The sequence below is a fragment of the Chelatococcus reniformis genome (genome assembly GCF_014640075.1).
In the GTDB taxonomy this organism is placed as follows: Bacteria; Pseudomonadota; Alphaproteobacteria; order Rhizobiales; family Beijerinckiaceae; genus Camelimonas; species Camelimonas reniformis.
On record NZ_BMGG01000002.1, the window covers coordinates 56,936 to 171,646 of the forward strand.

General features: G+C 68.3%; 98 protein-coding genes and 2 pseudogenes (2 of these 100 only partly in view). 61 read left to right on the forward strand and 39 right to left on the reverse strand.

Annotated features, from left to right (window positions below; translation table 11 throughout):
• Positions 1–1,972, reverse strand: the 5' portion of a protein-coding gene (locus tag IEW34_RS30275; protein WP_210324449.1) for a hydantoinase B/oxoprolinase family protein. 1,937 nt of this gene lie to the left of the window's left edge; 1,972 of the gene's 3,909 nt are visible here — the first part of the coding sequence; its start codon is at positions 1,970–1,972; its stop codon lies beyond the left edge, outside the window.
• Positions 1,973–2,274: 302 nt separating this feature from the next.
• Positions 2,275–3,894, reverse strand: a complete 1,620-nt coding sequence (locus IEW34_RS04895; RefSeq protein ID WP_188608049.1) for an ABC transporter substrate-binding protein — start codon at positions 3,892–3,894, stop codon at positions 2,275–2,277.
• A 356-nt stretch (positions 3,895–4,250) separates the two neighbouring features.
• Between IEW34_RS04895 and IEW34_RS04900 the strand changes: the two genes are divergently transcribed.
• From IEW34_RS04900 to IEW34_RS04915, 4 genes are read left to right on the forward strand one after another with little or no spacing between them, the layout of a single operon-like run.
• A complete protein-coding gene (locus IEW34_RS04900; RefSeq protein WP_188608050.1) occupies positions 4,251–5,285 on the forward strand; it encodes an ABC transporter permease in 1,035 nt (344 codons plus the stop codon).
• Positions 5,285–7,027: a dipeptide/oligopeptide/nickel ABC transporter permease/ATP-binding protein gene (locus IEW34_RS04905; protein ID WP_194446512.1), complete on the forward strand. Its 1,743-nt coding sequence runs from the start codon at positions 5,285–5,287 to the stop codon at positions 7,025–7,027. Before IEW34_RS04900 ends, IEW34_RS04905 begins: the two co-directional genes overlap by 1 nt.
• A complete protein-coding gene (locus tag IEW34_RS04910; protein WP_188608052.1) occupies positions 7,024–7,998 on the forward strand; it encodes an oligopeptide/dipeptide ABC transporter ATP-binding protein in 975 nt (324 codons plus the stop codon). The genes IEW34_RS04905 and IEW34_RS04910 overlap by 4 nt, the downstream gene beginning before the upstream one ends.
• Positions 7,995–9,377 (forward strand): tetratricopeptide repeat protein, encoded by a 1,383-nt coding sequence (locus tag IEW34_RS04915; protein ID WP_188608053.1) that lies wholly within the window; start codon positions 7,995–7,997, stop codon positions 9,375–9,377. The genes IEW34_RS04910 and IEW34_RS04915 overlap by 4 nt, the downstream gene beginning before the upstream one ends.
• Here IEW34_RS04915 and IEW34_RS04920 read toward each other — a convergent pair.
• The 6 genes from IEW34_RS04920 to IEW34_RS04945 all read right to left on the reverse strand — a co-directional run bounded on the left by IEW34_RS04920 (position 9,364) and on the right by IEW34_RS04945 (position 15,837).
• Entirely contained in the window at positions 9,364–10,164 is an 801-nt protein-coding gene (locus tag IEW34_RS04920; RefSeq protein ID WP_188608054.1) for an enoyl-CoA hydratase/isomerase family protein, read from the reverse strand. The genes IEW34_RS04915 and IEW34_RS04920 overlap by 14 nt on opposite strands.
• Positions 10,161–11,387, reverse strand: coding sequence for an ABC transporter substrate-binding protein (locus IEW34_RS04925; RefSeq protein WP_188608055.1), 1,227 nt, complete (start codon positions 11,385–11,387; stop codon positions 10,161–10,163). Before IEW34_RS04925 ends, IEW34_RS04920 begins: the two co-directional genes overlap by 4 nt.
• An 88-nt stretch (positions 11,388–11,475) precedes the next feature.
• Complete coding sequence (locus tag IEW34_RS04930) at positions 11,476–11,856, reverse strand: DUF6285 domain-containing protein (protein ID WP_188608056.1); 381 nt, start codon at positions 11,854–11,856, stop codon at positions 11,476–11,478.
• A 7-nt stretch (positions 11,857–11,863) separates the two neighbouring features.
• Positions 11,864–12,871 carry a phosphotransferase family protein gene (locus tag IEW34_RS04935; RefSeq protein ID WP_210324450.1) on the reverse strand — a complete coding sequence of 336 codons (1,008 nt, stop codon included), beginning with the start codon at positions 12,869–12,871 and terminating at the stop codon, positions 11,864–11,866.
• An 80-nt stretch (positions 12,872–12,951) separates the two neighbouring features.
• A complete protein-coding gene (locus IEW34_RS04940; protein ID WP_188608057.1) occupies positions 12,952–14,160 on the reverse strand; it encodes an ABC transporter substrate-binding protein in 1,209 nt (402 codons plus the stop codon).
• Positions 14,161–14,184: 24 nt separating this feature from the next.
• The gene (locus tag IEW34_RS04945; protein ID WP_210324451.1) at positions 14,185–15,837 is read right to left on the reverse strand and encodes an AMP-binding protein; all 1,653 of its coding nucleotides are present in this window, start codon (positions 15,835–15,837) and stop codon (positions 14,185–14,187) included.
• A 453-nt stretch (positions 15,838–16,290) separates the two neighbouring features.
• Here IEW34_RS04945 and IEW34_RS04950 point away from each other — a divergent pair, with 453 nt between their 5' ends.
• Positions 16,291–17,289: a DUF7064 domain-containing protein gene (locus tag IEW34_RS04950; RefSeq protein WP_210324452.1), complete on the forward strand. Its 999-nt coding sequence runs from the start codon at positions 16,291–16,293 to the stop codon at positions 17,287–17,289.
• A 34-nt stretch (positions 17,290–17,323) separates the two neighbouring features.
• On the opposite strand, the gene IEW34_RS04955 is transcribed toward IEW34_RS04950, so the two are convergent.
• Positions 17,324–18,268 (reverse strand): D-2-hydroxyacid dehydrogenase family protein, encoded by a 945-nt coding sequence (locus tag IEW34_RS04955; RefSeq protein ID WP_188608058.1) that lies wholly within the window; start codon positions 18,266–18,268, stop codon positions 17,324–17,326.
• Positions 18,269–18,392: 124 nt separating this feature from the next.
• The gene (locus IEW34_RS04960) at positions 18,393–19,961 is read right to left on the reverse strand and encodes an MFS transporter (protein WP_188608059.1); all 1,569 of its coding nucleotides are present in this window, start codon (positions 19,959–19,961) and stop codon (positions 18,393–18,395) included.
• A gap of 98 nt (positions 19,962–20,059) precedes the next feature.
• On the opposite strand from IEW34_RS04960, the gene IEW34_RS04965 reads away from it, so the two are divergent.
• From IEW34_RS04965 to IEW34_RS05090, 27 genes and pseudogenes are all read left to right on the forward strand, one after another.
• Positions 20,060–20,581, forward strand: a complete 522-nt coding sequence (locus IEW34_RS04965) for a MarR family winged helix-turn-helix transcriptional regulator (protein WP_188608060.1) — start codon at positions 20,060–20,062, stop codon at positions 20,579–20,581.
• A 163-nt stretch (positions 20,582–20,744) separates the two neighbouring features.
• Entirely contained in the window at positions 20,745–21,950 is a 1,206-nt protein-coding gene (locus tag IEW34_RS04970; RefSeq protein ID WP_188608061.1) for an acyl-CoA dehydrogenase family protein, read from the forward strand.
• Between the two features lie 293 nt (positions 21,951–22,243).
• Positions 22,244–23,248: an ABC transporter substrate-binding protein gene (locus tag IEW34_RS04975; RefSeq protein WP_210324453.1), complete on the forward strand. Its 1,005-nt coding sequence runs from the start codon at positions 22,244–22,246 to the stop codon at positions 23,246–23,248.
• An 83-nt stretch (positions 23,249–23,331) separates the two neighbouring features.
• On the forward strand, positions 23,332–24,711 hold the full coding sequence (locus IEW34_RS04980; protein WP_188608063.1) for an NtaA/DmoA family FMN-dependent monooxygenase: 1,380 nt from the start codon (positions 23,332–23,334) through the stop codon (positions 24,709–24,711).
• Positions 24,712–24,728: 17 nt separating this feature from the next.
• Positions 24,729–25,547: an ABC transporter ATP-binding protein gene (locus IEW34_RS04985; protein WP_188608064.1), complete on the forward strand. Its 819-nt coding sequence runs from the start codon at positions 24,729–24,731 to the stop codon at positions 25,545–25,547.
• Positions 25,544–26,395 carry an ABC transporter permease gene (locus IEW34_RS04990; RefSeq protein WP_188608065.1) on the forward strand — a complete coding sequence of 284 codons (852 nt, stop codon included), beginning with the start codon at positions 25,544–25,546 and terminating at the stop codon, positions 26,393–26,395. Before IEW34_RS04985 ends, IEW34_RS04990 begins: the two co-directional genes overlap by 4 nt.
• 122 nt (positions 26,396–26,517) lie before the next feature.
• Positions 26,518–26,658: pseudogene (locus IEW34_RS31090) on the forward strand (rhodanese-like domain-containing protein); the annotation flags it as partial.
• Between the two features lie 195 nt (positions 26,659–26,853).
• A complete protein-coding gene (locus IEW34_RS04995) occupies positions 26,854–27,657 on the forward strand; it encodes an SDR family NAD(P)-dependent oxidoreductase (RefSeq protein WP_244641797.1) in 804 nt (267 codons plus the stop codon).
• 233 nt (positions 27,658–27,890) lie between these two features.
• Positions 27,891–28,232: a hypothetical protein gene (locus IEW34_RS05000; protein ID WP_188608067.1), complete on the forward strand. Its 342-nt coding sequence runs from the start codon at positions 27,891–27,893 to the stop codon at positions 28,230–28,232.
• A 203-nt stretch (positions 28,233–28,435) separates the two neighbouring features.
• Positions 28,436–29,014: an OsmC family protein gene (locus IEW34_RS05005; RefSeq protein ID WP_188608068.1), complete on the forward strand. Its 579-nt coding sequence runs from the start codon at positions 28,436–28,438 to the stop codon at positions 29,012–29,014.
• A 38-nt stretch (positions 29,015–29,052) separates the two neighbouring features.
• The gene (locus IEW34_RS05010; RefSeq protein ID WP_188608069.1) at positions 29,053–30,372 is read left to right on the forward strand and encodes an O-acetylhomoserine aminocarboxypropyltransferase/cysteine synthase family protein; all 1,320 of its coding nucleotides are present in this window, start codon (positions 29,053–29,055) and stop codon (positions 30,370–30,372) included.
• Positions 30,373–30,449: 77 nt separating this feature from the next.
• Positions 30,450–31,481: an isopenicillin N synthase family dioxygenase gene (locus IEW34_RS05015; RefSeq protein WP_188608070.1), complete on the forward strand. Its 1,032-nt coding sequence runs from the start codon at positions 30,450–30,452 to the stop codon at positions 31,479–31,481.
• Between the two features lie 217 nt (positions 31,482–31,698).
• Positions 31,699–32,481, forward strand: coding sequence for a class II aldolase/adducin family protein (locus IEW34_RS05020; RefSeq protein ID WP_188608071.1), 783 nt, complete (start codon positions 31,699–31,701; stop codon positions 32,479–32,481).
• 538 nt (positions 32,482–33,019) lie between these two features.
• Positions 33,020–33,895 carry an ABC transporter substrate-binding protein gene (locus tag IEW34_RS05025; RefSeq protein WP_188608072.1) on the forward strand — a complete coding sequence of 292 codons (876 nt, stop codon included), beginning with the start codon at positions 33,020–33,022 and terminating at the stop codon, positions 33,893–33,895.
• 18 nt (positions 33,896–33,913) lie between these two features.
• Entirely contained in the window at positions 33,914–35,041 is a 1,128-nt protein-coding gene (locus IEW34_RS05030; protein ID WP_188608073.1) for an LLM class flavin-dependent oxidoreductase, read from the forward strand.
• Between the two features lie 57 nt (positions 35,042–35,098).
• Positions 35,099–35,713 (forward strand): carboxymuconolactone decarboxylase family protein, encoded by a 615-nt coding sequence (locus tag IEW34_RS05035; protein ID WP_188608074.1) that lies wholly within the window; start codon positions 35,099–35,101, stop codon positions 35,711–35,713.
• On the forward strand, positions 35,710–36,066 hold the full coding sequence (locus IEW34_RS05040) for a thioredoxin family protein (RefSeq protein WP_188608075.1): 357 nt from the start codon (positions 35,710–35,712) through the stop codon (positions 36,064–36,066). The genes IEW34_RS05035 and IEW34_RS05040 overlap by 4 nt, the downstream gene beginning before the upstream one ends.
• The gene (locus IEW34_RS05045; protein WP_210324454.1) at positions 36,063–36,455 is read left to right on the forward strand and encodes a RidA family protein; all 393 of its coding nucleotides are present in this window, start codon (positions 36,063–36,065) and stop codon (positions 36,453–36,455) included. Before IEW34_RS05040 ends, IEW34_RS05045 begins: the two co-directional genes overlap by 4 nt.
• Positions 36,456–36,517: 62 nt before the next feature.
• Positions 36,518–37,648, forward strand: a complete 1,131-nt coding sequence (locus IEW34_RS05050; protein ID WP_188608076.1) for an ABC transporter substrate-binding protein — start codon at positions 36,518–36,520, stop codon at positions 37,646–37,648.
• 169 nt (positions 37,649–37,817) lie between these two features.
• Positions 37,818–38,705, forward strand: coding sequence for a branched-chain amino acid ABC transporter permease (locus IEW34_RS05055; protein WP_188608077.1), 888 nt, complete (start codon positions 37,818–37,820; stop codon positions 38,703–38,705).
• Positions 38,702–39,595 (forward strand): branched-chain amino acid ABC transporter permease, encoded by an 894-nt coding sequence (locus tag IEW34_RS05060; RefSeq protein WP_188608078.1) that lies wholly within the window; start codon positions 38,702–38,704, stop codon positions 39,593–39,595. Before IEW34_RS05055 ends, IEW34_RS05060 begins: the two co-directional genes overlap by 4 nt.
• Positions 39,592–40,317, forward strand: coding sequence for an ABC transporter ATP-binding protein (locus IEW34_RS05065; protein WP_188608079.1), 726 nt, complete (start codon positions 39,592–39,594; stop codon positions 40,315–40,317). The genes IEW34_RS05060 and IEW34_RS05065 overlap by 4 nt, the downstream gene beginning before the upstream one ends.
• Positions 40,318–40,345: 28 nt before the next feature.
• Positions 40,346–41,059, forward strand: a complete 714-nt coding sequence (locus IEW34_RS05070; RefSeq protein WP_373288189.1) for an ABC transporter ATP-binding protein — start codon at positions 40,346–40,348, stop codon at positions 41,057–41,059.
• A 131-nt stretch (positions 41,060–41,190) separates the two neighbouring features.
• The gene (gene cysE, locus IEW34_RS05075) at positions 41,191–42,072 is read left to right on the forward strand and encodes a serine O-acetyltransferase (RefSeq protein ID WP_188608081.1); all 882 of its coding nucleotides are present in this window, start codon (positions 41,191–41,193) and stop codon (positions 42,070–42,072) included.
• A gap of 59 nt (positions 42,073–42,131) precedes the next feature.
• A complete protein-coding gene (locus IEW34_RS05080) occupies positions 42,132–43,124 on the forward strand; it encodes an ABC transporter substrate-binding protein (RefSeq protein ID WP_188608082.1) in 993 nt (330 codons plus the stop codon).
• Between the two features lie 33 nt (positions 43,125–43,157).
• A pseudogene (locus IEW34_RS05085) lies at positions 43,158–43,424 on the forward strand (ABC transporter permease); the annotation flags it as partial.
• Positions 43,425–43,667: 243 nt separating this feature from the next.
• Positions 43,668–44,558 (forward strand): MetQ/NlpA family ABC transporter substrate-binding protein, encoded by an 891-nt coding sequence (locus IEW34_RS05090; RefSeq protein ID WP_244641799.1) that lies wholly within the window; start codon positions 43,668–43,670, stop codon positions 44,556–44,558.
• Between the two features lie 122 nt (positions 44,559–44,680).
• On the opposite strand, the gene IEW34_RS05095 is transcribed toward IEW34_RS05090, so the two are convergent.
• The 3 genes from IEW34_RS05095 to IEW34_RS05105 all read right to left on the reverse strand — a co-directional run bounded on the left by IEW34_RS05095 (position 44,681) and on the right by IEW34_RS05105 (position 48,203).
• The gene (locus IEW34_RS05095) at positions 44,681–45,643 is read right to left on the reverse strand and encodes a sulfonate ABC transporter substrate-binding protein (RefSeq protein WP_188608084.1); all 963 of its coding nucleotides are present in this window, start codon (positions 45,641–45,643) and stop codon (positions 44,681–44,683) included.
• A 45-nt stretch (positions 45,644–45,688) separates the two neighbouring features.
• Entirely contained in the window at positions 45,689–46,642 is a 954-nt protein-coding gene (locus IEW34_RS05100; RefSeq protein WP_188608085.1) for a sulfonate ABC transporter substrate-binding protein, read from the reverse strand.
• Between the two features lie 487 nt (positions 46,643–47,129).
• Positions 47,130–48,203, reverse strand: coding sequence for an HPP family protein (locus IEW34_RS05105; RefSeq protein ID WP_244641859.1), 1,074 nt, complete (start codon positions 48,201–48,203; stop codon positions 47,130–47,132).
• Here IEW34_RS05105 and IEW34_RS30455 point away from each other — a divergent pair.
• Entirely contained in the window at positions 48,093–48,356 is a 264-nt protein-coding gene (locus tag IEW34_RS30455; RefSeq protein ID WP_244641873.1) for a hypothetical protein, read from the forward strand. The genes IEW34_RS05105 and IEW34_RS30455 overlap by 111 nt on opposite strands.
• 186 nt (positions 48,357–48,542) lie before the next feature.
• Here the strand turns inward: IEW34_RS30455 and IEW34_RS05110 are convergent, their stop codons facing one another.
• The 5 genes from IEW34_RS05110 to IEW34_RS05130 form a co-directional block, all read right to left on the reverse strand.
• Positions 48,543–49,397 carry a LysR substrate-binding domain-containing protein gene (locus IEW34_RS05110; protein WP_188608087.1) on the reverse strand — a complete coding sequence of 285 codons (855 nt, stop codon included), beginning with the start codon at positions 49,395–49,397 and terminating at the stop codon, positions 48,543–48,545.
• 404 nt (positions 49,398–49,801) lie between these two features.
• Entirely contained in the window at positions 49,802–51,022 is a 1,221-nt protein-coding gene (locus IEW34_RS05115) for an acyl-CoA dehydrogenase family protein (protein ID WP_188608088.1), read from the reverse strand.
• Positions 51,023–51,049: 27 nt separating this feature from the next.
• Entirely contained in the window at positions 51,050–51,874 is an 825-nt protein-coding gene (locus tag IEW34_RS05120; protein WP_188608089.1) for a MetQ/NlpA family ABC transporter substrate-binding protein, read from the reverse strand.
• A gap of 163 nt (positions 51,875–52,037) precedes the next feature.
• Entirely contained in the window at positions 52,038–53,363 is a 1,326-nt protein-coding gene (locus tag IEW34_RS05125) for an NtaA/DmoA family FMN-dependent monooxygenase (RefSeq protein WP_188608090.1), read from the reverse strand.
• Between the two features lie 228 nt (positions 53,364–53,591).
• Positions 53,592–54,800 (reverse strand): acyl-CoA dehydrogenase family protein, encoded by a 1,209-nt coding sequence (locus IEW34_RS05130; RefSeq protein ID WP_188608091.1) that lies wholly within the window; start codon positions 54,798–54,800, stop codon positions 53,592–53,594.
• A gap of 516 nt (positions 54,801–55,316) precedes the next feature.
• Between IEW34_RS05130 and IEW34_RS05135 the strand changes: the two genes are divergently transcribed.
• From IEW34_RS05135 to IEW34_RS05150, 4 genes are all read left to right on the forward strand, one after another.
• A complete protein-coding gene (locus IEW34_RS05135; protein WP_188608092.1) occupies positions 55,317–56,174 on the forward strand; it encodes an SDR family oxidoreductase in 858 nt (285 codons plus the stop codon).
• Entirely contained in the window at positions 56,149–57,345 is a 1,197-nt protein-coding gene (locus tag IEW34_RS05140) for an AraC-like ligand-binding domain-containing protein (RefSeq protein WP_188608093.1), read from the forward strand. The genes IEW34_RS05135 and IEW34_RS05140 overlap by 26 nt, the downstream gene beginning before the upstream one ends.
• Positions 57,346–57,722: 377 nt before the next feature.
• The gene (locus IEW34_RS05145) at positions 57,723–57,983 is read left to right on the forward strand and encodes a hypothetical protein (protein ID WP_188608094.1); all 261 of its coding nucleotides are present in this window, start codon (positions 57,723–57,725) and stop codon (positions 57,981–57,983) included.
• Positions 57,984–58,161: 178 nt separating this feature from the next.
• Complete coding sequence (locus IEW34_RS05150) at positions 58,162–59,481, forward strand: MFS transporter (RefSeq protein WP_188608095.1); 1,320 nt, start codon at positions 58,162–58,164, stop codon at positions 59,479–59,481.
• Between the two features lie 10 nt (positions 59,482–59,491).
• On the opposite strand, the gene IEW34_RS05155 is transcribed toward IEW34_RS05150, so the two are convergent.
• A complete protein-coding gene (locus IEW34_RS05155; protein WP_188608638.1) occupies positions 59,492–60,193 on the reverse strand; it encodes an SDR family NAD(P)-dependent oxidoreductase in 702 nt (233 codons plus the stop codon).
• Positions 60,194–60,523: 330 nt separating this feature from the next.
• On the opposite strand from IEW34_RS05155, the gene IEW34_RS05160 reads away from it, so the two are divergent.
• Positions 60,524–61,621, forward strand: coding sequence for a GTPase (locus IEW34_RS05160; protein WP_188608096.1), 1,098 nt, complete (start codon positions 60,524–60,526; stop codon positions 61,619–61,621).
• A gap of 76 nt (positions 61,622–61,697) precedes the next feature.
• On the forward strand, positions 61,698–62,597 hold the full coding sequence (locus IEW34_RS05165; RefSeq protein ID WP_188608097.1) for a LysR family transcriptional regulator: 900 nt from the start codon (positions 61,698–61,700) through the stop codon (positions 62,595–62,597).
• Positions 62,598–62,733: 136 nt separating this feature from the next.
• Here the strand turns inward: IEW34_RS05165 and IEW34_RS30460 are convergent, their stop codons facing one another.
• Positions 62,734–68,811, reverse strand: coding sequence for a choice-of-anchor I family protein (locus IEW34_RS30460; protein ID WP_244641800.1), 6,078 nt, complete (start codon positions 68,809–68,811; stop codon positions 62,734–62,736).
• Between the two features lie 643 nt (positions 68,812–69,454).
• Between IEW34_RS30460 and IEW34_RS05185 the strand changes: the two genes are divergently transcribed.
• The 6 genes from IEW34_RS05185 to IEW34_RS05210 all read left to right on the forward strand — a co-directional run bounded on the left by IEW34_RS05185 (position 69,455) and on the right by IEW34_RS05210 (position 77,389).
• Entirely contained in the window at positions 69,455–69,973 is a 519-nt protein-coding gene (locus IEW34_RS05185) for an NAD(P)H-dependent oxidoreductase subunit E (RefSeq protein WP_188608098.1), read from the forward strand.
• Positions 69,970–71,535 (forward strand): formate dehydrogenase beta subunit, encoded by a 1,566-nt coding sequence (locus tag IEW34_RS05190; protein WP_188608099.1) that lies wholly within the window; start codon positions 69,970–69,972, stop codon positions 71,533–71,535. Before IEW34_RS05185 ends, IEW34_RS05190 begins: the two co-directional genes overlap by 4 nt.
• A gap of 10 nt (positions 71,536–71,545) precedes the next feature.
• Entirely contained in the window at positions 71,546–74,428 is a 2,883-nt protein-coding gene (gene fdhF, locus IEW34_RS05195) for a formate dehydrogenase subunit alpha (protein ID WP_188608100.1), read from the forward strand.
• On the forward strand, positions 74,415–75,320 hold the full coding sequence (fdhD, locus tag IEW34_RS05200) for a formate dehydrogenase accessory sulfurtransferase FdhD (protein ID WP_188608101.1): 906 nt from the start codon (positions 74,415–74,417) through the stop codon (positions 75,318–75,320). The genes fdhF and fdhD overlap by 14 nt, the downstream gene beginning before the upstream one ends.
• Positions 75,317–75,601 (forward strand): formate dehydrogenase subunit delta, encoded by a 285-nt coding sequence (locus tag IEW34_RS05205; RefSeq protein WP_188608102.1) that lies wholly within the window; start codon positions 75,317–75,319, stop codon positions 75,599–75,601. The genes fdhD and IEW34_RS05205 overlap by 4 nt, the downstream gene beginning before the upstream one ends.
• A gap of 132 nt (positions 75,602–75,733) precedes the next feature.
• Positions 75,734–77,389, forward strand: coding sequence for an OFA family MFS transporter (locus IEW34_RS05210; RefSeq protein ID WP_188608103.1), 1,656 nt, complete (start codon positions 75,734–75,736; stop codon positions 77,387–77,389).
• Between the two features lie 310 nt (positions 77,390–77,699).
• Here the strand turns inward: IEW34_RS05210 and IEW34_RS05215 are convergent, their stop codons facing one another.
• The 4 genes from IEW34_RS05215 to IEW34_RS05230 are packed head-to-tail and all read right to left on the reverse strand — an operon-like array spanning position 77,700 to position 81,185.
• On the reverse strand, positions 77,700–78,470 hold the full coding sequence (locus tag IEW34_RS05215; RefSeq protein WP_188608104.1) for an ABC transporter permease: 771 nt from the start codon (positions 78,468–78,470) through the stop codon (positions 77,700–77,702).
• Positions 78,467–79,270: an ABC transporter permease gene (locus IEW34_RS05220; RefSeq protein WP_188608105.1), complete on the reverse strand. Its 804-nt coding sequence runs from the start codon at positions 79,268–79,270 to the stop codon at positions 78,467–78,469. The genes IEW34_RS05215 and IEW34_RS05220 overlap by 4 nt, the downstream gene beginning before the upstream one ends.
• Entirely contained in the window at positions 79,267–80,085 is an 819-nt protein-coding gene (locus IEW34_RS05225) for an ABC transporter ATP-binding protein (protein WP_188608106.1), read from the reverse strand. Before IEW34_RS05225 ends, IEW34_RS05220 begins: the two co-directional genes overlap by 4 nt.
• Before the next feature lie 14 nt (positions 80,086–80,099).
• A complete protein-coding gene (locus IEW34_RS05230) occupies positions 80,100–81,185 on the reverse strand; it encodes an ABC transporter substrate-binding protein (protein WP_188608107.1) in 1,086 nt (361 codons plus the stop codon).
• A 243-nt stretch (positions 81,186–81,428) separates the two neighbouring features.
• On the opposite strand from IEW34_RS05230, the gene IEW34_RS05235 reads away from it, so the two are divergent.
• A complete protein-coding gene (locus tag IEW34_RS05235) occupies positions 81,429–82,481 on the forward strand; it encodes a phosphotransferase (RefSeq protein ID WP_244641801.1) in 1,053 nt (350 codons plus the stop codon).
• Positions 82,482–82,648: 167 nt separating this feature from the next.
• Here IEW34_RS05235 and IEW34_RS05240 read toward each other — a convergent pair whose 3' ends face one another.
• The 5 genes from IEW34_RS05240 to IEW34_RS05260 all read right to left on the reverse strand — a co-directional run bounded on the left by IEW34_RS05240 (position 82,649) and on the right by IEW34_RS05260 (position 88,246).
• Positions 82,649–83,845: an ABC transporter substrate-binding protein gene (locus IEW34_RS05240; RefSeq protein ID WP_244641802.1), complete on the reverse strand. Its 1,197-nt coding sequence runs from the start codon at positions 83,843–83,845 to the stop codon at positions 82,649–82,651.
• Positions 83,846–83,922: 77 nt separating this feature from the next.
• Positions 83,923–85,062, reverse strand: a complete 1,140-nt coding sequence (locus tag IEW34_RS05245) for an acyl-CoA dehydrogenase family protein (protein ID WP_188608109.1) — start codon at positions 85,060–85,062, stop codon at positions 83,923–83,925.
• 10 nt (positions 85,063–85,072) lie between these two features.
• Positions 85,073–85,846 carry an SDR family NAD(P)-dependent oxidoreductase gene (locus tag IEW34_RS05250; protein WP_188608110.1) on the reverse strand — a complete coding sequence of 258 codons (774 nt, stop codon included), beginning with the start codon at positions 85,844–85,846 and terminating at the stop codon, positions 85,073–85,075.
• A complete protein-coding gene (locus tag IEW34_RS05255) occupies positions 85,843–86,631 on the reverse strand; it encodes an enoyl-CoA hydratase/isomerase family protein (protein ID WP_188608111.1) in 789 nt (262 codons plus the stop codon). The genes IEW34_RS05250 and IEW34_RS05255 overlap by 4 nt, the downstream gene beginning before the upstream one ends.
• A gap of 10 nt (positions 86,632–86,641) precedes the next feature.
• Positions 86,642–88,246, reverse strand: coding sequence for a class I adenylate-forming enzyme family protein (locus tag IEW34_RS05260; RefSeq protein WP_188608112.1), 1,605 nt, complete (start codon positions 88,244–88,246; stop codon positions 86,642–86,644).
• 160 nt (positions 88,247–88,406) lie between these two features.
• Between IEW34_RS05260 and IEW34_RS05265 the strand changes: the two genes are divergently transcribed.
• On the forward strand, positions 88,407–89,615 hold the full coding sequence (locus IEW34_RS05265; RefSeq protein ID WP_188608113.1) for an ABC transporter substrate-binding protein: 1,209 nt from the start codon (positions 88,407–88,409) through the stop codon (positions 89,613–89,615).
• A gap of 81 nt (positions 89,616–89,696) precedes the next feature.
• Positions 89,697–90,542, forward strand: a complete 846-nt coding sequence (locus IEW34_RS05270; protein ID WP_188608114.1) for a TetR/AcrR family transcriptional regulator — start codon at positions 89,697–89,699, stop codon at positions 90,540–90,542.
• Positions 90,543–90,588: 46 nt separating this feature from the next.
• Here IEW34_RS05270 and IEW34_RS05275 read toward each other — a convergent pair whose 3' ends face one another.
• Positions 90,589–91,200 (reverse strand): NAD(P)-dependent oxidoreductase, encoded by a 612-nt coding sequence (locus tag IEW34_RS05275; protein ID WP_188608115.1) that lies wholly within the window; start codon positions 91,198–91,200, stop codon positions 90,589–90,591.
• Between the two features lie 144 nt (positions 91,201–91,344).
• Here IEW34_RS05275 and IEW34_RS05280 point away from each other — a divergent pair, with 144 nt between their 5' ends.
• The gene (locus IEW34_RS05280; RefSeq protein WP_188608116.1) at positions 91,345–91,725 is read left to right on the forward strand and encodes a winged helix-turn-helix transcriptional regulator; all 381 of its coding nucleotides are present in this window, start codon (positions 91,345–91,347) and stop codon (positions 91,723–91,725) included.
• Between the two features lie 23 nt (positions 91,726–91,748).
• Here the strand turns inward: IEW34_RS05280 and IEW34_RS05285 are convergent, their stop codons facing one another.
• A complete protein-coding gene (locus IEW34_RS05285) occupies positions 91,749–93,380 on the reverse strand; it encodes an AMP-binding protein (RefSeq protein WP_188608117.1) in 1,632 nt (543 codons plus the stop codon).
• A gap of 178 nt (positions 93,381–93,558) precedes the next feature.
• Between IEW34_RS05285 and IEW34_RS05290 the strand changes: the two genes are divergently transcribed.
• From IEW34_RS05290 to IEW34_RS05335, 10 genes are all read left to right on the forward strand, one after another.
• Complete coding sequence (locus IEW34_RS05290) at positions 93,559–94,863, forward strand: aminotransferase class III-fold pyridoxal phosphate-dependent enzyme (protein WP_188608118.1); 1,305 nt, start codon at positions 93,559–93,561, stop codon at positions 94,861–94,863.
• 25 nt (positions 94,864–94,888) lie between these two features.
• Positions 94,889–95,266, forward strand: a complete 378-nt coding sequence (locus IEW34_RS05295) for a nuclear transport factor 2 family protein (protein ID WP_188608119.1) — start codon at positions 94,889–94,891, stop codon at positions 95,264–95,266.
• A 75-nt stretch (positions 95,267–95,341) separates the two neighbouring features.
• On the forward strand, positions 95,342–96,103 hold the full coding sequence (locus IEW34_RS05300; RefSeq protein WP_188608120.1) for an IclR family transcriptional regulator: 762 nt from the start codon (positions 95,342–95,344) through the stop codon (positions 96,101–96,103).
• Between the two features lie 243 nt (positions 96,104–96,346).
• On the forward strand, positions 96,347–98,362 hold the full coding sequence (locus tag IEW34_RS05305; protein WP_188608121.1) for a hydantoinase/oxoprolinase family protein: 2,016 nt from the start codon (positions 96,347–96,349) through the stop codon (positions 98,360–98,362).
• On the forward strand, positions 98,359–99,942 hold the full coding sequence (locus IEW34_RS05310; protein ID WP_188608122.1) for a hydantoinase B/oxoprolinase family protein: 1,584 nt from the start codon (positions 98,359–98,361) through the stop codon (positions 99,940–99,942). Before IEW34_RS05305 ends, IEW34_RS05310 begins: the two co-directional genes overlap by 4 nt.
• 34 nt (positions 99,943–99,976) lie before the next feature.
• Complete coding sequence (locus tag IEW34_RS05315) at positions 99,977–101,587, forward strand: ABC transporter substrate-binding protein (protein ID WP_210324455.1); 1,611 nt, start codon at positions 99,977–99,979, stop codon at positions 101,585–101,587.
• A gap of 28 nt (positions 101,588–101,615) precedes the next feature.
• Positions 101,616–102,641 (forward strand): ABC transporter permease, encoded by a 1,026-nt coding sequence (locus IEW34_RS05320; RefSeq protein WP_188608123.1) that lies wholly within the window; start codon positions 101,616–101,618, stop codon positions 102,639–102,641.
• A 4-nt stretch (positions 102,642–102,645) separates the two neighbouring features.
• Positions 102,646–103,485, forward strand: a complete 840-nt coding sequence (locus tag IEW34_RS05325) for an ABC transporter permease (RefSeq protein ID WP_188608124.1) — start codon at positions 102,646–102,648, stop codon at positions 103,483–103,485.
• Positions 103,485–104,561 (forward strand): ABC transporter ATP-binding protein, encoded by a 1,077-nt coding sequence (locus IEW34_RS05330; RefSeq protein WP_210324456.1) that lies wholly within the window; start codon positions 103,485–103,487, stop codon positions 104,559–104,561. The genes IEW34_RS05325 and IEW34_RS05330 overlap by 1 nt, the downstream gene beginning before the upstream one ends.
• Entirely contained in the window at positions 104,561–105,376 is an 816-nt protein-coding gene (locus tag IEW34_RS05335; RefSeq protein ID WP_188608126.1) for an ABC transporter ATP-binding protein, read from the forward strand. The genes IEW34_RS05330 and IEW34_RS05335 overlap by 1 nt, the downstream gene beginning before the upstream one ends.
• A gap of 112 nt (positions 105,377–105,488) precedes the next feature.
• Here IEW34_RS05335 and IEW34_RS05340 read toward each other — a convergent pair whose 3' ends face one another.
• From IEW34_RS05340 to IEW34_RS05355, 4 genes are all read right to left on the reverse strand, one after another.
• Entirely contained in the window at positions 105,489–105,875 is a 387-nt protein-coding gene (locus tag IEW34_RS05340; RefSeq protein WP_244641804.1) for a GNAT family N-acetyltransferase, read from the reverse strand.
• An 81-nt stretch (positions 105,876–105,956) separates the two neighbouring features.
• Entirely contained in the window at positions 105,957–106,931 is a 975-nt protein-coding gene (locus tag IEW34_RS05345) for an alpha/beta fold hydrolase (RefSeq protein ID WP_188608127.1), read from the reverse strand.
• On the reverse strand, positions 106,928–107,758 hold the full coding sequence (locus tag IEW34_RS05350; RefSeq protein WP_188608128.1) for an SDR family NAD(P)-dependent oxidoreductase: 831 nt from the start codon (positions 107,756–107,758) through the stop codon (positions 106,928–106,930). The genes IEW34_RS05345 and IEW34_RS05350 overlap by 4 nt, the downstream gene beginning before the upstream one ends.
• Positions 107,758–109,284, reverse strand: a complete 1,527-nt coding sequence (locus tag IEW34_RS05355; protein ID WP_188608129.1) for a flavin-containing monooxygenase — start codon at positions 109,282–109,284, stop codon at positions 107,758–107,760. The genes IEW34_RS05350 and IEW34_RS05355 overlap by 1 nt, the downstream gene beginning before the upstream one ends.
• A gap of 76 nt (positions 109,285–109,360) precedes the next feature.
• Here IEW34_RS05355 and IEW34_RS05360 point away from each other — a divergent pair, with 76 nt between their 5' ends.
• Positions 109,361–110,026, forward strand: a complete 666-nt coding sequence (locus IEW34_RS05360) for a TetR/AcrR family transcriptional regulator (RefSeq protein ID WP_188608641.1) — start codon at positions 109,361–109,363, stop codon at positions 110,024–110,026.
• Between the two features lie 116 nt (positions 110,027–110,142).
• Here the strand turns inward: IEW34_RS05360 and IEW34_RS05365 are convergent, their stop codons facing one another.
• Complete coding sequence (locus tag IEW34_RS05365; RefSeq protein WP_188608130.1) at positions 110,143–110,331, reverse strand: hypothetical protein; 189 nt, start codon at positions 110,329–110,331, stop codon at positions 110,143–110,145.
• A 62-nt stretch (positions 110,332–110,393) separates the two neighbouring features.
• On the reverse strand, positions 110,394–111,866 hold the full coding sequence (locus IEW34_RS05370; protein WP_188608131.1) for a protein adenylyltransferase SelO: 1,473 nt from the start codon (positions 111,864–111,866) through the stop codon (positions 110,394–110,396).
• Between the two features lie 193 nt (positions 111,867–112,059).
• Here IEW34_RS05370 and IEW34_RS05375 point away from each other — a divergent pair, with 193 nt between their 5' ends.
• Positions 112,060–113,838, forward strand: coding sequence for an SLC13 family permease (locus tag IEW34_RS05375; RefSeq protein ID WP_188608132.1), 1,779 nt, complete (start codon positions 112,060–112,062; stop codon positions 113,836–113,838).
• A gap of 28 nt (positions 113,839–113,866) precedes the next feature.
• Here IEW34_RS05375 and IEW34_RS05380 read toward each other — a convergent pair whose 3' ends face one another.
• Together IEW34_RS05380 and IEW34_RS05385 are read right to left on the reverse strand one after the other, a co-directional pair.
• A complete protein-coding gene (locus IEW34_RS05380) occupies positions 113,867–114,577 on the reverse strand; it encodes a LysM peptidoglycan-binding domain-containing protein (RefSeq protein ID WP_188608133.1) in 711 nt (236 codons plus the stop codon).
• Positions 114,578–114,637: 60 nt separating this feature from the next.
• Positions 114,638–114,711, reverse strand: partial view of a LysR family transcriptional regulator gene (locus IEW34_RS05385; RefSeq protein ID WP_188608134.1) — the end only. 874 nt of this gene lie beyond the right edge of the window; 74 of the gene's 948 nt are visible here — the last part of the coding sequence; the start codon falls outside the window, past its right edge — the gene reads right to left on this strand; the stop codon is at positions 114,638–114,640.

Below are 114,711 nucleotides of genomic sequence, written 5' to 3' on the forward strand. Positions count from 1 at the left end.
CGACGACGGCACCGCGCGGCAGCTCGGTGCCCAGGTGAACCGGCGCCTGGGTGAGGCCGACGCCCGCGAAATAGACCTCCCGGCTGTGCCGAGGCTCGGGGCGGCTTGCGCCCGCGATGTCGACGCGCTCGGGCGGAAGGGTCGGCAGTTCGCCGCTGTAGCGGGCCTTCCAGTTGAGGCATTCGACCGGCTGTCCCGCCTGTTTGACGGCGAAGGCGCGCTCGTGGACTTCGTGAAAGGCTTCCTCCAGCGCCGCGACGTCGGCCGGGCTGTCGAAGCGGCTTTTGGCGAGCGGTACCTCCAGCTCCCACACCTGAAACAAATAGCGCGCCTCGACGAAGAACGAGACTCTGGAGCGATCGACGCCGCGCTGCGCCGCGTTGGCGGCAAAGCGACCCACCTCCGCTTCGATCGCCGACAAGGTTGCGTTGACCTTGTCGTAGTCGAAGGCGTCGGTGCGGGCGACGGCGCTGCCGCCGTGCTCGAACGCGATGTTGGAGTAGTGGGCGCCACAGGCGCTGAGCGCCGCCGCGGTGCGCGGCAGGATGACATGGGCGCAGCCCAGCTTGCGTGCGATCTCAACCGCGTTGAAGCCGCTCGAGCCGCCGCCCGCGACGATGGTGCTGCGCTTGGGATCGTGCCCCTCGTTGACGGTGAGCTCCTGGATGGCTTTGACCATGTGCTCGCCGGCGAGCGACATGATTCCGGCGGCCGTCTCCTCGACGCCTTTGGCCAGCGCCGCCGCCAGCTTGGCGACCGCGGCCGTGGCTGCGGCCATGTCGAGTTGCATGCGGCCGCCGAGGAAATAGTTCGGATCGATATAGCCGAGCACCAGCGCCGCATCGGTCACCGTCGGCTCGGTGCCGCCACGGCCGTAGCAGGCGGGCCCGGGCGCCGATCCCGCCGAGTGAGGGCCGACGCGCAATAGCCCGCCGGAATCGATCCACGCGATCGAGCCGCCGCCGGCCCCGATCGAACGGACGTCCACCGAGGAGAGGCCCAGGCAGTCGCCGGTGAACTGGCCGCCGAGCCATGTCTCGCGGGTGTATTTCACGTCGCCCCCGCGCACGAGCGACACATCGAAGGTGGTGCCGCCGGCGTCGCAGACGATGACGCTGTCGCCCAGCCCTTCAGCCGCAGCATAGGTATAGCCGGCCACCGGCGCCATCGCCGGCCCCGACTTCGTCATGTAGACGGTGCGCTCGACGATGTCGTCGAGGTGCATGACGCCGCCGAACGAGGTCGAGACCAGGAGCTCGCCCTGGTAGCCATCGCCGCGCAGGTCCGTTTCCAGATCGCGCAGGTGACGGCGCATGATCGGCGCCAGCGAGGCGTCGATGGCGGTGGCTGACGCGCGACGGTATTCGCGCAGGATCGGATTGACCTTGTGCGACAGGGAGAAGGGCACGCCCGGCAGCAGCTCCGTCAGGAGTTCGCCGACACGTTGTTCGTGCCGCGGCTCCACGATCGACCACAGGAAGCAGACCGCCACCGCCTCGAACCTGTCCCGCCCCATCTGCTCGATGATCGTGCGTACCGACGCTTCGTCGAGCGGAACGTCCACGGTCCCCTCGGACGTGATGCGCTCCGGCACCTCGAAGGTGTAGCGGCGCGGCACATAGGGCTTGGGGTAATCCGTGTCCCATTTATGCGGGTCGAAGCGGCCGCCCTCCTTGAGCACCAGGATCTCGGGAAACCCTTGCGTTACCAGAAGCGCCGTCTTGGCGGCCTTGCGCTCGACGATGGCGTTCGTCGCCCTGGTGGTGCCGTAGGTGAAAAGCGAGGTGCGGGCCAGCAGATCGGTCCGCGTCAAGCTCAGCGCCCGGGCGGCATCGTCGAGCGACGCCGACAAGCCCTCGTAGGCGCGAGCGGGCGTCGTCAGCGCCTTGCCGATGTGCAACCGGCCACCAGGATCGGCTACGACCACGTCCGTGAAGGTGCCGCCGGTGTCGACGGAAATCCGGTAATTCATGAAGCAGCTCGCATGTGAGTGGGCGGCGCGTGGCCGCGGGCTGCGGCGCGTGGACGGCAGCGCCGGTGACGGGCGACGCGGACTTGCAAACTCGCGGCGCGCTTTAGCTAAACTGCACTGAATGTGCCTGATGGCGACGGCTTGGGTTTCCAAGTCGATGGATGGTCGGGTCAAGCCCGACCATGACGAGTGGGAACGGAAAGCCTTTGTCCTAACGTTATGGCCGGGCTTGATCCGGCATCCATCCGATCAAGGCTCAAATTTCGGTGCGGATATCCTAAAATATTAGATAAAACTCACCACTAGTCGGCGATTTTGATTTCCGATACTTTGTAATACTGGGTGGTGAACCACTTCCAGCCGGAGAGCTTCGCCGACATGGCGTTCACATAGTAGGGCTCGGCGATCCAGCCGATCGCCGCATCCTTGCTGATCTGCTCTTCGGCGGGGGCATGGAAGGCGTTGCGTTGTGCGCTGTCGACGATGGCCGCCCCTTCCGCCAGGATGCGGTCGACCTCGGGGTTGTGGTAGTTCTGGTAGTTCACGGCATTGCCGCTGCCGTAGAGCAGGCCTAGCGAGTAGTTCGGGTCCGGTTGGATCGGGAAATCGATCCAGAGCGCGAAATCAGCGCGCTTCGACTGCACGAGGTCCGACTGGGCGGCGACCGGCATCTTCTGGAGGCCGACGTCGATGTTGAGCGGCGCCAGCACCGATTTGAGAAGAATGGCGATATTCTCTTGCACGGGGTCGCCGGCGCTGAAGGCGAGGGTGGTCTTGAAGCCGTTCGGCGACTTGGACTGCGCCAGAAGCTGCTTTGCCTTCTCGATGTCGAAGCCGTAGCGGCTCATCGCTACGTAACCGGGATAGGTGCTGGGCATCACCCCCTGCCAGGGCTCGGCGAGGCCGCGGTAGATGTCCTTCACGATCTGCTCGCGCGGGATCGCCGTGTTGATGGCCTGGCGGACGAGCGGGTCGTCGAACGGCGGCTTGGTGTTGTTCATGACGGCGTAGATCGATTGATTGCCGCGCACGGCCGCCACCCGCAGGGAGGTATCGGAGGCGAGCGCCATGGCTTCGTCCGGCGACAGGCCCTCGACCAGGTCGACCTTGCCCTGGCGGAGCAGCGCCACGCGGTTGGTGGATTCCGGCACCACCAGGTAGATGATCCGCTTGATCGCCGGGGCGCCCTTCCAGTAGTTGGCGTTCGCCTTCATGACGACGCGCTTGCCGGCCTCCCAGCTGTCGATGACGTAGGGGCCGAAGCCGACGCCCGCGGTCGGCACCCACTTCGTCGCCCAAGGATCGTCCGCTGTCGCGTGCTTCTTGGCTTCGCGGGAGTCGAACCAATACCAGTAGAGATTGGCCAGGATCTTACAGACCAGCGGCATCGGCTTGCCGGACGAGATCTTGACGGTGTGATCGTCGACCTTCGTCCACTGGGCCGGATCATTGGCGTTGGCGGCCGTCTGGAGAAAGGCTCCGATGGCCTTCAACGCCTGGGCGCGCTGTACCCGCCACAGCACGTCGTCGGCGGTGAACTCGTTGCCGGTCGCCGATTTGACGCCCTTGCGCAGATGATAGGTCGCCGACAGCCCGTCCGTTGCGAGCTCGCACGTCTCGACGATGCCCGGTGTCATCGCCTGCTCGGCGAAGTTGGGATAGCTGAAGCCCGGCACCTTGGTCGGGTCGGCGCCCGCCACGCCCTTGTAGGGATAGGGCACAGGCGACCATTCGGCGCCCAGCTCGATCACCTGTCCCGCCATCGACCAGCTCTGCGGCCCGGCCTGCCGGTCGAGATCGATTCCCTGCGGCGTGCCCGGGATCGCGATCACGATGGTGTCCTTGGCGGCGGCGGCGCCGGCACCGGCGGCAAGACCTGCAGCCAGAATGGCGAGGGATAGGAAGGGGGAGCGCTTGGCCATGTCTTGGCGTCCTTTTCCATCTCGCGCCGACGCACAGACGGCCAGCGGCCCGGCGGGGCACCGTTGACGCGCCGCAATCGAGCGGAGCCTGCGACGTGACGGCATGTTTCGGAATTATAGGCAGGCCGCCGCGACAGGCCCGACCAAAACGTTGGACTGGAGCGCCAAGGCATGCCGGTACACGCAAACGATGTCATAACTGCCTGGCGAGAAGGTGGTGCCGCGCCAGCGCATGTCCCGAACCGATGGGTTCGTCCGATCTCGGGGCAGGCGGCGGCTCTCGCGGTCCGCCGCGCTTGTCGGCCGGCGATGCGGCCGGGCCGGCACTCGCTCCACGATGCACAGCGAGGTCGCCAGTGCGCAGCCTTATCTACATCGGCCGTCGCCTGCTGCTGCTGGTTCCGCAGCTTCTCCTGATCTCCATCGCCACCTTCGTGCTGATCCGCGCGCTGCCCGGTGATCCGGCGCGCCTGGAACTTGGGCCGCTTGCGCCCCAGGAAGGCGTCGACCAACTGCGGCGGCAGCTGCGGCTGGATCAGCCGTTGCCGCAGCAGTATCTCGCCTATGTCGAGCGGCTGGCGCAGGGCAACCTGGGACGGTCCTGGGTTGGATCGACCGAAGTGTCGGCCGATCTCGCGGTCAGACTGCCCGCTACGCTCGAGCTGATCATCGGCGGCATGCTGCTTGTCGCCGTGGTCCTTGTGCCCCTGGCTATGGTTTCGGCCATGCCGGGAGGCGGGATCGCGGGCCAGCTCGCCCGCAAGGTGTCGTTCGGCTACGGCCTGCTGGCCGGCGCCCTTCCGGATTTCTGGTTGGGGCTGGTGCTGATCTTCGTCTTCTTCAGCCTGCTCGGCTGGGCGCCCGGGCCGGAGGGGCGCCTCGGCATTCTCGACGTGTCGCCTGACCACGTGACCGGCATGTACACCGTCGATGCCCTCATCGCCGGTGATCTGGCGACCTTCTGGTCCGCGCTCGCCCATTTGGCTCTGCCGTGCATCACGCTGGCGTTCGTCTACGGCGCGCCGGTCTTCAAGATGGTCCGGTCGAGCCTCGAGAGTGCATTGAAGGCCGACTATACCCTCTATGCGCGGGCCGTCGGCCTGCGGCCCACGACCGTGCTTCGCTACGCCATGCGCAATGCCGCACCCCCCTCGATCGTGATGGCAGGCGTGGTTTCGGGCTACCTCCTCGGCGGCGCCGTGCTGATCGAGACCGTGTTCAACCTCAATGGTCTCGGGCAGTATGCGGTGCAGGCGGTCACGACAGCCGACTATGCGCCCATTCAGGCCTTCGTGCTGATCTCGGCGGTCTTCACGATGCTGGTCTACCTCCTCGTCGATCTGGCCTATTTCGCGCTTGATCCGCGCGTGTCACGGGGAGCCACGCGGTGATGGCATTCGTGGCGTCGAAGGGGCCTTCCCGCCGGCTACACGGCGTGCGGCGCGTCTGGGCCGGCCTGTCCGCGGGCGATCGCATCGTCGTTCTGCTGTTCGCGCTGATCGTGTCCGTCGCGATTGCCGGGCCATGGCTCGCGCCCCATCCGACCATGACGGCCGATCCCGCCCAACGGCTGCTGCCGCCGAGCCTGGAGCACTGGCTCGGCACCGACGACAACGGCATCGACGTGTTCTCGCGGCTGCTGGCTGCGCCGCGCACCGACGTCACCATTGCGCTGGTCGCGACCCTCCTGTCGGTGCTCGTCGGCGCGCCGCTCGGCGTGCTCGCCGGCCTGTTCGAGTCCCATCCCCGCCGTGTGCTGTCGCTCACCGGCGAGGGCATGCTGCGTCTGCTGGACGTGTTGCAGGCGTTCCCTGTTTTCATCCTGGCGATGGTGCTGGTGGCCATCCGCGGTCCCGGCACCGAGAACGTGATCCTGGCCGTCGCATTCGTGAACTTTCCAGTGTTTCTGAGGCTCGTGCGCTCCGAGTTGCTGTCGCTCAGGCAGCGGCCATTCGCGGAGGCGGCTCGCGCGATCGGCAGGTCCGACCTTGCCGCGGCGTTCGTCCACCTGTTGCCGAACGCCCTGCCGACGGTGGTCGTGCAGCTATCGGTGACGGTGGGGTTCGCCGTGCTGCTGACCGCCGGCTTGAGCTTCGTCGGCGCCGGCATCCGGCCGCCGACACCGGAGCTCGGCGCCATGATCGCCGGCGGCGCCAAGTTCATGGCGCTGGGGCAGTGGTGGGTGTCGTTGTTCCCGGGCCTCGCCCTCGGCGCGATCGTCTTCGTCTGCGGCCTGTTCGGCGAGGTGATCGGCCGCGCGCTCGAGCCGGGGGCCTCCTCAGCCCCTCGGCGTCGGCGGGCGCCACCGCTCGCCGCGGCTGCCGCAGCCACGAATGCGCCGGCCGCCGACCCGCAGGCGCTCCTTGCCGTCGACCGGTTGTCGCTGATCGGCGACGATCCGGAGGCGCCGCTCCTGGAGACTATGTCCCTGTCCCTGCGCCCCGGCGAGCGGCTCGGCATCGTCGGCGTCGCCGGCGCGGGTAAGTCGCTGCTGCTCAGGACGGTGCTGGCGCTGCCGCCGCCCGGCACCACGGTGCGTGGCCGGGTCCGGTTCGAGGGCCGCGATCTCGAGACCCTGCCGGCGGCGGAGCTGCGCCGGCTGCGCGGCGCGACGCTCGCCGCGATCCTGCCGAACGCCAAGGCGCAGCTGAACCCGCTAGTGCGGATCGGCGACTTCATGGCCGCGCAGATCCGGGCGCACGTACGCTGCTCGGAGGCCGAGGCCCGCCGCCGCGCGGCGAAGATGCTGGTGGCGGTGGGGCTGACCGATCCGGAGCGACGCCTCGACGCCTATCCCCATGAGCTCAGCGGCGGCATGGCGCAGCGGGTCTGCATCGCCATCGCCTTGCTGCACCGTCCGCGCCTGCTGGTGGCGGACGAGCCGACGGCCGGCCTCGACGTGACGGTGCAGCGTCAGGTCCTCGACCTCATGCTGAAGCTGTCGAAGGAGCAGAATGTGGCCCAGATCGTCGCCACGCGCGATCTCGGCATCGTCGCCCACTACTGCGATACGGTCGCCGTCCTCGAGGGCGGCCGTCTCGTCGAGATGGGCCCGGTGGCCGCCGTGCTGACGGCGCCGTCGAGCGCCGTGACGCACCGCCTCATCGCCGCGAGCCGGGGAGAGACGGCATGACGTTCGCGCCGCTCGTCCAGGTGGCGCATCTGAGCAAGCGCTTTCGCCTCGACCGGCACCACTACGTGGGTGCCGTCAACGACATCAGCTTCACCATCGGCAAGGGCGAAACCCTGGGCCTGGTGGGAGAAAGCGGCTCCGGCAAGACCACCGTCGGGCGCTGCCTGCTCAGGCTGATCGAGCCGAGCGCCGGCTCCATCACCTTCGCGGGCGCCGACTTGACCGGCGCATCCGCCGCGGAGCTCCGGGCATTGCGCCCGCGCTTGCAGCTGGTCTTCCAGGATCCGCTCGCCTCGCTCAACCCACGCCGGACGATCGGGCAGACGGTGGCCGAGCCGCTGCGGCTGCACACCCGGCAGAGCGCCGCCGCCTGCCGCGCCGCGGCGGCGGAGATGCTGCGTGAGGTCGGCCTCGACGCCAGCCGCTTCGATCGCTACCCGATCGAGCTCACCGCGAGCGAGCAGCAGCGCGTCGGCATCGCGCGGGCGCTGGTGACGCGCCCGGATCTGGTCGTGCTGGACGAGCCGACATCGACGCTCGACCCCATCATGCGCGCCGAGATCCTCGACGTGCTGGAGCGCATGCAAGCCGCGCTCGGCGTCTCCTATCTGTTCATCTCACACGACCTGACCGCCGTGGAGCGCCTGAGCCACCGCATCGCCGTGATGTACCTGGGCCGGCTCGTCGAGATCGGCAGCACGCGCGCCCTGATGCGCCAGCAGGATCACCCCTACACCCGCGCGCTGCTGTCGGCCGTTCTCGACGCGGATCCGACGAAGCCGATTCCACCTCACGTCGTCGAGGGCGAGATCCCGAGTGCCGTCAATCCGCGCGACGAATGCCCCTTCGTCGGCCGCTGCCCCATTCACATTCCGGTCTGCCGGGACGCGATGCCGGGCATGGCGGACATGGGCGGGGCCCATTTCGCGGCGTGCGTGCGCGCGCCGGAACTGGTTCGAGGTGCGCTGTGAGCGGCGCCGTCGAGGACCTGCTGCGCGCCGCCGTGGCGGCGCATCGGGCGGGGCGCTGGGCCGAAGCCGAGCAGGGCTATGCACGTGTCCTCGTGGCCGAGCCCGGCCATGCGTGGGCACATTATTTCGCCTCCCTCATCGCCGACGAACGCGGTGAGGGCGCGCTGGCGCTCGACCATCTGCGGCGCAGCGCCGAAGCGACGGCGCCGCCCGCCGCCGCGCTGGTCGCGCTCGGCAACAAGGAGATGGCGCGCCACGGCTTCGAGGCGGCCCTGGCGGCCTACGTGCGCGCCGAGGTCCAGCGCCCGCGCATGGTGGCCGCGGTGACGGGGCGGGCGCTGGCGCTGAAGCGGTTGGGACGGCTCGACGAGGCCCTGGCCGCATCACGCCGCGCGCTCGAACTGCGCCGGTCGTGGCGGCCGGGCGTGGTGCAGCCGCCGGGCGAGCTCGATCCCGCCGATGCGCAGGAGATGCGGCGAACCAATCGGGTCAAGCTTGCGCACGATGCGGCGCAGCTGAAGTACCTCTGCGGCCAGGGACGGCTCGGCCTTGACTATCTCGACATCGCTGCGGCCTACGAGCGGCTGGCCGACGAGCTGCCGCGTCATCGGGGCGACACGGCGATCGCGGAGCTGGGCGAGCCCGCGCTGGCTGCCACCTCCTTCGCCTACAATCGGCTGCTCCATCTGCCCGCCTGCGCCGCGGCGCCGGGGGCCGTGCTCTCGCAAGGCACGGACTTCGCGCGCGCCGATGCGGCCTTCGTCGAGGCCCACCCGCAGCCGGTCGTCATCGACGATGCCCTGCACCCCCATGCCCTGGCCGCCCTGCAGCGCTTTTGCCGTGAGGCGACGATCTGGTTCGAGGTCAAGGATCACGGCGGCCATCTCGGCGCCTATTTCGAGGAGGGCCTCGGCTGCGAGTTGCTGGTCGAGATCACGCGTGCCCTGTCCCGGGCGCTGCCGCGCAGCCTGGACGGCCTCTCGCTGGCGCAATTGTGGGCCTACAAGCACATGCAGGGCGGCAGCGGTACCGACTACCACGCCGACATCGGCCGGGTCAGCGCCAACCTGTGGATCACCCCCGACGAGGATTGCCTGGAGCCCGACGGCGGAGGGCTGGAGATCTGGCCGGTCGAGATGCCGCCGGGGTGGGACTTTCACAAGGCCAACGTGGATCGGGACAGCATTCGCACGATGCTGGCGGGATCCACGGCGCGGCCGGTCCATATTCCCTACCGGTGCAACCGCCTGGTTCTGTTCGACGCCAACCTCTTCCATCGCACCGGGCAGGGGCGGTTCGCGCCGGGCTACGGGCGCCAGCGGATCAACATCACCTTCCTGTTCGACGCGATGCACCGCGAATCTGTCAGCCCGTCTTGAAGCGTGCGCCACGCTTCTCGATGAAGGCGCTGATACCCTCGCGGAAGTCGGCCGTTCCGGCGAGCCCAACGAAGCTGTCCTTTTCCAAGTCCAACTGGCGGTCGAAGCTGCCCTCCACGGCCTGCTGCACGAGGCGCTTGACGGCGGCGTCGGCGCCGGCGGCGGTCCGCGTCAGCCGTTCGGCGAGCGCCGTCGCGGCGGGCATCAGGTCGGCCTTGGTCACCACCCGGTTGACGAGCCCGAGGCGCAGGGCGTCCGCTGCATCGATCGGCTCGTTGAGAAGCATGAGCTCCACGGCGCGGCGCGGGCCGAGCAGGCGCGTCAGTGACCATGTGGTGCCGCCGTCAGGGCTCGTGCCGAGCTTGGTGTAGGCCGAGCGCAGGGTGGTGTCGTCGGCCGCGATGACGAGGTCACAGGCGAGCGCCAGCCCGACGCCGCCGCCCGCCACCGGGCCGTGGATGGCGGCGATGACCGGCTTCGGCATGCGCCTGATCGACCGCATCACCGCGTGGAAGCGGTCGATCAGTTCAGCTGCGGTTGCCGGCGCCGCGGCGAGGTCGGCGTGGAAGAGGGCAAGATCGCCGCCGGCCATGAACGAGCGCCCGGCACCCGCCAAGACCACGGCGCGCACGCTTGGATCGTCGGCGACGCTCGCGAAGGCCGTGGCCATCGCAGCGGCGAGCGTCTCGTCGAGCACGTTCAGCACGCGCGGCCGGTTCATCGTGAGATAGGCCACGGCCTCGCGCCGCTCCACGAGCAGGGCGTCGGTGGAAGGCGCCCGCGTCATGGCTGCGTCCTCGCGGTCGCGGCCGGCCTGCGCTCCAGGGCGCAGCCGGTCTCGCCGACCGGCCGGAAGGCCTGCTCGGCCGGGATGGTGGCCAGTCGCTCGTAGTAGTCCCAAGATCCCTTCGACTCCTCGGGCCTTTTCACCCTGAACAGGTACATGTCGTGGATCTTGCGGCCGTTGGGCCGGATGTGGCCTTTGCCGAACAGCGGATCGTCCGTGGGGTTGGACTTCATCCAGGCGAGGACGGCGGCGGTGTCCTTGCCCTTCAGCGCCTCGACGGCCTTCAGGTAGTGCAGCACGCCGGCATAAACGCCGGCATGGATCATCGTCGGCATGCGCCCGCCCCGCCGTTCGGCGAAGCGCCTGGCGAACGCCCGCGTGCCGTCGTTGAGGTCCCAGTAGAAGGGGGAGGTCAGCACCAGGCCCTGGGCGGCCTTGAGGCCGAGCGCGTGCACGTCGGAAATGAAGATCAGCATGCCGGCCAGGTTCTGCCCGCCCTGGGCGATGCCGAATTCGGCCGCCTGCTTGATGGCGTTGATGGTGTCGCCGCCGCCGTTGGCGAGCGCCACGACCTTGGCCTTGGAGTTCTGCGCCGTCAGCAGATAGGAGGAGAAGTCCGCCGTCGCCAGCGGATGCTTGACCCCACCGACCACGCGTCCGCCGGCCTTCTCGACGAAGGCCGTGACGTCGCGCTCGAGCGAATGGCCGAAGGCATAATCGGCGGTGATGAAGAACCAGCTGTCGCCGCCGGCCTTGGCCAATGCCGTCGCCGTGCCGTTCGCCAGAGCGTAGGTGTCGTAGGTGAACTGGATCGTGTTCGGCGTGCATTGGGTGCCGGTGAGCTCGGCGGCGCCGGCGCCCGAGTTGATCTGGATCTTGTTCTTTTCGCGCGCGATCTGGTTGACGGCGAGTGCCACCGACGACACCGGCACGTCCAGGACGACGTCGACGTTGTCCTGATCGAACCACTTGCGTACCACGGCGGCGCCCACATCCGCTTTGTTCTGGTGATCGCCCGAGACGACCTCGACCTTGATGCCTTTCGACGCGGCCTTGAAGTCGTCTACAGCCATCTCGGCGGCGATCACCGAGCCGTCGCCGGCAAGGTCGACGAACTGGCCCGAGCGGTCGTTGAGGACGCCGAGCTTGACGGAGACCTGCGCCCCGGCCGTCGTCGTGAAGGCTGCCAGCACGGCAGCGCACAGTGCTGCGATCTTGACCATGGTTCCCCCCTTGCGTGAGCCGGCCGGGCGCGTCGATCGCGCCGTGGTGCGGGCGCCGCCTTCGGCGGTCTTCCCGGGCTTGTGACGATCAGGGCTGCCGGCCGGCTGGCCCGCTCCGTTCCAGATGGCGGGGCCGCACGACGCGGACGTCGTCGATCGTGCGGGCCAGAACCGCCTCGACGACGGCGTCGAAGCGATCATCGAGCCGCCCGGCGCGGATCGCGGCGCAGAGCTCGCGCGCCAGGGGCCCGGGCTCGCCGCCGGCCTTGCCCAGCAGCCCGGCCCAGACCGTCGCGTCGGCTTTCGGATGGCTCTCGCCGGTGCCGAGCTCACGCTCGCAGATGCCGACGAGGTGCGCGGCGACCTGCGCCTGGTAGCGCGCCTCGCCGTCGAGTTGCGGGACGAGTTGGTCCAGCGCCTCGCGGACGCTGGCCAGCAGGTCGTCGATCGCCGGTCGATACTGGCTCATGTCGGCCTCACGCGTAGGCGTTGCGCAGCGTCATCAGCAGATCGTATTCGATCAGGCTGGTGTTGCGGCCGCAGGCGGCGAAGATGACGTCGCGCCGGCCGCCGAAGACATGGCCGTGCGCCTGCATCATGTTGAGAATGGCCCAGCGGACGAGGCCGAAGACCTGCCAATAGCGCACCTCGTCCGGCGTGATCCTTCGGCCGCCGTGATCGGCATAGCTGGCGAGCAGGTCGGAGAGGTGTCCGAAGCCGCCGACAACGAGGTCGGGGCGGCTGAACCGCCATGAGCGCGTGCTGAGCCAGCCGAGATCCTCGGCCGGGCTGCCGAGATGCGAACACTCCCAATCCAGCACCGCGGTGATGCCGGCCGGGCCCACCATCAGGTTGCCGGTGCGAAAGTCGCCGTGCAGCAGGGCGTGGGGCCCCGCATCCGGCCGGTTGCGTTCGAGCCAACGCAGGCCCAGCTCGATGGCCGGGTGCGGCTCGTCGTAGAGATCGTAGCGCCCGACCTGGGCCGCAAGCGGGTCGAGGCTGTCGCGGGTCGTCGCCAGCTGCGGCGTCTGCGCCGGATCGATGCCGTGCAGCAGCGCCAGCAGGGCGCCGACCTGGGCGGCGAGGCGCGGCCGCAGGGCTTCGAACTGCCGTCCCGCAACGATCCGCGACGGCATCGTCTCGCCCGCGACGAAAGCGGTGACGAAGCCTTCGCCCAGACCGTCGGCCGGTTCGAACAGCAGGATCGGTTCGGGCACCGGAAACCCGTGCGCGTGGGCGAGGCGCATGACGGCGAACTGTGCGGCAGCCGGCAGGAAGGGATTGTCGTCGCCGGCGTAGGTCGCCTGGCGCGACACCATGCGCCGGCGGCTCGTTCCCTCGACCAGGTCGAAGATGATCGTTCGGTTGCTGCCGCCGAGCGTCGGAACGACGATATTCTCGATCGATGCGGACGCGCCGGCATGGCGCGCCAGCACCTGGGCCAGCTTCTCACGGCCCTCGTCGATGTTGGCGCTTACCTCCATGGTGCGCTCGCGACGCGGGAGGCGGCTCGATCACTCATGCTGTCCTCCCACGGATCTCGACACCGTGCTGACGCATGGCGCTACTTGACGAGGTAGCAATCGCCTTCACCCATCGGGCGAAAGGCTTTGTCGGCCGGAATACTGCCGACCAGCTTGTAATAGTCGTATGGTGCGGCCGATTCAGAGGGTTTCTTCACCTGGAAGAGATACATCGGGTGAATGTGACGACCGTCGGCGCGAACGCGGCCCTCACCGAACAGCGGATCGTTGCTCGGCATGGCCTTCATCGCCTCCACGACCGTGGTGCCATCGTCGGTCTTCGCCGCCTCGATCGCCTTGAGATAGTGCAGCACCGCCGCGTAGACCCCGGCCTGTACCATCGTCGGATACTTGCCGCCGTTGCGCTCGGCGAAGCGCCTGCTCCAGGCCCGCGTACCGTCGTTCAGGTCCCAGTAGAAGGCCTCGGTCAGGAGCAGGCCCTGGGCCGCCTTCAGCCCCAGGGCGTGCACGTCGGTGATGAAGGCAACCAGCGCCGCCAGCCTCTGCCCCTTCTGCTCGATGCCGAACTCGCTCGCCTGCTTGACAGCGTTGGCCATGTCGGCCCCGGCGTTGGCCAGCGCGATCACCTGGGCGCCGGTGCCCTGGGCGCGGAGAAGGAAGGAGGCGAAATCAGGCGTATTGAGGGGGTGGCGGATGGTGGCCAGCACCTGGCCACCGCCATCCTGCACGACGCGGGCCGTGTCGCGCTCCAACTGGTGCCCGAAAGCGTAGTCGGCGGTGACAAATGCCCATGTCCGCCCGCCGGCCTCCATCAGCGCGCGGCCGGTGCCGTTGGCGAGCGACCAGGTGTCGAAGGTCCAGATGACGCTGTTGGGCGAGCATTTGGAGCCGGTGAGGTCGGTCAGCGAGGTGCCCGAGCCCAGCAGCACCTTCTTCTTCTCGCGGGTGATCTCGTGCACGGCGATGCCGACACCCGAGTTCGGCACGTCGGCGATGGCGTCGACCTGCTCGGCGTCATACCAGGCCCGGGCGATGGCGGAGCCGATGTCGGGCTTGTTCTGATGGTCGCCGGCGACGATGACGATCGGCTTGCCGAGGACGGTGCCGCCGAAATCCTCGGCGGCCATGCGGGCGGCCACGACCGAGCCGGGGCCGGCGATGTCGGCGTAGAACGACGTCATGTCGCCCATGACGCCGATCTTGACCATGGCGTCGCTGATCTGGGCGGCCGCGGGGGCCGCCCAGGCGGTCAGGGCGGCAGCGAGTAGCCCGGCCATCGATCTCTTCATCGTGATCCTCCCCCGTTTTTGTCGTTACCCCGTGCGCTTGCTCAACAGGCGCTCGCTCTTGACGCGAAGGCCCGCGGCCTCGCGGTCCCAGAGTTCGCCCTGCGCGGCTTGGGAGCGCAGGACGGCCTTCTGCACCTTCTGGGTCGGCGTCCGCGGCAGCTCGGGGACCACCCAGACGAAGCGGGGCACCATGTAGGCGGGCATCCGCGGCAGCAGAAAGTGGATCAGCTCGAGCGGATCGAGGCGGGCGCCCTCGCGCAGGGTCACCACAGCCAGAACCTCGTCCTCGCCGTGCTCGCTCGGATAGGCGATGGCGGCGGCATCCTCGATCGCCGGATGCGCGCCGAGCTCCGCCTCGACCTCGAAGGACGAAATGTTCTCGCCGCGCCGGCGGATGGCGTCCTTCAGGCGATCCACGAAATAATAGTTGCCCTCGGCATCGACGCGGAACGCGTCGCCCGTATGGAACCAGCCGTTTCGCCAGGCGGCGGCCGTGGCGTCGGGCGCGTCGCGGTAGCCGTGGTTCATCGCCCAGGGGCAGTCGGTGCGCACGATGAGCTCGCCCGACTCGCCAACCGGCACCTCGCAATCGTTGGCATCGACGATGCGCAGGTCGACGCCCGGGCGCTTGCGGCCGGCGACACCGGGAAGGCCCGGATTGGCCCCCGAGCGGATCGGCACGGAGATCTCCGTCATGTTGAAATGCGTATAGACCGCGCAGCCGAAGCGTTCGGCGAAGGTGAAGGAGGGCTGGCCGTAGGGCACCATCAGCACATGGCGGAGCGGGTGGTGCCGTTCGTCCGCTGCCGCGGGCTGGCCCAGCAGGAAGCTCGCCATGGAGCCGAGGACGATGCAGGTCGTGACCTCGTGCGCCCTGACCGTCGCCCAGAAACTCGCCGTATCGAAGCGTTCGGTGACGACGATCGAGCCCCCCTTGATCAGCACGGCATAGGTGGGAAACAGACCGCCCACGTGGAAATACGGAAGGTTGACGAGAAAGCGGTCGTCCGCGGTCAGGTAATCCAGGCCCGAGGCCGTGGCGTGCAGATGAACGTAGGACGACAGTACGGCCTTGGAGGGCCCGGAGGTTCCCGACGTGTAGATGATGGCCTGGGTGTCCCAGGGGGCGATGGGGCGCAGCAGGGGCGGCGCAGCCCCGTCGTCCGAACGGAGCGCGTCCGGCCCTCGAATGGTGAGACCGGGCACCGGCTCGCCGGCCTCGCCGAGCGCGACGACGACAGTCTCCAGTGCCGCGCGTTCGATCTCGGCCAGGCGCTCCAGCAACTGGCCGTGGATGACCAGGAGCTTGGCGCCGGAGATGCCGACGACGTGCTCGAGCAGAGCGCCGCGATAGGCCAGGTTGATCGGAACGTAGATGGCGCCGAGCATGTTGAGGCCGAACCAGAGGCGCAGCGCTTCCGGCCCGTTCGGCAGCCACGACAGCACGGTGTCGCCCTGGTTCACGCCGAGCGAGCGCAGCGCGTTGCCGGTGCGGATGGCGGCATCCAGCGTGTCGCGATACGTCCAGCTGCTGCCATCGGCAAATAATGCGAAGATCTTGTTGGGACTGGCGGCGGCGCGGCCCTCGAGCAGCGCCCTGAGCACGCAGTCCGCCACCGCGGGCATGCGCAGGTCGGTCCGGACCGCTGCCTCTGCCATCTGCTTGCTATCGACCACAGGTCCCATCCTTTGGCGATGACGTGAAGGGCGTCACAGGGATCTTGACGGTTTGGGCCGTGGCAGCCGGCTGGGCTCCCAAGGGGATGGATGGTCGGGCCAAGCTCGACCAGGACGTTGAAAACAAATGGTTTTGCCTTGCAGCGGTCATGGTCGGGCTTGACCCGACCATCCATCCTTTCAAGGACTCAAGATCTCCGTGCAGCACCGCGACTTGAAAACAGGCGCTTGTATCGCTCGAGCGGTGCGCCCGAGCGGACGCGCTCTAGCTGTGGGCGAGGGGCCTCGCACGGGCCGCGATCATCGGGTTCCTCCATATTGAATGTTATTCACTTTGGACATACGGTATGTCAACGCGAATAACGGGGCAAGCGCAAAACGCGTCGGCAACGTCCGAAAGCGGAACGGGCACGGCGGCGGCACCACGCGCCTCGCACACCATGGAGGAACAAGGTGGGGTATGAGCTCGGTCGCGACGACGAATACATGCATCAGCCGACGGCTGAGCCGCACTTCAATGAAAGCGTCTATGCCAACGGCTTTGATTTCGGCACCGGCGTAGGCGGCTGGATGCGGCTCGGCAACCGCGTCAACGAGGGCTACGCCGAGTTGTCCGTCTGCCTCTACTTGCCCGACGGGCGCATCGCCTGCCAGTTCCAGCGCCCTGCCATCACCGCCAACGACCGCTTCGACGCCGGCGGGCTGCGCTATGGGGTCGAGGAGCCGTTCCGTAGGGTCAGCATGACCTACGAGGGGGACCTGCTGCTCCTGGACGACCGCGATGCGCTGCGCGACCCCAAGCGCATGTTCGCCGTGGCCAAGCGCGTGCCCGGCTCGGTGCGGCTGGCGCAGGAGGCCGATTCACCCGTTCACGGCGGCGTGCCGGCCTCCGCCGTGCACGAGCCGATGTATGGCTGGGACTTCTCGCTCGGCCATTTCAATCAGCACACGCGCGTCACAGGCGAGATTCGCTGCGGCGGCGAGACTTTCCCGCTGGTGGGTGCCGGCTGGCGCGACCACTCGTGGGGGCCGCGGCTGTGGCAGAACATCTTTTACTACCGGCTGTTCATCGCCAATCTGGGCGAGGGCCGCGGCTTCATGCTGCTGAAGATCACCGATGCCGGTGGCCGCACCCGCCGTCTCGGCGTGCTGCTGGTCGACGGACAGTACGAGGAGGTGGAGGAGTTCGACCTGATCACCGATTGGGATGCCCGGCAGGACCCGAGCATGGTGCGGCTCGCGGTGCGAACGGCCCATCGTCGTGCGGTTATTTCCGGCGAGATCGTCTCGCTGGCGCCGCTGCGCAATCGGCGCGAGATCGGCGGCCGCACGGTGACCTCGCGCATCGCAGAGGGGCACACGCGCTTCACCTGGGACGGCGTGACCGGTTACGGTATGACCGAATACATCGAACGCCTCGACGGCGAGCGCCTCGTCGGTTACCCGCTGTGAAAGCGAGCCGGCGGTCGGCGCCGACCGCCCCGGATCAGCGTCCGCTCGCCGCCCGCTGTGCCATCCAGGCTGCGATGTTGCTGACCGTCTCGCCGTAGAAGCTGCGGTAGACCTCCTGCGAAACGTAGCCGATGTGCGGCGTCGCCAGCAGCCGCTCCTGGGTGCGGAACGGGTGATCCGCCGGCAGCGGCTCGCTGTCGAAGACGTCGACGGCGGCCCCCGCGATGCGTCCGGCGCGCAATGCATCGAGCAGGGCCGCCGCGTCGACGATCGGCCCGCGCGAGGTGTTGACGAGATGGGCGGTCGGCTTCATCAGCGCCAGCATCGCGGCGTCGACGAGACCGCGCGAGCGCGCGCTTAGGACCAGGTGGATGGTGAGAAAGTCCGCCTGGCCAAACAGCGCCTCCTTATCGACGCGGGCCGCACCGGCCGCCGCCGCGGCCTCGGTGGTCAGGTTCTGGCTCCAGGCGATGACGTGCATGCCGAATGCCTGAGCGATCCGCGCGACTTCGCCGCCGATGTTGCCGAGCCCCAGCACGCCGAGCGTCTTGCCCCTGAGCCCGGTGCCGACCGTACGCCGCCAGCCGCCGCTGCGCACCGCGGCGGCCTCCTCGACGAGCGAGCGGGCGCTCGCCAGCAGCAGGGCCCAGGTCAGTTCCACCGTGGAGGAGGACGAAGCGCCGGTGGTGACGACGGCGATACCCAGCTCGGTCGCCGCCGCGGTGTCGATGGAGGCGTTGCGGCGCCTCGTCGATGCGATGAGCCGCAGGCGTGGCAGCCGTTCCAGGATGGAGCGCGGCAGCGGCGTGCGCTCGCGCATGACGCAGACGACGTCGAAGGGAGCGAGGCGCTCGACCACCGCGTCCGGTTCGGCGAGGTGATCGCGGAACACGCTGATCTCGGCGCGGGCGGCGACGGGCGACCAGTCGGCCAACTCCAGAGCCACGCCTTGATAATCGTCCAGGATGGCGACGCGCATGCCGAGCTCCTCCGTTGGCCGCCGGCGCGCGTGGCGGCGATAGGCCCTTTGCTCCCTCAGAGCACCGGATTTGCGGCGATTAGGCGGCTCTCGCGCCGGACGGGCCGATCGCGCGGGCGGCCTCTCAATCGATCGCCGCCGCCGGCTCGCCCGCGGTGGTCGAAGCGGCTTCGCCGTGGTCCACCAGCAGGAAGGTTGCCAGCCCTGCGGCCGCGGCGACCAGCGCCGCCAGCAGGCTCGCCGCGGCGAAGCCGTCGCTGAAGGCGGCCTGACCGGCAGTACGGATGCCTTCCCGCAGGGCCTCCGGCATCTGCGCCAGGACTCCCACCGTGTCGCCGGAGGTGATGCGCCGCGCCGCCAGGGAGGCGAGCGTGGGGGAGAGGCCGGCGCGGCTGGCGGCGTCGGCGAAGTGGCCGACCGCCACGTGGCTCAGCACCGCGCCGAAGCCGGCGACGCCGATGAGCAGGCCGCCGAAGCGCAGCGTCGCGCCCAGGCCCGACGCCATGCCCGCCCGCTGGGACGGCACGGCGCTCATCATCGCCTTCGTGGTTTCGCTGTTGAGGAGCCCGGCTCCGCTGCCGGCGACCAGCATGGCCGCGGCGAGGGCCGGGTAGGGCGCTCCGGCGCGTGCCAGAGCCCAAAACAGCACGTTGCCGACGAGCGTCACGGCGAGCCCGGCGGTGAGCAGGGCACGGCCGGAATGGCGGTTCGCCAGCGCCGCTCCGGCACGGGGCGCCAGGAACATCGGCAGCGCAAAGGGCAGCATCGCCAGCCCGGCTGCCATGGGCGCGAAGCCGTAGGCATTCTGGAGGAACAATGGCAAGTAGAAGATCATCACCTGGGCGGCCGCCGCATAGCCGATCATGGCGGCCGCAGCGCCGACGACGGCAGGCCGCCTGAACAGGCCCAGGTCGACCATGGGGCGCGGCTGGCTCAGTTCTGCGACGGCGAAGCACGCGAACAACGCTGCGGCGCCGGCGAGCCGCAGCAGGATGGCGGAGCTCGACCAGCCCGTGGCGTTGCCGTCGATCAGTGCCCAGATCAGCAGGAAGAGCGCCAGGCTGAACGTGACGATGCCGGCAACGTCGAGGCGCTTGGCCTCGGGATCCGAGGATTCCGGAACGTCCCGCACGGTCGCGGCGAAGAGCGCGGCACAGAGCGGCACGTTGACCAGGAATACCCAGCGCCAACCCACGACGTCGGTGATGACGCCGCCGACGATCGGTCCGGCGGTGATGGCGATGCCCAGGCAGGAGCCCCAGAAGGCGTAGGCGCGCGCCCGGGCGGCCCCGGTGAAGGCGTGGCCGATGACGGCCAGCGACGCCGTCAGCAGCAGCGCGGCGCCGACGCCCTGGGCGGCACGCGCCAGATTGAGCATCGGCGACGAATTGGCGAGCCCACAAGCACCTGATGCGGCGCCGAAGAGCGCAAGCCCGATCAGCATGCCGCGCTTGCGGCCGTGCCGGTCGGCGAAGGAGCCGGCCGCCATGAGGAGCGCCGCGAAGCTCAGGATGTAGGCGCTCACCACCCATTCGATCTCGGCAAAGGTCGCGGCCAGCGATCGTGCGATCGCCGGCAGCGAGACGGCGACGATGTTGGAATCGAGCATGATCAGCGACGAGACCAGCGAGGCGACCAGCAGCACGCGGAAGGTGGCGAAAGCGCCGGGACGGTCGGTGGGGAGCGTCGCCATGTCGGGTCTCCGGGCAGGGACAATTATCGGCATATGCCGATATTATTGATTAGGGGCATATGCTAATATTCGTCAAGCCGGGATCGACGGAGGGGAGGATGGTGAGACGAGGGGCGGCAGGGACGGGGCAACGCGGCGGCGCGGCACAGGGCGGCCGAGGCGCGCAGCCCCGGCCGGCGGACGTGTGCAACGCGGCGGCACTGCGCAGGGCGACCCGGCGCGTATCGCAGATCTACGATGCGATGATGGCGCCGAGCGGGATTCGGTCGACGCAGCGCTCGGTCCTCGCCCAGATCGCGCGGTCGGGAACGCCGACGATCGGCGACCTTGCCGAAGCCATGGTGCTCGACCGCTCCGCCCTGGCCCACAACCTGAAGCCGCTCGAGCGGGACGGCTACGTCGTCGTCCGTATCGACCCGGCAGATCGGCGCAACCGCATCGTCGGACTGACCGATGCCGGCTGGGCCAAGCTCGACGAAACGTTCGCGCTCTGGTCCGCGGCCCAGCACCGCTTCGAGGCGACCTTCGGGCCGGACCAGGCCGCGGCGCTGCGGGCGGCACTCCAGGTGATCGCGTCCCCCGATTTCGCCGCGCGGCTCGGCGAGGCTGCCGGGGACTGAGCGGGCGGGCCTTCGCTGCGGCGGCCGCGACGTCGGGAGCGACGCCAGTGCCTGCGCGACCTCGACACCGGCCGATTTGCGCCCCGCTTGCCTTCCGATCCATATTGAATATGCTTCATTTAAGCCCGAAGGGGCGCCGGCACGGCCGGTGGGAGGAGGCGGCATGGGTGCGGTTGCAGAACGGCAGTCGAATATTCGGTCCACCAGCTTCGCGCTGACGGAGGAGCAGCGCGAGGTGCTGGAACAGGTTTCGCGCTTCGGCGAGGCCGAACTGCTGCCGTTGCAGCAGCGCATGGACGACGAGGAGTGGTGGCCGCCCCATGTCATGCCGGCGCTCGCCGGAATGGGCCTGCTCGGGGTTACCGCGCCGGCCGCGTACGGCGGCCTCGACGGCGATTTCTTCACCTCGGGGCTGATCGCCCAGGCGCTCAGCCGGTGGAACCACGCCGTGGCGCTGAGCTATGTGGCGCACGAGAACCTCTGCCTCAACAACATCGTTCGCCACGCCAGCGACGAGCTGAAGCACCGCTACGTGCCGGGCATGTGCGACGGCTCGCGCATCGGCGCCCTCGGCCTCACCGAGCCGGGTGCCGGTTCCGACGCGCTGGGCTCGATGGCGACGACCGCGCGGCTCGACGGCGACCACTACGTGCTCAACGGCCGCAAGCTGTTCATCACCAACGGCCCGGTGGCCGATGTCGTGCTGGTCTATGCCAAGACCGACAAGGAGCGCGGCGCCAGGGGCATCTCCGCCTTCCTGGTCGAGACCAAGACGCCCGGCTTCGCCGTGGCCCAGAAGCTGGACAAGATGGGCTTCCGCGGGTCGACCACGGCCGAGCTCCTGTTCGACGACTGCCGCGTGCCGGCGGCCAACCTGGTCGGACGCGAGAACGGCGGTGTCGCGGTGGTGATGAGCGGGCTCGATCTGGAGCGCGCCATCGTCGCCATGATCAACCTGGGCATGGCCGAGCGCGCCTTCGACCTCGCCCTCGACTACGCGCGCACGCGCCAGCAGTTCGGCAAGCCCATCGGCGAGTTTCAATTGGTGCAAGGCAAGCTTGCCGAGATGTACACCACGATCCGGGCGATGCGGGCGCTATGCTATCAGACCCTGGCAGAGGCCAACGACATGGCCGGGGATGCGGGCGGCCGCGGCGAGATCCACGCCCTCACCGCCGCCTCGATCCTGTTTGCAGCCGAGGGCTGCACCCGGGTCGTCTCCGATGCCGTCCAGATCTTCGGCGGCGCCGGCTACATGCGCGAGACCGAGATCAACCGTCTCTACCGGGCCAGCAAGCTCCTGGAGATCGGCGCCGGCACCACCGAGATCCGCAAGCTGATCATCGGCGGCGAGATGCTGAAGCGCTGAGGCGCACCGCGCCTCGGGCGACGGTGGCTGCGCCGCGCCCGGCCTTGGGCATCGTCGCCACGCGCGATCGGCCGTCCAAGCCTCAACCCAGCGATGTCGTGTAAAAAAGCCTGCTCGCGCCGCCCTCCGGCGCGGCAGGCTCATTCTGCGTCCGCGCCCCAATTAGCAACATTCATCCCTTGCTGGGGATAGTGCGCCTTCATAAACTGCACGTCGTATCTATGACTTAGGTTCCAATTCGGGACCTAAATATACGTAAAATCGAGCAAGAGATTTTCGCTATGCTTTCCAGGATGACCGCGGCTGCCGCCGGTTCGGCGGCGCTCGGGCTGCTGCTCGTTGCAGGCCTCGTGGATCGGGTGGACGCCGCCGGGCCGGACGAGGCGCCGCTGGCCGTGGTGCGGATCGCTGCGGTGTCCGGCTCGGTGATGCCGCAGGACTTCAGGGCCGGCATCCAGAAGGGCTTCTTCAAGAAGCACGGGCTCGACATCAAGATCACCGAACTCGCCACGGGCACCAACAACATCACCGCGGCGGTGCAGGGCAGCGCCGACATCGCCTACGCCGATATCTTCGCCGGCCTCTCCTCCATCAAGAACGGCTTCGACATCGGTCTGGTCGCGCCCCACAACGGAGCCGGTCCCTACCAGTTCCTGCTCGTGCGCCAGGACAGCGAGCGCAGGGCGTTCAAAGACCTTCCGGGCGCCACGATCGCGCTCGGCGCGCCGCCCCAGTTCAAGGCCATCACCTCGGCCGTGCTGGCCTCGCAGGGCGTCGACCCCAAGACGGTGAAATTCACCATCGTGCCCGACCAGACCACCTTCGGCGCGGTGCTGCAAAGCCGCCAGGCGGACGTCATCTCGACCTCGAGCGCCGTCAACGCCTATCAGTGGCTGAACCAGTACAAGCTCCATGCCATCGGCGATTCCGACAAGGCCAAGTTCGAGCTGACAAAGGACAGTCCGATCGCCGGGTGGTGGTCGACCAGCGCCTGGTTCGCCGCCAACAAGCCCGTCGCCATCCGCTTCCGCGACGCGTTGCGCGAGACGATTCGCTGGTACGCCACGCTGAGCGACGAGGAACGCGCCGCCTTCGTCAAGGAGCAGACGAAGATCGACCTGGTGGCGCTCGACAAGCAGACACCCGGCGTGCTCGCCGCCGCCACCGTCTACTTCGGCTTCGGCAAGCCGGTCGATCTGGCACGGCTGCGAGATTGGATCCGCACCGGCAACGAATACGCCAACGTGCCGACGGGCGTCGATCTCGACAAGCACATCTTCGAGACATCGCTGAACTGAAGCCCGGCAGAGCGAGGGCCGCGGCGCAGCGCCGGCCGCCGCGCGCCGCCGTCGCTCGCCAGGGCCGCATCGGGAACATTGTCATGAGCAGCAGGACGCGCAGCCTCAAGATCGCCTATTCGGCATGGCCGACCGGCCGTCACGCCAGCGCCTGGCGCCTGCCCGAGGCGTTCAACGGGGGCACCGTCGATCCGGTCTATCTCGCCGACACCGTCCGCACCGCCGAGCGCGGCCTGTTCGACTATTACTTCGCCGGCAACGCCATTTCGAGCACGGCCGACGCGCAGCGGAGCTGGCACAACGACGTCTTCAAGATCGAGGGCTTCACGCTGGCCTCGTACGCGGCGGCGATCACCCGCCACATCGGGCTGGTCGTCACCGTCAACAGCACTTATGCGGAGCCCTACGACACCGCCCGCGCGATCGTGTCCCTCGACCATCTGAGTGGCGGGCGCGCCGGCCTCAACATCGTCACCGGCGTCGAAGGCATCGATGCTCCGGCCCAGAACTATGGTCAGGCCAAGCACCTCGGCCGGGCCGACAAATACGGCCGGGCGGAGGAGTTCCTCGAGATCATCCAGAGCCTCTCGGACAGCTGGGAGTCGGACTATTTCGTCGACGACCGTGAGGCCGGCGTCTTCATCGACGCGACGAAGGGACATCCGATCGGCTTCGAGGGCCAGCACTACACGGTCAAGGGTGCCCTCAACGTGCCGCGCCCGCCGCAGGGCCAGGTGCCGATCGTTCACGCCGGCAGCTCGGAGCAGTCCTTCGCCTACGGCGCCAGGCACGCCGATATCCGCTTCAGTCCCTTCGTGTCGACCGACTGGAACCGCGACTATTACAAGCGGGTCAAGGGCCTGCTGCCGCAGTACGGCCGTGATCCGGACGACCAGTTCATCATCCCGGGCATCACCTTCTATGTCGCCGGCACCGCGGCGGAGGCGCATGCCAAGTTCCGCGAGGTGCAGAACCTCGTCGTCACCCAATACGCACCGGCGCAGGTCGGCGACCTCGTCGGCGTCGACGTGCGCTCGATCCCGCCCAGGGAGAAGATCGTCAGCGTCTTCGACGAGGCGGTCTTCACCAGGCATCCGTGGCTGGGGACCGCGCTCGCCGCCTTCGGCGACGAGACCGTGACGCTCCAGGATCTGTTTCACTACATCTCCAACAAGGGCCACCTCAACCAGCCGCCCGTCGTCGGCAGCGGCAAGCAGGTGGCCCGCTGGATCGCCGACAATTTCGAGGCCCGGGCATTCGACGGCGTGAAGCTGTTTCCGCCCTATGCGCGCACGCCGCTCGATGCGTTCGTCGATCTCGTCGTGCCCGAGCTGCAGCGCCTGGGCGTCTACAAGACGGCGTACGAGGCCTCGACCCTGCGCGGTCATCTCGGCCTGCCCATCCCGGCAAACCGGTATGCGGCGCGGCGCGAGACGCCGGCGCGCGTCAAGATTCCGGCCTGACCGGCCGCGGTGCGCTCATGACCACGGTTCGCGCCACACGCGTCGGCAAGCGCTATCTGTCCGCCAGCCGGGAAACCGTGACGGGCCTTTCGCCGGTCGACCTCGCCGTCGAGGATGGCGCGTTCGTCTCGATCGTCGGCCGCTCCGGCTGCGGCAAGTCCACGCTGCTGCGCCTCATCGCCGGCTTGGAGCAGCCCTCGCTCGGCGCCGTGGAGGTGGACGGAGTGCGTGTGACGCGGCCGCCCGACAGCGTGCGCTACGTTTTTCAGGACTACGGCCAGTCGTTGCTGCCCTGGAAGACCGTCGGCGACAACATCCGGTTCGGCCTTCGTCACGCCTATGCCCTGACCGAGCGCGAAGCGCGCCGGCGCGACTGGGATGCCCTGATCGAGACGAAGCTGCGCGAGGTCGGGCTCTCCGGCGTCGCCGAGCGCTATCCGTCGGAGTTGTCCGGCGGCATGCAGCAGCGGGTGGCTATTGCCCGCGTGCTGGCAGCCAGGCCGAAGATCCTGCTGCTCGACGAGCCCTTTTCCGCAGTGGACGCGCTCAGCCGGGCCATGCTGCAGGACCTCGTCCTGGAGATCTGGCGCAGCCACGGGCTGACCGTGCTGTTCGTCACCCACGATATCGACGAGGCGATCTACCTCTCGGATCGGGTGATTGTGCTCGGGCCGCACGGCCGGGGCATCGACGCGGACGCGGCCGTGCGGCTCGAGCGCCCCCGCCATCAGGTCTCCACGCGATCGAACCGCGAATACCTCAGGCTGCGGGGCGAGATCTTCGATCTCGTCATGGGCGCGCAAGATGCCTCGCGCGGGGTGAGGGCCCTGCAATGACGGCGCACTACCTGGAGGCCGCGAGGGGGCGCGAGAGCCCCGATGTCGCCCCATCCGCACCACTTAAGGTGAAGGCGTTCGGACGCGCTTTCGTCCGCAGCCGGGCGCTGGGTTGGAGCGCCGTGCTGGCCCTCCTGGTCGTCTGGCAGGTGGTCGCCACCGTGCGCACCATGCCCGAGTTGCCGCCGCTCGACGCCATCGCCGTGGAGTGGCTGGATCAGGTGGAGAACGGCGAGCTGTTGTCGGCGCTGCTCGAAACCCTGCGCATCACCGCCATCGGCTTCGTCATCGCGACGCTGGTCGGGGTTGCGCTGGGCTTCCTGATGGGCCGCGTGCGGGTGGTCTGGGCGCTGGCCGAGCCGGTCGTCGAACTGGCGAGGCAGATCCCGGTCTCCGCGCTGCTGCCGCTGCTGATCCTCTACCTCGGCATCGAGGACCGGCTCCGGGTGACCGTCGTGGTCATCGTGGCCACGTTTCCCATCCTGCTCAACGCCTTCGCGGGAGCCCGCAGCCTCTCGCGCACCATGCGGCTGACGGCGCAGACCTTCCGCCTGACGTGGTGGCAGACACAGGTGGAGATCGGCATCCCCGCCGCGCTGCCGTTCATCCTGGTCGGCATGCGGCAAGCCCTCGGCATGACGCTCGTCATGGCCGTCGTCACCGGAATGCTCGCCGGCAACAGCGGTGTCGGCTACTTCATCCTGCAGGCCCAGCAGGTGCTCAACGTGCGGGCGCTGTTCGCGGGCATCTTCACCATCGCCATCGTCGGCTATGCGCTCAATGCGCTGTTCCTGCTCCTCGACCGCCGGCTGACCCGATGGCGGACCCTCGGCGCGGCTGACGATTGATCGCGCCGGCTTTCCCGCAGACGTCTCGACGAGGCCGGCATGACCGCGCGTGACCCCAGCCCCTTCATCGGCGCCGACGAACTGGCGGTGGAACTCGCCGGCGGCCGGCCGTCCCGTCGTTCGTGGCCCAGGGGACGCTCGTCGATACACGACCGCCAGCGGCCTATGGCACCGGCCACATCCCGGGCGCCAAGACTGTCCCCATCGGCGGGTTGGTGGATGGGGACGGTCTGCTGCTGCCGGCGGCCGAGCTCAGGCAGCGCCTCGCGGACAGCCGCGTGGCGCTCGACGGGCCGATCGCCGCCTACTGCGGCGGGGGGCGTGGCGTCGGCCTACTTCACCCTGGTCCTCGCCACGCTCGGCATCGGCGTGACCCTCTACCCGGGCTCGTGGTCGGACTGGATCACCGATCCGCAGCGGCCGATCTCGACCTGATCCATCACGACGCGGGGCTGATCATGACGATTCAAGACATCTTCTCGGTGCGCGGCAAGCGCGCCATCGTGACCGGCGGGGCGAGCGGCATCGGTCTCGCGATCGCGGAAGGGCTGGCGGAAAACGGCGCCCACGTCGCCATCATCGATCGCGACGAGGCGAGCCTGGCGGAGCAGAACCGGGCGTTGCGGGAACGCGGCCTGACCATCCAAGCCCTGAAGGCGGACGTCGCCGATGCGGACGCCATCGGCGAAGCGGTCGCCGGTGCCGTGCAGAAGCAAGGGGGCTTGGATATCATCTTCGCCAATGCCGGCGTCACCGGCGGCTACGGGCCAATCTCGGGGCAGGGCGGCAGGGGGCGGCTGGAGAGCCTGGATCTCGGCCTCTGGCAGCGGACCCTCGATATCAACCTGACCGGTGTCGTCCACACGCTCCGGGCCGCCGTGCCGGCGCTCAAGGCCGCGAAGGCGGGCAAGATCATCGTGACGGCGTCGATCGCGGGCCTGCGCGCCAACGCGGCGATCGGCTATCCCTACACGGCCTCGAAGACCGCCCTGGTCGGCCTCATCAAGGAACTGGCGCTCGAACTCGCCGAGTTCAACATCCAGGTGAACGGGCTGGCGCCGGGCCCGTTCAAGACCAACATCAATGACCGCCGCTTCCACGATCCGGTCGACGCCGCGATCGAAACAGCGACCGTGCCGCAACGCCGGCTGGGGGAGCCGGCGGAAATCAAGGGTCTCGCCATCCTGCTCGCCTCCGGCGCGTCGAGCTTCATCACCGGAACGGTGATCCCGATCGATGGCGGCAAGACCGCCGGAAGTTGAATGCCGGCGCTGACTGAATTGGCACCCCTATTGAGAGCAGCAGGGCGAGCATAAATGCTGCAACGCAGAGATCGGCAACCCTCATGTTGCAGCGCGGTGCCGATGCCAATGATAGAAAGATCCTCTCAATTCCTCTGCAATTTGGTATGTTTTTCCGAACAGCGCGCATGACAGCGCCTGCGCTCGCGCGTTAGCATGTATCGGCACTTGGGCGCATCGGGGCGAGCATTGCCATGATAGATCTCTCCGAGCAGAAAGCGTTCGATTCCTGTCGGGTCAACGTCTTCTATAAATTCGTTGCTGAATATCGCTTCTTCATGAAGTGGCAACAGGACGTGCAGCAGGTCAGAATTCGAATCGAAGAGGATCCGTCCGGCCAGTTCGTCTTCTCCCAAAGCCACTACATCCAGACACCCCTGCATCGCACCCCGGTCGTCGTGCCCCGCGCGCACGACGCCTCGGCCGAGGGGGCCCTGCAGCGTGCGACCGAGACGATCGTGCCTTATTTCGAGGAGGCGGTGGCCAGAGGCTTTGCGCCCTCGCGCGGCTGGTTTGTGCTCAACGAAGCCTACTGACGGCGGCGCGCCCGGAGCGGGACAACCGAGCTGGGTCCCGGATGCGGAAGGGCTGTTGCGTGGCGATAAATTCCACGCCTATGCGTTGTGATGGCATAATAATCTAGTAATTATATCGTAATAGACAATCGATGTCATTGACGAATACTGAGTCGATTGGAGATGATCGTCCGAGATTTAACAGACCGGTCGAGGAGGGTGGCATGTCGGACGCGTCGGATCTCAATGCCTATCTGGTGCAGAAGCGCGCCGCGCTCGGCGAACGGGCGACGCGGATAGCCGACGGCACGCTGGCGACCGTGCCGCTTGCCGCAACCGTGCGCGTGGAGGGCCGCTCAGGCGTCCGGCGCATTCGGGTGCGCGATTTTCAGGTCATCACCGACAGCCCGCCCGACTTCGCCGGCTACGACCTGGGTCCGAGCTCGCCCGAGCTTCAGCTCGGCATTCTCGGCAGCTGCCTGACCCATAGTTTCCTGATCCAGGCGGCTCTCCTGCACGTGCCCATCGAGGCGATCGAGGTGGAGGTCTCCGGGCAGATCGATGCCAGGGGCGCGCACGCCGACCACCCCGACGTCCCGGTCCATCCGCACGAGATCTCTTACGTCGTCCACATCACCTCGCCGGTCTCGAGGGAGGAGATCGCAGCGCTCGAAGACAGGGTCGAGCGCAGCTGCCCGATTCTCAACCTGCTGCGCAAACCGCAGAGCATCGCCGGATCCGTCGCCCATCATGTGCCCGGCGCCGAAGGTCACACTCCCCGGGCCGCGTCTCGCGCAGCCTGACGCAGCCGCCCGATATTCCCGAACTTGCAGGACACGCCATGACCACCGCACCGCCCTCCCAACGCCCCGAGACCATTGTCCTCCACGCCGGGTGGCGCGCCGACACGGCGACCGGTGCGGTCGCCGTGCCCGTCTATCAGACGACCTCCTACCAGTTCCGCGATACCGAGCATGCGGCCAATCTGTTCGGCCTCAAGGAGCTCGGCAACATCTACACGCGCGTCACCAACCCGACGACGGCGGTGCTGGAGGAGCGGCTCGCTGCGCTGGAGGGTGGGGCCGCGGCGCTCGCCGTCGCCTCAGGCCAGGCGGCCTCGGCGTTCGCCGTCTTCGCCCTGGCGCGGGCCGGGGACAACATCGTCAGCGCGACGGACCTCTATGGCGGCACCTGGGCGCTGTTTGCCAACACGCTGAGCGAGCACGGCGTCGAGGTGCGCTTCGTCGACCCGACCGACCCGGAGAACTTTGCCCGGGCGACAGACGCGCGCACGCGCGCCTACTATGCCGAGACATTGCCGAACCCCAAGCTCGCGGTCTTCCCCATCGCAGAGGTCGCCGAGATCGGCCGGCCGCTGGGCATTCCGCTGATCGTCGACAACACCGCGGCGCCCATCCTGGCGCGCCCGCTGGATCACGGCGCTGCCGTGGTCGTCTACTCCACCACCAAATACATCGGCGGGCACGGTACCTCGATCGGCGGCGTCATCATCGACGGCGGCAATTTCGACTGGGAGGCTTTTCCTGAGCGGCAGCCCACACTCAACACGCCTGATCCCAGCTATCATGGCGCGGTGTGGGTCCAGGAGGCCAAGGCGCTGGGGCCGATCGCCTTCCTGCTGCGGGCACGCCTGCGCCTCCAGCGCGACTTCGGCGCCGCTCTGTCGCCCTTCAACGCCTTCCAGATCCTCCAGGGGCTCGAGACGCTGCCGCTCCGTATCGAGCGCCATGCGGAGAATGCGAGGGCCGTGGCCGAGTTCCTGAGCGCGCGCCCCGAGGTCAGCCGAGTGATCTATCCGGGCCTGCAGACGGGCGCGGCGCGATCCCGCGCCGACGCCTACCTCAAGGGCGGCTACGGCGGCCTGGTCGGCTTCGAGCTGGCCGCGGGCCATGCCGCCGGGCGGCGCTTCATCGACAGCCTCGAGCTGCTCTACCACGTCGCCAACATCGGCGATGCCCGCAGCCTCGCCATCCATCCGGCCAGCACCACCCATTCCCAACTGTCGGTCGAGGATCAGCTCTCGACCGGCGTGTCGGCGGGCTATGTCCGTCTGTCGGTCGGCATCGAACACATCACCGATATCCTGGCCGATATCGAGCGCGGCCTCGATGCCGCCGGCCGGCTGGCCGAAGCGGCGTGACGGGGCGCGGCGGGCGCACCGATCCGAGGCCGGCGCCACGGCGCCGGCCTCGAAGTTGAGAACGAGGACAAGCATCCATGAATCTGCGCGTCGTCACGCTGAACGGCCTGCCGCTGCTCGACCTGTCGCGGCTGGAGCAGGGCCAGCCCGAGCGCGACAGCTTTCTCGACGATCTCAGGCGCGCGGCCCGCGACGTCGGCTTCTTCTACATTGCCGGGCATGGCATCCCCGATCACCAGATCGAACGGGTGCTCGAGCTATCGCGCCGCTTCTTCGCGCTGCCGGAGGCCGACAAGCTGGCCATCGAGATGGTCAACTCCCCTCATTTCCGCGGCTACACCCGTGCGGGCCTGGAGATCACCCGCGGCGAAGCCGACTGGCGCGAGCAACTCGACATCGGGGCCGAGCGGCCGGCGCTGGCGCGCGATCCGGCGGCCCCGCCGTGGACGCGCCTCCAGGGCCCGAACCAATGGCCCGACACCCTGCCGGAGCTGAAGCAGGCGCTGCTGGCCTGGCAGACCGCGGTGACGGATGTCGCCGTGCGCCTGCTGCGCGCCTTCGCCGAGGCGCTGGAGCAGCCGGACGACATCTTCGAGCCGATCTATGCGGATGCGCCCAACCAGCACATCAAGCTGATCCGCTACCCCGGCCGGGACCAGACAGGTTCCGGGCAGGGCGTCGGCGCCCACAAGGACAGCGGTTTTCTCACCCTGCTCTTGCAGGATACGCAAGGGGGGCTCGAGGTCGAAAGCGCCTCCGGCTGGATTCCGGCGGTGCCGCTGGCGTCGACCTTCGTCGTCAACATCGGCGAGCTCCTGGAACTCGCCTCCAACGGCTACCTGAAGGCCACCGTGCACCGGGTGGTGACGCCTCCGTCGGGCGCAGAGCGGCTATCCGTTGCCTTCTTCCTCGGCGCGCGCCACGATGCCGAGGTTCCCCTGCTCGCGCTTCCCCCGGCCCTCGCGGCCGAGGCGCACGGGCCGGAGAGCGACCCGGCCAACCCGCTGTTCCACCAGGTTGGCACCAACTATCTCAAGGGGCGGCTGCGCTCCCACCCGGACGTGGCGCGCCGACACTATGCCGACCTGCTGGACAGGCCCGTCGGCTAGTACCGTCTCACCGAGACTTTGACTGCTGGGCGGTGGCAGCGGGCCGGGCTCCTAGAGGATGGAAGGTCGGGTCAAGCCCGACCATGACGTTGAGAATAAATGGTTTCCCTTCCATCGTCATGGTCGGGCTTGACCCGACCATCCATCTTCTCAAAGACTCAAGACCTCAGTGCAGCACCACTAGGGGCAGCATAGCCCGCAATCGAGGAAATCGCTCATGAACCAGATCACGCAGCGCCCCAAGCAGTATTCTCTGGTCGCGCGGCCGCCGGCGGCGACGTTCGAGGAGGAGCGGCTGCATCGCAAGCAGCGCCTGGCCGCAACCTTCCGCCTGTTCGCCCGCTATGGCTTCGACCAGGGGCTCGCCGGGCACGTCACGGTGCGTGATCCGGAATTCTCCGACCGCTTCTGGATCAATCCGCTGGGCCAGTATTTCGGTCACATCAGGGTGTCGGATCTCCAGCTCGTCGATCACGACGGCCAGATCCTCGTCGGCAACCGGCCAATCAACCAGGCCGGCTTCGTCATCCACTCGGCGATCCATGCCGCCCGTCCCGATGTCATCGCGGCCGCGCACACCCACTCCACCTATGGCAAGGCGTGGTCGACGCTGGGCCGCAAGCTCGATCCGATCACCCAGGATTCGTGTGCCTTCTACGAGGACCATGACGTCTTCGATCCGTTCAGCGGCGTGGTGCTCGATGCCGACGAGGGCAAGCGCATCGGCGAGACCATCGGCAGCAAGAAGGCGCTGATCCTCCAGAACCACGGTCTGCTGACGGTCGGCCCGACCATCGAGGCGACGGCGTGGTGGTTCATCAGCATGGAGAACACGGCGCATGCGCAACTGCTCGCCGAGGCCGCCGGCAAACCCAAGCTGATCGCCCCTGACGTAGCGCGGCTCACCGCATCTCAGGTCGGCACCCACAAGGGTGGCTACTTCAGCTTCCAGCCGCTGTGGGATTGGATCGTCGCGGCCGAGCCCGACCTGCTCGACTGAGGACGAGGCGACGTCGCCCGCCCGATCCGCCGATCATGTCCTGCGCCCGGGGGCCGCGACGCCGTGGCCCCCGTCGGCGTTCTTGGCCGAGCCGGGCCGCCGCCTTCCGAGTTAGCCCGCCCCCGGCCTCGATGATGGATCAGCGGCAGGTGCCGCCTTGCGTCGACGGGCGCCACTGCCGCTTGACCGCGGCCCGACCTCAGCAGGCGCGTAAGGGGAGGGAGCGACGTTGGACGCCAGCCCGGCCGCCGTGGCTCGAGACGCCGCTCGCGAACGACGCCGGGCCGCGCAGCAATCGCAGGATAACGCGATTGCAATCGTGGCGGGTGGAAGCGAATACTTTTCTTCGCGGCCCCGCTCAGGCGAATAGATACTCCTTCAAAGCTGAAATATTCGGAAATAGCGTTCTATTGCGGACGGTCTGATGCGGACGTATTTTGCTTCGTGGTCGACGCGTTCGACAAATAGATATCCATAGACCGGCTTTGACTGAAGCGCCGATCACCGTTGGCGTCGATCGGCGTCGAGAATGTATCTCATGAGTATTGTAGTCGGGGCGCACCCGCAGAACCTATCCTTGTCAATTCTCTACAGGCGCTCGCGGGTTGTGGCAGCCCTGCGTGAGCGTGGGATCGAGTTCTTCAACTATGACGCCGGTTCGCAGACCATACCGCTGCTGAAGACGGGCGTCCTGGATATTGCCGGCACCGGCGCCACGCCGCCGATCCTGGCCGAGGCGGAGGGCCTGGCGACGGCCGTGTTCGGCATGTCCGGCGCCCGGCCGGAACGCGGCGGTCTCATCGTGCGCGCCGATTCCGCAATGCAGTCGATCGCTGACATCCGGGGGCGTGGCATCGGGCTGATGCCGATCTCCTGGCACACGCAATTCCTCGCCGCCGAGCTCGATGCGGCCGGCATCGGCTGGGGCGAGGTGCGCGCCGCAGAGATCATACCGGCGACGGCCGCCGACGCCTTTGTCCACGGTCTGCTCGACGCCATCGTCGCCACCGATCCGCTCTACGCCAAGATCGCCGCCCGCGCCCCGGTTCGGATTCTGGCATCGCCTGGCCAGAGCTTCTCCAACCGCTCCGTCTACTGGGCGCGGCGGCAATTCCTGCGGGATCATCCCGATATCGTGCGGGCGCTTCTGGAGGCGCTGATCGCCTCGGACCGCGCGACGGCCGAGGACCCGCGCGAGGCCGCGGCGCTGCTCGACGGCGTCAACGGCAACACGGCGGACCAATGGTTGCCGGCCATCACCTCCCGGCCGTGGGGTGTCGATGCACCGGATGCCGGGTTCCTCGCCGAGCAGCAGGCGCATGCCGACATCTTCGCCCGCTTCGGCCTCATCCCGGCACCAATCGATGCGCGGCCCACGGTCGATGCATCGTTCCTGGGCACGTCGCGGACCTGATCGACGAAGGACTGTGTCATGGACGTTCTCTGGTACCTCACCGGCCCCGATGGCCACTATCCCTGGCGGCCGGATGGAGCGCGCGAGCTCAGCTATCCCTATTTCCAGCAGCTGGCCCGGGCGGTCGACCACCTCGGCTTCACCGGTGCCCTGCTGGCGACGGGCTCGCACGACGCCTGGGTGCAGGGCTCGTCTCTGATTCCCTATACCGAGAACTTCCAGCACCTGATCGCGGCCCATCCGCCGATGCTGTCGCCGACCCTGCTCGCCAAGATGATGACGACCTTCGACCAGTTCTCGAAGGGGCGGCTGCGCGTCAACATCGTCAATGGCGATGCCAAGCTGATGGCCCAAAGCGGTGTGCATCTCAGCCATGATGAGCGCTACGCCTATACGGACGAATACCTCACCGTGCTGCGAGCGCTGCTGCGCGGCGAGACCGTCAACTTCAAGGGCAAATTCATCCATGTGGTGGATGCCGGGCTGCCGCTGCCGCCCACGCAGCAGCCGAGCATCCCGCTCTGGTTCGGCGGCTCGTCGGAGGCGGCCCACGAGGTCGCGGCCAAGCATATCGACACCTACCTGTCCTGGGGCGAGACGCCGGCCCAGGCCGAGCAGAAGATCAAGCACGTCAAGGCCCTGGCCGCGCGCTACGGCCGCGCCGACAAGATGCGTTTCGGCATCCGCCTCTATGTCATCGTCCGCAAGACGGAAGCCGAGGCCTGGGCCGCCGCTCAGGATCTCTACGATCACATGGACGAGAGGGCCATTGCGGGGGCGCAAGCCTACGTGGCCGGCATCGATTCCATCGGCCAGCAGCGCATGTCGGCGCTGCACGGCGGCCGCAAGCCCGCGGACCTGCGCGAACTGGAGATCGCGCCCAATCTTTGGTCCGGCATCGGGCTGGTGCGGCACGGGCCGGGCACGGCGCTGGTCGGCAGCCCCGAGCAGGTGGTCGAGCGCATTCAGGACTACCGGGCGGCCGGCATCGACGTGCTGATCGTCTCGGGCATGCCGCTGCTGGAGGAGGCCTATCGCTTCGCCGAGCTGGTGCTGCCCCGCATCGCCGACCGGCGTGGCGCCGACCGGAGCATCACGTCGGCCTGGACCAAGGACCGGGACGCGGCCTGGAAGAGCGTCGCCTGAAGACGGCCCCTCCAGCCGCAGCGTCCACCCTCCACAGCGCAGCAACGAGGATCAGCTATGTCGGCCGATACCGCCCCCTACATCGATCTTACGCCGGTTGAGGACGCGACAGGGGATCTCAAGCGCCTCTACGACGACCTCGAGCGGGTGAGGGGCAAGGGCCGCGTCTCGAACCTGTTCAAGGCTTACGGCAAGTTTCCGGCGCTCGGCGAGGCCAACTTCCGGCGCCTCAACATCCTGCTCGGCCAGGGGCAGCTTTCCAACAAGCTGAAGGAGGCGGTCATGGTGGCGTTGGCCGAGATCAACCATTGCACCTATTGCGTCGCCTTCCACGCCACGGCGATGCAGGCCCATGGCGCTTCGCTCGACGAGATCTCGGCGGCGCGCAGCTTCGATCCGGATCGTCTCGGGTTGTCCGAAAAAGAGACGGCGCTGTTCGAGTTCGCGCTCAAGGCCAACGGTGATCCGCATGGCATCACGCGCGCCGATGTCGCGGCGGTGCGAGCCGTGGGCGCCAGCGACGCCGACCTGGTCGAGGTGCTCGAGACGGTCAACACGGGCAACAGCTTCAATCTGTTCGCCGGCGCGCTCAACGTCGGCGCCGACGATTTCCTGAATTACTCGCTGGAAGAGGGGCGCTTCCTGACCGAACACGGATCGGCTGCCGCATGAGCATCCCCGCCATCGCCTCCGAGGCGGAGTTCGAACGCGTGCTTGCGGGGCCGGGGCCGGTTCTCGTCGAGTTCACCGGGCCGAACTGCATCATCTGCGGCAAGCTCAAGCCGATGCTCGAGGCGGCGGCGGCCCAGGCGCCGGTATCGATCGTCGAGGCGGATGCGGCGCGGCTGCCGGCGCTCGCAGAGCGCTTCGCCATCCGCAGCGTGCCGACGCTGATCCTCTTTCGCGGCGGCGAGGCGGTGGGTCGCAAGGTTGGCTTCTCGACCGCGGCGGAGCTGCGGCGCTGGGTGGCGCATGCCGGTGCGCCGTCCGTTGCGGCGGCCGCCGAGGGGGCCCGTGCACGATGACCATCAAGTTGATCGACGTGATAGCCGCGCCCAAGCCGCCCGGGCCGTTCTCGCACGCCGCGACCTTCGGCCCCTTCGTCTTCACGTCGGGCATGGGCGGCCTCGACCCGGCGACCGGGCAGGTGGTCTCGGATGACGTGATCGCCCAGTCCGAGCAGGCGATCCGCAACGTCAAAGCCATTTTGGCGGGCGCCGGCTGCACCCTCGCGGACGTGGTCAAGGCCACGGTCTACCTCACGGATATGGCCGACTACGAGCGCGTGAACCGCGTCTACGACGCCGCGTTCGCGCCGCACAGACCGGCGCGCACCTGCGTCGCCGTGTCCAGCCTGCCGGTGCGTGAGCGCATGAAGATCGAGACCGTCGCCGTCAAGCCGGCCGCGGAATGAGGCGGCCGGCTGACACCGGGCCGTTCGCACTGCCCGGTCGGCCACGCAACAGGAGCATTGACATGTCGTCCCCCTATCAGCGTCTCGCGGCCCTTCTCGTGGTGGGCGCGCTCGGGCTCGGCCCCTCGGCCGCGGCGGCGGACACGGTGACGATCGGCCTGGCGCAATCGATCACCGGTGGCTCGCCGGCGCTCTACGGCATCGAGCAGAAGAATGCCGCCGAGCTTGCGGTGGACGAAGCCAATGCGGCCAAGCTCCTCGGCGACCGCAAGATCCAGCTGGTGCACCTGGACGACGGCGCCGACCGCGGCCAGACGGTCAACGTCTTCCAGCGCCTGATCGGCCGCGACAAGGTGGTCGCGATCATCGGGCCCACGCTGTCGACCGGGGCCTTTGCCGCTGATCCGATCGCCCAGAAGGCCGGCGTGCCGGTTGTCGCCGCATCCAATACCGCATCCGGGGTCACCGACATCGGCGACTACATCTTCCGCGTCAGCCCGCCGGAGGATCGGGTCACGCCCGGGGTCCTCAAGACGGTGGTCGACCGCTTCAAGGTCAAGCGCGTCGCGCAGATCTACGGCATCGACGACCAACTGACCAAGTCGGCCTACAACACGCAGAAGAAGGCGCTCGAAGCGCTGGGCGTCGAGATCGTCGCCACCGAGACCTTCCAACGCGGCGACGTCGAGTTCGCAGCCCAGCTCACCAAGATCAAGGCGGCCCAGCCGGACCTCATCGTCCTCGGCAGCTTGGCGGAGGAGTCCGCCGGCATCCTGCGGCAGGCCCGGCAGCTCGGCATTCCCAAGGAGGTGGTGTTCGTCGGAACGCAATCGTCCATCTCGAGCAAGTTCTTCGAGCTGGCTGGCCCGGCGGCCGAAGGGCTGATCGCCGGAACCGCCTGGTACATCGACTCGCCCGAGCCGAAGAACCAGGAATTCGTCAAGAAGTACGAGGCCCGCTTCGGCCGCAAACCCGACATCTACTCGGCCTACGGCTACGACGCGGCCTCGCTCGTCATCAACGCCATCAAGGAGGCCGGCTCCGGCGACCGCAAGGCGGTCCGCGACAACCTGGCCAAGACCAAGAACTTCCCCGGCGTGCTGGGCCCGATCGGATTCGACGCGGGGCGCGAGCCGGTCATCGATCCGAAGATCCTCGTCGCGAGCGGCGGTCGCTTCGTCATCTTCAAGTAGCCGGAGCGTCGGCGATGGTTCGCTCAGCACGCACGCATTCAGCGATCGTCCGGCGCCGACGGAGCCGCTGGGCATTCCTCTCCCCGCAAGCGGGGCGAGGTGAGCAGCTGCACGGCCGGTGGGGCCGGCGGCTGCAACCGCCCGCCCCATACGCATCACGGGACACGAGATGAGCGTCTTCCTTCAGCAGACCGTCAACGGCTTGTCCCTGGGCAGCGCCTATGCGGTCTTCGCCGTCGGCTTCACGCTGCTGTTCGGTGTCCTGAACGTACTGAACCTCGCCCAGGGCGCGGTGTTCATGGTCGGTGCCTTCACGGGCCTCGAGCTCGTGCGGCTCGTCGAGCTGCCGCTGCCTCTCGCCTTCCTCGTCGCAATGGTGACGGCCGGAGCCGTGTCGGTGCTGACGCAGGTGGCCGTATTCGGCCCGCTCGAGCGGCGCGGCGGCCACCGGTGGATGGGGCTGATCGCCAGCCTCGCGGTTGCCCGGCTCCTCGTCGCCATCGCCCAGGAGGTCTTCGGCACCCAGGTGTTGCGCTACCCCTCCGAGCCCTGGATGGAAGCGAGCTGGACCATCGCCGGCGTTCAGATCCAGGGCTTGCAACTGATCGTTCTGGCCACGGCGCTATTGGTGATGGCGGCTCTCGCGGTGCTGCTGCGGGCGACGCAAACCGGCCGCGCCATCCGCACCATGGCGTTCAACCCCAACGTAGCACGGCTCGTTGGCGTGCCCGTGCAGCGCATGACGCTGCTGACCTATTTCATCGCCGGAGCGCTCGCCGGCGCCGCCGGCGTCCAGCTCGGCGTGCTCTACAACGCGGTGTCGCCCTTCATGGGCGAGACCATCCTGCTCAAGGGCCTGACGGTGCTGATCCTGGGCGGCCTCGGCCACGTGCCCGGCGCGGCCCTTGCCGGCCTCCTGCTGGGCCTGACCGAGGTCTACAGCGTCGGCTATCTCAGCTCGTCCTTTCGTGACGCGGTGGGCTTCGGCCTAGTCTTCATCATCCTGCTCGTCCGCCCGCACGGCCTGTTCGGCCTGACGACGAGGCAGCGCGCATGAGCGAGTGGCTCGCTTCGTATGAGAATGTCGTTGCGCTGGTGCTGCTCAACGGCATCCTCGGCATCGCCGCCTACCTGATGCTGATCGTCAACCGGTTCTCGCTGGCGACGGGCGGCCTCATGGCCATCGGTGCCTATGTCAGCGTGCTCGCCACCATGAACTTCGGCGTGCCGTTCGCGCTGACGCTCGTGCTCGGTGGCGTCACCGCCGCGGTGATGGCGCTGCTGCTCGGAGCCCCGGTGCTGCGCATCGAGGGCGACTATTTCGCTCTGGCGACGCTGGCGTTCACCGAGATCGTCCGCATCATCGCCCTCAACTGGGAGAGCGTCACGGGTGGAGCGCTGGGCATCGTCGGCATTCCCACCGAGACGCAGATCTGGCAGCTCGCGCTGGCGCTCGCCGCCCTGACGGCAGCGGTCTTCGCCGTCCACCGTTCTGCCGCGGGCCGGGTCCTGGCCGCCATCCGCGGTGACGAGATGGCCGCCGCCGCGATCGGCATCGACGTGGCGCGCGCCCGGCTTTTGACCTTCGTTGCCAGCGGCGCCATCTGCGGCGTTGCCGGGGCCTTTGCTGGGCACCTGAACTTCTTCATCGGCCCGTCCGATTTCGGCATGATCCGAAGCATCGACGCGATCGTCTACGCCGTGTTCGGCGGCCTGGGCGGCGTGTTGGGCCCTGTCGTCGGGGCGCTGGTCTATACGGTGTTGCCGGAGATGCTGCGCTTCTCGGCGCAGGCGCGCGAGATCCTGCTGTCGCTGGTGATCATCCTGGCGGTGCTGTTCATGCCGCGCGGCCTGATCTCGCTGAACCTGCCGCTGCGGCGCTGGCTGCCGCGGCGCCGCGGACAACGGGGCAAACTCGCGGCCGGCCAGGGGGTTGCCGCCGAATGACTGCGCTGCTCGAGATCAGCCACGTGGCCAAGCGGTTCAATGGCGTGGTCGCCCTCGATGGCGTGTCGGCCCGCGTCGGCCGCGCCACGATCACGGCGGTCATCGGCCCCAACGGCTCGGGCAAGACCAGCCTGCTCAACGTCGTCACGGGCTTCTACGAGGCCGACCGCGGCAGCGTTCGCTTCAACGGCACCGAGATCGCCGGGCGCCCGCCGCATTGGATCGCTCGCCTGGGGCTGGCGCGCACCTTCCAGCACATCCGTCTGTTCGAAGGATTCTCCGTCTTCGACAACGTGCACGTGGCGGCGGAGCGGCGCGGGACAAGCCACGCCCGCCGGCGTGCCGAGCAGGCGCTCGAGGTGGTCGGGCTCGCAGCCGTCGGGCGGCAGCAGGCCGATGCCTTGCCCTACGGGCACAAGCGGCGGCTGGAGATCGCACGCGCCCTGGCGACGGAGCCGGAGATCCTGATCCTCGACGAGCCGGCGGCGGGCATGAACGCGACCGAGAAGATCGAGCTGGGCGAGCTTCTGTTCACCATCCGCGATTTGGGCAAGACCATCCTGCTCGTGGAGCACGACATGGATCTGGTGATGGGCATCAGCGACTATGTGATCGCCCTGAACTTCGGCTGCACGCTCGCCGCTGGGGCCCCGGCCGCCGTGCGCCAGGACCCGCAGGTGATCGAGGCCTATCTGGGCCGTCCCGAGGCGGCCGATGCCTGAGCCTGCACCTGAGGGCTCCGCCCTGCCGCTGCTGGCGCTCACCGGGCTGGAGGTCGGCTACGGTCAGGTGGCGGCCGTGCGCGGCATCGATCTGACCGTGCACGAGGGCGAGATCGTCGCGCTGATCGGCGGCAATGGCGCCGGCAAGACGACGACGCTGTCGGCCATCGCAGGCCTGCTCAAGCCCAGGGCCGGCTCGATCGCGCTGCGCGGCGAGGCCATTGCCGGGGAGCCGCCGGAGCGGCTCGTCGGCCGCGGCATGAGCCTGGTGCAGGAGGGGCGCCAGGTGGTGCCGCAGCTGACCGTGCAGGAGAACCTGTGCATCGGCGCCTACCTGCGGCGCGGCGACACCGATGTCGACCTGGAGCGCATCTACGGCATCTTCCCGCGGCTCAAGGAGCGTCATGGCCAGCCGGCGGGCTCCCTGTCCGGCGGCGAGCAGCAGATGCTGGCCATCGGCCGTGCCCTGATGGCGCGGCCGAGCCTGCTGCTCCTCGACGAGCCATCGATGGGGCTCGCCCCATTGGTGATCGAGCGCATCTTCGAGGTGATCCGCCAGATCAACGAAGAAGACGTGACCATCGTTCTGGTGGAGCAGCAGGCGGTGCAAGCGCTGCGCATCGCCCACCGCGCCTACGTCCTGGAGAATGGCAGCATACGCCTGTCGGGCCCGGCCGCCGAGATCCGGGAAAATCCGGCGGTGATCGATGCCTATCTCGGTGGACGGCGACAAGGAAGATAGGCTTTCGCAGAGCAATACATCAATGCGAGTTATTATTTCTAGTCGCGCGCAGAACATTGGAATTTATTCGTGCCGGGCCAAGGTATCATTGGGGTTCTGACACGCGGATCTCGACCGCAGGGCGCGAACCGATGACGACGGACATCAACCCTTACGGGGCGGGCGGCCCTGCCGGCCTGGGCGAGCTTGCCCGGGCGGTGCCCCTGCGCGACCTGAGCCGCAGCAACGACGAGACCGAGGTGTGGCGGGAGTTGAGGGGCGAGGCGGAAGCCGCCCTCATCGAGGAGCCGCTCTACGCCAGCCTCGTCCAGGCCACCATCCTCGATCAAAAGAGCATCGCCCACGCCTTCGCCTATCGGCTCGCGCATCGCTTGGGCGACGGCGACCTGTCGCGCCTTGCCATGCGCGACCTGTGTCTGTCGGCTTTCGAGGCCGATCCGCTGGCCGGAGCCCACGCCGTCCGTGACCTCGTCGCCATCCGCGAGCGGGATCCGACGTGCCGGCGCTACCTCGACCCCTTCCTGTTCTACAAGGGCCTGGCGGCGCTGGAGGGCTACCGGGTCGCCCACTGGCTGTGGCAGCAAGGCCGGGTGACGCTCAGCCTGCACGTGCAAAGCCGCATCTCCGAGGTGTTCGGCGCCGACATCCATCCGGCGGCGCGGATCGGCGCGGGGGTGTTCATCGACCACGCGACAGGCGTCGTGATCGGGGAAACGTCCGTGGTGGCCGATGACGTGTCGATCCTCCAGTCGGTGACGCTGGGCGGCAACGGCAAGGACCGCGGCGACCGTCACCCCAAGATCGAGCGCGGCGTGCTGCTGAGCGTGGGCGCCAAGGTGCTCGGCAACGTGCGGGTGGGCGAGGGCGCCAAGATCGCGGCGGCGGCGGTCGTTCTGCACGACGTGCCGGCTCACGCGACGGTGGCCGGGGTACCCGCGAAGGTGGTGTCCCGCACACAGAGGGGCGAGGACCCGGCGCTCAGTATGGACCAGTTCTTCGGTGACGGCATCTGAGGGGGCGGCGGCCGGCATAGACGCTTGCCGGAGATGGCAGGCCGACACGGGAGTGAACGATGAAGCGCCTGTTTCGCAGTCTGGTGGCGGCGGTGGCGCTCGCCGCAACCACCGTTCCGGCAGCGGCCGAAGGCGTTGTCCGCATCTCCGAGCAGTTCGGCACGCTCTACATCCCCTTCCACATTCTGCGGGATCAGAAGCTCATCGAGAAGCACGGCAAGGAGCTCGGGCTCGACATTCGCGTCCAGTGGCACCGCCTGTCGGGCGGGAGCGCCGTCAACGATGCCCTGCTGTCCGGGACGGTCGACATCGCGTCTGCCGGCATCGGGCCCTTCCTCACCATCTGGGACCGCACCCGCGGCGCCGTGAAGATCATCGGCGCCTTCGGCGCGCAGCCGAACTACCTCCTCACCAACAAGCCGAACATCCGCGGCCTGAAGGACTTCGGCCCCAGCGACCGCATCGCCACGCCGGCGGCGGGTGTTTCGGTGCAGGCGCGGACCTTGCAGATCGCCGCCGAACGGGAGTTCGGCCAGGGCAATCAGGGCAAGCTCGATGCGCTTCAGGTGTCGCTGCCGCACCCGGACGCGACCGCGGCTCTGCTCTCCGGCGCCACAGAGATCACGGCACACCTGTCGAACTCTCCGTTTCAGGAGCAGGCGCTGAAGGATCCCAAAATCCACAAGATCTGGTCGTCCTACGATGTCCTGGGCGGACCGGCCACGCCGACATTCGCCTATACGACCGTGAAGTTCCGCGCTGAGAACCCGAAGACCTGCGAGGCGTTCTATCGGGCCTTCACCGAGGCGACCGAGATCGCAGGCCGGGATCGCAAGCTTGCCGCCGAGACCTACGTGAAGATCGAGAAATCCAAGCTGGATCCGGCCTTCGTTGAGGAGGTCATCTCCAATCCCGAGGTCCAGTTCACGCTGACGCCGCTCCGGACAGAGACGTTCGCGGACTTCATGTTCCGAAGCGGCGCGATCAAGACCAGGGCGGCGAGCTGGAAGGACTACACGTTCCCCGAGCTGCACGGACAGCCGGGCAGCTGACCTGATGACGGCCGCCGCTTCGCTCCCCGATCCCCCAGCGCGTTGCCGTCCCTCATATCGGGCATGCGGGTCGGCTGGGCCTTCGCCTGGCGCACGCTGATCGCGGCCGAACTGGTCTTCGGCATCAGTTCAAGCTCCGGCGGGCTCGGCTGGTTCATCTTCCGCGCGCGCAACGAACTCCTCACCGACCTGGTGTTCGCCGGCCTCGCCACGGTGATCCTGATCGGGCTCCTGGTGGAAGCCGTGGTGTTCCGCGGCCTCGAGAGCTTGACGGTCCGGCGCTGGGGTATGCTGCGCTGAGAAGCATGGCCGCGTTCCGTCAATCGGACTCGCGACAATGTAGAGCCCTGAATAGGAATTTCAGAATGTAGTTTCAAATAGGTATATCTTTTTCCGGTTCGACGGAAATGATAATTTTAAGCTGTATGTCTTGATGTTGCGGCGATGTTACTAGAGATCGGAGCTGCGGTCCCGCAGTGTTCCTCCCGCATCGACCGCGCCGAGGCCAGGCCCGCGCGCATCGCAATCTCCGGAGTTCCTGCGTTGACGAGCCCAACCCTTTCCGCCCTGTCCAATCTGTTGCGCGGCGTCGTCCGCCGGCGTGGCGAGCGTCGTCCCTACGGCGCCGCGCCGCTTGCTCTTGCCATCGCGGTGGCGCTGAGCGGCGTCGCTTCCGCCGAGCAGGCGGGGCCGCAGGGGGCGGCCGTGGCCGCGCAGCCCGCCGTGCTGCGGGTGGGCGTCTCCGCCGGCCCCTACGGCGACATCCTGCGCGAGGCGGCCAAGCTCGCGGCGGGGCAGGGCCTGAAGGTCGAGGTGATCGAGTTCTCCGACTGGAACCAGCCGAACGCGGCGCTCCAGTCGGGTGACATCGATCTCAACAATTTCCAGCATCGGCCCTATCTGGCCAGTCAGATCAAGGCCAGGGGCTACGGGATCGAGGCGCTGGATCCGTCGATCGTCGTGCCGGCCGGCATCTACTCGTCCAAGTATGCCAAGGCGACGGATATTCCCGCCGGCGCGACCGCGGCGATCCCGAACGATCCGTCGAATGCGGCGCGCGCACTCTTCCTCTTTCAGCAGGCCGGCCTGATCAAGCTCCGGGCCGGCGCCGGCGCCGATGCCACGGTGGCCGACATCGCCGACAACCCGAAGGGACTGAAGTTCACGGAGATCGATGCGGCCCAGCTCGCCCGCTCGCTCGACGATGTGGCCGCGGCCTTCGTGTCGAACAATTACGCCTTCCTGGCCGGGCTCGACCAGAAGAAGGCGCTCGCCCTCGAGACCGCCAGCTCGGATTGGTCGCTGGTGTTCGCGGCGCGCGCCGATCGCAAGGACGATCCGGCGGTGAAGCGGTACATCGCCCTCTACCGGTCCGAGCCGGTCAAGCTCTTCATCGCCGAGAAGTTCAAGGGCACGATCCTGCCGACGTGGTAGTTCGGCTCGCGCCTTATGAATGGGGTGACGCGGCGTAACGGGGCGCCTTTCCCGATCGGGTGGAGCCGCCCGATCGGACATGCGCTGGCGGCCCGTTTCGCCGCGCCGATGACGTGGGCGGTCTATTTCGTCCCGCTTCCGGGCACCGGCTGCACCGCGTCGCTGATCTTGATCGCCTTCGGGATCAGGCCGAGGCTGAAGAACGTGTCGGCGATCTTCTGCTGCTCGGCGACGACTTCCGGGGTAATCGGCTTGGCGCCGAACGAGGTGCGCTTCAACGCCGTCTCCAGTATCGGCGCGGGAATACCGACGGAGCGGCTGAACTGGGCCGCGACCGCGGGGATATCGCGATTGGCGCGCTGGCCTTCGTCGCCCACGGCCGACAGAATAGTGGCTATCACCTCGGGGTTCTCCGTGGCAAATTTCCTCGATGCCAAATAGAACTCGTGATTTGCCACCAGCCCCGCACCATCCTTGAGCGTGCGCGCCCCGGCGGTTGCTTCGGCCGCAGCGCGGAACGGCTCCCAGATCACCCAGGCGTGGATGGAGCCCGACACGAACGCGGCACGGGCGTCGGCCGGCGTGAGAAACACCGGCGTGATATCGCCGTATTTCAGGCCCGCCTGCTGGAGCGCCTGCACCAAGAGGTAATGAACGTTCGAGCCCTTGTTGAGCGCCACGCGCTTGCCCTTGAGGTCGGCGACCGACTGGATGGCGCTGTTGCCGGGGACGAGAATGGCCTCGCTCGCCGGTGAGCGCGGCTCGTGGCCCACATACAGCAGCGCCGCGTTGGCAGCTTGCGCAAATATAGGCGGCGCCTCGCCGGTGTGGCCGAAATCGACCGCGCCGACATTGAGCCCTTCCAGGAGCTGCGGGCCGGCCGGAAACTCCGTCCAGGTCACCTTGTAGCCCAGGGCCTTCAGCTTGTCCTCCAGAGCGCCCGTCGACTTGAGGAGCGCCAGGGTGCCGAGCTTTTGGTGGGCAATGCGCACCACTTTGTCGGCGGCATCCGCGGAGCCCGCGCCGATGATGCCTGCGGCGATGCCGATCGCGGCCAGAAGCGACCGTGCCTTGTGGGTCTTCATATCAGAGATCCTGCTTCATCGAGGGCGCGGTGAGGCGAGACAGGCTCACTGCCCGACTTTCCATGCAGCGTCGGCGACGTTCACGGGCTTGGGGATGAGCTTCAGCTTCGCAAAGGCATCCGCGATCTTCTGTTGCCCTTCGAGGATCTCGGGCGTGACGGGGCGGGCGCCGAGATTGGCACGATTGATCCCACGCTCGACCACCTCGGCCGGAAGCCCGGTCTTGGCGGACATTTCGATCGCGTATTGCTTGCGATTGTTCTTGATCCAACCGTCGATCTCGTCGATCGCCGCCAAGACGGCTTTCAACACGTCCGAATTGCCTTCCGCGATCGGCCGTGAGGCCATGTAGAACGCCACGTTGGGCGCGAGGCCGGTGGCGTCGACCACGGTCTTGGCGCCGAGGCTGATCTCGGCAGCGGCGTAATAGGGATCCCAGATCACCCAGGCGTCCACGGAGCCGCGCTCGAATGCCGCCCGGGCGTCGGACGGCGGCAGATAGGCGGGCACGATATCGCCGTAGCTCAGGCCATTGGCGTCGAGCGCGCGCACCAGGAGATAGTTGACGTTGGAGCCCTTGTTGAGTGCCACCCGCTTCCCCTTCAGGTCCGTCACGGACTTGATGGGGCTGTCCTTCTGAACGATGATCGCCTCGTTCTTAGGGGACGCGGGTTCATAGCCGGCATAGACGATGTTGGCACCGGCCGCCTGCGCGAAGATCGGCGGCGCTTCGCCCACCGGGCCGAAGTCGGCGGCGCCGATGTTGAGGGCTTCGAGCAATTGCGGGCCTGCCTGGAACTCCGTCCACTTCACCGACCAGCCGAAGGGCTCCAGCTTGCGCTCCAGGATGCCGCGCTCCTTCAGAAAGATCAGGTTGCCGCCGCCCTTCTGGTAGGCGATGCGGAACGTCTTGTTGTCGGCCTGAACGCGTCCGGCCATGCCGGCGCTGCCGAGAACAAATCCGGCGGCCAGCACGTGAAAATTGCGTCGATTGATCATTGTTGATTGCCCCTCTCGAGTTTTGGGCTCCCGGCGAGCAGGGAGGACGTGCACACGCGCCGACCGGCGCGCCGTCCGACAGGGGCCGCGGCCGAAGCTGTCAGCGCCGATGCCCGGATCGTGCCCGTGCGCGACCGCCAGGGAGCTTGCCGAGGCAAGCTTTCCGCGATCGGCGACGTGATCTCGCCAGACGCCGTTCGCCCGGAGATCGCCTGTCGAGACTTAAGCAACTACCCCCTTCACGTCATGAAACTCGCAGTTTTTACTCTATCATGATGTATCGGAGCGCGATTGAAATTGAATTCCAAATTTTAATGAAGTAGTAGATGCATTATTTCCGAGGGGGTTGTTTCAGAGGATAGCTCGGACGCGGCCATGGTTGCGCCAACGGCGGGCGCCGCTGGGCGGACCACGTCGGCGTGAGGCGCGGCGGCCGCGGCGATGCCGACGCACCGGGAGGGCGTGCCGGGCTGCCTCCCGCCGCGCTTCAGGCCGCCGCCGCCAGTTCCCCGGCAGGCCCGCGGGCGGTAAGGGACAGGCGGCCCATGGCGCCCAGCAGATCCGTCTGCGAGATCAGCCCGAGCACGCGACGATCCATAGCGGTGATGATGACCGCGTGGGTTCTGCCGTCGGTGAGCACCGGCAGCAGATCGATCGCCCGCGAGGCGGGGGAAGCCGTGGCGGGCGCGGAGAGCGCGTCGCCCAGGCCGTCGCCGGGCCTGATCAGCTCACGCAGGCCGACCGTGCCGACGACCCGTCCACCCTCGTCCGTCACCGGCAGAATGCGCACGTTGTGGCGGATCAGGAGCGAGACCGCATCGTCCCGGGTCGCGTGAAACGGGATGGTGATCACGTCCCGTGACATGATGTCGGCGCAGGTAAGCTCGCCGTGTTCGCGCGCAAGGACCTGCCGCTCTACCTCCCGCAGCAGGCGCTCGATGTCGTCTCGGCCGATGTCGAAGGTTTCGTCGAGCTTGGTGAGCGCCGCGTCGATGTCCTCGTTGCGGACACCGACGCGCAAGGGAGGCGGCGTGTCGGCGGTTCCGTGCGTGTTGCCTGGACGTGAGGGCGCCACATGCGGATAGCTGCGCCGCGACAGGCGATGAAACAGCAGGCCGAGCCCGACGAGAATGCAGGAGTTCAGCGCAACCGGGACGAGCGGAAACAGCACGCCCCAACTGGCCACGACCGGACCGCCGAAGACGGCCGTCAAAGCGGCGGCTCCACCCGGCGGATGCAGGCAGCGTGTGACGGACATGACCGCGATGGCGACGGCCACCGCAATGCCCGCCGCGGCGACCGGATCGTGCACGAGGCTTGCGACCATGAAGCCGCAGAACGCGGACAGCGTGTTGCCGCCGATGATCGACCACGGCTGGGCGAGCGGGCTCGATGGCACCGCGAAGAGCAGCACGGCCGATGCGCCCATGGGCGCCACCAGGAGCGGGACGTGGGGGCCGTTGCCGAGGATCAAGCCGCACAGCAGGCCGGTCAGGCCGATGCCGATGAGGGCCCCCAGGCAGGAGAAGATGCGCTCGCGCAGCGTCGCACCCGCAAGGATCGGCGCAAAGAGGCGGAAGCGGGCCCCAAAGCATTTCGGCGTTTCGAATCGCCGAAATGCTCTATTTATTTGATTTGTCGCGTTTTCTTCACGCGAACCGGCGTCCACGGTTGGATGGGGATCCTCCAATTGCGATATGCTCGAACTTTTTGAATCTGAAGCGCTTCTCTCACCATTGGGTGAGTCCACCCGATCGTGAGGCGCTTTAGGGGAGGCGGAGGGCGTCGGTTCGGGCGCTTCGGGCATGAGGCAACCTCTCCCTGCCGTCCGGGGGCCGCACGGCAGGTCATGGTGAGGATGGAGGGGCAGGGCGGAGTGACGACGGCCGGGTATGAGCCGTCACGCTCCTGCGGTCAGGGCATCGCGAAACGCGTCGAAGGCGGGCGGGCGGCTGTCGCGGCGACGGATGAACAGCGTGTCGACATCGCCAAGACTATGGGCCTTGAGCGGCGACGACCCGGGCATGAGGTCGAGGACCGAGCGCGGGATGACGCCCACGGCTTCCCGCGCTGCGACGCTGGCCAGGATGGCGTGGTAGGAGGTCACCTCGGCGGTGTGTAGCCCCGGCGATCGGCTCCCCCAGCCCTCGGCGATGCGGCGGTAAGTACACCCAGGCTCCAGCGCCACCAGCGTATCGACCCGCAGGTCTGCGGCGTCGTTGATATCGGGATGATCACTTGGCAGGACGATCAACAGCTCCTCGGTGAACACCCGCTCGATATCGACGTCGTCAAAGCCGGGCATTTCGTCCGTCGGCCGCGCGATGAGCGCGCAGTCGAGCCTGTCGTCGAGCACGTCGCGAATGAGCTCGCGCGTCGCTCCCATGGCGAGCTTGACCGTCACGGATGGCCAACGCGCGTGAAAGCGCTCCAGGGCGCCGGGCAACCGGCTGGCTGCCGTGCTTTCCATGCTGCCAAGGCGCAGGTTGCCGGCCGGCACCAGGGGCCGGACCGCCTCGCGCGCCTGCCGCGCCAACCCCAGGAGGCGTTTGGCGTAGGACAGAAAGGTTTCCCCCTCCCGCGTCAAGGTCATGCGCCTGCCGTCGCGGCTGAACAACTCGACGCCGAGATCCCGCTCGAGCTGCTGCACGCGAATGGTCACGTTCGAAGGGGCCCGCCCAAGCGCCTTGGCGGCGCGTGTGATGCTGCGCTCGGCCGCGACGGCGCACAGGATCTCGAGTGACGACAGGTCCATGAAATTCCCAAATCGGAAATGATGATGCCGCTTCATTCCCTAATTTGAAACGTGAATCAAGCCGAACACGCGAAATCTGGCGTAAAAGTAAGCGGCTAGCTGATTTGTGCGCCAAAATGGGCCGCGATGCGCATGCGTGCGGAGGCGCCACTGCCGCATTTGGGGTTGGGCGCGATCCTCGGCGCGTACCGGCGGCCGAGCGCCGGCCGAGGCAACGCGGCAATCACGCGCGCGTCGCGCGCTCGCTGGTGATGAAACGCGCTGGTGCAACGCGGGAGATCACAGGATCGGCGCGGCCTGCGCGACGGGAGCAGACACGAAGGCATCGGCGCCGATGTCATCTCGCCGCGACGGGCAGGGCGAGTTCCCTCGCGGCAAACGATCGTGCTGGCTCGGCGGTCGCGCTATGCCTCTCCGGTACGCCACTGGTACGGCGGCGGGGTGCCATTGACGGAAAAATCTCCGACGATGCGGTCCTTGTAGATGCGCGGGTTGTGCGAGGCGAGCGTGCGCGCATTGCGCCAGTGGCGGTCGAGGCCCGCCGACTTCTTCGTGGCCGAGGCGCCGAGCGCGTCGAAGGCGATCGTCGCGGCCTGGAGGATCAGGTCGGACACGACGGTCTGGGCCTGGGCCACCTCCAGCTCCGCCGTCGCGTTGGCGTCCTCGATCTCGGCCGCGTCGTCGGAGAGGCGCGCGGCGAAAGCGCGGTCCAGGGCTCGCGCCGTGTGGAACACGATGGCGCCCGCGGCATAGGCCGCGCTGCGCACCCGGCCGACCACCTGGAGCACCTGGGGATCGTCGCTGGAGCGCGCCGCCGCCGCGTGCGTGTAGGTGCGCCGCCTGGCCGCCACCGCCTGCGACAGGTCGCGGGTGAGGGCACGGCCGATGCCCACCAGGGTCGCCAGGTGATAGAACTGGAAGAAGGCCGGCGAATAGCGGAAGCGCTGGTCGGCGGCGACGATATCGTCGGGCGAGACGCGCACGTTGGTGAAGACCGTGGTGCCGCTGGCGGTCAGCGTCTGCCCGAAGCCGTCCCAGTCGTCCTCGATGGCGACGCCCGCGGCGTGGCGCGGCACAGCGACGGCAATGCGCTCGCCGGCGGGGCTGGTGGCGCCGACGTCGATCCAATCGGCGAAGAGCGAGCCCGTGGTGTAGTATTTGGCGCCGTCGAGAAAGAATTGCCCGTCGCGCTCGGTGACGCGAGTGAGGAAGGCGGCGACGCGGGCGTCGCCGATCTCCGTCCAGGCGTTGCCGGTGATCTCGCCGCGCGCGAAGCGCTCGGTCCAGCGCCGTCGGGCGGCACCGGTCGGCCGGTTGATGACGTCCTCCACGAAACCGAAATGGCCACGCAGCGCTTGCGCGACGTTGGAATCCGCTTCCGCCAGCTCGATGATCAGCGCGGCCAGCTCGGCGAAACCGGCGCCTTGACCGCCCTCGTCCCCGGCGAGGCGTAGGGCCCCGAATTTGGCCTCCTTGAGCCCGGCCAGCGGCTCGTGCGGAAGGGTCCGGCCGAGCTCGCGCTCCAGCGCCCCCTCCGCGATGTGGGCGAAGATCGGCCGGAATGGCGCGGCCAGATCTGCGTAGCGCGGGGTCGGATCCTGCCCCCAAAGTCCCTGCAAAGCCATCTCACATCATCCGCTTGGCACTCGCCGTTACCATACGGGCACGAGGTAGCGGCCGTAGGTCTTGACGATATAGTCTTTCACCTCGGGTGATCGATAGATGGCGATGAAGTCCTTCAGCCGCGGATCGTCCGCATGAGCGGTCTTGGCGACGAATTGCAGCGCGTAGCGTGCATCGCCGAAGCCGTCGGTGATCAACGCCGCATCCGGGTCCCCGCCCGCCGCGATGAGATAGCTGATGCTGACCTGAGCGAGTTCCACGTCGTCGAGCACGCGCGGCAGCTGCGGCGCCTCGACCTCGATGAACTTGAGCTTCTTGGGATTGGCGACGATGTCGGTCACGGTCGCCTTCTCGCCCGCGCCGTCGCGCAGCTTGATCAGGCCGGCCTTCTCGAACAGCAGCAGGCCGCGGGCGCCGTTGACGGGATCGCTGGCGATGGCGACGGTCGAGCCGCTCCTGGCGTCGTCGAGCTTCTTGATCTTCTTCGAGTAGAGGCCCACGGCCAGAACGTAAGTCGGCGCCACGGGCTTGAAATCGTAGCCCCGGGCGGCAACGGCGGCGTTGAGGAAGGGCACATGCTGGAAGAGGTTTGCGTCGATGTCGCCGTTGCGCAGTGCCTCGTTGGGCGTCACCCAGTCGGAGAACTCGACGATCTTGACGGCAAGGCCCTTCTCCTTGGCCCGGGCGGCCGCATGCCGAATGATGTCGGCGATCGGACCGCTCGTCGTGCCGATTTTCAGCGGCTCGGCGGCGTGCGCCTGCATGGCCGCAAAGAGCTGGAGTGCGAGCAGGGCAAGGGTGGCGGCGATCGCGGCCGGGAACGGCCGGCTTGCACGCGCGATGACGGCGAGCATGGGTGTTGATCCTTTGTGTGGCTAGAGCGCTTCGCGATTGGTGGAATCACCCGATCTCTGAAAAGCGCTTAAGATTCAAAAGACTATGAGCATTCCTCTGCCAGTGGATGGCCTCTTCCAATGGCAGAGAAATGCTCTGGTCGGGGGCGAGACCGCGCCGCTGTCATGCGGCGGCCGAGCGGGCTGCGGGCCGGCCGATGCCGAGGTGCTCGCGCAGGGTCGAGCCGGCGTAGGCTGTGCGGAAGATGCCGCGCCGCTGCAGCAGCGGCACGACCATGTCGACGAACGCCGGCAGACCGTCGGCCTGGACGTCCGGCATGATGTTGAAGCCGTCCGCGGCGCCCGCCTCGAACCACTCCGCGATCGATGCGGCGATCTGCTCGGGCGTGCCGCAGATGACGCGATGGCCATTGCCGCGCCCCTGGGCGGCGCTGGCGATCTCGCGCACCGTGCGTCGCTCGCGAACGAGGTGCGCGATGGTCTGGAAGAAACCGTGCGGCACCTTCACATCGTCCAGCGCCGGCAGCAGCGTCGCGGGCACCGGCTCGTCGAGGGCCAGCGCCTCCGCCGACACGCCCAACTTGGCGGCGAGCGAGCGGAGCGCGGTCTCGCCATCGATGAGCGCATCGAGCGCTTGCCGCCGCTGAATGGCCTCCCGCTCCGTGCCGCCGATGATGGTGACGAGCCCGGGCATGATCAGCGGCACCTGCTCGCGGCCGAGCCGCCGTGCTGCCGCGCGCACTTTCTCGGCTTCCCGGAGCGCCAATGGCAGCTCCACGGCGGCTGAGAACACCACGTCGGCGCTCTTCGCGGCCAGCCGCTGTCCGGCATCCGAGCCGCCTGCCTGCAAAATGACCGGATAACCCTGCCGTGAGCCCGGCAGAGTCAGCGGCCCACGCACGGAGAAGTGCTCCCCAGGCCGCTCCACCGGGCGAAGCCGTGCGGTGTCCAAGTAACGGCCCGACGCCTTGTCGGCGACGATGGCCCCGTCTTCCCAGCTCTGCCAAAGGGCGCGCACCAGTTCGACGAACTCCTCGGCGCGCCGATAGCGGGCCTCCCGATCGAGCTCGTAGCCGCCGAAGTTAGCCGTGGCTGCGGGGTTGTAGGTGGTGACCGCGTTCCAGGCCGCCCGCCCGTCGCTGATCACGTCGAGGGACAGCAGGCGTCGTGCCAGGTTGTAGGGGTCGTTGTAGGTGGTCGAGGCGGTGGCGATGAGGCCGATCGCGGAGGTGGCCGTCGCGATGGCCGACAGCAGCACCGTCGGCTCAAAGCCGGTCGTCGGCGGTTGTACCGCGAGGTCCGGCTGCACCGCCGGCGAGTCGCCCACGAAGAGCACGTCGAACAGGCCGCTCTCGGCGATCTGCGCGCCGGCAATGTAGTGCTTGATGTTGATGAAGGCGTTCGGGTCCGCGGATGGCCAGCGCCAGGCCCCTTCGTGTCCGCCGGGCCCGTGCAGATTGGCCCCCAGGTGCAGCTGTCTTGCGATCATCCTGGGAATGACTCCTTGCGTGGACGTCGGCAGGCGGAATGTGGTGGGCTTCCAATCGTCGAAGAGCGGAAAACTAAAGAGCGCATCGAGATGTCGCAAGAAAAAAGACGTCTCAATACAGAAAGTCGGACGAACGAAAGTTGCGAAAAATAAGATAAAAATGAAAAGTCATGCTAACGGCGGAGTTTCGGTCCGTGCGTCGGTTGTGCCATGCGTGCCCGAAATCGATCAATTGTAGAGCGGGTTTGGCGCGATGGTGCCGGTGAAGGCATATTCGGCGACCTCGCGCGCCTTGTAGGCGACGGGATCGTGCAGCGTATGCGTGCGGATATTGCGCCAGAACCGGTCGAAGCCGTAGGCCGCTCCCGCGGACCGCGCTCCCATGAGTTCGAAGATGCGGGAGGTCACGTCGAGGGCTATCCGGGTGCTGTGGACCTTGGCCGCATAGACGGTCGCCGCCGCCGCATCGCGCTCGCCCTGCGTCAATGCCGCACCTCGGTCGTGGGCGTCCTGCAGCGCAAGGCCGGCCTCGTCGGCGAGGGCCAGGCTGGCGCGCAGGTCGGCATAGAGCAGGCCGTAGTGCTCGCGCACGTAGGGATCTTCGTGCGCCGCTGCCACGCCAGACCTCTGCCAGGGGCGCGCGTGGGAGAGGATGTAGGCCTTGGCTTCGGCCAGCGCCCCCTCCGCGGTGCCTATATAGAAGTTGACGAAGTAGAGCTGGTGGGTCGGCACCACCAGCGCGGCTGCCGGTGAAACGTCCTTGGCCGGCGGCGGCGGCAGCGGCCCCAGCACGTCGCCGCGGGCGATGGCGACGTCGCGGAACTCGACGCTTCCGCTTTCCGTCAGGCGCTGCCCGAAGGCGTCCCAGTCGTGGGCGTGGGTGATGCCGGCGGCCCGGCCGGGAGCCGCGATGAAGACGATGCTGTCGCCGAGCTGCGCGCGCAGGGTGATGCGGTCAGCGACGGCTGCATTCGAAGCGAAGGTCTTGCGGCCGTTGAGGCGGAAGCCCTCGCCGTCACGCAACAGAACCGGCATCGCATCGCGTGGGTTGGAAGCGCCGCCCCAGAACCACTGCTCGTCAACCGACCGCCGGATCAGGGCGTCGCGCTGATGGGGCAGGGCCCGGGTGAAGGCACTGGCGGACAGCAGGTAGTGATAGCTGAGCAACTGGCCGACATTGGTGTCGGCCTGCGACAGAGCGCGGACGACGCGGAAGGAATCGACGAAGCGGCCACCGCCGCCGCCATGCTCGGTCGGATTGAGCAGCGTGAGGAGGCCTGCCCGCCGCAGCAGCTCGATCTCCGCGATGGGCGCAGCGCCGGCGCCCTCCCGCGCCACCGCGGTCGCGCGCAGCTCTGCCGCGACCGCCTCGGCGGTCGCCGTCCAGGACACCGGGGGATGGCTCACAATGGTCGCAGTCTCGGCACGATCAGACACGGCCTCCCCCTGGTGATATCGGCGCTGGCTGGGACGCGCGGCGCCCAGTAACGGACGGCGGAGCCATGCTTCGCCAACTGATATATCACCGCAGTGATGACCCGTTATACAGATATCGTTCTCATATTCTATCGCAAATGGAAGATGAATTTCTCTCGCGGAGAACACAGAGAGAATTATCTTTGATTCGGGCGAGGTTTCGATCGCCCCGGAAGGCGCCGGCCTGTTCGCTCGCCGCGTTCAACGCACGCCCGCGCGTGCTTCAGGCACGGCAGGTCGAGCACGCGGCCGTCCAGCCTCGCGGTGCCCAAGTGTGGGCTTGCGGCGAAGGCGGTGACGCCCTGGCGGGCACAGGCATCTCCTCGCGTGGGGCAAACGGCCCGGTTAATCGGTCGACCTGGCACTTCGGTGCTTGCGTGCTTCGCCGTCATCAGCCAAAATGAATAAAATTCAACAAGACGTCGCTGCGAACCTTGTGTACCAGCCGGGAGGCCGCTGCGGCGGAGGGAAGGATCCATGCAGTTCGGGCTTACGGACGAGCAGCTTGCCACCACGCCGCTGAGCTTCGCGCCGGATCTCTTCCGGGGGAAGGTGGTGCTGGTCTCGGGTGCGGGCACCGGCATCGGCAAGGCGATCGCCGCTCAGTTCGGCAGGCTCGGCGCCACCGTCGTGCTGTGCGGGCGCAAGGTAGAGAAGCTCGAGGCGACGGCTCGGCTGCTGCGTTCGCTCGGCGCGGAAGCCTTCGTCCACGCACTGTCGATCCGCGATGCCGCCGAGGTCGAGCGCCTGATGGATGAGGTGTTTACGCGTTACGGCCGCCTCGACGTGCTGGTCAACAACGCTGGCGGCCAGTTCCCGCAGGCCGCCATCGACTTCTCGGTGAAGGGCTGGAACGCCGTCGTCGACACCAACCTGAACGGCAGCTGGTACATGATGCAGGCGGCTGCTCGCCACTGGCGCGACGCGGAGCAGACGGGCTCCGTCGTCAACATCGTCGCCGTGGTCTGGCGCGGCATGCCCGGCGTCGCCCACACCTGCGCGGCGCGAGCGGGCGTGATCTATCTGTCGAAGACGCTCGCCATCGAATGGGCGCCGCTCGGCATTCGCATCAATTGCGTGGCGCCGGGCATCATCGCCACCGAAGGCATGAACGTCTACCCGGACGAGGCGCGCCGCGACATGCCGGGCACCAATCTGGTCAAGCGTTTCGGGACCGCCACCGACATCGCCGACGCGGTCACCTACCTGGCCGGTCCCACTGGCTCGTTCATCACCGGCGAGGTCCTGGTGGTCGACGGTGGCAACCAGGTCTGGGGCGATCAGTGGACGATCCCGCGCCCGCCCTGGTTTGCCGGAGCCGGCGAGACGAGCTGAGGCTCCTGGCGACGCGCCGCCGTTCGCGGCGGCCCCATTCGGGACCAGAACAAGAGATCCCGTGGCGCGCCGCCGTCGCGCAGCTAGCCCTGGTTCGATCGATCGCCGATATTGTCGCCTCTCCGCGGGGGCGGGTGATCGGGGGGCTGGGTTGTTGGACGAGCTTCTGCTGACGACGGATGGGGTGGAGCCCCGTCTGCGCAACGAGGTCTGGCGCGCGATCACCCAGCCCGTCTTCGAGACTACGCTGCACCCGGACGGGCGCGATACCGTGCTGCGGGGTTCTGTCCGGTCGCGCCCGCTCGGTTCGCTGCTCATCGGCCGGACCAGCTTCAACGCCCAGCGCTATCGCCGCGACCGCCGCGTGATCGCGCAAGGCGGCCTCGATCACTATCTGGTTCAGCTGCTGGTCGCCGGTTCGCTCCACGGCGATTGCGATGGCCGGCCGGTCGCAGCGGCGCCCGGCGACATCTTCGTTCTGGATCTCGCCCGACCGCTGCTGACCCATGTCAGCTCCGGCTCGCGGATGACGGTCGTGTTGCCACGCCAGCAAGTCGACAAGGCGGCGGGCGGGCGCAGTCTGCATGGCCTCGTTCTCGATGCGCGGTCTCCCATGACGCAGGTGCTCGCCGATTTCATCGTCAGCCTGTCCAGCATGGCGGCGGAGCTCGACCGAGAAGATGCCCTCGCCATCGAGGAGGCGGCGATCGAGCTGATCGCGTCCGGCCTTGCTCGGCACGCTCCGCCCGGCTTGGCCGCCGACCCGGCGCTGCTCCCCGTGCTACGGCGGCACGTGCTGGCCTTCGTCGACGCTCACCTGGCCGATCCCGGCCTTGGACCCGCAGAGCTCATGCGCCGTTTCCGTATCTCGCGCGCGCATCTCTACCGGATGTTCGCCGCCGAGGGCGGCGTGGCCAGGCTCGTGCGCGAACGGCGCCTGGATGCGGCGTGCCGCGAGCTCCTGCGCGGCCGGCGCCGCCCGATCACGGACATCGCCTTGAGCCTCGGATTTTCGAGCAGCAGCCAGCTGCTGCGCGCCTTTCGCGCCCGCTTTGCCATGACCCCCAGCGAAGCACGCCGGGAGGGGATGGCGCTCGCGCTCGCGGGTCAGCCGCTGGTCGACCTGCAGGAGCACTTCGCAGCCTATGCGCAGCGGCTGCGCGATCGCTGAGTGCGGTCGGCGTCGGCGTGGCCGAGACGCTGCTCGCTGGGGCGGAGACGGCGCGGCACTTGAAATGAGACGGAATGAGGATCGCGGCGGCGGCGCCCATGCTATGCCGCGTCCGGGTCGTCACGCCTCGGCGGAAGGAGCTGCTCCCGCCGCGCCCGCCGATGGGACCGCGGGTCGGCGCGATCCGGGGAGACGATGAGTTTTGCGACACGAGCCAAAGGCGCGATGGCGCACAGCGGTATGGGGCGCGACGACCTCGGCCACCGCCCTGGCGATCGCTCCGGCGGCACTCGCCACCGCTCCGCTGGCGCCGGCCACGACACGGCGGGCCTTGCCCTTCGCGGGCACGGGGTCCGCCCCTAACGAAGGAGCCGACGATGGAGATGGATCTGAATGAGGTTGTCCTGGTGGACGGGCCGGCGGCGGCGATCATGGAGGCGATCGTCAAGGTCAGCGATACGACCGATCAACTCGACCGCACTGCGCTGGCCGATCTGCGAAGCCGATGTGAGACGCTGAACGAGTTTCAGCTTCTGCGGGCGGCGAGCTCGCTGCTGCAAGCGGCGATCGAGCATGGTGAAGGCCGCACACCTGAGCGAGGGAGGCGGCCGGCGTCGGGACGGGAGACGGCTGCTTGAGCCTTGCGCTTGGTCAATGGCCTCTCGATGCGGCACTTGAGCTGCGTCGCTCCCGCGGGACAATTCCCTGACCGGCAGAATTCAAGCGGTCGTTCCGCGCTCACCCGCGTAGAGTGGCGGGTGTGACGGCCTCGCGAGGGGGCTCGTCCACGCCTCCGACGACGAGTGACGCACCCCTATGCACGACAGCAAGACCGTCTCCCGCCACTGGTCGTCGCGCCTGCCGTTCTACTACGGCTGGGTGATCATCGGCATCGCCTTCGTGACGATGGCGATCAGCGTGAGTGCGCGCACGGCCTTCTCGCTGCTGTTGCCGCCGCTCATCGACGAGTTCGGATGGGATCGCGGCCTTGCGGCCGGCGCATTCTCGTTCGGCTTCCTGGTCTCCGCAGCCCTGAGCCCCATCGTCGGCCGGCTCATGGACCGACACGGGCCGCGCGTCGTGATCGAGAGCGGCATGTGCCTGCTCGCCGCGGGCCTCCTTGCGGCGGCTGCGATCGAGAAGCCTTGGCAGCTCTATGCGACGCTCGGCGTCCTGGTCGGTGGCGGCGCCAACTTGATGAGCTTCACGGCGCAGTCGCTGTTCCTGCCGCACTGGTTCGTGCGCCGCCGCGGCCTGGCCATGAGCCTTGCCTTCTCCGGGGTCGGCGTCGGGGCCATCGTACTGCTGCCCTGGCTCCAGTCGATCATCGGCCGCGACGGCTGGCGCGCGTCGTGCTGGGCCATGGGGCTTCTCGTGCTCCTGGTTGTCGGCCCGCTAAATCTGTTCGTGCGGCGGCGGCCCGAGGATATCGGCCTGCTGCCGGACGGGGCATCGCGCAGCGCCGCGCCCGATGCGGGCCGTACGATGGCGAACGTCGTCGATCCCGCCTGGACCGCGGTCGAATGGACTCTGGCCCGGGCGATGCGCACCAGCCGCTTTTGGTGGATCGTTCTGGGATACTTTTGCGCGCTGTTTGCCTGGTACGCGGTTCAGGTCCACCAGACGCAATATCTCGTCGAGGTCGGGTTCACGCCATTCGCCGCGGCCTGGGGGCTGGGGATCGTCAGCGCCGTCGCCATACCGGGTCAGATCGGCCTGGGGGCCCTGTCGGACCGCATCGGCCGGGAGTGGGTGTGGAGCGTGGGTTGCTGCGGCTTCGCCATCTGTTATGCCGCGCTGATCGGCCTCGAGCGCGCGCCGTCGGTCGCATTGCTGTACCTGATGGTCTTCTCGCAGGGATTTCTGGGCTATGCGCTGACCTCGGTCATGGGCCCCATCGTCGCCGAGATCTTCGAGGGCCCGCACTATGGCGCCATCTTCGGCGCCATAACCGTTGCCCTGATCGGCGGCGGCGCCGCCGGCCCGTGGGTCGCAGGCGTCATTCGCGACGTGACCGGCAGCTATGGCCCTGCCTTCATGCTGGCTATCGCCTGCTGCGTCATATCGGCCGCAGCGATCTGGATCGCTGCGCCGCGCAAGGTGCGGCTCGTCCCCGGCCGCTTGCCGCAGGGGTGAGCGGTCCTGGTCAGAATGTCTCGACCCACGGCCTGACCTCGACCTCCAGCGACCAGGCGCTGCGCGGCTGCCGCAGCACGTCGAGATAGGTCTGAGCGATGGCGTCGGGATCGAGCAGGCTGTCCGGACGCTCGGCCGGGTCCGGGCGGCCGGCGCTGCGAACGCCGCCGTCGATGACGACGTGCGCCACATGGATGCCCTTGGGGCCGAGCTCACGCGCGGCGCTCTGCGCCAGGCCGCGCAGAGCGAACTTGCCCATGGCGAACGGCGCCGACTGGGCAAAGCCCTTGACGCTCGCCGAGGCCCCGGTGAGCAGAATGGCACCGCTCTCCCGCGGGATCATGCGCCGTGCGGCCTGCTGGACGACGAGGAAGCCGCCGAACGCCGAGACCGCGAGCGCTTGCGCGACCTGCGCGGGATCCAGCTCTGCGATGGGGCCGCGCAGGCGGCCGGAGGCATTGTAGATCACCACATCGGGCTCGCCGAGTTGCGCGTCGGCCTCATCGAAGAGCCGCTCGACGGCCACCGGATCGGCGGCGTCGACGGCGAATGTCGCCGCACCGATGTCGGCTGCGAGCGGCGCCAGCTTGGCGGTGGTTCGCGCCGCCAGGCCGACCTTGACGCCGGCCCCGGCCAGCTGCCGCGCAACCGAGGCGCTTATGCCCGCGCCGGCGCCGACAATGAGAGCCGTCTTGTAAGGAAGGGGCATGATCCTAGATCCATGGCTGGCTGGGGTCCGGCGCAAGGCCGCGCCCCTTGGGCAGGTGTGGTGCGATCGCAGCTCGCCGGGCGGATGCGATGATCCGCCGACCGGGCAACCGCCCTTACACTGGGAATTGCGACGCTCCTTACCAAGAGGCGCTGTTGACCAAGGAGCGCTCTTGCAATGTGCTCACAGGCTTGGCGATGCTGTACGGGGCAGGAGAAGCGCGATCATGAGCGTCACGGCGCCTGGCAGCACGCCGGTCCGAGGCGCATTCGTCCGGCCCGATCGGGACACGCCGTGGCCGTTAGCCGTCCGGCGGCACAGGGGAAGGCTCAGATGGTCGACAGCACCTTGATCGGTCAGGTGTCCCTCGCCGAGGCTGCACAGTTCGCACGCCGCCGGCTGGAGGAGCGCGAGCGCGAGCGCCTGACGATCGCGCTCGTGGGGCGGGGCGGCGCGGGCAAGAGCTCCCTGATCAACAAGCTCGTCGGTCGCAAGGTGTGCGAGGTCGGAGTGTCGACCGACAAGACGCAAGCCGCGCACCGGCACGAGTGGGGCCAGGTGATCTTCATCGACCTGCCCGGCTACGGCACCCGCGAGTTCACCCTCGACCGGGTGATGACTGAGTTCGGGGTCGAATCATTCGACATGTTTCTGTGGTGCGCGAGCGGCAAGTTTCTGGAAGAGGACCTCTCCATCCACGAGACGATCGCCAAGACCGGCAAGCCGATCATCTTCGTGCGCACGCATTGCGACACCCTCTACGACGAGGAGAAGTCGGACGAGGAGCTGGAGGCCGAGATCACGGAGGATCTCCAGCGCCTGCTCAAGCGCCGCGTCGACCTGCTGTTCGTGAGCGCGAACAGTCGCTATCCCAAATTCCGGGAGCGCCTCGCCAAGCTCACCGAGGCCATCGTTCATCACGCGCGAGAGGCGGGCAAGGCCAAGGCCGAGATCGTGTACCGCGACTTCCAGGCCTTCACCGACAGCTTTTTGAAGAAGAAGCGCGAGGCGGTCGAGGAGATGGTCACCATGCACTCGCTGATCGCCGCCGCCAACGGCATCAACCCGGTGCCGGGGATGAACGTGGCGGTCGACATCGCCAACGTCACGGCCATGCTCAACCGGGTGTCGACGGCCTACGACATCGATCAGATCGCCAAGATGAAGGTGCTCGGCGACCCGCCCACGTGGCTGCTCGGAGCCCGCGGCCTGGTCCATACGCTGGCGTCCGGCGGCGTGGTCGCCCTGCTCAAGGCGGCCGGCGGGCCGGCGCTGATCCAGCAGGTGGGCCGCTATGTCCCGGTGTTCGGGATGGCCGTCTCGGCCGGCCTCGGCTTCCTGATCGTGCGCCGGGCGGGCCTCAACTTCATCGAGGACTGCCACCGGACGGCCGAGCAATACCTCAACGCCTCCGGCGGCTCGTCATCGTGAGGTCGGGCACCCGTGGCCAGGCGGGCCTCACGACCCGGCCCTGCCATGCGCGCGCGACCGGGGGAAGCCAAGCCGCATGGTCATCAAGCAACTGATCTATCTGGACGCGCTGGCGCGTGAGAAGCACTTTCGCCGCGCCGCCGACGCCTGCCACATCTCGCAGCCGACTCTGTCGACCGCCATCCTGCAGCTGGAGGAGGAGCTGGGCGTCCTCATCGTGGAGCGCGGCCGGCAGTTCAAGGGCCTGACCAAAGAGGGCGAAGTGGTGGTCGCCCATGCCCGCCGCATTCTCGCCGAGGCCGAGCTGCTGCGCCAATCGATCGCCGAACTGCGCCAGGGCGTGAGCGGGCGCCTGCGCCTCGGCGCCATCCCGACCGCGCTGCCCATGGTGGCGCACATCACCGCGCCGTTCTCGCAGAGCTTTCCCGCGGTGTCCCTGACCGTGCTGTCCCTGACCTCCCAGGAGATCCAGACCCGCATCGATCAGTTCGAGCTCGACGTCGGCCTGACCTATCTCGACAACGAGCCGCTCGACGGCGTCATCTCCAAGCCCATCTACCAGGAATCGTACGTCCTGCTGATGCGCGACGACAGCCCGCTGGCCGAGCGCAACGAGATCACCTGGGAGGAGGCAGCGCGGCAGAAGCTCTGCCTGCTGACCACCGACATGCAGAACCGGCGCATCATCGACGGCATCTTCCGGTCCGTCGGCCAGGCGCCGGTACCGGCCATGGAGACCAATTCGATCTTCAACCTGTGCTCGCACGCCGGCCTGCTGGGCATCTCCAGCATCGTCTCCCGCCAGCTCTTGGAGTTCTTCGGCATTCCCATCGGCACTCGGGCGGTCAAATTGGTCCAGCCGGAGGCGCAGCGCACCATCGGCCTCATCGTCGCGGATCGCCAGCCCATCGCACCGCTGGCGCGAAACCTCCTGATGATGACGGGCCCCATCGGCGTGCTCGGTCCCGTGCGATGAAACGCCCGCGCGGGGCGGAGGGGGTGCCCTTTCGTCAGCCATCCGGACGAAAATGAAAACGCCGCCGGTACGTGCCGGCGGCGCCTTCGTAGAGCTGTCGACGCGGCGTCAGCGCTGCCGTCAGGACCGCTCACATCTAAGCGAAGTGGAAGTTGCTGGCGCCGAGGCTGGCTGCCTTGACCCCCATGAGCGTGATCGTCGAACCATCGTCATAGGTGATCTGGGCGCCCATGTAGCTGTCCTGGAGCCCACCCGCCTGGAGCGCGGCGAAGTCGCTGAACTCGCCGGCCGCCAGCTCGACCACATCGCCGCCGGCCTGGAAGTTCAGGACGGTGTCGAAGTCGTCGCCCACCCGGAAGACGAAGGTGTCGTTGCCCAGATCACCGTACAGCACGTCGTTGCCGGCCCCACCCACCAGGCGGTCATCGCCGGCGCCCCCCAGCAGCCTGTCGCCGCCGGTGCCGCCGAAGATGGTGTCGTTCTCGGCGCCGCCCAGGAGCACGTCGTCGCCCGTCCCGCCGTAGATCCCGTCGTTGCCGCCGAGCGCCTGGACGACGTCCGCGCCACCCTTCGCGTCCACGCGGTCGGCACCGTCCGCGCCGATCAGCAGCTCGCTCTCGTCGGTGCCGATGACCGAATTGAGGCCGCCGCCACCCTCGTCGATGCCGTCGAACACCGTGTCCTCGCGGACGTCGAGGTTCTGGATGCGCGTGTCGTCGGCGGCCGTGGTGTCCGCCTCGGCATAGGCGGTCTCGGTGTAGAATTCGTCCATGTATTCGGCGAGGGCGTCCTGCTCGGTCCCTTCCGCGGCGAAGCTGGCCACCTGGCCATCGTCCGGCACGACGTCCGGCGTCAGGTCGACGACATTGGCGAAAGTCGGATCGGCGTTGATGAAGTCCTGGAACGGATAGCCGTCGCCGCCCTCCAGCAGGAAGCTCAGGGTCACGAGGCGAATGGCCTCGGGGGCATCATCGACCACTTCGCCGTCGCGCACGATGACGGTCGTCGGGACGCCGTTGTCGTCGATGAGCGCGGCCGACACGACACGCTCGCCGGCCGGCAGGTCCTTGTCGAAGCTGTAGGAGATGCCGCCGATCTGGGCGAACTGGCCGGGCGTGGCGCCAGCCGCCGTCGCCTCGACCGCATGCTCGAGCACTTCGAGCATCTGCTCCGGCGTGACCGTGATCAGCGACAGGGCGTTGTTGAAGCGCAGCGAGTTGGCGATGTCGAGCTGCGAGACGTCGCCCTGCTCCTTGCCGACGTCCGGGTTCGCCGCCGGCGGCAATTCCTGAGGATTGTTCGGGTCGGCGTTGATCATGCCGATCGAGTCGCGGATGCCGCCGCCGTTCTTGATCGAGACGAGGACGGCCTCGTCGACCTGCTGCGCGTACCAGAGGTTCGCATCGGCCGACAGGTTGCCGAGATTGGTCTCCTCGGTCCGAACCTCGCCGCGACGGCCCTCGAGATAGACGTCGGTCCGGCCGAAGGTGTTCCCGTCCTGCTGGTCGATGATGGCGCCGACGCCCTGGGCGATGTCATTGACGAGATCGCCGCGGCTCCCCTCCTCGAAGGGATCGGTGTCCACCTCGCCGTCGCCGTCGATGTCGATGGCATTGGCATAGAGGGCAGCGACTCCCGCGTCGGTGGTCGCGAAGGCGCCGCTCACATTGGCGTCGATGCTGTCGGCGATAACGTCGCCGTTCTGGTCGAAGTCCACCACCAGCCGCCCGACATAGGAATACTCGCTGTCGGTGTTGACGATGACGGTGGTCTTGCCGTCGGCGTTGGTCGTCACGAGCGGGTAGGTGTCGACGGCGGTATCGCCGGGGTGCAGGCCGCGCGCCACGTCCTCGCTATCGGCGAGGAGCGTGTGCGAGCCGCCCGCCACGATGACGTCGACACCGTGCAGGAGGGGCGCGAGCGCCTTCTCGAGGCTCAGTTGCTGGAGGTGCGAGACCAGGACGATCTTATTGATTCCCTGGGCCAGGAGCGCGTCGATGGTGGGCTGAAGGACGGCCGCGAGGGCGGCCATGTCGTCCTCGTCCGGCCCGATGACCTCGACGCCGCCGGTCGAAGAGATGCTTTCGACGATCTGGGTCGTAGCGCCGACGACACCGATCTTCTCGCCGTTCTCGGTGATGATGGCGGCCGGCGCGATCTTGGCGCCGATGGCGTTGAACGTCTCGGCACCCTTGATCTCGCTCGTGTAGAGCGGGTTGAGATTGCCGTCGCCCGAGAAGTCGAGATCGGCCGAGAGGTACGGGAACTGAGCGCCCGGGTAGCCGGCGTTCTGCCGGATGATCGCGGCGAGCGGGTTGGTGCCCGCGTCGAACTCGTGGTTGCCGATCGCCGAGGCCTGCACGCCGATGATGTTGAGCATCGAGATGTCGGCGGTGCCGAAACCGGGCGTGATGTTCAGCGTGCCGGGCGCCAGGTTGTAATAGTCCTCCAGCGCCGTCTCGTAGACTTCCTTCAGGGCCGGATCGCCGCCGGCACTGAAGAACGGGCTGGGGAGGAAGTTGTCGCCCGAGGAGAGCGTGATCGAGTTCTCCTGCGTATCCTCGAGATAGTCGACGATCGCGGCGAAGTTGCCGGCCCGGTCGACGGCGTCAAGGCCGGCTTCGAAGTCGGACGCGTGCAGGATCTGGAGCCGGAAGGTCTCGGGTTCCGTCGCCGGCAGGTCGACCGCGTAGGAGGTCACCGTGCCGCTGTACTCGTTGGCGACGAGCAGCATGCCCTCGCCCGTCGGGCTGTCGGCGGCCGCCACGTATTTGATGATCTCCGGCCCCCGGTCGTTCGTCGTGGGCGCCAGGTACTTCACGTAGGTGGGCTCTTCGGGATCGGTGACGTTGTAGATCATCACGCCGCCCTGACGCTCGAGACCGACGAAGGCGTAGACCTGATCGCCGATCTGAGCGACGTCAATGCCCTCCGGCTCGCCGGCCTTGTTGTCGGAGCGATTGTCGAAGCTCGGCTCCTCGTCCTCGCCGTTGGTGTTGAACACGACCCCGGAGTTCGGATCCTGCGCCAGCTTGGCGATGATCTTCTCGAACTCGCCGCCGGTGTCGGAGACCTTGGTGATGGTGCCGTCGTCGTTCTGCCGGAAGATCGTCATGCCGCGGCCGCCGAAGGTGTAGATGTCCTCGTAGCCGGCCTTGGTCGGATCGGTGTCGCCGTCGATCGCTGAGACGGTGAGGCGCCCGGCAAGATCCTCGCTCTTCAGCGCCGCCTCATCCGCGCCGAAGACGTCGTCGTTGAGGTCGAGGCTGCTGAGACGCGCCTCGTCGCTGCCGTCGACGCGGCTGTCGCCCTCGTTGGCGGTCGCGAAGTAGGTGACGCCGTTGAGGGTCCAGGTCGCGATCGCATCGGGCATCAGCAGGCCCTTGATCTGGGCCGTGACGATGTTGACCGCGCCTTCGCTGTCGCCCCCGGTGCCGGCGCCGTCCCGATCGGAGAAATCCCCCTCGTTGCCGGCCAGCGCATGGTCCACGTAGCCGAGCGGCAGGACCGACTTCAGAACGGGCGCGGAGCCCGAAATATCGAAGGTCGCGACGGCATTGTTCTCTTGCAGCGTGACGAAGGCGGTCGTGCCGTCGGCCGAGATGTCGATATATTCGGGCTCCAAAGCGGTCGAGGCGGAGAGCCCCGCATAGATCCGCACGCCGGCCTCGCGCAGGCCATCCTCATAGCCGTCGAGCGCATCGAAGCCTACGGTGCTGACGGTCGCAGCGGCGGCGCCGGCCGACAGGTCGATCATCGAGATGGAACCGGGTGACTCCACCTCGCCCTCGTCCGGGTTTTCGCCCTCGTTGGCGACGAGCAGCTTCATACCGTCCGGCGTGAAGGTCAGCATGTCCGGCAGGGACCCCACGGTGAGCGTCTTGAGCAGGCTGCCGTCCGCGGTCGAGAACAGGGCGACGGTGCCCGGATCCGACTTCGTCGGCGCCTCGATGGCGACGGCCAGGATGCCGTTCGCGATCGCGATCGAGTTCATGCCGCTGCCGTCCTCGCTCGCGTCGTAGCCGGCAACGAGTGCGGCGACATCGATCTCGCCGACCTTGGTCGGGTTGGCGGGATCGGCCATGCTCACGATCTCGACCCGGTCGGTCACGTTGTTCATGACGAACAGGCGGTCGGTGGACGCCTCGAAGGCGATCACCTCGGCCGAGCCGGAGCCGCTCCCGGTAGCGTAGGTGCCGAGGACGCTCGTATCGAGCTCGTTCGTCGCCTCGAGCGCACCGGTCGAGCCGGTCAGGGTCGAGTCGGCCTGGTCCAGGATGTCGATTCCGTCGATTTCGGAAGGCATGATGGTAAAGCTCGCAAGAAGAGGATCGTGATCGCTGGTCTGGTCGGCGAACTCCCCATTGATGTGCACGACATCGAATGCGGCGCCGCTCTGAAGGCCCTGCGTCACCAGGAGATGGTCGAGCGTCTCGGAGTTGCCTTCGAAGACGTAGTCGTAGCGCTCGTCCTCGGGCAGCAGATCCATCAGGTCCGACAGAACCTGCGTGCCGCCGGGCACGTAGTCGGCCATGGCATCGATCGGGGCGTTGCCGGGGACGTCGTAGTTTGAGACATTCGCCAGGCCCTTGATGACCTGCATCGGCTCTTCCGACGGGAATTCGTTGAGGTCGCCGGCCACGATGACCTTCGCATCCGCGTCCTGCCCGAGCAGGTTGTCGACGAAGTTGTTCACGGCCTGGGCCTGGGCGGCGCGCTGCACCTCGCCGGCGTTGAGCGGCGGCTGGTCGGAGCCGAGCAGCGGCCCGCTGCCGCCCTTGGAGGTGAAGTGGTTGTTGACGAGCGTCACGTCCTCCCCGTTGAACGTGAAGGTGGCGACCAGCGGCGGACGCGAGTCGAAGAAGGGGTTGTCCGGATTGGTCTGCTGTCCCACGTCGGCTGCCGAGATCGCGCTGCCGTCGGCCGCGATCGTGGCAAGCGAGCCGTCGACGAAGTCGACGCGGTCGGTGCGATACAGGAAGGCGTTGCGGATGTTGCCGCCGCCCTCGCCGCCGTTGGTGTCGTCGCCGATGAAGGGGTTGTCGATCCAGGCGTAGGAGACGCCGGCGGGCGCTGCCGCGTTGAGCGCATCGACGAGCATCCCCAGCGTGGCGGAGGCCGAGGTTACGGCCGAGCCGGCGGCATTGCCGGGCCCGTCGTTGTCCTGGATCTCCTGGAGCGCCACGATGTCGGGCGCATTCAGCGAACCGAGGATCTCCTCGGCGATCAGCTGGAAGCGCGCCGCGCCGTCCGAGGGATCGAGGTTCTCGGCATTGTAGCTTGCGACCAGCAGCTTGCTGGCGCTGCCCTCGAGCGTGCCGCTCTCCTTCTCGAGCGTGCTCTCCACGGCGACCGAATAGGCCTGGGTGGGGGTGATCTGATAGCTGCCGAAGTCGTAGTTGACGACGCCGGTGACGTCGGCGAGCTGAGCCCCGACGTCGGCGTCCGGGCTCACGAACCCTGCCAGCACGCCCGAATCGTCGTCGATCTGGATGCGCTCGGGATTGAAGTCGCCGCCGGAGGTGTTCTGATCGCCGAAGTCGCCGAACCCCGGTGTCAGCAGGAGGTTGCCGCCATCCGTGTCGCCGGTGGCGCTGGTGCCGTTGGTGGCGTCGCCGTCGTCGACCACCGTGAAGATCTCGCCGAAGCCGTTCGTGGGGCCGACGACGACCGCCTCGTTCACGGTCACCAGCATGCCCTCGAGGCTCTCGAAGAACTTGGCCCCGGCCACCAGGCTCTCGGTCGGGGGAAGGAGGCCGTCAACGCCGCCGATCTGGACAGGCAGGATCGCCGGTGCGGAGGCCGCCTCGGCGAGGACCTGGACTGCGCTTGCGCCGGTTGCCACGATCTCCGTCGTGGAGAGGCTGCCCGCTGCCGCACCGTTCGGGATGAACTCGTCGACCCGGCCGGTGACCTGGACGAACTGCCCGGCCGTGACGGTCGGCGCGGAGTTCGTGAACACGAAGACACCGTCGGAGGTCGCAGCGTCGCCGTCGCCCGTGGGATCCTGGATGTAGAAGCCGTTGCTGTCGATGGCGGTGACGACGCCGCGGGTGGTCACGGTCGAGCCGTCCAGCGCGGAAAGGTGACCACTGCCCTGGATCGTATAGATCCGGGTAAAGTCATCGCCCCCGATGTCCGCTGCGTCTCCGGCGACACTCGCCGCGATCAGGTCCTCTTGCGGCCCGGTCTCGTCGAAGTACACGTCAGACATCGCATCCTCTCTTGCTGTCATGGGACGGGCAGGGGCGATTTGCCTCGCGAGATGCAAGGCAACTCTCAACACTTCAGCGAACGCATCTGAGCCGTCCTCAGGAGAGCGCAGGCGCATTGCTGAGGCAAAGCCATCCGTCGCCTAGGACTGGTCGAGCCGATGGTTAACCAGCCGGGATGACAGGTATGTGAATATCGCCGGCTCTCGAATCCGACTGTCCTCAACTATGTGCCGTCGCCCTTCGCCGTCGCCGTATGGGGGCCGATCGGCCCCGTCGCGCCCGGTCGCCCGTCGGCTGGACACGCTTGGCCGGCTGGCGGCTCGGGGGCTCGTCGGCGCCTCGTTGGCCGACATCTGATAGCCTCCCTATATCGCCGCGCGCTGGCCGTCACGAACGCGGCCTGTCTGGCAATGGCCGCGAACCGGCCCTGCCGTCGCTTCGACCTTTGTCGCATAGGCGTCGCCCGGCGCCCTTGTGATAGGCAGGGGCTATCAAATATTAGTAACAATCAATTTGAATTCATTCCAAAGACGGGCACGATCCCATCGCGGGGCTCACGTGCCTCGCCCACGGGGCGGGTCGTTTGAAACACGGGCATTGCCCGCCCAAATTGGACGGGACGGACGTGCCGGCGGAGGTAGAATGGGCGGCTACGCGCCTTGGAATGCGGATGTTGCGCAGCAGCTCGTTGCGCGCCTCAGCGGGCTTGAAGGCGCCATGCTGCCGGTGCTGCACGCTCTTCAGGAGGAGTTCGGCTACATCGATTCGGCGGCCGTGCCGCTGATCGCTGACGCATTGAACGTCTCGCGCGCCGAGGTGCACGGTGCCATCACCTTCTATGACGATTTTCGCGAGGGGCCACCGCCCGCGCGAATCATAAAGCTCTGCCGTGCCGAGGCCTGCCAGGCGCTGGGATGCGAAAGTCTGGTGGCAGAGCTCGCCCGCAGCCGCGGCATTGTCGTTGACCAGCACGGCGCGGCCGACCTGGTCGTCGAGACCGTCTATTGCCTGGGAAATTGCGCGCTGGGGCCCGCGGCGCTGGTGGGCGACCAATTGATCGGCCGGCTCGATGCACCGCGTCTGATGGCGCTTTGCGACGGCGCCGCGCCGGCGCGCGTGCAGGAGCTACCACCGGGGGCGGCCGGGAGGGCGGCGCCATGAGCGCGGCGACGACGCGCGTTTTCGTGCCCGTCGATGCGGCCGCGCTTTCGGTCGGCGCCGAGGCCGTGGCCTGCGCCATTGCAGCGGAGGCGGCGGCCCGCGGCCTCTGCGTCGACATCGTCCGCACCGGCAGCCGCGGCATGTTGTGGCTGGAGCCCCTGGTGGAGGTCGAGGTCGCCGGCCGGCGCATCGCCTACGGGCCGGTCGCGGCCGGCGACGTGGCGGCGCTGTTCGACGGCGACTTTCTCGCCGGCGGGGCGCATCCGCTCCATCTCGGTCCGACCGATGCGCTGGCGTGGATGCCGCGCCAGGAGCGCTTCACGTTCGCCCGCGTCGGCGTCACCGATCCCTTGTCGCTTGCCGACTACCGCGCCCAGGGCGGTCTCGCTGGCCTGACCCGGGCGCTCGCCATGGCGCCGGCGGAGATCGTCGAGGCCGTGCGCGCCTCGGGCCTGCGCGGCCGCGGCGGCGCCGGCTTCCCCACCGGCATCAAGTGGAAGACGGTGCTCGCGGCCGAGGCGGAGCGGAAGTACATCGTCTGCAATGCCGACGAGGGCGACAGCGGCACCTTCGCCGACCGCATGCTGATGGAAGGCGACCCCTTCGTGCTGATCGAAGGCATGGCGATTGCCGCTGTCGCCGTCGGCGCCACCCAGGGCTACATCTACGTCCGTTCCGAATACCCCCACGCGGCCCGCACGCTGCGGCGCGCCATCGTGGCGGCGGAACGGGGCGGTGTGCTGGGCGCATCGGTGCTCGGCTCGCCCCACGCCTTCCGGCTCGAGGTGCGGGTCGGCGCCGGCGCCTACATCTGCGGCGAGGAGACCTCGCTGCTGGAGAGCCTGGAGGGCAAGCGCGCGATCGTGCGCGCCAAGCCGCCGCTGCCGGCGCTCGCGGGCCTGTTCGGCCAGCCGACGGTGGTCAACAACGTGCTGTCGCTGGCGAGCGTGCCGTGGATCCTGGCGCACGGTGCGGAGGCCTATGCCGGGGTCGGCATGGGGCGCTCGCGCGGCACCATGCCGGTGCAGCTTGCCGGCAACGTCAGGCGTGGCGGCCTCATCGAGCTGGCGTTCGGCGTGAGCCTGAGGACATTGGTCGAGGGCTTCGGCGGCGGTACGCTCACGGGCCGGCCGGTGCGGGCCGTGCAGGTCGGCGGCCCGCTCGGCGCCTATCTGCCGGAGCACCTGCTCGACACGCCGCTCGACTACGAGGCGCTCGCCGCCGTGGGCGGCATGCTCGGGCACGGCGGCATCGTCGTCTTCGACGACCGCGTCGACATGGCCCACCAGGCGCGCTTCGCCTTCGCCTTCTGCGCCAAGGAGAGCTGCGGCAAGTGCACGCCCTGCCGCATCGGCGCGGTGCGCGGCGCCGAGACCATGGATCGCATCATCGCCGGCGAGGACAGGCCCGCGAACATCGACGTGCTGCGCGACTTGAGCCATCTGATGACCGATGCGTCGCTTTGCGCCATGGGCGGCCTGACCCCCATGCCGGTGATGAGCGCGTTGACCCATTTTCCCGAAGATTTCGACCCGCCGGCTCTGTCGGCGGCGGCCGAGTGAGGAAGGCGCCATGAGCCTGATCAAGGAGATCGATTTCGGCACGCCGATCCGGGTCGCGGAGCAGCAGGTGACGCTGACCATCGACGGTGAGAGCGTCACCGTGCCGGCCGGCACCTCGGTCATGGCGGCGGCCATGAGCCTCGGCACCAGGATCCCGAAGCTGTGCGCCACCGATTCGCTCGAGCCGTTCGGCTCTTGCCGGCTCTGCCTGGTGGAGATCGAAGGGCGCCGCGGCACGCCGGCCTCGTGCACCACGCCCGCCGAGGAGGGCATGGTGGTGCGCACCCAGACCGACCGGGTGCGCGGCCTGCGCAAGGGGGTCATGGAGCTCTACATCTCCGACCATCCGCTCGACTGCCTGACCTGCTCGGCCAACGGCGATTGCGAGCTGCAGGACATGGCAGGCGCCGTCGGCCTGCGCGAGGTGCGCTACGGCTACGACGGCGCCAACCATGTCGTCCCTGGTGCGGCGCTGGCCGAAGCCAACCCGCTGTTCCTGGGCAAGGACGCGTCGAACCCGTACTTCACCTACGATCCGTCCAAATGCATCGTCTGCAATCGCTGCGTGCGGGCCTGCGAAGAGGTGCAGGGCACCTTCGCGCTCACCATCTCCGGCCGTGGTTTCGATAGCCGCGTCTCCGCCGGCGGCACAGATTTCCTGGGCTCGGAATGCGTCTCCTGCGGCGCCTGCGTGCAGGCCTGCCCGACCGCGACGCTGATGGAGAAGTCGGTCATCGAGCTCGGCCAGCCCGAGCATTCCAAGGTCACCACCTGCGCCTATTGCGGCGTCGGCTGCTCGTTCAAGGCCGAGATGCAGGGCGACCGCGTGGTGCGCATGGTGCCCTACAAGGATGGCAAGGCCAACGAGGGCCATTCCTGCGTCAAGGGGCGCTTCGCCTGGGGCTATGCCACCCATGAGGATCGCATCACCAAGCCGATGATCCGTGAGCGGATCACCGACCCGTGGCGCGAGGTCTCGTGGGAGGAGGCGATCGACTACGCCGCCGCCGAGTTCAGGCGCATCCAGGCGGCGTACGGCAAGGATTCGGTCGGCGCCATCACCTCCTCGCGCTGCACCAACGAGGAGGTGTTCCTGGTGCAGAAGCTGGTGCGCGCCGCCTTCCGCAACAACAACGTGGACACCTGCGCCCGCGTCTGCCACTCGCCCACCGGCTACGGGCTCAAGACTACGCTCGGCACCTCCGCCGGCACCCAGGACTTCAAGTCGGTGGCCAAGGCGGACGTGATCCTGGTCATCGGCGCCAACCCGACCGACGGCCATCCGGTGTTCGCCTCGCGCATGAAGAAGCGTCTGCGCCAGGGTGCCCGCCTGATCGTGGCCGATCCACGCCGCATCGATCTGGTCAAGACCCCGCATGTCGCCGCCGACCATCACCTCCAGCTCAAGCCCGGCACCAATGTCGCCCTGATCAACGCCATCGCCCATGTGGTGGTGACCGAGGGGCTGGTCGCCGAGGACTATGTGCGCGAGCGGTGCGACCTGGCCGACTTCGAGGTGTGGGCACGCTTCATCGCCGACGAACGCAACTCGCCGGAGGCGACGGAAGAGTTCACCGGCGTCCCGGCCGCCGAGGTGCGAGGCGCGGCCCGCCTCTTCGCCGGCGGCGGCAACGGGGCGATCTACTACGGCCTCGGCGTCACCGAGCACAGCCAGGGCTCGACCACGGTCATGGCCATGGCCAACCTCGCCATGGCGACCGGCAACATCGGCCGCGACGGCGTCGGCGTGAACCCGCTGCGCGGCCAGAACAACGTGCAGGGCTCGTGCGACATGGGCTCGTTCCCGCACGAGTTCTCCGGCTATCGGCACGTGTCGGACGATGCTACCCGCCAGGTGTTCGAGCTGATGTGGGGCGTGCCGCTCGACGTCGAGCCCGGCCTGCGCATCCCCAACATGCTCGACGAGGCGGTCGGCGGCACCTTCAAGGGCCTCTACGTGCAGGGCGAGGACATCGCCCAGTCCGATCCCAACACCAAGCACGTCACGGCAGGGCTCGCCGCCATGGAATGCGTCGTCATCCAGGACCTGTTCTTGAACGAGACGGCGAAATACGCCCACGTCTTCCTGCCGGGCTCGTCGTTCCTGGAGAAGGACGGCACCTTCACCAACGCCGAGCGTCGCATCAACCGTGTGCGGCAGGTGATGGCCCCGCTCGCGGGCAAGTCGGAATGGCAGGTGACCATCGACCTTGCCCGGGCGCTCGGCTACGAGATGGGCTACACCCACCCCAGCCAGATCATGGACGAGATCGCGCGGCTGACGCCGACCTTCGCCGGGGTCTCCTACGACAAGCTCGAGCGGCTGGGTTCGGTGCAGTGGCCGTGCAACGACAAGGCGCCGACCGGCACGCCGCTCATGCACGTCGACCGTTTCGTGCGCGGCAAGGGCCGCTTCATGATCACCGAGTTCGTGCCGACCGAGGAGCGCGCCGGCCCGCGCTTTCCGCTGCTGCTGACCACCGGGCGCATTCTCTCGCAGTACAACGTGGGCGCCCAGACCCGGCGCACCATGAACAACGTCTGGCACGAGGAGGACGTGCTGGAGATCCACCCGTTCGACGCCGAGAACCGCGGCATCCGGACGGGCGATCTCGTGGCCCTGGCCAGCCGCTCCGGCGACATCTCGCTGCGCGCCGAGGTGAGCGAACGCGTGCAGCCGGGCGTCGTCTACACCACGTTTCACCACGCGGTGACCGGCGCCAACGTCATCACCACGGACTTTTCGGATTGGGCCACCAACTGCCCGGAATACAAGGTGACGGCGGTCGAGGTGCGGCGCACCAACCATTATTCCCCCTGGCAGGAGCGCAACCGCGAAGAGGATGTCTCGCTCCGGCGCATCGCAGGACGCCTGGCGGATGCCGCAGAGTAGCGCGCCCGTGCAGCCCCCGGCGTCCGTCGTGGTCTCGGCCGAGCCGATCGGCTTCGCTGGCCAGGCATGGGCCGGCACGCGTGGCGCGGCGGCCCACACCGCGGACGTGGCGGTCGAGATACCGGTCAGCATCGTCTACGGCGCGGTGCCCTATGCGGTGATGATGGCGAGCCCGGCCGACCTCGACGATTTCGTCACGGGCTTCAGCCTGACCGAGGGCATCATCCGCTCGGCCGCCGAAATCCGCCAGGTCGCGATCGAGCCGCAGCGGGACGGCGTGGTCGTCACCGTGGACCTCGCGCCCGACCGGTTTCGCCAGCACCTGGCGCGCCGGCGCAACCTCACGGGCCGCACCTCGTGCGGGCTGTGCGGCGTCGAGGACAGGTCCGAGCTGCCCATGGCCGAGCAGCGACCCGTCGGCGGCCCCCCCGTCGCCGCCGCCGCCATCTCGACGGCGTTGGAGGCGCTGGCCCGCCTTCAGCCGCTCAACGCGCTCACCCATGCCGTCCACGCCGCCGCTTGGTGCGGCCTCGACGGTGCCATCCTGGCGACGCGCGAGGATGTCGGCCGGCACAACGCCCTCGACAAGCTGATCGGAGCGAGCCTCAGGGCCGGCATCGACCCGGCTTACGGCTTCGTGCTGGTCACCAGTCGTGCGTCCTTCGAGATGGTGGAGAAGGCGGCGATCTTCGGCGCCGGCACGCTGGTCGCCATCTCGGCCCCGACGTCGCTCGCCATCGAGCGGGCGGAGCGCCTCGGCCTCACCCTCGTGGCCATCGCCCGCAGCGATGGCGCCGTGGTGTTCACGGGCGCGCTGGCTGCGCCGGACGGCGGCAGCAGCGAGGCCGGGCCAACTGCGCGGGCGACAATGGGCAGGGTGATGCAGCGATGAGCGATCGCACCGCGGCTGCAACGGGGCCCGGCCGGGCAGGGGCCGCCAACGACAGCGCCAAGCTGGCGCGCATGGCCGCTCAGATTGCCGGCTTCTTCGCCGCTTATCCCCAGGAGCAGGCGGTGTCGTCCATCGCCGAGCACATCAACCAATTCTGGGGCTGGCGCATGCGCGAGGATTTCCTCGCCGCCTTCACCGCGAACGACGGCGAGCTGCAGCCCTTGGTTCGCAAGGCCCTGCCGCTCGTCAGAGGACGACACAAGCCGGAGCCGGGCGTCTAGAGCGTTTTCGAGCGAAGTGGACGCCGGTTTGCGTGAAGAAAACGCGACAAAACAAACAGATAGAGCATTTCGGCGATTCGAAGAAACGCGGAAATGCTCTAGGCCGGCCATCAGCGTAAGGGGGAAGCCATCATGACCGTTGCACAAGGTGTGGGGCAGGTCGCCCCGCAGCCGGGGCTGCTTGACCGCGAGCGGACCATCGCCAAGGCCGGCTTCAACCGTTGGCTGGTGCCGCCGGCGGCGCTCGCCATCCATCTCTGCATCGGCATGGCCTATGGCTTCAGCGTGTTCTGGCTGCCGCTGGGCCAGGCCATCGGCATCACCAAATCGGTCGCCTGTCCGGCCGACATGGGACTCGCCGCCGCCCTGTTCACCACCGCCTGCGACTGGAGGGTGGCGGATCTGGGCTGGATGTACACGCTGTTCTTCGTGCTGCTCGGCTCATCGGCGGCCATCTGGGGCGGCTGGCTGGAGCGGGTAGGTCCACGCAAGGCGGCCTTCGTCTCGACCTTGTGCTGGTGCGGCGGCCTCCTGGTCTCCGCCCTCGGCGTCTATCTCCACCAGCTCTGGCTGATGTGGCTGGGCTCAGGCGTCATCGGCGGCATCGGCCTGGGGCTCGGCTACATCTCGCCGGTGTCGACCCTGGTCAAATGGTTCCCCGACCGGCGCGGCATGGCGACCGGCATGGCGATCATGGGCTTCGGCGGCGGCGCCATGATCGGCTCGCCGCTCGCCGACATGCTGATGAACGCCTTCAAGTCGCCGACCTCGGTCGGCGTCTGGGAGACGTTCGTGGTCATGGCGGCGATCTACTTCGTCTTCATGCTGGCCGGCGCCTTCGGTTACCGCGTTCCGCCGATCGGGTGGAAGCCTGAGGGCTGGACGCCACCGGCGACGCAGAAGGCCATGATCACCACCGGCAACGTCCATCTGAGGGACGCGCACAAGACGCCGCAGTTCTGGCTGATCTGGGCCGCGCTGTGCCTCAACGTCTCGGCGGGCATCGGCGTCATCGGCATGGCCTCGCCGATGCTCCAGGAGATCTTCGCCGGCTCGCTGATCGGCCGGCCGGAGGTGACCTTCGGCGCGCTCGATCCGGACCAGCGCAGGATGGTGGCGACGATCGCCGCCGCCTTCGTCGGCCTCTTGTCGCTGTTCAACATCGCCGGCCGGTTCTTCTGGGCGTCATTGTCCGATAAGATCGGCCGCAAGATGACCTATGCCACCTTCTTCGGCCTGGGCATCCTGCTCTACGCGCTGTCGCCGTGGGCTGCGCACGCCGGTTCGCTGGCGTTGTTCGTCGCCTTCTTCTGCATCATCCTGTCCATGTACGGTGGCGGCTTCGCCACGGTACCGGCTTACCTCGCCGACATGTTCGGCACCCAGTTCGTCGGCGCCATCCACGGCCGGCTGCTCACCGCCTGGTCGACGGCGGGCATCATCGGGCCGGTCGTCGTCAACTATATCCGCGAGGCGCAGATCGCCGCTGGCGTGCCGCGGGCCCAGGTCTACGACCGCACCATGTACATCCTGGCCGGCATGCTGGTGCTCGGCTTCATCTGCAACCTGCTGGTCCGGCCGGTGGCCGCGCGCTGGTTCATGAAGGACGCCGAGGTGGCGGCGCTGCAGACCAAGGGCGCGAGCGCGGCGCTCGGGCCGACGGGCTCGTTCGGCATCGGCCGCGGCGGCCTCGATGCCAAAGCGGCGCTGGCCTGGGCGGCCGTCGGCATCCCGATCCTGTGGGGCGTGTGGATCACGCTATCCAAGTCGCTGGTGCTGTTCCGCTGACGCGGCAAGGGGCTGTGGCGGCGAATTTGACCCTCGAGCTGATGGATGTCGGGTCAAGACCGACCATGACGAGATTGGGACGGAAAGTCTTTTATTCTCAACGTCATGATCGGGCCTGACCCGACCGTCCAGCGCCTTGAATGCCACGAACCCGTGGCCAGGTCCCACGGTCACGATCGCTGGGCCGCGCCAACTAGAGCATTTCCGCGTTTCTTCGAATCGCCGAAGTGCTCTATCTGATTGTTTTGTCGCGTTTTCTTCACGCGAACCGGCGTCCACTTCGCTCGAAATCGCTCTAAACGCCGGCGGCTCACGACCAGAAGACGATGCGGCGCTGAGCCTCTTTCACCAGCAGCCCCGCGGCGACGCCCATTGCCGAGAGGCTGAGGATGGCGGCGAACATGCCGGCGATGTCGAGTTCGCCGGAGCCGGACTTGATGATGAAGCCGAGCCCCTCGGTCGAGGCCACGAACTCCGACACCACGCAGCCGATCAGCGCCAGCACCACGGCGATCTGCAGCGCGCCGAAGACGTAGGGCGCTGCCGCCGGCAGGCGTGCGTGCAGCAGGATGTGGAGGGGCGAGGCGGAGAAGGCGCGGTACATGTCCAGCAGGCGCGGGTCGACCGCCCGCATGCCGGTCGCGGCCGCCACGAACAGCGGGAAGAAGCACAGCAGCGCGACGGTGAAAACTTTCGATTCCAAGCCGAAGCCGAAATAGGAGATGATGAGCGGGGCGAGCGCGATCTTCGGCACCGATTGCAAGGCCGTCACCAGCGGCATCATCAGGTATTCGAGCGGCCGGATCAGAACGATGAGCGCGCCGCTCGCCAGGCCGGCCAGCGCGCCGATGACGAGGCCGCCGAGCGCCGCCTTGCCGGTCGCCAGCGCGTGCGGCAGCAACGTGCCGCCGATCCAGCCCTGATAGAGCGCGCGCAGCACCGCCATCGGGCTCGGCAGCACGAAGGCGTCGAGGCCGCCCGGCCGCGTCGCCCAGGCCCAGACGGCGACGATGACGACGCCGGTCGCCAGCGGTGGGACGACGGCCTTCACGACATCGAGCGCGTGGCGGGGCTCCATCATGCGCCCTCCATGTGCGTGTCGCGCCGCTCGGTCTCCCAGAACACGACGATGCGCCGGGCGCCGCGCACCAGGGAACTGGCGAGGACGCCGGACAGGGCCAGCAGGATGATGGCGGCGAAGGCGGTCGGCGTGTCGAGGGTCGTCGTCGCGTTCTGGATCAGGAAGCCGAGCCCGGAGGTGGCCGACACGAACTCCATGACCACCGCGGCCAGCAGCGCGAAGACGACGGCGACCTCGAGGCCGGTCATGATCTGGCTCGCCGCGGTGGGAAAGCGCACCGCGAGCAGAATGCGCAGCCGCCCGGCCCCGCAGGCGCGGTAGAGATCGATCAGGTTGGGATCGACGCCGCGCAGGGCAATGAAGGCGTTGACGAAGATGGGATAGAAGCAGGCCAGGACGACCAGCGTCACCGACGCGCCCATGCCGTAGCCGACCCAGATGAACAGCAATGGCCCGAGCGCGATCTTGGGGATCGACTGGAAGGCGATGATCGGCACCATCAAAAAGCGCTCGGCCGTCGCCGACACCGCCAGCAGGGCGGCAACGCCGAGGGCGATCAGGGCACCGACGGCATAGCCGATGGCGACGGCACCGAGCGTGGAGCCGATGTGAGGCCAATAGGCGCCCGAGGTGAGCCCGTCGGCCAAGGCGGCGACCGCCTGCCCGGGGCCGGGCAGGACCGTGTCCTGAAAACCTCCCAGCCATTTCAGCGCCATCCAGGCAGCGGCGGTCAGGCCGAGCGCGGCCAGGGGACCGGCGATGCGGGCCGCCAGGCGTCGCGGCATCCCTCCCGCCGTCATGCCGGCTCCGCCATCGCGACGAAGGCCTGGCGCAGACGGCTGGCCAGCGCGACGAAGCGTGGATCGGCCATGGTCTCGATCGTGCGCGGCCGCGGCAGGTCGACGTCGACCGAATGCAATAATCTGCCCGGCCGTGGCGACAGCACCAGGATGCGATCCGAGAGATAGACCGCCTCCGGAATCGAGTGGGTGATGAACAGCACCGATTTTCCGGTGCTCATCCAGATCCGCTGCAGCTCGTCCATCATGGTTTCGCGCGTCATCGCGTCGAGGGCGGCGAACGGCTCGTCCATGAGGAGCAGCGCCGGGTCGTGGATCAGCCCGCGGGCGATGCCGACGCGCTGCTGCATGCCGCCGGACAGCTCGTGCGGATAGTTGGCCGCGAAGGGCTCCAGCTTGACGAGGCGCAGCAGCTCCAGGGCGCGCTCCCGGCCGGCGGACGCGTCGCGCCCCATGGCGCGGATCGGCACCAGGACGTTCTCCAGCACCGTCTTCCACGGCAGCAGAGTCGGCTGCTGGAAGACGATGCCGACGTCGCGGCGCGGCGCGGTGACGGGCTCGCCAGCCAGTCGGATGCGGCCTGCCATGGGCCGGAGCAGGCCCGATGCCAGTTTGAGCAGCGTGGACTTGCCACAGCCCGACGGTCCGAGCACGGAGACGAAGGCACCCTGTGCCACGTCGAACGACAGCCGGTCGAGCGCGGGCACCCGCCCGCGGCGCGATTCATAGGTCAACGAGACGTCGGCGACCTCCAGGTGCGTTGGCGCCGCACGCACCACGGTGGGACGCAACTGTTCATATGCCGCGACAGCCATGTCAGTCCTTCTTGTCAGTCGTTCTTGGCCTCGGCCGCACGTGCCTTGGCGATCACGGCGTCCCGGTCGAACTTGTTGAATTCGGGCACGAACTGGTTGGTGTAGAGCGTCTCGACCGGCAGGTCGGCGCGCGGCAGCACGCCGCCGTCGGCGAGTACCTGCACGTGGATATTCCACGAGTCCGGCTTGAACGAGCCCCACTCCTCCTTGCCGTCGGGGAAGAAGCCGATCGACTGGTAGTTGCCGTCGAGCAGGCGGACCCCGAGGGCCAGGGCCTCCGCCTCCTTGTCCGGCGTGGGCCTGGTCGCCGGATAGACCTGCCAGAACGAGCGGGCGCAGGCCTCCCGGGCCGCCTTGCAGGCGACCGACAGCTTGGCCATCGCCCGGCCGAAGCGCGCCAGCAGATCGGGCTTGTCGCGGATCATATCGACGTGGGCCACCAGGGCGGACGAGAACATGTGCCGGTACCGATCGGGGTAGGGCAGGGTGCGAACCGCAATGCCCGCGGTGCGCATCTTCTCGTTCTCGGAGATGTAATAGTTCATGACATCGACCTGGCCGGTCTGGAGCTGGCGCCAGGCAGCCGGCCCGACGCCGATCGGCACGACGGTGATGTCCTTTTGCCAGGCGATGCCCGCCTCGGCGAGGATGGCGCGCGACATCGGGATGTTGCCCCAGGTGAGCGCGCCGATGCCGAGCTTCTTGCCCTTCAGATCGGCGATCGTCCCGATCGGGCTGTCGTCCTTGACGGAGAAGGTGTAAACGGAGCCGCGCAAGTAGTTGTAGAAGAAGCGTACGTCGATGCGCTCGCCTTTCGCCAGGGCCTGCAGCTGTCCGTCGGCCGTGCTGTTGGCGAAGACCAGCGACTTGTTGGCGACCTGCGGGACGGTCGGCGTATTGGACAGCGAGACGAGCTGCAGATCGATCCCCTCATCGGCGAAGAAGCCGAGCGTGATGCCGAATGTCAGGTCGGCATACTGCTGGGTGATCGCCGTCGGGATGGCATAGGTGACCTTGTCGGCCGCGGCGGCGCCGGCGGCCAGGCCGGGCAGGCCCATCACTGCCAAAGCGGCTCCCAAGCACACGTGTCTCGTTCCCATGCGTTCCTCCCGGTCGCGGCGGCTTGGCTGCCTGTGCAGCCTGTGTCGGCGGCGCGGAGCCGTTCCGGTCCGCCGTTGCGATTTTTATAACACGATATAAAAGTCTGGCGACTGCATTTGTGGAGAACGCCGCGCCGGCTTACAGCCCGGCTGGCGCATGATGCGCGTGCGTCACATCATCCGGCCCGATCCACGCGGCAGCCGGACAGGCCGGCAGAGCCGGAAGACGAGGGAGGCAAGAGGGTGGCAACATACGCGGAGACGACCGACGTCCTGCCGCAGCATCGCTTCGATGCCGGCAGGCTCGAGCGGTATCTGGCGGAGCACATGCCCGGTTACGCCGGCGGTCTCACGCTGTCGCAGTTCGGTAGCGGCCAGTCGAACCCAACCTTCTTCCTGTCGCTGGAGACCAAGGGCGAAGGCCGGCGCGACTACGTCCTGCGCAAGAAGCCGCCGGGCAAGCTGCTGCAATCGGCCCACCAGGTCGACCGTGAATATCGCGTCATCACGGCGCTGGCCGACACCGACGTGCCGGTGCCCCGCACGGTCGTGCTCTGCACCGACGAGAGCGTGATCGGCACGATGTTCTACGTCATGGAGGCGGTGCCGGGCCGCATCTTCACCGATGCGGCGCTGCCCGGCCTGACGCCCGCCGAGCGCGCGGCGATCTTCGATTCGATGAACGACGTGCTGGCCCGACTGCACCAGGTCGACTACCGGGCCGTCGGCCTGGGCGACTACGGGCGCGAGGGCAGCTACATCGCCCGCCAGATCAAGCGCTGGATCAGCCAGTACGAGGCGGCGAAGACCGACGACATCCCCGAGATGGACAAGCTGATCGCCTACCTGCCACAGCACATCCCGGACGAGGATCCGACCACCATCTCCCATGGCGATTATCGGCTCGGCAACCTGATCATCCACCCGACCGAGCCGCGCGTCGTCGGCGTGCTCGACTGGGAATTGTCGACGTTGGGCCATCCGCTGGCGGACGTCGCCTACAACTGCGTCGGCTACTACATGAAGACGCGCCCGCACGGCTTCGCCGACATCGACTTCGCCACCAGCGGCATCCCGACCAGGGACGAATATGTCGCGGCCTACTGCCGCCGCACCGGCCGCAGCGAGATCGAGCACTGGAACTTCTACGTGGCGTTCTCGCTGTTCCGCCTCGCCGCCATCGCCCAGGGCGTCTACAAGCGGGGCCTCGACGGCAATGCCTCCTCGCCGGAAGCGATCAAGTCCCGCGACGGCGCCCGCGGCCGTGCCATCGAGGCCTGGAAGCTGGTCGCCTGAGGGGATCGGCGGGCCGACGACCCCGGCCGGGCCCGCGTTTCCAAGTTGCCCGCTTTCCAAGTCGATGATAGCCGGGTCGAGCCCGGCTATGACGTTGAAGTCAAAGGATCTTCACTTCACGCCCCCGTCATGGCCGGGCTTGGCCCGGCCAACCATCGACCGGTGCGTCAGCGTCCCGTGATCAGGTCGCCGAGCATCTCCCAGGACTTGCCGTTGAAGCGCATCATCTGCATGGCCTTGATCGGGCCGTGGTCGTCCTTGGAGATGCTGACCTTGATGCCCGGCAGCAGCATCGGCACCTCCAGGTCGCGGATGCTCTCCACCGCCGCCATCAGCGTCTCGCGGGTCGGATTGGGGCCGGCCTTGTCGAGCGCCTGGTGCATGGCGAAGGCCATGCCGTAGGCGTAGGGGTTGAGCCAGTCGTTCTTGGCCCCGGCCGGATAATACTTGTCCATGAAGGCGGACCAGGCCTTGAAGTCGGGGGCGTCCTGCCATTGCGGATCGGTCGGCTGCTTGACGTAGGAGGTGGAGATGATCCCCACCGACTTGTCGAGGCCGGCACCGGTGAGCACCGGGTCCACCGAATTGCTGACGCTCGGCACGATGAACAGCGGCTTCCAGCCCAGCGCGTCGACGGCGCGGATCGATTGTGCGGCGAATTTGGGTGTCGTGGCGCTGATGAAGACGTTGGCGCCGCTGCTGCGCAGCTTGGAGATCGGCGAGTCGACCGTGGCATCGGAAAGCTCGTAGGTCGCCGTGTCGACGATGGCCTTGGCCTGATCGCCGAGGCCCTCCTTCAGGCCGGCCAGGATATCCTTGCCATAGTCGTCGTTCTGGTAGAGCACGGCGATCTTCGGATCCTTGACGGTGGCGAGGATATACTTGGCGTAGATGTGGCCTTCCGTTGGATAATCGACGTTCCAGCCGACGGTCCACGGGTATTTCTTTGGCTGGTTCCATTTGGAGGCGCCCGACGAGACGAACAGCTGCGGCACCTTCTTGGCGTTGAGATAGGGCTGCGTCGCCGACGACGTCGGAGTGCCGATCGGCAGGAAGATGGCGAGGACGTCGTCGCGTTCCACCAGCTTGCGCGTCTGCTCCACCGCCTTGGGCGGGGTGAAGCCGTCGTCGAGGCTGACGATCTCGACCTTGCGGCCGTGGATGCCACCGTTGGCGTTGACCATGTCGAAATAGGCGATGGCCGCCTTGGCGATGGTGCCGTAGGCCGAGGCGGGGCCGCTGTAGGGCGCGGTGTTGCCGAGCCGGATGTGGCTGGCGCTCACCCCGGGAGCTGCCTCCTGCCCGTGCGCGGGCGCCGCGAGTATCAGTCCGGCCAAACCGGCCGCCGCAGTCAGTCGTCTCATGTCGATCCCTCCCATTGTGATTGTTCCTGTCGCGGTATGGCCGGCCTTCACGGCTGCGCGGTTGCAGCGCGCGGGCATCACAGATGCCGCGCGATGATCTCCTTCATGATCTCATTGGTGCCGGCGTAGATGCGCTGGCCCCGGGCATCGGCGAAGGCGCGCGCCACCTTGTATTCGCGCATGTAGCCGTAGCCGCCGTGCATCTGGACGCACTGGTCCACGACCCGGCCCTCGAGCTCCGTCAGCCAGTACTTGCACATCGCCGCTTCGTCCGCGGCCAGCGCGCCGGCCTGAAAGCGAGCGATGCTGCGCTCGAGGAAGGCGCGGCCGACCGCGATCTCGGTCTTGAGCTCGGCCAGACGGAAGCGCAGGTGCTGGAACTGGGCGATCGGCTGGCCGAAGGCCGAGCGGCCGTTGGCGTAGGCCAGGGTCTCGGCGAAGGCGGCCTCGGCACCGGCGACGGCCGCCATGCCGACCATCAGCCGCTCGCGCGGCAGCTGCGCCATGAGGTGACGCAGACCCTGGCCTTCCTCGCCGAGCCGGTTCGTCATCGGGACGCGGACGTCGTCGAAGAAGAGCTCGACCGTGTCCTGGGCCTTCTGGCCGACCTTGTCGAGCAGCCGCCCGCGGGCAAAGCCCGGCCGGTCGGTCTCGACCAGGAAGAGCGTCTTGCGGCCCGGATCGTCGCCCTCGAGGGTGGCCAGCACGACCACCAGATCCGCGTGCAGTCCGTTGGTGATGAAGATCTTCTGGCCGCTGATCCGGACGTCGTCGCCGTCGCGGCGCGCCACGGTCCGCGTGCCCTTGAGGTCGCTCCCCGCACCCGGTTCGGTCATGGCGACCGACAGGACGGTGTCGCCGCTGACGCAGCGGGGCAGCCAGTGCGCCTTCTGCGCCTCCGTCCCGTAGTGAAGGATGTACGGGGCGATGATCTCCGAGTGCGTATAAAAGCCGGGAAGGGCGATGAAGGCGCGGGCGAACTCCTCGATCACCACCAGGGCGTGGTCGATACCGGCGCCGGGGCCGCCATAGGCCTCGGGGATGCTCGGGCAGAGCAGGCCGGCGGCGCCCATGCGCCGCCACAGATCGCGGGGCGCGGCGCCGGCCCGCTCCCAATCGGCATAGTGCGGCGCGATCTCGCGCGCGATGAAGCGGCGTGCGGTCTCCCGCAGCGCCTCCAGCTCGGCCGCGCCGGCTGTGGTCTCGTCGGTTGTCATCGCGTTCACCTCACGGGCCGCCATAGGCGCACCAGCCGCCGTCGACGGGCAGGGTGACGCCGGTGATGTAGGAGGCGGCGTCGGACGCCAGGAAGGCGACGGCATTGGCGATCTCGCCGGCTTCGCCCAGGCGGTGCATGGGCAGCCGCCGCTCGATGGCGGCGCGGTCCACCCGCGTATCGGCGAACATTTCGTGCGCCATCGGTGCGTCGATGTAGCCGGGCGCGACGCAGTTCACGCGCAGTCCCCGCGGGGCCCACTCGCACGCCAGGTTTTTGGTGAGGTGGACGACGGCGGCCTTCGACACACCGTAGCCGTTCGAGCTCGGAATGCCGCCGAGGCCGGCGACCGAGGCGATGTTGACAATGGCGCCGGGGATCTTGCGAGCGAGGATATGGGCGGCCACGGCGCGGCACATGAGGTAGGTGCCGCGCAGGTTGACGTCGATGACGCGCTGCCAATCGGCCAACTGCTGGTCGACCGTGCGTGCGATGGGTTCGGCGACGCCGGCGTTGTTGACCAGCGTGTCGATGCTCCCGAGCGCCTCGATCGCACGGGCCGTGAGGGCGGCGGCGCCCGCCTCGGTGGCGATGTCACCGGTGATGGCGAGCGCCGATGGGCCCAGGCTTTCGGCCGCGCGCGCGAGCCGGCTCTCGTCCCGATCGGCGAGGGCGACGCGGGCGCCGAGGCTCTGCAGCCGGGCGGCGATGGCGAGACCGATGCCCCCCGCGGCACCGGTGACCAGGGCCGTGCGGCCGTTGAGATCGAGGAGCGGGGCCGTCACGTCCGCCTCCGGGCCGCCGCCTCGCGGAATTCGTTGACCAGCCGCTGGTGGTCGGCGCTGACGTTGGTGAGCGCCTCGTAGGCGAGGCCGGCATCCATCATCGCGGTGGCGAGCTGCCTGAGCGCGATGTTGGTGGTCACCTTGCTCCAGCGGATCGCCTTGGTGGCGCCGCCGGCGAGCCGGTCGGCGAAGGCATCGACGGCGGCATCGAGCTCATCGCCGGGCACCGCGTGGTTGATCAGGCCGATCTCGGCGGCGCGCGGCGCCGCGATGCGGTCGCCGGTGAGCAGGAACTCCTTGGCGCGGGCGAAGCCGATGAGCTGCGGCCAGATCACCGCGCCGCCGTCGCCGGCGACCATGCCGATGGAGACGTGGGGGTCGGCGAGATAGGCTTTCTCGGCAGCGAAGCTTATGTCGCAGAAGAGGGCGAGCGTGGCGCCCAGACCGACGGCCGGGCCGTTGATGCGGGCGATGGTCGGCTTCTCGCAATCGATCAGCGAGAAGACGATCGCCTTGGCTTCCGCCACCGTCGTCTCGAAGCTATCGGGGTTGTCGATGGCGTCCTGCATCCATTCCACGTCGCCGCCCGCGCAGAAGGCCCGGCCGGCGCCGGTGAGGACGACGATGTCGGACTCGGCATCCTTGGCGGCGTCGGTGAAGACGCGGGACAGCTCCTCGTGGAGCTCGGCATTGACCGCGTTGAGGCTCGCGGGCCGGTTCATGGTCAGGGTCAGCACCCGGCCCCGGCGGGTGATCTCGATGGATCGGTAATCGCTCTGCTTCATGGTCAGCTCGCTATGGCAAGGGAGGTGGTGGCTCGGAGGTGGTGGCTTGACGGCGCAGTTCGGCCTTCAGCACTTTGCCCATGGGGCCGCGCGGCAAGTCGGCGGTGAAGGTGATGCGGCGTGGCACCTTGTAGTCGGCTAGCTTGTCCGCAAGGAATGCGCGCAGGCCGTCGACGGTGACGGTCCGTCCGGGATGGAGCACGACGAAGGCGTGAATGTCCTCCCCGAGCTTGGGGTGCGGTACGGCGACGACGACCGCCTCCTGCACGGCAGGATGCTTGAACAGGTTGTCCTCGATCTCCAGCGAGCCGATGTTGTGGCCGCCCCGGATGATCATGTCCTTCTTGCGGTCGACGTGATAGAGGAACCCGTCGTCGTCCAAGTATCCGATGTCGCCGGTGTAGAGCCAGCCGTCGCGCAGGGCGGATGCAGTCAACTCGGGCTCGTCGAAATACTCGCGCATGACGCTCGGACTGCGGATAAGAATCTCACCTGGCGCGCCGGGCGCGGCCGGACGGCCCTCCTCGTCGACCACCCGCACGTCCGTCAGCGGCCACGGGCGGCCGACCGAGCCGAGCTTGGCCGGCGGATCGTCGCCGCGGGCGACGGTGCCGGCCGGTCCGCTCTCGGTCATCCCGAAGGTCTGGCGCAGCTCCACGCGGGGAAAGACGGCGGCGAGGCGGCGGATGACCTCGACCGGCATCGAGGCGCCGCCATAGTCGAACAGCCGAATGCGCGACAGATCGTTCGCCGCCGCATCGTAAGCCTCAAGCAGAAAGATGTAGAACGAGGGGGCGCCGATGTATTTCGTGGTGCGCTCGCGCTCCATGCGCGCCATCACCTCACCGATCTTCAGCTCCGGGTCGAGCACGGCGGCGGCGCCGGCCCACCAGGCGGGCAGCAGGAGGCAGTGCAGCGAGGCCGTGGTGAAGAACGGAAAGAAGCTCTGGTAGACGTCGTCCGGCCCGAGCGACAGGGCGGCGGCGAACCCGTAGGCCGCCACGAGGCTGCGCGTATGGGTCATCACGGCGCCCTTGGGATGAGCCGTCGTGCCCGACGTGAACAGGATCTCCGAGATCGCATCGGGCGAGACCTGCGGCCAGCCGCCGTTCGCGGCCCGGCCGCGGCCGAAGACCTCGCGCCAGTCGAGGACGTCCGCGCCGGATGACGCACCGACCGCCACGACGGCGGTCACGCCGAGGAGGCGAGGGCGCACCGCGGCCACCCGGTCCAGCAATTCGGCCATGACGAACAGCACCCGGCAGCGGGCCTTGTTCACCACGTAGACGATCTCTTCCGGCGCGAAACGGGTGTTGACGGGAACGACCACCACGCCGAGCCGGTGCAGGGCGAGCATGGTCACCGCCGCTTCAAGGCCGGCTTCGTTGCCCAGCATCAGACCGGCATGGTCGCCGGGGCCGAACCCCTGGCTCCGCAGGGCATCGGCCAGCGTCGCGGCCCGCCAGCGCAACTGCTCATAGGTCAGGCGATGTTCGCCGCCGTAGGCCGAGGCGGCCGTGAGGGCGTGCGCGTCGGGCCGCCGGTCCGCGCGCTCGTCCACCATATCGATGACGGTCCGGCCCACGATCTCGTCAGGCAACGTGAATTGCGCCACTCCCAACTCTCCCTGGCTCCATTATCCCGATTGGTCGTCGGGTGACCAGATGGTCATATTCGATTTTCGACTCGATAATCATTTTTGTTGACGCCGCCAAGCCCCCTTCGTATCGATCGGGCGAAGCGCCGCTCACGGGCGCAGGGAGGGGAGGGACGTCATGAAGTTCTCAGGTCTGGCGCTTGCCGTGGCGGCGTCGTTGCTCGCCACGGCGCCCGGATGGGCGCAATCGGAGACCAAGCCGCTGAAGGTCGGCGTGCTGACCGACATGACCGGGATCTTGTCGTCAGGCCTTGGCGCAGGCTCGGTCGATGGGGCGCGCATGGCGATCGAGGATTTCGGCGGCCAGATGTTCGGCAAGCCGATCGAGTTGGTCTTCGCCGATCACCAGAACAAGCCCGACATCGGCTCCGCTGTCGCGCGGCGCTGGTTCGATCAGGACGGCGTCGACGTGATCGCCGACGTCGGCAATTCGGCCGTGGCGCTTGCCGTCCGCGAGCTGGTGCAGAGCCAGGGCAAGGTCGCCCTGTTCGTCGGCACCTCGAGTTCCGACCTGACCGGCAAGGCCTGTTCGCCCAACACGGCGCAATGGAGCCAGGACAGCTATCTCTGGGCCAATGCCTTGCCGGCCCAGCTGCTGCGCGAGGGCAAGAAGAAGTGGTTCCTGATCGTGCAGGACTGGGCCTTCGGCCACGCCCTCCAGCGCGACCTCACCAAGGTCATCGGCGACGGCGGCGGTCAGATTGTGGGCAGCGTCCGGCATCCGCCCGGTACGGTCGACTATTCCTCCATCCTCGTGCAGGCGCAGAACTCCGGGGCCGACGTGGTCGCCTTCCTCAACGCCGTGCAGGACCTGTCCAATTCGGTGAAGCAGGCCCGCGAGTTCGGCCTGGGAGCCGACGGCAAACAGCAGCTGGTCGCGCTCGCCTTCCTGCTGACGGATGCGCACGGGCTCGGCACCGCGACGGCGGGGGGCATCACCTTCAGCACCGTGTGGTACTGGAATCTCAACCCGGAGGCGCGCGCCTGGTCGCAGCGCTTCTTTGCCCGCAACAAGGCGATGCCGGCGGAGGCCCATGCCGGCACCTACAGCTCCGTCATGCACTATCTGAAGGCGGTGCGGGCCGCCGGCACCACCAAGGCCGACGTCGTCATGGCCAAGATGCGCGAGCTGCCGGTCACGGATTTCTATACGGACGGGGCCAGGCTACGCGAGGATGGGCGGTTGATGCGCAAAGCCTATGTGGCACGCATGAAGACACCTGCGCAGTCCAAGGAGCCCTGGGATTACTATGAGATACTGTCGGAGATCCCGCCGGAGCAGGCGTTCCGGCCCGCCAGCGAGAGGGCGTGCCCGCTGCTGCCGTAGGTGCGCTATCGACTTTGACTGCGGTCGCCGCCTGCCCTAATGCGGCGGCAGCGGCTGCATGGCTCGAGCTGCAGAGGACGAATGGATTTGGTTCGCAAGGGCGCGCCTCAGCGCCACAAGCTGCCGGCGGCGCCGGACGACGTGAGCAAGGCCGTGGCGGCCGCGCCCGGCGAGACGGCGATTGCCGCAGCAACAGGCGCCGCGCCGCGCAAGCCGCGGCGCAAGCTGACACGGGTCGAGAAATCGGAGCTGACCCGGCAGGCGATCTTCCAGGCCGCAGCGGAGATCATCGGCGAGTACGGCTACCGCGAGGCCTCGATCGCAAGGATCATGGAGCGGGCCGGGCTCGGCCACGGCACGTTCTACGCTTATTTCGACAGCCGCGCCGAGCTGTTCGATCAGCTCCTGCCGATGAAGGGCCTGGAGGTGCTGGATGTCCTGCACGGCCACGTCAAGGGCTCGGCGGATCTGGTCGACATGGAGTACCGGGGCTTCATGGGCTTCCTGCAATACGCCAATGCCCATCCCTGGTTCTTCCGCCTGTTGCACGAGGCGGAGGTGGCGGCGCCGCGGGCCTACCGGGAGCACATCGACAACATCATGGCGCGCTTCCGCAGGGCTCTGCGCCGCAGCTGGGAGCGCGGCGAGCTGCCGGGCTACGCCGAGAAGGAGCTGGATACCCTGGCCTACCTGCTGATCTCGGCCCGTGACTACGTCTATTCGCAGCACGTGGGCCGCAGCAGCGACATCCCTGCCGCCCTCGAAGAAGCGGTGGGGACCTACCGCAAGTTCATCTCCTACGGCCTGCGCGGTGCCGCCGATGCCGAGGCGGCGCCAAGCCCGGCCTCAGGCCGTGGCCGGCCCCAGCCGGACCGTCGCAGCAGCGGCAATCCGACCGTCCGGCGCCGGTCGCGCGCGAGCGACTGAGCGGGCGTCTGCCAGCTTTGCGGCGCGTTTGCTCAGCCTGCTGGGCTCAGTAGCCGACGGTGAAGCGCTGGCGCAGATGCGCCGGCTTCTCCAGCTCGTCGACGAGCGCGACGGCATAGTCCTCGAAGGAGATGCTGGAGCCCTTCTCGGAGGTCAGGAGCTGGTCCGTGCCGAGCCGGAAACGGCCGGTCCGCTCACCCGGTACGAACAGCGCGGACGGTGACAGGAAGGTCCAATCGAGATCCTGCACGGCCTTGAGGAGATCGAGGAAGGCCGCGCCCGCCGTCGCCTCCGCCTTGTAGGCGGCCGGAAAATCGGGCTGGTCGACGAGCCGTTGCCCCGGCGCCACCTCGAGGCTGCCGGCGCCGCCGACGATGAGGTAGCGCTTCACGCCCGATGCCCGGACGGCGGCGACAAGCAACTCAGGGTCGCTGGCGGTGAAGTGGACCGCGCTGATCACCGCATCGTGGCCGCGCAGCAGCGAGGCGAGGCCGTCCTTGTCGAACACATCGCCCTTGAACGCCGTCACGTGCGGCAGCTTGGCGATCCTCTCGGGTGTGCGGGCGATGCCGGACACGACATGGCCGCGGTCCGCAAGCTCCTGGAGGACGCGGGCGCCGGCGTTGCCGGACGCGCCGATCAGCGCAACTCTCGCCATGGTCATTCCTTGGTATGTGATCCTGACATGGTCTAGGTATTGGACCTATGCGGACGCTCCGCAAGGAGTCATCTTCGCGTGATCAGGTCAGGCGGCAATGACCGGCGCGGCGCAGGGCACGAGCAGCGCCTGAGGGGCAGGGCTATGATCGAGATGGATCAACGCGTGGTCGACCAGCAGTGCCCGATCCGGGACGTCCTCGACCGTATCGGCGATCAATGGAGCTTGCTCGTGCTCGCCGCCCTGCAAGGGGGCACCAAGCGCTTCAACGAGCTGATGCGCGAGATCGGCGATATTTCCAAGCAGATGCTGTCGCAGACGCTGAAGCGGCTGGAGCAGGACGGCTTCGTGCTGCGGACGCTCTTTCCCGAGGTGCCGCCCCGCGTCGAATACGCGCTGACCGACCTCGGCCGCTCCTTCCTGGAGCCGATGGGCGGTCTGGTCCGCTGGGCGGACACACACCATCAGTCGATCGTCGCGGCGCGGCGGCAGTATGCGGGCAGGATCACCGAAGCCACGGCGTGAGCGGGGTAGGCGGCGGCCGCGCCCTACGGTGCGTGGGCCGCCGCCTGCGCCTGCAGCGCCCGCCAGTCGACCTTGTTCGAGGCGGTGAGCGGCAGGCTGTCGACGAACTCCACCTGGCGCGGCACCTTGAAGACGGCGAGGCGCTCCCGCGCCCAGCCGATGATGTCGGCCTCGCCGACCTTGCCCTTTGCTTGGGGCTTGAGGACAATCAGCGCCTTCACGGTTTCGCCGCGGTAGGCGTCGGGCGCGGCGATCACGCAACATTGCGCCACCGCCTCATGGGCGAACAGCAGGCCCTCCACCTCGGCCGGCCACACCTTGAAGCCGCTGGCGTTGATCATGCGCTTCAGGCGGTCGACCACGTGGTAGTAGCCGTCCGCCGTGCGGTGACCGAGGTCGCCGGTGCGCAGCATGCGCCGCCCGCCGACGACGGCGAAGGCCTGCCGGTCGGCGTCCGGGTTGTTCCAATAGCCGCTGATCATTTGCGGGCCGGCGACGAGGATCTCGCCGACCTCGCCGTCGGGCAGCGGTGCCAGGGTCTCCGGGTCGACGATGCAGGCGACGGTCTGCGGGACGGTCACCCCGACGCTGCCGGCCCGGGGCGCGGCGATCGGGTTGAGGTGGGTGGGCGACATGGTCTCGCTCATGCCGTAGCCCTCGATGTAGACGAGGCCGAAACGGCGTTCGAGCTGCTCCGCCACCGCGACCGGCATGGCCGTGCCGCCGCCGGAGACGACCTTGACGCTGTCGAGCGCGCGGTCGGTGAACGAGGGCTGCGCCAGCAGGTCGATCACCATGGTCGGCGGCGCGTTGAAGAAAGTGGGCCGGTAGCGGCTGAACAGCTCGACGGCGGCGGCGGCATCCCAGCGCGCCATGATCAGCAGGGTCGCGCCGGCGTAGATGCCGCCGTTGAGGGTCGCTTGCATGCCGGCGACGTGGAACAGCGGCTGCACGGCCGTGGCGACGCTCGCCGGCGATAGCTCGTACCACTCCGCCTGCAGCGCCGCCGTGTGCATGACGCTGGCGTGGGTGTGCGGGCAGCCCTTCGGCCGGCCGGTGCTGCCGGACGTGTAGGGCATCACGCAGAGCGAGCCGGGCTGGTTGCGAGGGATCGTCCGGCAGTCCGTCGTCACGGCCTCCGCCCAGGAGACGAGCCGCGGGTCGGCTGCGAGGTCGGGTGCGGGGAGGTGCATGAAGGCGGGCGTGGGCGCCACCGGTTCGGGCGGCAGCGCATCGGCATAGCGGGCGACGACGAGGCGCAGGCGCTCGGCGCCGGCCCATCCCGAGAAGCGATCGACGAGGTCGGCGGCGACGATGGCGACGGTGACGCCGCTGTCCGTCAGGATCGCCCCGACCTCGTCGGCCCGGTACATGGGGTTGAGCGGCACGACGACGGCGCCGGCGCGCAGCGTGGCGTAGAAGGCGATGACGTAGTGCGGGCTGTTCTGCAGGTCGACGGCCACCCGGTCGCCGGGCCGGACGCCGAGTTCGCGCGCAAGAAAGCCGGCCAGAGCCTCCACGTCCCGCCACAGTGCCGCGTAGCTCAGCTCCCGTCCGTAGAAGACGATGGCGGTGTGGGCGGGGCGCACCCGGGCCTGGAGCTCCAGGTTCTCGTCGATGCCCCGCTGCGGATAGGGCGATAGAGCTTGCGGCATCGGACCTCGCGGGCGGATGGGAAGGCGCGAAGGCAGGCTAGCGCTGACCCGCACGCCGGGATAGCGATTTTCGGAATATGATTGCAAAAAACTGAATTCCATGGTCTGAACAGCTCGACCTTCCCGCCCGGCCTGCCGGACGGGCCATGCAATTTGCGGTCCAGGGAGCACCGATCCGATGAAGCGTCTGCTCAGCACCGGCCTCAACGCCGGCTCGGAAACCGTCGTCTCGGTCCTCGGCGGCAAGGGGTCGTATTTCGAGCTGGACGACGGCCGCCGCGTCCTCGACGGCAGCAATTCGGCCGGCGCCCTCGGCCACGGCCATCCAGAGATCGTCGCCGCCATTCGCGAGGCGGCGGCCTATCCGGCCGTCAGCGAGGGCTGGTCCTGGCGCGAGCGTGAGAAGGCAGCCGAGGACCTGATCGATGTCGCCTTCGGCGGCGAGCACGATTGGGTCGGCGCCGTGCGCTTCGGCCTCAGCGGCAGCGAGGTCAACGATCTGGCGCTGTCCCTCGGCCAGGCGCTCACCGGGCGCGCGGCGATCGCCACGCGCGAGCGCGCCTACCACGGCCTCACCGGCCTTGCTCGCGACGTGACGGTCCAGCCGCATTGGCACGGCGGGCTGTCGCGGATGGACGGCGGCGTCAGCCGCGCTGCCGCCGGCGCGCCGGTTCGCGTGCTGTCGGCGCCTGCAGGCTCGCTCTACGGCGAGCGCGTCGTCGAGTTGCCGGACGATTCGCCCGAGGCCATGCGGGCCAAGCTGGCCGACGTGTCGTCCGTCATCATCGACTACACCCAGGGCGGCATCTATCACGACGGCGCCTACCAGGATCGGGTCGCGGCCGCCGCCCGGGCGGCGGGGGCGCTGTGGATCGCCGACGAGGTGGTGACGGGCGCCGGCCGCAGCGGTCGCTGGTTCGCCTTCCAGGGGGGCGAAAGCCGGCCCGACATGGTGACCATGGGCAAGGCGCTGGCCGGCGGCGGCGCGCCCATCGGCGCCGTCATCCTGTCCAGGGAGCTGGTGGAGCGATTGGATCGGACGAGCTGGCAGGCCTACAGCACCTTCCGCGGGCACCCGATCGCCATGGCCGCGGTGCGCGCCTACCTGCGCATCATCGCCCGCGACAAGCTGCTCGAGCGGGTCGCCCGGCTCGGCGCGCGCGTGGGCGAGCGGCTGGTCGCCATTGCCCAGGCTCATCCCAGCGTGGCACGGGTCGACGGCCGTGGCTTCCATTGGACCGTCGAGCTGCACGGCCCGCACTGGAAGGACTGGAGAGCGGACACGGCGGCGGAGCCGGTCGCCAGCAGGGTGGCCGCCCGGGCCCTCGCCCGCGATGTCGTCATCGGCACCAGCGGCGAGGAGACCTCCCTGTTCCTCGCGCCGTCGCTGCTGATGGAGGAGGCCGAACTGGAGCTCTTGCTCGATGTCCTCGACGATGCGCTCGGCGTCGCCGATGAAGAGTTCGCCCGCCGCGCCGGCTGACGGCGCCACGATCTGGAGATCCGCCATGCCCGACATCGCACCCGACGAGGCCGCCGTACGGCAGGTCGTGCAAGACTATTTCGACGCGCTCTACGACGGCGACGTCGCCAAGTTCCGCGACGTCTTCCATCCGGCCTGCCGCCTGTTCACCCTGAGCGACGGCAAGCTCCTCACCCTCGACTATGAGCCCTACATGGCGCGCGTCGCGGGGCGGCCCTCGTCCGCCTCGCGAGGCGATGCGCGCGACGACGAGATCGTCCTGCTCACCGTTGCCAGCCCGACGACGGCCTTCGTGCGCGTGCGCGACTGCTACCTGCCCATGCACTTTGTCACCGACCTGTCGCTCCTCAGGGTCGACGGCCGTTGGCGAATCGTCTCCAAGCTCTGGCACACGCTGGACTGAAGGCCGCTGGATGGCCGGGCATGTCCGGCCATCCACCCTCATGGAAACGAACCGGTCCGGGAGGTCGACGTCCGCATGACCGATGAAGCCGACGATTCGCCGCTCGGCCGCTCGTTCCGCATTCTGGAGGTTCTCGCGGGCGCGCCCGAGGGCCTGAGCCTGAGCGAGATCGCCGCCGCTACCGACCTCGTCGTCGCCACCGTCCATCGCCAACTCGCAACCCTCGCCGGCGTCGGCCTGGTGCGCAAGATCAACGCGCGCTCCTTCGCGCTGGGCGAGCGCATGTGGCGCATCGCGGCGGTGATGACGGGCGATGCCGACGTCACCTCCGCCGCCAAGCCCGTCCTGAAGGAACTCGCCGAGGCCTTTGGCGAGACCGCCTTTCTGGCGCGGCTGATCGGCAGCCAGGTGGAGATCCTGGCCATCGGCATTCCCGACACCCAGGGTCAGTCCTACGTGCAGCCCGGACGCGGAATGCCGCTGCACGCCGCCGCCTCCGGCAAGATCCTGCTGGCACTGCAGAGCGACGAGTTCGTCGACCGCTACCTGAAGCTGCCGCGGCAGGCCTACACGCAGAACACCAAGATCGACGAGGCGGAGATTCGGGCCGACATCGCGCTCGCCCGCAAGCGCCACATGGCCATCTGCGACAACGAGTTCGACCCCGGCATCCTGAGCTATGCCGGTGCCGTGCACGATCGTCGCACGGGGCTATCCTACGCGCTGACCATCTTCGGCCTCGCCGATCGCTTCTCGCAGATCAGTCCGGCGACGGTCGAGACGCGCTTGCTCAGCGCCTGCCAGCGCCTGGGCCGTGCCCTGCGCGACCGCGGCTGAGCGCTACGCCTCCCAAGTTCAACGGCCAAAACGGTGGTGATCGCACGGGTGCTGCCGCGCGGCCTCACATTGGCGCGTCTCTCGCCGATGGGAGTTCTTGCCCAGTCGCCCTCTGCCAAGTCGCCCTCTTGCCAGTCGGTCGCCTGCGAGCGCGAGGCGACACGTAGGGACTTGACCCGATCAACAGATTTTCCGTAAAAAGAGATAAGTTCTCGTTTTTCGAAATCGCGTGGAGAAATCCGGTTGGCTGGCTGGCGTCTGGGAATCGATATCGGCGGCACCTTCACCGACGTGATCGCGGTGGCGGGCGACGGCTCGGCGCGCCGCTCCGCCAAGGTGCCGAGCCGGCCGGCCGAGCCGGTGCGGGCCATCGTCGACGCCATCGCGGCGGTCGACCTCTCCTGGGACGAGGTGGAGGAGATCGTCCACGGCACCACCATCGTCACCAACGACATCGTCGAGCAGCGCTTCCGCCCCTGCGCCCTGATCGCTACCCGCGGCTTCAGCGACACCATCGAGATCGGCCGGGGCTCGCGCCGCCATCTCTATCGGCTCGACCTGCCGCCCCGCGCCGCCCCGCTCGTGGCGCCCGCGCATCGCTTCGAGGTGGAGGAGCGCATGGCGTCTGGCGGCCGCGTTGTCGTGGACCTCACGGAAGCCGAGATCGAGCGCGTCGTCGCCGAAGTGCGCGCGGCCGGCCTCGACACGGTTGCGGTCTGCCTGCTGCACGCCTTCACCAATCCGGAGCACGAGGTGCGGCTCGGGGCGGCGCTGCGGCGGCGGATCGCCAATGTCAGCCTGTCGCACGAGCTGAGCCCGGAGTTCCGCGAGTTCGAGCGCATGAGCACCACCGTGCTCAACGCCATGATGATGGCCAAGATCAAGCAGCACCTGGCCCGCATCGCCGAGCGCAAGCCGCCGGCCAGCCGCGTCCACCTGATGCATTCGGCGAGCGGCATGGCCTCGCCCGAGCTGATCGCCGAGCGGCCGCTGATGCTGGCCATGTCGGGCCCGGCGGCCGGGGTCTCGGCCAGCTGCCGCAGCGCCCGTGAGCTCGGCATTGCCCATGCGCTCACCTTCGACATGGGCGGCACCACCACGGACGTCTGCCTGATCGTCGACGGCAAGGCTCAGATCGCCGCTAACCGCGACCTCGGCGGCCAGCGCATCCGCATGCCCATGGTGGCGGTGGACTCGATCGGCGCAGGGGGCGGCTCCATCGCCCGGCTGGTGAGCGGCGCCCTCGTGGTCGGGCCGCAGAGCGCCGGGGCAAGCCCCGGCCCGGCCTGTTACGGACAGGGGGGTGAGCGGCCGACCGTCGCCGATGCCGATCTCCTGCTCGGCTACCTCAACCCGGATCGCACCCTCGGCAAGTCCGTGAAGCTGTCCAGCGCGCGCGCCGCGGAGGTCGTGGGCCGGCTGGCCGCCGACATGGGCTTCACCCTCGTCGACGCGGCGGTCGGCATCGCACGCGTGGTCAGCGCCAACATGGCCCGCGCCCTGCGCCGCGCGACGGTCGAGCGCGGCCTCGATATCCGCCAGTTCGACATGATCGCCTTTGGTGGCGCGGGGCCCATGCACGCGGCCGAGGTGGCACGCCTCTGCGGCATCGGCCGCCTCGTCATCCCGGCCTTTTCAAGCGGCTTCTCGGCGCTCGGATGTGTCGATGCAACAATGTCATATGCGCGCCAGCTCACTGTAAACATGAAATCGCTGGCGTGGGACCAAACGCGTCTTGACGGGTTGCTTGCGGGGCAGACCGAGGCGCTCGCCGCCTCTCTCACGGCCGCCGGCCACGGCCGCGAGACCCTCGCGGTGGTGCACACCGCCGGCATCCGCTACAGCGGCCAGAGCTACGAGACCCCGATCACCGCGGCCGCCCTCCACGACCCGCAGGTGTTGGGGCAGCAGTTCGACGAGGCCCACCGCGCCCTCTACGGCTACGCCACGGGCGAGCCGTGGGAGCTCGTCTCGGTGCGCACCGAGGTGTCGGCGCCGGAGCGGCCGAGCGAACCCCATGTCATCGTCGGCACGGATGCTCCACCGGCGGCCGCCGCACCGCCGCGCATCGTCACCTTCGAGGACGGCACCAGCGCCAGCGTAACGGTGCTCGACCGCGACACTCTGCCGGTTCACGTGCGCATGCCCGGCCCGCTGGTGATCGAGGACGAGTGGTCCACGGTCATCGTGCCCCCCCGCGACACCGCCTGGATGGACGGACGCGGCAACCTCCACATCGCCGTGAGCCTCGCCCGATGAGCCTCGATCCCGTCTCGCTCGAAGTCATCCGCAACGGCCTCGCCGCCATCGCCGAAGAGATGTCGATGGTGGTGATGCGGGCGGCCCGCTCGCCGCTGCTGCGCGAAGCGGGCGACCACTCCTCGGCGCTCACCGACCGCCATGGCTATCTGGTGGCCCAGGGCCAGGACGTGCCGGTACATCTGGGCGTGCTGAGCTTCACCGTGCGTGAGTTTCTGCGGGTCGTGCCCGCCGGGAAGCTGACGCCCGGCGACGTCTGGATCGTCAACACGCCGGAGGTGGGCGGCAACCATCTGCCCGACGTCAAGCTGATCCGGCCGGTGTTCTCGGGCGCGACGCTCTACGCCTTTGCCATCAGCCTGGCGCATTGGGCCGACATCGGCGGCGCCATGCCGGGCAGCTACTACGCGGCGGCGCGCGACGCCTGGCAGGAAGGTCTCCGCATACCGCCCGTCCGCCTGGTTGCGGGCGACGCCATCGACGAGGAGAAGATGGGCTTCATCCTCGCCAACGTGCGCGGACCGGACGAGCGGCGAGGCGACATCCTGGCCCAGGTTGCCGCCACGCGGGTGGCGGCGCGCCGGCTCGAGGAGCTCGACGGCCAATACGGCGCCGATTTTCTGATCGCCGCCTTCGACGCCATTCACGACCGCGCCGAGCGGCAGATGCGCGAGGCCATCACGGCGATCCCGGACGGCAGCTACACCGGCGTCGACTATATGGACGATGACTGCAACGGCGGCGCGCCGGTGCCGATCCGCGTCACCGTCACCGTCGCCGGCGACGAGGCGACCTTCGATTTCACCGCGAGCGCCGACGCGGTGCCCGGGCCCCTCAACACCACGCGCTTCATCGCGGGGGCGGCGGTGTTCTATGTCATGCGCGCGCTGTTCGGGCCCGAGATCCAGGCGAGCGCCGGCTGCTATCGGCCGCTCACGGTGATCACCCGGCCCGGATCGATCCTCGACGCCGGCCCCATGGCGCCCGTGGTCGGTGGCAACCACGAGACCTGCCAGCGCGTGGCGGATGCCGTCTTCGACAGCCTGATCCCGGTCGCGGTGGATCGCATGAGCGCGGGCGGTCCCACCACCGCCGGCCTGCTCATCTTCGGCATGCAGCGTCCCGACGGCGCCTGGTCGACCTTCTACGAAGTGCATTCGGGCGGCGAGGGGGCCCGCATCGACCGCGATGGCATGGCCGCCACCCGCGTGCACCTCGCGAATGTCATGAACACGCCGGCGGAGGTGATCGAGATGGAATATCCGATCACCGTCGAGTTTCAGGCCATCCGGCGCGGCTCCGGGGGCGCCGGCGCCCATCGGGGCGGCGACGGCATCCGCCGCGGCTACCGCATGCGCGCCGACGACGTCTCGCTGACCACCATGTTCGAACGCGCCGTGGTGCCGCCCTACGGCCTGGCCGGAGGCGATGCCGGCCTGCCGTTCACCGTCAAGCTGATCGCCGCGGGCGGCCAGGAACAGACCCTGGGCGGCAAGCAGAACATCCGCATCAACGCCGGCGATCTGGTCATCGCCGAGACCTGCGGCGGCGGCGGCTACGGGCGAGCACCGGAGCACTGACGAGCGGTCCAACCACAACGAGGGGAGCGCAAACATGAAGAGACGTGAGTTCCTGGGTGGCACCATCGCCGCCGGTGCGACCATGGTCGGTCTGCGGTCCGGCATGGGCCCGGCCTTGGCGCAGGGGCGCAGCAATGTCATCCGCGTGCTGCTGGAGGACGGCCCGAACACCTTCGATCCGGCCGGGACCGGCTACAATACCGCGGCCGTCAGCATCACCTGGAATGTCTACGATCGGCTGGTGAGCTTCGCCAGCGCGCCCATCGAGGGCGAACCCGGCGCCTTCACCTACGATTACGGCACCATCGTGGGGCAGGCGGCCGAGAGCTACACAGTGTCGCCGGACGGGCGCTCGATCACCTTCAAGCTGCGGCCCGGCGCCACCTTCCACGACGGCAGTCCCGTCACGGCCGCGGACGTCAAATGGTCGCTGGACCGCTGCATGACGGTACCGACCGCCAAAGCGCAGTTGGGCACCGGCTCGCTGCGCGATCCGGCGCAGTTCGTCGTGATCGACGACATGACCATCCGCGTCGACACGGAGAAGGCCGACCGCTTCACGCTGCCCAACCTCGCCATCGTCTTTCCCGCGATCTTCAATTCCAAGTTGGCCAAGCAGCACGCGACCGACAGCGATCCGTGGGCGCAGGAATGGCTGAAGACCAACACTGCCGGCGGCGGTCCGTTCAAGCTGGCCAGCTACCAGGCCGGCCAGCAGTTCGTGCTGGAACGCTTTGCCGATTGGAAGAACGGTCCCATCGAGAGCCAAGCGCGCATCCTTTGCCAGGTGGTGCCGATCGCCTCCAGTCGCCGTGCCGCCGCCCAACGCGGCGAGGCCGACATCGTGCGCGGCCTCGCCGGCCGCGATATCGAGAGCCTGCTGGCGGGCGGCAAGACGCGCGTGCTCGGCATCCCCAATCCCAATGGCATCACCTTCATCGCCATGAACACGCAGTTGGCGCCTTTCGATAACGTGAAGGTGCGTCAGGCCATGGCTTACGCCACGCCCTACCAGCAGATGTTCGAGTCGGTGCTCTACAAGCGCGGCCGGGCGCTGTTCGGCGGCTCGGCCTCGACCGACAGCACGGCCTGGCCGACACCGCTGCCCTATGTCACCGATCTCGCCAAGGCCAAGGCACTGCTTGCCGAGGCCGGCCTGGGCGACGGGTTCGAGACCACGTTCTCCATCGATGCGGGGGACGCGGCGCTATCGGAGCCCATGGGCATCCTGATGCAGGAAGCGCTCGGCAAGGTCGGCGTCAAGGCGTCGATCAACAAGGTGCCCGCCGGCCAGATGGGCACCCTCCAAGCCGAGAAGAAGCTCGCCATGTTCATCGGCGTCGGCAACGCCTGGCTGCGCAACCCCGACTACTTCTTCCGCGTCTTCTACAACGGGGCATCGCGCTGGAACTACGGCAACTTCAAGAACGCCGAGATGGAGAAGCTGGTGGCCGAAACCCGCTTCGAGAGCGATCCCGCCGTCTATGCGGCCAAGGTCCAGCGCATGATCGAGATCGCCAAGGCCGACGTGCCGATGATCACCCTGTGGTCGCCATTCCAGGATACCGCTCTGAGCAAGGCCATGAGCGGCTACACCTACATGTTCCACAACGCGCTCGAGCTCAGGCACCTGACCAAGGCATGAGGTGGGCCCTACCGCTCCGGATCGTTCCATGCGCCATAAGGGACTGAGGATCCTCCTTGCGCGGATCGCGACCACGATCCCCATTCTGTTCGGGGTCGTCGTGGTCACCTTCGCGCTGATCCGGTCGCTGCCCGGCGATCCGGCCGTCTACTATGCCAGCGGCCCCGGCGCAGGGCCGGCGGAGATCGAGGCGGTGCGCCGCCAGCTCGGCCTCGATCGCAGCCTCGTCGAGCAGTTCTGGCGCTACCTCGTCGAGCTCGGCTCCGGCCGGTTCGGCAATTCGCTCCAGACCGGCCAGCCGGTGCTCGCCGACTTTGCGCAGAGACTGCCGGCGACGCTCGAACTCGCCATCCTGGCCTTCGCCATGGGCGTCGGCACGGCTATTCCCCTCGGTATCCTGGCCGCCGTCAAGCGCGACGGCTGGATCGACCAGCTCTGCCGGGTGCTGTCGTCGACGGCGGCCGCGATGCCCGGCTTCTTCTTCGGCCTGATCCTGATCTACTTCTTCTATTTCCTGGCCGGGGTGGCGCCGGAGCCGATCGGGCGGCTGCCCGGCTGGGCGCTCCCGCCACCGGTCGTCACCGGCTTCATGACCATCGACTGCCTGCTGGCCGGGGACGTCGAGCTGTTCTGGGCGGCGCTCGGCAAGATGATCCTGCCGGCCGCGTCCATGGCCATCTTCGCCATCGCCCCGCTGCTGCGCATGATGCGCGGCGGCATGATCGATGCGCTCGACAGCGACTACGTCACCGCCTCGCGCGCCTTCGGCCTGTCCCGGACGCGGGTGCTGTTGGGCTATGCCCTGCCCAACGCGCTGCTGCCGGTGCTCGCCACCATGGGCATGGTGCTCTCCACCATGATCGGCGCCAACATCATGATCGAGAAACTGTTCGCCTGGCCGGGGATCGGCGCCTACGCGATCAATGCCTTGATCGGGCTGGACTATGCGCCGGTGCAGGCCTTCGTGCTGATCGTCGCCGTGCTGTTCGTGCTCATGACGCTCGCCATCGATCTCATCTCGTCCGCGGTCGATCCGCGCTACGGCCAGGGCTAACGCGATGCGGAGCGATGCCCTGGCCTTCATCGTCCGGCGCAACGTGATCACCACCGTCGCCGCGGTGCTGATCGTGCTGCTCGTCGTCATCGCCATCGTCGGGCCGGCGCTGGTGCCCTACGACCCCCTGGCAACGAGCGCCACCGAGGTGCTGATGCCGCCGTCGGCCCGCCATTGGTTCGGCACCGACGGCCTGGGGCGCGACATCTTCAGCCGCGTCATCGTGGCGGCGCGGCTCGACATCGCCATCGCCGTGTCCGCCGTGGCGCTCTCGGCCGTGGTCGGCGTCTCGATCGGTGCCGTCAGCGGCTATGTCGGCGGCGCGCTCGACCGGGTCCTCAGCCGTGTCGTCGACGTGATGATGGCCTTTCCGCTGTTCGTGGCGGCCATGGCGCTGGTCGCCGTCTTCGGCAACTCGGTGAAGAGCATCGTGCTGGCGACGGCGATCATCAACCTGCCGTTCTACTTCCGGCTGATCCGCGCCGAGATCATGGCGCGCCGGTCGATCGGCTACGTGGAGGCGGCCGTCATCACGGGCAACAGCGCAACCAACGTCATCTTCCGCTTCCTGGTGCCCAATTCGCTGCCGCCCGTGATCGTGCAGGTCTCGCTCAACCTGGGCTGGGCGATCCTCAACGCCTCCGGGCTCGCCTTCATCGGGCTCGGCGTGGCGCCGCCCACGCCCGAATGGGGCATCATGATCCAAGAGGGGGCGGCGCTGATGCTGTCGGGTGAGTGGTGGGTGGTGGTCTTTCCCGGCCTCGCCCTGGTGCTGTCGGTGTTCTGCTTCAGCCTTCTCGGCGACGGCATCCGCGACGTCATCGATCCGAGGCGCCGCAGCTGATGGCCTCGGAACCCGCCATGCCGCAGCCTGCGGCCCCGCAGCGCTCGACTCCGCAGCGCTCGACCCCGCTCTTGGCCATCGAGCAGCTGACGGTCGGCTTTGAGACGGCGACCGGCACAGTGCATGCCCTCGATGATGTGTCGTTCGCCATCGGCCGGGGCGAATGCGTCGCTCTCGTCGGCGAGAGCGGCTCGGGCAAGTCGATCACCGGCCTCGCCGTGATGCGGCTGCTCGGCCGCCGGGCCCTCGTTCAGGCCGGGCGCATCGTCTTCGACGGCGCCGATCTGCTGACGCTCTCCGAAAAGGCCATGCAGGCGACGCGCGGCAAGCGCGTCGCCATGATCTTCCAGAACGCCAAGGCGAGCCTCAACCCGATCAAGACCGTCGGCGACATCCTCGTCGATATCCTGCGCAGCCACCACCACGGCCTTTCGCGCGCTGCGGCCCGGGCGCGCATCGTCGCGCTGCTCGACCGCATCGGCATCAACGAGCCAGCCGAGCGCCTCAGAGCCTATCCCTCGGAGCTATCGGGCGGCATGTGCCAGCGCATCATGATCGCGGCCGCCTTCGCCTGCGAGCCGGACCTGATCATCGCCGACGAGCCGACCAGCGCGCTCGACGTCACCACCCAGCAGTTGGTCATGGACCTGCTCATGACGCTGTGCCGCGAACGGGGCGTGGCGGCGATCTTCATCACCCACGACCTGGCGCTGGCGAGCGAGTATTGCGACCGTGCCGTCGTGCTGCACGCCGGCCAGGTGCTGGAGCAGGGGCCGGTGAGCGAGGTGCTGACCAGTCCGCGCCATCCCTACACCCGGATGCTGCTCGACAGCCTGCCTTACGGCAAGGACGACATCGGCCAGCTTAAAGCCATGGGTGGGGGCTTGCCCGATTTGCGCCGCAACGACCTGCCGTGCTGTCGCTTCGCCGAGCGCTGCCCGCAGGTCGAGCCCGCCTGCCGCGGCCTGCCGCTGCCGGAGCGCCGGTTCGGGCCGACACACATCGTGCGCTGCCAACATCCGCTGGAGCCATCATTGGCCGCGGCGCCGCGAGCCTCGGCCGCGAGGGCGATGTGATGGCAGCCAAGCTGCTCGAGCTCGGCGCCGTGAGCAAGGTCTTCGACTTCGGCGGCGGCGCCCGGCTCACCGCCGTCGACGCGGTAAGCCTCGACGTCATGCCGGGCGAGATCGTCGGCATCGTCGGCGAGTCCGGCAGCGGCAAGTCGACGCTCGCCCGCATCGCGGCTCGGCTGATGCCTCAGAGCAGCGGCAACGTGATCTTCCGTGGCGAGGACGTGAGCGGCCTCACCGGCGTGCGCTTCAGCCGCCAGCCGGCCCGGCGGCGGATGCAGATGGTGTTCCAGGATCCGCTGGCGAGCCTCAACCCGCGCTTCACGGCCTTCGCCGCCATCGCCGATCCGGTGCGGCAGCTCGGCACCGCCGACGAACGGGGCAACACCCGCGCCCTGGTGGAGCGCGCGGCCCAGCGCGCCGGCCTGCCGCCGGCGCTGCTGGCGAGCTACCCCCACCAGCTCTCCGGCGGCCAGCGGGCCCGAGTCGACATCGCCCGCGCCATCGTGCTGGAACCCGAGCTGCTGATCCTCGACGAGCCCACCTCGGCGCTCGACGCCTCGCTGCAGGCCCACGTGGTGCAGACCCTGATGCAGCTCCGGCAGACCATGGGCATGACCTACATCTTCGTCAGCCACGACCTCAATCTGGTGCGGCTGATGAGCGATCGCATCCTGGTCATGCTGAAGGGCAAGGTGGTGGAGAGCGGCGCGACCGCGGCCGTGTTCGGCGACCCCCAGCACGCCTATACGCGCAAGCTCATCGCCGCCATCCCGGTGCTGGGGCGGCGGCGCGCTGCGGCCGGCGGGCTGCGGACCTGATTCAATGTGTCGCTCCAACCTGTTGGCTTAACTGTATTTTAGCACCGTTAAGCCCGCGCCTCGAGGGAGGTTGGGCGTTCGATCGGTCGGACGGGGCCGCGGTCGACCCCTGTTACAGCGACAGGTGCATGAACTGGTTGAAGGCGCTGGCGTCATAGTCGGCGAAGGCGGCGCCACTCCGGAAGCCGCGGCTGCGATACATCGCCAGCGCCGGCTCGAAGATCGGCCCAGTGCCGGTTTCCAGGCTGAGGCATGTGAGACCACGGAGGCGCGCCTCGGCGATGAGATGGTCGAGGATCGCCGTGCCGACGCCCTTGCGCAGGTGGTCCGGGTGGGTGCGCATCGACTTGATTTCGCCCCGACGATCGCCGAGCTCCTTCAAGGCGCCGACGCCGAGGACGATGCCACTGTCCCAAGCGCTCCAGACCGTGATGCCGGGCGACCGCAAGCCCGAGAGATCGAGCGCGAAAGCCTGACCCGGCGGTGAGACCGCGTGCATGCCCGAGAGATGAGGGCGAGCAGGGCCCGCGTCTGCACACCCGACAGATCATCCGCGTGGATCTCGAGCATCATGCCGCCGTCACGCCGACGCGGGCCGCGCCGGCACGACCGCCGGCATCGCCGCCGCCACGCTGCGGATCATGCGTGCCGCCGCGTCCGGCTGGGTCACCGGCAGCATGTGGCCGCCGGGCACGAGCTCCAGTGCCAGCCCGGGGATCTGTTCCTTGGCCTTCAGGGCGTGCACACAATGATCGAGCAGATTGTCGCCGGTGCCGTAGAGCATGCCGACCGGGCCGGCGAGCGAGCCGTAGCGTTCGAGCATGGTGGGCAGATCGTCGCCCGCCACCACCATGTCGGCCGAGGAGTTCCAGTAGCTCTTGGGCCGTAGCGACAGCACGCCGCCGCCCTTGCGCGCGAAATCGTCCGGAGGCCGCTCGGGCGCGAAGACGGCGTCGGCAATCTGCTCGGCGCGCAGCACGCCCATGGGCACGGCAGCCGTCCAGGCGATGAGCGTGCGCAGCAGCGGGGAACGCACGTCGAGCGCCCGGAACATCGGCGGCGCTTCGTCCTGGGGCTGGGTGAACGGTGCGATGAGGGCCAGGCCGCCCACCGTCTGTGGGTGGTCGATGGCGAGGGCCAGGGCAATGGCGCCGCCGAGCGAGTGGCCGACGACGAGCGGTCGTTCGAGCCCCAGCGCCGCGGCGACGCCGGCCATGGTCGCCGCCTGGGCGCGCACGTTGCAGCGGGCATCGCGAGGACGCGTCGAATAGCCCGAGCCGGGCCGGTCGACGATGATCAGGCGGAAGTCGTCGGCGAGGCGGCCGGCCAGGGCGTAGGTGAAGTTGCCCATCTGGCCGCCCAGGCCGTGGATCATCAGGATCGGCGGGCCGCTGCCCACGTCCAGGTAGTGGATGCGCTGGCCGTCGATGTCGAGAAAGCGGCCGAGCGGCGGCGCCACCCTCTCGACCCCGCGCTGGATCACCCAGGAAAACAAGGCCAGCCCGCCGGCAATGACGGCGACCGCCACCACGATGCCGACCAGCCAGGATGTCATCGGGACCCCAGTCTGGACAGCAGCTTCCAATAGCCCACGGGGGTCACGCGCTCCAAGGCGGCGACGATCCTCGCATCGGTGCCGACCAGGACCCGCGCCTGCCGCCGCTCGATCGCGCCGACGATGGTCTCGCCGGCGATCTCCGGCGGCAGCCGCAACATGCGGGCGGCACGCGCCTGGCCGGCCGCGATCTGCTCCGGCGTGTTCGACTGGGCGGAGCGGGCGTTGCGGGCAATGGCGGTGGCGACGCCTCCCGGATGCACAACGGTGACCCCCACCGAGGTGCCGGCGAGCTCATGGGCGAGCGACTGGCTGAAGCCCCGCACCGCGAACTTGCTGGCCGAATAAGCGGTCTGGCCGGGCGGTGCGACGATGCCGTAGATGCTCGAGAGGTTGACGATGCGGGCGTCGTCGCTGGCCTTCAGGGTCGGCAGGAAGGCGCGCGTCATGCGCACCACGCCCCAGAAGTTGATGGCGAACAGCCATTCGAAATCCGCCTCGCTGACCTGCTCGAAGGAGCCGCCGAGCGCGACGCCGGCGTTGTTGACCAGGACGTCGACGCCGGCGTGCTCGTCCAGCACCTCGGCCGGAAAGGCGATGACGGCATCGCGGTCGCCGACATCGAGCCGATGCCGGCTGACCTTGACGGGACCGTGCGGGCCTCTCGGCAGCAGTTGCTCCGTCTCTGCCAGCCTCGCGGTGTCGAGGTCGGCGAGGGCGAGATTGGCGCCGCGCCTGGCGAGCGAGATCGCGATGGCGCGGCCGATGCCGCTCGCGGCGCCTGTGATTACCGCGGTACGGCCCTTCAGGTCCGTGGCCGCGGGCATCAGGCTATCCCCGCCGGGGCGCGCGCCGGCGTGAACTCCACGGCGCCGTCGTCGATGGCGCCGAGGCGCATCGCCACGAGGTCACGGGCGTAGTTCTGGTGGACCCGCCAGGGGGCCGTGTCACCTTGCTTGGGCAAAAGCCCCGCCGCCCGCTTGATATAACCGGAGGTGAGCGCGAATGCGGTGGGGCCGTCGACCACGGCGCCGCGCCAGCGCGGCGTCGCTGCGGCAAAACCCTTCGCGTCCATGTGGGCGAGCAGCCGGCAGACGTAGCGGGCGGAAAGCTCGGCCTTGAGCGTCCACGACGCGTTGACGTAGCCCATGGCGAGCGCAAAGTTGGGCACGCCGCTGAACATCATGCCCTTGTAGGCCATGGTCTGGCCGAAGTCGACGCGCTGTCCGTCCACCGCCACCTCCATGCTGCCCATCAGGCCGAGCTTCAGGCCGGTTGCGGTGACGATGACGTCGGCCTCCAGCGTGCGGCCCGACCGTAGCGCAAGCCCGGTCGGGATAAAACGCTCGATTTCATCGGTGACGATCGAAGCCTTGCCGGCGCGGATGGCGGCGAACAGGTCGCCATCCGGCACCAGGCAGAGTCGCTGGTCCCAGGGCGCGTAGCTGGGCGTCAGATGCGTCGCGGCATCGAAATCGGGACCGATCTGCTGGTGCGCCATGGCAATCAGCCCGGCCTTGGTGCGCTCGGGATGGCGCCGGGCGTAGTTGTAGAAATACATGCCGAGCAGCAGGTTCTTCCAGCGCACCAGCCGATGGGCGAGCCGCTTCGGCAGCCGCCGATAGAGGCGGGCCGCCGTCGGATCGCGCGCGGGCCGCGCCACGATATAAGTGGGCGAGCGTTGCAGCATGGTGACGTGAGCGGCCGTCTCGGCCAGCGCCGGCACCAGGGTCACGGCGGTGGCGCCGCTGCCGATGACCACGACGCGCTTGCCGCCATAGGCCAGGTCCGTCGGCCAATGCTGGGGATGCACGCGCGTACCGGCGAAGCGGTCCATATCGGGCCAATGGGGCAGGTGGCCGGCGTCGTAGTCGTAGTAGCCGCTGCACATGAACAGGAAGCGGCAGGTGAAACGCACCGGCACTCCCTGCGGCCCGCGCAGCGCATCCACGTTCCACAGCGCCCTGGCGGATGACCAGGCGGCGCGCACGACCTTGTGGCGGAAACGGATGTGCCGGTCGATGCCGGCGGCCGCCGCCGTATCTGCGACGTAGGCGGCGATCGAGGCGCCGTCGCTGATGGAGACCTCGTTCGGCCACGGCCGGAAGCTGTAGCCCAGGGTGTGCATGTCGGAATCGGAGCGCACGCCCGGATAGCGGAACAGGTCCCAGGTGCCGCCGATAGCGCCGCGCCGTTCCAGGATCGCGTAGGCCTTGCGCTTGTGGCGGGCCTTGAGGTGCCACGCCGCTGCGATGCCGGATAGCCCGGCGCCGACGATCAGCACGTCGACATGCTCATCGGGGATTGCCGTCCGCCCTTCCTGTACTGGCACCGTCCCCGTGCCGCCGGTCATTGCCGATCCCGCTTTTTTTGACAATCGCGGTTGTCACCGTTGCCTCTGACAATGCGTCATGTCAAGCATGCGCCCCATGGGCGAGCGCAAGGTGACGCGACGCAACAATTCGGGGGAGGCCGCGGCGGAGCGGGGCGGCGGGGCGCGGCGTTACCGCGGTGTCCCTCTGGATGCGCGCCGGGCCCAGCGACGCGAGGCGCTCGTCCGGGCGGCGGTCGAGGTCTACGGCGCGCGCGGTTACCGCAACGCCACGGTGAAGGCGATCTGCGAAGCGGCTGGGTTGACCGAGCGCTATTTCTACGAATCCTTCGCGAATGGCGAGGCGTTGCTCGTCGCCGCTTTCCGGGCGGTGACGGAGCAGACCTTGGCCGATATCGAGCGGGCCGGCGCGGGCCAGCCGGGCACCTCCAGCGCCCGCATGGAAGCCGTGTTGCTGGCCTATTTTCGCCTGCTGAAGGAGCGCCCGCGCGGCGCGCGCGTGTTCCTCGTCGAGATCGTGGGCATCGACGTCCAGGTCGACGCGATGGTCGCCTGGGCGGTGAACAGCTTCGGCGCCCTGTTCGAGCGCACTATCAATCCGGGCATGGCAATTGATGACGGCGCCGCGCGCACGTTGCTGCGGGCCGGCGTGGTCGGCGGCGTGTTCCAGATCGCGCTGACCTGGATCGGCCGCGGCTACGACGACGACGTGGATCTCGTCGCCGCCCAGGCACTGCGGCTGACCGACGTGCTGCGGCAATAAGGCTCCGACTAGAGCGTTTTCGAGCGAAGTGGACGCCGGTTCGCGTGAAGAACGCGACAAATCAAACAGATGGAGCATTTCGGCGATTCGAAGCAACGCGGAAAGGCTCTAGCTCGTCAGCTCTTCTTCAAGGCCCGGGCGGCCTGGTCGAGTTTCGTCCAGTCGCTGCCATATTCGCTGACGAGGCCGCGGGCCTGCGACGGCGTGATGCCGTGGCGCTTGGCGAGATAGCTGATCTCGTAGCCTTCGCGGCGTATCGGCGGCATGTGGCGCTCGGGCTGGCGAGCGTTGGGGTCGTTGGGCATAACGTCCCTCCCTCTGCGTGCTGCTAGAGAGATAAGATCACCACGGTTCCAAGCAAGGATGCTCAGGTGCCGCAGAAGGTCCGCAGCACCCGCTCGTCGGCTGTCGGTGGATCGGCGTAGGCGGCGAAGCGCGGCTGTTCCTCGAAGGGCGTGGCGAGCACCGCGAGCAGGTCCTCGAAGGGCTCGAAGTCGCCGCCGACCGCTGCGGCAATTGCGGCTTCGATGCGGTGGTTGCGCGGAATGTAGGCCGGGTTGACGGCCAGCATGGACGCCCGTCGCGTTGCTTCGTCAGTGGGCTCCTGCGCCAGGCGCCGGCGCCACTGCTCCGCCCAGCGGTCATAGGCGGTCGGGTCGATGAACAGATCGCGCACGGCGGCGTCGCCCTCGGGCGCACCGGCCGCGTGGCTCAGGGCGCGGAAGGTCCGCGTGAAATCGGCCTTGTTCTCGGCCAGAGCGGTCAAAAGGCCGTTGAGCAGGTCGAGATCGTCCTCGTGGGCTGTGGCGAGTCCGATCTTGCGGCGAAAGCCGGCCAGGTAGTTGGCCTGGAAGCGGCCGGTGAAGGCGTCCAGGGTGCCCTCGGCGATGGCGACCGCCTCCTTGTCGTCGTCGGCCAGTAAGGGCAGCAGGGTCTCGGCCAGACGGGCCAGATTCCACAGCGCGATCGATGGCTGGTTGGCGTAGGCGTAGCGGCCGTATTCGTCGATCGAGCTGAACACCGTGGCCGGATCGTAGGCGTCGAGGAAGGCGCAGGGGCCATAGTCGATGGTCTCGCCGGCGATCGAGGTATTGTCGGTGTTCATCACGCCGTGGATGAAGCCGACCAGGAGCCAGCGCGGCACCAGGTCGGCCTGGGCGGCGATCACCGCCTCCAGCAGGGCGCGATAGGGCGCCGATGTCGCGGCGGCGGCCGGATAGTGCCGCGCGATGACGTGATCGGCCAGCAGGCGCAGGGCCTCGACGTCGCCGCGCGCGGCGAAATACTGGAAGGTGCCGACCCGGATGTGGCTCGCCGCGACGCGGGTCAGCACCGCGCCCGGCAGGAAGCTCTCGCGCGCCACCATCTCGCCGGTCGTCACGGCGGCGAGCGAGCGCGTGGTGGGGATGCCCATCGCCGCCATGGCTTCGCTGACGATGTATTCGCGCAGCACCGGCCCGAGCGCCGCGCGGCCGTCGCCGCGGCGCGAGAATGCCGTGGGGCCCGAGCCTTTCAGCTGGATGTCGCGACGTCGGCCCTTGATGTCGATGATCTCGCCCAGCAGGTGGGCGCGGCCGTCGCCGAGCTGCGGCACGAAATGGCCGAACTGGTGGCCGGCGTAAGCCATGGCGATCGGCTCGGAGCCGCCGGCGATGCGCTTGCCGGCCAGCACCTCGACCCATTCGGGTTGCGCCAGCAGGTCGGGATCGAGGCCGAGCTCGCGCGCCAAAGGGCGGTTGAGGCGGATGAGCCGCGGCGCCTCGACCGGCGTCGGGGCCACACGCTCGTAGAAGCGCGGCGGCAGGCGCGCGTAGCTGTTGTCGAAAAGCACGTCCTGCATGAACCAGATCTCTCCCGAGAGACACCGGCCGCGGCGACCCTTTGCGGCGGCCATAACGTTATGTAGGTGGGGTCGGGCGGCCGGCAAAGGCCTCATCAAACCTCGCCCCGCTCACCGAGCCTCGCAACCGGAACCGAAGCCGTCCGCCGCGGTTGTCGATGACAGCCCGGCTGATCCCACGTTCCAGGCCTTCATGACCCTCGAGCAAATTCTGTCCGTTGCCATCGTCGTCGCCATGATGGCGCTCTTCGTGCACGGCCGGCTGCGCTACGATATCGTCGCCGGCCTGGCTCTGCTCGCCGCCGTGGCCGCGGGCCTCGTGCCGGTGAAGGACGCCTTCAAGGGCTTCTCGGACGACATCGTCATCATCGTCGGCAGCGCGCTCGTCGTCAGTGCGGCCGTATCGCGATCCGGCCTGATCGAGACGGCCCTGGGACGGCTGGCGCCGCACGTGCGCTCCACGCAAATGCAGGTGGTGCTGCTGGTCTTTGCGGTCGCCGTCATGTCCGCCATCATCAAGAACATCGGCGCCCTGGCGATGATGCTCCCCATCGCCTACCAGCTCGCGCGGCGCGACGGAAAATCGCCGTCGGTGTTCCTGATGCCGATGGCCTTCGCCTCGCTGCTCGGCGGCATCGTCACCCTCGTCGGCACATCGCCCAACATCATTGTGGCGCGTGTCCGCGAGGAACTGACCGGCCATCCCTTCACCATGTTCGATTACACGCCGGTCGGCCTTGGCCTGGCGGTCGCCGGGTGCCTGTTCCTCTGCTTCGGCTACCGGCTGCTGCCGCGCGAGCGGCGCGGCGCGGAGACCCTGGACCAGGCGCTCGACATTGCCGACTACGTGACCGAGGTGCGCGTGCCGGCGGATTCGCGTTTGGCCGGCAAGACCATCGCGGACCTCAAGGCGATCGCCCAGGGCGAGGCGGACGTCGTCGCCATCCTGCGCCAGAACGCGCAACTGTCGGCGCCCCTGCCCGACGCCAGCCTGCGGGAAAGCGACACGCTGCTGCTCCGGGGCGAGCCGAAGGCGCTCGAGCGCGTCGTCGCCGAGGGCAGGCTGCAACTCGAGGGAGAGGCTCCGCCGGCGGACGCCGCGGCGCTGCGGGATCAGATCAAAGTCAGCGAAGCGATCGTCGCGCCGAACTCAATGCTCGTCGGATGCTCGGTCGGCAGCATCGACCTGAAGGAGCGATACCGCGTCAACCTGCTGGCCATCAGCCGTGCCGGCGAGCGCTTCAAGCAGAGCTTGCGCAGCATCGTGCTGCGCAGTGGCGACGTGCTCGTCGTCCAGGGCAATGAGAAGGAATTGCCCGATCGGCTCCGCGATCTCGGCCTGTTGCCCCTGGTCGAGCGCTCCCTGGCACTGGGCAGCGAGCGCAAGCGGTGGCTCACGGGCCTCATCCTGCTCGCCACGGTGCTCGCCATCGCTCTCGACGTCGTGCCGGTCGCGGCGGCGTTCTTCGGCGCGGCCGTCATCCTCATCGCGGTGCAGGCCATCGCGGCCAAGGACGCATACGAGGCGATCGACTGGCCCATTCTGATCATGCTCGGCGCGCTGATCCCGGTGAGCGAGACCCTGCGGACGACGGGCATGACCGATACGCTGGCGCGATCGCTTGCCTCCGTCGGCGGACTATTGCCGCCCTGGGGCGCCCTGGCGCTGCTGCTGGCCGCCGCCATGGCGGTCACGCCCTTTCTCAACAATGCGGCGACCGTGCTGGTGATGGCGCCGATCGGCGCCGAGTTCGCGACGAGCCTCGGCTACCGGCCGGATGGCTTTCTCATGGCCGTTGCCATCGGGGCCGCCTGTGATTTCCTGACGCCCGTCGGCCACCAGTGCAACACCCTGGTGATGGGACCGGGCGGCTACCGTTTCGGCGACTACGCCCGGCTCGGCGCACCGCTGTCGCTGCTCGTCATCCTCCTCGGCGTTCCCCTGATCATGCTGGTCTGGCCGTTGCGTTGAAGCTCCCCGCCATTCGGTTGGCAGTGACCTACCGTCCGGGCGCGTAGCGATCGGAGCGGGCGGTGATGTTGTTGGCATCGTCCCGCAGCACGAAGACGACGGGGCCGGCCATCCAGTCGGGGAGCCGCACGGCCTCGTCGAGCGTGCCGGCGGCGGAGGTGCGCGCGGCGGTCAGCACCGCATAGGCGCCCTGCGGCGGCCCGGCCCCGATGACGATGGCGCTCTCCTTGGGCAAGCCCTTGGCGGCGATCCGCACCAATCCGGCGCCCCCGTCGGCGGCCTTCGCCGTCACTTCGGGGCGGGGCGCGTCCGGCGCGGCGTCGCCGACCCCGAGCTGGCCGGCGAAGCGTTCGAGACGCGACTTGAGGTCGGGGTTGCGATCGACCAGATCCCGCAGGGACGTGTCGACCGCCCCGGCGATGCGGCCCAGCGCCGTTGCGGTGTCGTTGGCCAGGTCGTTGAACTGCTTGGCGAGCTTCAGCGCCGCCGCGGGCGGCCCGCTCGCCCGCACCGTCGAACCGATCTGGAGGTCGCCGGAGCCGAGGATCGCCGGATTGGCGGCGATGATCACTGCCTCCGCCACGTCGCAGCGCGCGGCAATGCTGCTCAACGTGTCGCCGCGCTCGACGGTGGTGGTGCCGCCGGGGCAGTCGCTCGTCGCAGCCTGTGCCGGCGGTGCGGCGAACGCCAGGGCCAGGAGCGCGGCCGCCGCACCGCCGGTCCGGATTCGTCTCGCCATGTCCGTTCGATCACTCACGCCACCTGGCCTCGCGCTCGCCATTGCTTCGTCCCTCCCAATCTATGGTCCCGAGGTCGCTGGCGAAAGGGTGGCGCCGTCGCCGTCACTGTCGCCGAGGGCGAGACGGGCCTTGA

Bases quoted from the DNA above. Each gene is read 5' to 3' on its own strand.
- IEW34_RS05230 (WP_188608107.1), bottom strand. From the start codon at position 81,185: ATGGGAACGAGACACGTGTGCTTGGGAGCCGCTTTGGCAGTGATGGGC.
- fdhD (WP_188608101.1), top strand. From the start codon at position 74,415: ATGCCGCAGAGTAGCGCGCCCGTGCAGCCCCCGGCGTCCGTCGTGGTC.
- IEW34_RS05040 (WP_188608075.1), top strand. From the start codon at position 35,710: ATGAGCATCCCCGCCATCGCCTCCGAGGCGGAGTTCGAACGCGTGCTT.
- IEW34_RS05050 (WP_188608076.1), top strand. From the start codon at position 36,518: ATGTCGTCCCCCTATCAGCGTCTCGCGGCCCTTCTCGTGGTGGGCGCG.
- IEW34_RS05120 (WP_188608089.1), bottom strand. From the start codon at position 51,874: ATGCTCGCCGTCATCGCGCGTGCAAGCCGGCCGTTCCCGGCCGCGATC.
- IEW34_RS04980 (WP_188608063.1), top strand. From the start codon at position 23,332: ATGAGCAGCAGGACGCGCAGCCTCAAGATCGCCTATTCGGCATGGCCG.
- IEW34_RS04910 (WP_188608052.1), top strand. From the start codon at position 7,024: ATGACGTTCGCGCCGCTCGTCCAGGTGGCGCATCTGAGCAAGCGCTTT.
- IEW34_RS04955 (WP_188608058.1), bottom strand. From the start codon at position 18,268: ATGCGCGTCGCCATCCTGGACGATTATCAAGGCGTGGCTCTGGAGTTG.
- IEW34_RS05265 (WP_188608113.1), top strand. From the start codon at position 88,407: ATGAAGTTCTCAGGTCTGGCGCTTGCCGTGGCGGCGTCGTTGCTCGCC.
- IEW34_RS04935 (WP_210324450.1), bottom strand. From the start codon at position 12,871: ATGGAGGTAAGCGCCAACATCGACGAGGGCCGTGAGAAGCTGGCCCAG.
- IEW34_RS05035 (WP_188608074.1), top strand. From the start codon at position 35,099: ATGTCGGCCGATACCGCCCCCTACATCGATCTTACGCCGGTTGAGGAC.
- IEW34_RS05290 (WP_188608118.1), top strand. From the start codon at position 93,559: ATGAAGCGTCTGCTCAGCACCGGCCTCAACGCCGGCTCGGAAACCGTC.
- IEW34_RS05215 (WP_188608104.1), bottom strand. From the start codon at position 78,470: ATGATGGAGCCCCGCCACGCGCTCGATGTCGTGAAGGCCGTCGTCCCA.
- IEW34_RS05350 (WP_188608128.1), bottom strand. From the start codon at position 107,758: ATGCCCGCGGCCACGGACCTGAAGGGCCGTACCGCGGTAATCACAGGC.
- IEW34_RS05225 (WP_188608106.1), bottom strand. From the start codon at position 80,085: ATGGCTGTCGCGGCATATGAACAGTTGCGTCCCACCGTGGTGCGTGCG.
- IEW34_RS05020 (WP_188608071.1), top strand. From the start codon at position 31,699: ATGAACCAGATCACGCAGCGCCCCAAGCAGTATTCTCTGGTCGCGCGG.
- IEW34_RS05160 (WP_188608096.1), top strand. From the start codon at position 60,524: ATGGTCGACAGCACCTTGATCGGTCAGGTGTCCCTCGCCGAGGCTGCA.
- IEW34_RS05185 (WP_188608098.1), top strand. From the start codon at position 69,455: ATGGGCGGCTACGCGCCTTGGAATGCGGATGTTGCGCAGCAGCTCGTT.
- IEW34_RS05330 (WP_210324456.1), top strand. From the start codon at position 103,485: ATGGCCTCGGAACCCGCCATGCCGCAGCCTGCGGCCCCGCAGCGCTCG.
- IEW34_RS05025 (WP_188608072.1), top strand. From the start codon at position 33,020: ATGAGTATTGTAGTCGGGGCGCACCCGCAGAACCTATCCTTGTCAATT.
- IEW34_RS05115 (WP_188608088.1), bottom strand. From the start codon at position 51,022: ATGGCTTTGCAGGGACTTTGGGGGCAGGATCCGACCCCGCGCTACGCA.
- IEW34_RS05375 (WP_188608132.1), top strand. From the start codon at position 112,060: ATGACCCTCGAGCAAATTCTGTCCGTTGCCATCGTCGTCGCCATGATG.
- IEW34_RS05165 (WP_188608097.1), top strand. From the start codon at position 61,698: ATGGTCATCAAGCAACTGATCTATCTGGACGCGCTGGCGCGTGAGAAG.
- IEW34_RS04895 (WP_188608049.1), bottom strand. From the start codon at position 3,894: ATGGCCAAGCGCTCCCCCTTCCTATCCCTCGCCATTCTGGCTGCAGGT.
- IEW34_RS05270 (WP_188608114.1), top strand. From the start codon at position 89,697: ATGGATTTGGTTCGCAAGGGCGCGCCTCAGCGCCACAAGCTGCCGGCG.
- IEW34_RS05285 (WP_188608117.1), bottom strand. From the start codon at position 93,380: ATGCCGCAAGCTCTATCGCCCTATCCGCAGCGGGGCATCGACGAGAAC.
- IEW34_RS05220 (WP_188608105.1), bottom strand. From the start codon at position 79,270: ATGACGGCGGGAGGGATGCCGCGACGCCTGGCGGCCCGCATCGCCGGT.
- IEW34_RS05055 (WP_188608077.1), top strand. From the start codon at position 37,818: ATGAGCGTCTTCCTTCAGCAGACCGTCAACGGCTTGTCCCTGGGCAGC.
- IEW34_RS05355 (WP_188608129.1), bottom strand. From the start codon at position 109,284: ATGACCGGCGGCACGGGGACGGTGCCAGTACAGGAAGGGCGGACGGCA.
- IEW34_RS04940 (WP_188608057.1), bottom strand. From the start codon at position 14,160: ATGAAGAGATCGATGGCCGGGCTACTCGCTGCCGCCCTGACCGCCTGG.
- IEW34_RS04925 (WP_188608055.1), bottom strand. From the start codon at position 11,387: ATGGTCAAGATCGCAGCACTGTGCGCTGCCGTGCTGGCAGCCTTCACG.
- IEW34_RS05005 (WP_188608068.1), top strand. From the start codon at position 28,436: ATGTCGGACGCGTCGGATCTCAATGCCTATCTGGTGCAGAAGCGCGCC.
- IEW34_RS05325 (WP_188608124.1), top strand. From the start codon at position 102,646: ATGCGGAGCGATGCCCTGGCCTTCATCGTCCGGCGCAACGTGATCACC.
- IEW34_RS04990 (WP_188608065.1), top strand. From the start codon at position 25,544: ATGACGGCGCACTACCTGGAGGCCGCGAGGGGGCGCGAGAGCCCCGAT.
- IEW34_RS05045 (WP_210324454.1), top strand. From the start codon at position 36,063: ATGACCATCAAGTTGATCGACGTGATAGCCGCGCCCAAGCCGCCCGGG.
- IEW34_RS04995 (WP_244641797.1), top strand. From the start codon at position 26,854: ATGACGATTCAAGACATCTTCTCGGTGCGCGGCAAGCGCGCCATCGTG.
- IEW34_RS05335 (WP_188608126.1), top strand. From the start codon at position 104,561: ATGGCAGCCAAGCTGCTCGAGCTCGGCGCCGTGAGCAAGGTCTTCGAC.
- IEW34_RS05295 (WP_188608119.1), top strand. From the start codon at position 94,889: ATGCCCGACATCGCACCCGACGAGGCCGCCGTACGGCAGGTCGTGCAA.
- IEW34_RS05255 (WP_188608111.1), bottom strand. From the start codon at position 86,631: ATGAAGCAGAGCGATTACCGATCCATCGAGATCACCCGCCGGGGCCGG.
- IEW34_RS05145 (WP_188608094.1), top strand. From the start codon at position 57,723: ATGGAGATGGATCTGAATGAGGTTGTCCTGGTGGACGGGCCGGCGGCG.
- IEW34_RS05370 (WP_188608131.1), bottom strand. From the start codon at position 111,866: ATGCAGGACGTGCTTTTCGACAACAGCTACGCGCGCCTGCCGCCGCGC.
- IEW34_RS05245 (WP_188608109.1), bottom strand. From the start codon at position 85,062: ATGACAACCGACGAGACCACAGCCGGCGCGGCCGAGCTGGAGGCGCTG.
- IEW34_RS05080 (WP_188608082.1), top strand. From the start codon at position 42,132: ATGAAGCGCCTGTTTCGCAGTCTGGTGGCGGCGGTGGCGCTCGCCGCA.
- IEW34_RS05150 (WP_188608095.1), top strand. From the start codon at position 58,162: ATGCACGACAGCAAGACCGTCTCCCGCCACTGGTCGTCGCGCCTGCCG.
- fdhF (WP_188608100.1), top strand. From the start codon at position 71,546: ATGAGCCTGATCAAGGAGATCGATTTCGGCACGCCGATCCGGGTCGCG.
- IEW34_RS05360 (WP_188608641.1), top strand. From the start codon at position 109,361: ATGGGCGAGCGCAAGGTGACGCGACGCAACAATTCGGGGGAGGCCGCG.
- IEW34_RS05275 (WP_188608115.1), bottom strand. From the start codon at position 91,200: ATGGCGAGAGTTGCGCTGATCGGCGCGTCCGGCAACGCCGGCGCCCGC.
- IEW34_RS05190 (WP_188608099.1), top strand. From the start codon at position 69,970: ATGAGCGCGGCGACGACGCGCGTTTTCGTGCCCGTCGATGCGGCCGCG.
- IEW34_RS04930 (WP_188608056.1), bottom strand. From the start codon at position 11,856: ATGAGCCAGTATCGACCGGCGATCGACGACCTGCTGGCCAGCGTCCGC.
- IEW34_RS05310 (WP_188608122.1), top strand. From the start codon at position 98,359: ATGAGCCTCGATCCCGTCTCGCTCGAAGTCATCCGCAACGGCCTCGCC.
- IEW34_RS05100 (WP_188608085.1), bottom strand. From the start codon at position 46,642: ATGATCAATCGACGCAATTTTCACGTGCTGGCCGCCGGATTTGTTCTC.
- IEW34_RS05030 (WP_188608073.1), top strand. From the start codon at position 33,914: ATGGACGTTCTCTGGTACCTCACCGGCCCCGATGGCCACTATCCCTGG.
- IEW34_RS05065 (WP_188608079.1), top strand. From the start codon at position 39,592: ATGACTGCGCTGCTCGAGATCAGCCACGTGGCCAAGCGGTTCAATGGC.
- IEW34_RS04970 (WP_188608061.1), top strand. From the start codon at position 20,745: ATGGGTGCGGTTGCAGAACGGCAGTCGAATATTCGGTCCACCAGCTTC.
- IEW34_RS05095 (WP_188608084.1), bottom strand. From the start codon at position 45,643: ATGAAGACCCACAAGGCACGGTCGCTTCTGGCCGCGATCGGCATCGCC.
- IEW34_RS05010 (WP_188608069.1), top strand. From the start codon at position 29,053: ATGACCACCGCACCGCCCTCCCAACGCCCCGAGACCATTGTCCTCCAC.
- IEW34_RS05340 (WP_244641804.1), bottom strand. From the start codon at position 105,875: ATGCACGCGGTCTCACCGCCGGGTCAGGCTTTCGCGCTCGATCTCTCG.
- IEW34_RS05380 (WP_188608133.1), bottom strand. From the start codon at position 114,577: ATGGCGAGACGAATCCGGACCGGCGGTGCGGCGGCCGCGCTCCTGGCC.
- IEW34_RS05125 (WP_188608090.1), bottom strand. From the start codon at position 53,363: ATGATCGCAAGACAGCTGCACCTGGGGGCCAATCTGCACGGGCCCGGC.
- IEW34_RS05135 (WP_188608092.1), top strand. From the start codon at position 55,317: ATGCAGTTCGGGCTTACGGACGAGCAGCTTGCCACCACGCCGCTGAGC.
- IEW34_RS04985 (WP_188608064.1), top strand. From the start codon at position 24,729: ATGACCACGGTTCGCGCCACACGCGTCGGCAAGCGCTATCTGTCCGCC.
- IEW34_RS05320 (WP_188608123.1), top strand. From the start codon at position 101,616: ATGCGCCATAAGGGACTGAGGATCCTCCTTGCGCGGATCGCGACCACG.
- IEW34_RS05210 (WP_188608103.1), top strand. From the start codon at position 75,734: ATGACCGTTGCACAAGGTGTGGGGCAGGTCGCCCCGCAGCCGGGGCTG.
- IEW34_RS04975 (WP_210324453.1), top strand. From the start codon at position 22,244: ATGACCGCGGCTGCCGCCGGTTCGGCGGCGCTCGGGCTGCTGCTCGTT.
- IEW34_RS05365 (WP_188608130.1), bottom strand. From the start codon at position 110,331: ATGCCCAACGACCCCAACGCTCGCCAGCCCGAGCGCCACATGCCGCCG.
- IEW34_RS04920 (WP_188608054.1), bottom strand. From the start codon at position 10,164: ATGACGCGGGCGCCTTCCACCGACGCCCTGCTCGTGGAGCGGCGCGAG.
- cysE (WP_188608081.1), top strand. From the start codon at position 41,191: ATGACGACGGACATCAACCCTTACGGGGCGGGCGGCCCTGCCGGCCTG.
- IEW34_RS05240 (WP_244641802.1), bottom strand. From the start codon at position 83,845: ATGAGACGACTGACTGCGGCGGCCGGTTTGGCCGGACTGATACTCGCG.
- IEW34_RS05280 (WP_188608116.1), top strand. From the start codon at position 91,345: ATGATCGAGATGGATCAACGCGTGGTCGACCAGCAGTGCCCGATCCGG.
- IEW34_RS05110 (WP_188608087.1), bottom strand. From the start codon at position 49,397: ATGGACCTGTCGTCACTCGAGATCCTGTGCGCCGTCGCGGCCGAGCGC.
- IEW34_RS05060 (WP_188608078.1), top strand. From the start codon at position 38,702: ATGAGCGAGTGGCTCGCTTCGTATGAGAATGTCGTTGCGCTGGTGCTG.
- IEW34_RS04960 (WP_188608059.1), bottom strand. From the start codon at position 19,961: ATGGCGACGCTCCCCACCGACCGTCCCGGCGCTTTCGCCACCTTCCGC.
- IEW34_RS05000 (WP_188608067.1), top strand. From the start codon at position 27,891: ATGATAGATCTCTCCGAGCAGAAAGCGTTCGATTCCTGTCGGGTCAAC.
- IEW34_RS30460 (WP_244641800.1), bottom strand. From the start codon at position 68,811: ATGTCTGACGTGTACTTCGACGAGACCGGGCCGCAAGAGGACCTGATC.
- IEW34_RS05345 (WP_188608127.1), bottom strand. From the start codon at position 106,931: ATGACATCCTGGCTGGTCGGCATCGTGGTGGCGGTCGCCGTCATTGCC.
- IEW34_RS05315 (WP_210324455.1), top strand. From the start codon at position 99,977: ATGAAGAGACGTGAGTTCCTGGGTGGCACCATCGCCGCCGGTGCGACC.
- IEW34_RS05205 (WP_188608102.1), top strand. From the start codon at position 75,317: ATGAGCGATCGCACCGCGGCTGCAACGGGGCCCGGCCGGGCAGGGGCC.
- IEW34_RS05015 (WP_188608070.1), top strand. From the start codon at position 30,450: ATGAATCTGCGCGTCGTCACGCTGAACGGCCTGCCGCTGCTCGACCTG.
- IEW34_RS04905 (WP_194446512.1), top strand. From the start codon at position 5,285: ATGGCATTCGTGGCGTCGAAGGGGCCTTCCCGCCGGCTACACGGCGTG.
- IEW34_RS05300 (WP_188608120.1), top strand. From the start codon at position 95,342: ATGACCGATGAAGCCGACGATTCGCCGCTCGGCCGCTCGTTCCGCATT.
- IEW34_RS04965 (WP_188608060.1), top strand. From the start codon at position 20,060: ATGGTGAGACGAGGGGCGGCAGGGACGGGGCAACGCGGCGGCGCGGCA.